Origin of the sequence: Marivirga atlantica (assembly GCF_016734805.1) — a bacterium.
Classification (GTDB): Bacteria; Bacteroidota; Bacteroidia; order Cytophagales; family Cyclobacteriaceae; genus Marivirga; species Marivirga atlantica.
Genome location: NZ_JAERQG010000001.1, coordinates 1,499,339 through 1,614,681, shown reverse-complemented (window position 1 = coordinate 1,614,681; position 115,343 = coordinate 1,499,339). Strand labels below are relative to the sequence as shown.

General features: G+C 36.6%; 110 protein-coding genes and 3 tRNA genes. 63 read left to right on the top strand and 50 right to left on the bottom strand.

What is annotated here, in order from left to right; translation table 11 throughout:
* Positions 1-44: 44 nt before the first annotated feature.
* The 12 genes from JKP34_RS07360 to JKP34_RS07305 all read right to left on the bottom strand — a co-directional run bounded on the left by JKP34_RS07360 (position 45) and on the right by JKP34_RS07305 (position 12,944).
* Entirely contained in the window at positions 45-638 is a 594-nt protein-coding gene (locus JKP34_RS07360) for a hypothetical protein (protein WP_201919213.1), read from the bottom strand.
* Positions 639-909: 271 nt separating this feature from the next.
* Positions 910-2,952, bottom strand: a complete 2,043-nt coding sequence (locus tag JKP34_RS07355; RefSeq protein ID WP_201919211.1) for an ATP-binding protein — start codon at positions 2,950-2,952, stop codon at positions 910-912.
* Positions 2,945-4,279 (bottom strand): SIR2 family protein, encoded by a 1,335-nt coding sequence (locus JKP34_RS07350; protein WP_236664913.1) that lies wholly within the window; start codon positions 4,277-4,279, stop codon positions 2,945-2,947. The genes JKP34_RS07355 and JKP34_RS07350 overlap by 8 nt, the downstream gene beginning before the upstream one ends.
* 508 nt (positions 4,280-4,787) lie before the next feature.
* Complete coding sequence (gene aroF / locus JKP34_RS07345) at positions 4,788-5,801, bottom strand: 3-deoxy-7-phosphoheptulonate synthase (RefSeq protein WP_201919207.1); 1,014 nt, start codon at positions 5,799-5,801, stop codon at positions 4,788-4,790.
* A gap of 57 nt (positions 5,802-5,858) precedes the next feature.
* A complete protein-coding gene (gene trpA, locus JKP34_RS07340) occupies positions 5,859-6,638 on the bottom strand; it encodes a tryptophan synthase subunit alpha (RefSeq protein WP_201919205.1) in 780 nt (259 codons plus the stop codon).
* 75 nt (positions 6,639-6,713) lie between these two features.
* Positions 6,714-7,901 carry a tryptophan synthase subunit beta gene (trpB, locus tag JKP34_RS07335; protein ID WP_201919203.1) on the bottom strand — a complete coding sequence of 396 codons (1,188 nt, stop codon included), beginning with the start codon at positions 7,899-7,901 and terminating at the stop codon, positions 6,714-6,716.
* A 5-nt stretch (positions 7,902-7,906) separates the two neighbouring features.
* Positions 7,907-8,572 (bottom strand): phosphoribosylanthranilate isomerase, encoded by a 666-nt coding sequence (locus JKP34_RS07330; protein WP_201919201.1) that lies wholly within the window; start codon positions 8,570-8,572, stop codon positions 7,907-7,909.
* Positions 8,573-8,578: 6 nt separating this feature from the next.
* Positions 8,579-9,376: an indole-3-glycerol phosphate synthase TrpC gene (gene trpC / locus JKP34_RS07325; protein WP_201919199.1), complete on the bottom strand. Its 798-nt coding sequence runs from the start codon at positions 9,374-9,376 to the stop codon at positions 8,579-8,581.
* A gap of 43 nt (positions 9,377-9,419) precedes the next feature.
* Positions 9,420-10,409 carry an anthranilate phosphoribosyltransferase gene (trpD, locus tag JKP34_RS07320; RefSeq protein ID WP_201919198.1) on the bottom strand — a complete coding sequence of 330 codons (990 nt, stop codon included), beginning with the start codon at positions 10,407-10,409 and terminating at the stop codon, positions 9,420-9,422.
* 3 nt (positions 10,410-10,412) lie between these two features.
* Positions 10,413-10,988: an anthranilate synthase component II gene (locus JKP34_RS07315; protein WP_201919196.1), complete on the bottom strand. Its 576-nt coding sequence runs from the start codon at positions 10,986-10,988 to the stop codon at positions 10,413-10,415.
* Entirely contained in the window at positions 10,985-12,403 is a 1,419-nt protein-coding gene (locus tag JKP34_RS07310; protein WP_201919194.1) for an anthranilate synthase component I family protein, read from the bottom strand. Before JKP34_RS07310 ends, JKP34_RS07315 begins: the two co-directional genes overlap by 4 nt.
* Positions 12,404-12,743: 340 nt before the next feature.
* Entirely contained in the window at positions 12,744-12,944 is a 201-nt protein-coding gene (locus JKP34_RS07305; protein ID WP_201919192.1) for a 30S ribosomal protein THX, read from the bottom strand.
* Between the two features lie 243 nt (positions 12,945-13,187).
* Between JKP34_RS07305 and JKP34_RS07300 the strand changes: the two genes are divergently transcribed.
* From JKP34_RS07300 to JKP34_RS07280, 5 genes are read left to right on the top strand one after another with little or no spacing between them, the layout of a single operon-like run.
* Entirely contained in the window at positions 13,188-13,892 is a 705-nt protein-coding gene (locus tag JKP34_RS07300; protein WP_201919190.1) for a C39 family peptidase, read from the top strand.
* On the top strand, positions 13,893-15,356 hold the full coding sequence (locus JKP34_RS07295; RefSeq protein WP_201919187.1) for a RimK family protein: 1,464 nt from the start codon (positions 13,893-13,895) through the stop codon (positions 15,354-15,356).
* Between the two features lie 9 nt (positions 15,357-15,365).
* Positions 15,366-16,598: a carboxylate-amine ligase gene (locus JKP34_RS07290; RefSeq protein ID WP_201919185.1), complete on the top strand. Its 1,233-nt coding sequence runs from the start codon at positions 15,366-15,368 to the stop codon at positions 16,596-16,598.
* A complete protein-coding gene (locus JKP34_RS07285; protein ID WP_201919183.1) occupies positions 16,595-17,275 on the top strand; it encodes an N-formylglutamate amidohydrolase in 681 nt (226 codons plus the stop codon). The genes JKP34_RS07290 and JKP34_RS07285 overlap by 4 nt, the downstream gene beginning before the upstream one ends.
* 38 nt (positions 17,276-17,313) lie before the next feature.
* Positions 17,314-18,201: an alpha/beta fold hydrolase gene (locus JKP34_RS07280; RefSeq protein WP_201919180.1), complete on the top strand. Its 888-nt coding sequence runs from the start codon at positions 17,314-17,316 to the stop codon at positions 18,199-18,201.
* Positions 18,202-18,264: 63 nt separating this feature from the next.
* On the opposite strand, the gene JKP34_RS07275 is transcribed toward JKP34_RS07280, so the two are convergent.
* From JKP34_RS07275 to lipB, 3 genes are all read right to left on the bottom strand, one after another.
* Positions 18,265-19,104 (bottom strand): substrate-binding periplasmic protein, encoded by an 840-nt coding sequence (locus JKP34_RS07275; RefSeq protein WP_201919178.1) that lies wholly within the window; start codon positions 19,102-19,104, stop codon positions 18,265-18,267.
* Between the two features lie 127 nt (positions 19,105-19,231).
* Positions 19,232-19,633, bottom strand: a complete 402-nt coding sequence (locus tag JKP34_RS07270) for a hypothetical protein (protein ID WP_201919176.1) — start codon at positions 19,631-19,633, stop codon at positions 19,232-19,234.
* A gap of 7 nt (positions 19,634-19,640) precedes the next feature.
* Positions 19,641-20,360, bottom strand: a complete 720-nt coding sequence (gene lipB, locus JKP34_RS07265) for a lipoyl(octanoyl) transferase LipB (RefSeq protein ID WP_201919174.1) — start codon at positions 20,358-20,360, stop codon at positions 19,641-19,643.
* Between the two features lie 134 nt (positions 20,361-20,494).
* Between lipB and JKP34_RS07260 the strand changes: the two genes are divergently transcribed.
* On the top strand, positions 20,495-20,842 hold the full coding sequence (locus JKP34_RS07260; protein WP_201919172.1) for a YraN family protein: 348 nt from the start codon (positions 20,495-20,497) through the stop codon (positions 20,840-20,842).
* 98 nt (positions 20,843-20,940) lie between these two features.
* On the opposite strand, the gene JKP34_RS07255 is transcribed toward JKP34_RS07260, so the two are convergent.
* Entirely contained in the window at positions 20,941-21,960 is a 1,020-nt protein-coding gene (locus JKP34_RS07255; RefSeq protein WP_236664912.1) for a glycosyltransferase family 9 protein, read from the bottom strand.
* Between the two features lie 9 nt (positions 21,961-21,969).
* Complete coding sequence (polX, locus tag JKP34_RS07250; protein WP_201919170.1) at positions 21,970-23,688, bottom strand: DNA polymerase/3'-5' exonuclease PolX; 1,719 nt, start codon at positions 23,686-23,688, stop codon at positions 21,970-21,972.
* A 143-nt stretch (positions 23,689-23,831) separates the two neighbouring features.
* On the opposite strand from polX, the gene JKP34_RS07245 reads away from it, so the two are divergent.
* Genes JKP34_RS07245 through JKP34_RS07235 form a run of 3 tightly spaced genes read left to right on the top strand, consistent with a single transcriptional unit; the run spans position 23,832 to position 26,862 of the window.
* Complete coding sequence (locus tag JKP34_RS07245) at positions 23,832-25,346, top strand: hypothetical protein (protein WP_201919167.1); 1,515 nt, start codon at positions 23,832-23,834, stop codon at positions 25,344-25,346.
* Positions 25,347-25,378: 32 nt separating this feature from the next.
* Positions 25,379-25,921 carry a bifunctional pyr operon transcriptional regulator/uracil phosphoribosyltransferase PyrR gene (gene pyrR / locus JKP34_RS07240; RefSeq protein ID WP_201919165.1) on the top strand — a complete coding sequence of 181 codons (543 nt, stop codon included), beginning with the start codon at positions 25,379-25,381 and terminating at the stop codon, positions 25,919-25,921.
* A 2-nt stretch (positions 25,922-25,923) separates the two neighbouring features.
* Entirely contained in the window at positions 25,924-26,862 is a 939-nt protein-coding gene (locus JKP34_RS07235; protein WP_201919163.1) for an aspartate carbamoyltransferase catalytic subunit, read from the top strand.
* A gap of 11 nt (positions 26,863-26,873) precedes the next feature.
* Here the strand turns inward: JKP34_RS07235 and JKP34_RS07230 are convergent, their stop codons facing one another.
* Positions 26,874-27,164, bottom strand: coding sequence for a hypothetical protein (locus tag JKP34_RS07230; RefSeq protein ID WP_201919161.1), 291 nt, complete (start codon positions 27,162-27,164; stop codon positions 26,874-26,876).
* Positions 27,165-27,212: 48 nt separating this feature from the next.
* Complete coding sequence (locus JKP34_RS07225) at positions 27,213-27,518, bottom strand: hypothetical protein (protein WP_201919159.1); 306 nt, start codon at positions 27,516-27,518, stop codon at positions 27,213-27,215.
* A 146-nt stretch (positions 27,519-27,664) separates the two neighbouring features.
* Here JKP34_RS07225 and JKP34_RS07220 point away from each other — a divergent pair, with 146 nt between their 5' ends.
* Positions 27,665-29,038 carry a cystathionine beta-synthase gene (locus JKP34_RS07220; protein WP_201919157.1) on the top strand — a complete coding sequence of 458 codons (1,374 nt, stop codon included), beginning with the start codon at positions 27,665-27,667 and terminating at the stop codon, positions 29,036-29,038.
* A 64-nt stretch (positions 29,039-29,102) separates the two neighbouring features.
* Here the strand turns inward: JKP34_RS07220 and JKP34_RS07215 are convergent.
* From JKP34_RS07215 to JKP34_RS07205, 3 genes are all read right to left on the bottom strand, one after another.
* Positions 29,103-29,186: transfer RNA gene (locus tag JKP34_RS07215), tRNA-Leu, on the bottom strand.
* A gap of 184 nt (positions 29,187-29,370) precedes the next feature.
* Positions 29,371-29,443, bottom strand: a tRNA-Lys gene (locus JKP34_RS07210).
* Positions 29,444-29,546: 103 nt separating this feature from the next.
* Positions 29,547-29,619 (bottom strand) — tRNA-Lys (locus JKP34_RS07205).
* Between the two features lie 68 nt (positions 29,620-29,687).
* On the opposite strand from JKP34_RS07205, the gene JKP34_RS07200 reads away from it, so the two are divergent.
* The 4 genes from JKP34_RS07200 (at position 29,688) to JKP34_RS07185 (ending at position 34,682) form a co-directional block, all read left to right on the top strand.
* Positions 29,688-30,404, top strand: coding sequence for a hypothetical protein (locus tag JKP34_RS07200; protein WP_201919155.1), 717 nt, complete (start codon positions 29,688-29,690; stop codon positions 30,402-30,404).
* 33 nt (positions 30,405-30,437) lie between these two features.
* Complete coding sequence (gene rlmD, locus JKP34_RS07195; protein ID WP_201919153.1) at positions 30,438-31,838, top strand: 23S rRNA (uracil(1939)-C(5))-methyltransferase RlmD; 1,401 nt, start codon at positions 30,438-30,440, stop codon at positions 31,836-31,838.
* Positions 31,839-32,120: 282 nt separating this feature from the next.
* A complete protein-coding gene (locus tag JKP34_RS07190; protein ID WP_201919151.1) occupies positions 32,121-33,206 on the top strand; it encodes a PAS domain-containing sensor histidine kinase in 1,086 nt (361 codons plus the stop codon).
* Positions 33,207-33,284: 78 nt separating this feature from the next.
* Positions 33,285-34,682 (top strand): aminotransferase class V-fold PLP-dependent enzyme, encoded by a 1,398-nt coding sequence (locus JKP34_RS07185; protein ID WP_201919149.1) that lies wholly within the window; start codon positions 33,285-33,287, stop codon positions 34,680-34,682.
* Here the strand turns inward: JKP34_RS07185 and JKP34_RS07180 are convergent.
* Complete coding sequence (locus tag JKP34_RS07180; RefSeq protein WP_236664911.1) at positions 34,663-36,609, bottom strand: OmpA family protein; 1,947 nt, start codon at positions 36,607-36,609, stop codon at positions 34,663-34,665. The genes JKP34_RS07185 and JKP34_RS07180 overlap by 20 nt on opposite strands.
* Positions 36,610-36,808: 199 nt before the next feature.
* On the opposite strand from JKP34_RS07180, the gene lon reads away from it, so the two are divergent.
* From lon to JKP34_RS07155, 5 genes are all read left to right on the top strand, one after another.
* On the top strand, positions 36,809-39,292 hold the full coding sequence (gene lon, locus JKP34_RS07175) for an endopeptidase La (protein WP_201919146.1): 2,484 nt from the start codon (positions 36,809-36,811) through the stop codon (positions 39,290-39,292).
* A gap of 8 nt (positions 39,293-39,300) precedes the next feature.
* On the top strand, positions 39,301-40,338 hold the full coding sequence (porQ, locus tag JKP34_RS07170) for a type IX secretion system protein PorQ (RefSeq protein WP_201919145.1): 1,038 nt from the start codon (positions 39,301-39,303) through the stop codon (positions 40,336-40,338).
* Between the two features lie 33 nt (positions 40,339-40,371).
* Complete coding sequence (gene hslU / locus JKP34_RS07165) at positions 40,372-41,760, top strand: ATP-dependent protease ATPase subunit HslU (protein WP_201919142.1); 1,389 nt, start codon at positions 40,372-40,374, stop codon at positions 41,758-41,760.
* 56 nt (positions 41,761-41,816) lie between these two features.
* Entirely contained in the window at positions 41,817-42,545 is a 729-nt protein-coding gene (locus JKP34_RS07160) for an SDR family NAD(P)-dependent oxidoreductase (RefSeq protein WP_201919140.1), read from the top strand.
* A 107-nt stretch (positions 42,546-42,652) separates the two neighbouring features.
* The gene (locus JKP34_RS07155; RefSeq protein WP_201919138.1) at positions 42,653-43,537 is read left to right on the top strand and encodes a Cbp1 family collagen-binding glycoprotein adhesin; all 885 of its coding nucleotides are present in this window, start codon (positions 42,653-42,655) and stop codon (positions 43,535-43,537) included.
* Between the two features lie 66 nt (positions 43,538-43,603).
* Here JKP34_RS07155 and JKP34_RS18430 read toward each other — a convergent pair whose 3' ends face one another.
* The 10 genes from JKP34_RS18430 to lpxB all read right to left on the bottom strand — a co-directional run bounded on the left by JKP34_RS18430 (position 43,604) and on the right by lpxB (position 51,740).
* Positions 43,604-43,750 carry a type II toxin-antitoxin system RelE/ParE family toxin gene (locus JKP34_RS18430; protein WP_394368663.1) on the bottom strand — a complete coding sequence of 49 codons (147 nt, stop codon included), beginning with the start codon at positions 43,748-43,750 and terminating at the stop codon, positions 43,604-43,606.
* Positions 43,751-43,770: 20 nt separating this feature from the next.
* On the bottom strand, positions 43,771-43,902 hold the full coding sequence (locus tag JKP34_RS18425) for a type II toxin-antitoxin system RelE/ParE family toxin (protein ID WP_201919136.1): 132 nt from the start codon (positions 43,900-43,902) through the stop codon (positions 43,771-43,773).
* Entirely contained in the window at positions 43,890-44,078 is a 189-nt protein-coding gene (locus JKP34_RS07140; protein WP_201919134.1) for a hypothetical protein, read from the bottom strand. Before JKP34_RS07140 ends, JKP34_RS18425 begins: the two co-directional genes overlap by 13 nt.
* A 229-nt stretch (positions 44,079-44,307) precedes the next feature.
* Positions 44,308-45,903, bottom strand: a complete 1,596-nt coding sequence (locus JKP34_RS07135; protein ID WP_201919132.1) for an alpha/beta hydrolase — start codon at positions 45,901-45,903, stop codon at positions 44,308-44,310.
* 332 nt (positions 45,904-46,235) lie between these two features.
* Complete coding sequence (locus tag JKP34_RS07130) at positions 46,236-47,006, bottom strand: hypothetical protein (RefSeq protein ID WP_201919130.1); 771 nt, start codon at positions 47,004-47,006, stop codon at positions 46,236-46,238.
* A gap of 273 nt (positions 47,007-47,279) precedes the next feature.
* Positions 47,280-47,900, bottom strand: coding sequence for a hypothetical protein (locus JKP34_RS07125; protein ID WP_201919129.1), 621 nt, complete (start codon positions 47,898-47,900; stop codon positions 47,280-47,282).
* 66 nt (positions 47,901-47,966) lie between these two features.
* A complete protein-coding gene (locus tag JKP34_RS07120; protein WP_201919127.1) occupies positions 47,967-48,566 on the bottom strand; it encodes a Crp/Fnr family transcriptional regulator in 600 nt (199 codons plus the stop codon).
* A gap of 131 nt (positions 48,567-48,697) precedes the next feature.
* Positions 48,698-49,612, bottom strand: a complete 915-nt coding sequence (locus JKP34_RS07115) for a helix-turn-helix domain-containing protein (protein WP_201919124.1) — start codon at positions 49,610-49,612, stop codon at positions 48,698-48,700.
* A gap of 6 nt (positions 49,613-49,618) precedes the next feature.
* Positions 49,619-50,485 carry an oxidoreductase gene (locus tag JKP34_RS07110; protein ID WP_236664910.1) on the bottom strand — a complete coding sequence of 289 codons (867 nt, stop codon included), beginning with the start codon at positions 50,483-50,485 and terminating at the stop codon, positions 49,619-49,621.
* Positions 50,486-50,633: 148 nt separating this feature from the next.
* On the bottom strand, positions 50,634-51,740 hold the full coding sequence (lpxB, locus tag JKP34_RS07105) for a lipid-A-disaccharide synthase (protein WP_201919122.1): 1,107 nt from the start codon (positions 51,738-51,740) through the stop codon (positions 50,634-50,636).
* Between the two features lie 343 nt (positions 51,741-52,083).
* Here lpxB and JKP34_RS07100 point away from each other — a divergent pair, with 343 nt between their 5' ends.
* The 6 genes from JKP34_RS07100 to JKP34_RS07075 all read left to right on the top strand — a co-directional run bounded on the left by JKP34_RS07100 (position 52,084) and on the right by JKP34_RS07075 (position 57,173).
* Positions 52,084-52,680 carry a sterol desaturase family protein gene (locus tag JKP34_RS07100; protein ID WP_236664909.1) on the top strand — a complete coding sequence of 199 codons (597 nt, stop codon included), beginning with the start codon at positions 52,084-52,086 and terminating at the stop codon, positions 52,678-52,680.
* Entirely contained in the window at positions 52,677-54,527 is a 1,851-nt protein-coding gene (locus JKP34_RS07095; RefSeq protein ID WP_201919120.1) for a 3-oxoacyl-[acyl-carrier-protein] synthase III C-terminal domain-containing protein, read from the top strand. The genes JKP34_RS07100 and JKP34_RS07095 overlap by 4 nt, the downstream gene beginning before the upstream one ends.
* A 12-nt stretch (positions 54,528-54,539) precedes the next feature.
* Positions 54,540-55,436, top strand: a complete 897-nt coding sequence (locus JKP34_RS07090) for a DUF6999 family protein (RefSeq protein ID WP_201919118.1) — start codon at positions 54,540-54,542, stop codon at positions 55,434-55,436.
* Between the two features lie 141 nt (positions 55,437-55,577).
* Positions 55,578-56,015, top strand: a complete 438-nt coding sequence (locus JKP34_RS07085; RefSeq protein ID WP_201919115.1) for a DoxX family protein — start codon at positions 55,578-55,580, stop codon at positions 56,013-56,015.
* Positions 56,008-56,457 (top strand): MarR family winged helix-turn-helix transcriptional regulator, encoded by a 450-nt coding sequence (locus tag JKP34_RS07080; protein WP_201919113.1) that lies wholly within the window; start codon positions 56,008-56,010, stop codon positions 56,455-56,457. Before JKP34_RS07085 ends, JKP34_RS07080 begins: the two co-directional genes overlap by 8 nt.
* A gap of 83 nt (positions 56,458-56,540) precedes the next feature.
* Positions 56,541-57,173, top strand: a complete 633-nt coding sequence (locus tag JKP34_RS07075) for an NAD(P)H-dependent oxidoreductase (RefSeq protein ID WP_201919111.1) — start codon at positions 56,541-56,543, stop codon at positions 57,171-57,173.
* A 42-nt stretch (positions 57,174-57,215) separates the two neighbouring features.
* Here the strand turns inward: JKP34_RS07075 and JKP34_RS07070 are convergent, their stop codons facing one another.
* On the bottom strand, positions 57,216-58,022 hold the full coding sequence (locus JKP34_RS07070; protein WP_201919109.1) for a sulfite exporter TauE/SafE family protein: 807 nt from the start codon (positions 58,020-58,022) through the stop codon (positions 57,216-57,218).
* A 68-nt stretch (positions 58,023-58,090) separates the two neighbouring features.
* Complete coding sequence (locus JKP34_RS07065) at positions 58,091-59,617, bottom strand: helix-turn-helix domain-containing protein (RefSeq protein WP_236664908.1); 1,527 nt, start codon at positions 59,615-59,617, stop codon at positions 58,091-58,093.
* A gap of 162 nt (positions 59,618-59,779) precedes the next feature.
* Between JKP34_RS07065 and aceB the strand changes: the two genes are divergently transcribed.
* The 4 genes from aceB to JKP34_RS07045 all read left to right on the top strand — a co-directional run bounded on the left by aceB (position 59,780) and on the right by JKP34_RS07045 (position 63,409).
* Positions 59,780-61,375, top strand: coding sequence for a malate synthase A (gene aceB / locus JKP34_RS07060; RefSeq protein ID WP_201919106.1), 1,596 nt, complete (start codon positions 59,780-59,782; stop codon positions 61,373-61,375).
* 48 nt (positions 61,376-61,423) lie between these two features.
* Positions 61,424-62,701, top strand: a complete 1,278-nt coding sequence (gene aceA, locus JKP34_RS07055; RefSeq protein ID WP_201919104.1) for an isocitrate lyase — start codon at positions 61,424-61,426, stop codon at positions 62,699-62,701.
* Positions 62,702-62,814: 113 nt separating this feature from the next.
* Positions 62,815-63,066, top strand: a complete 252-nt coding sequence (locus JKP34_RS07050; protein ID WP_201919102.1) for a hypothetical protein — start codon at positions 62,815-62,817, stop codon at positions 63,064-63,066.
* 202 nt (positions 63,067-63,268) lie between these two features.
* Positions 63,269-63,409 (top strand): hypothetical protein, encoded by a 141-nt coding sequence (locus JKP34_RS07045; RefSeq protein ID WP_201919099.1) that lies wholly within the window; start codon positions 63,269-63,271, stop codon positions 63,407-63,409.
* A gap of 134 nt (positions 63,410-63,543) precedes the next feature.
* On the opposite strand, the gene JKP34_RS07040 is transcribed toward JKP34_RS07045, so the two are convergent.
* The gene (locus JKP34_RS07040) at positions 63,544-63,942 is read right to left on the bottom strand and encodes a hypothetical protein (RefSeq protein WP_201919097.1); all 399 of its coding nucleotides are present in this window, start codon (positions 63,940-63,942) and stop codon (positions 63,544-63,546) included.
* A gap of 180 nt (positions 63,943-64,122) precedes the next feature.
* Between JKP34_RS07040 and JKP34_RS07035 the strand changes: the two genes are divergently transcribed.
* Positions 64,123-64,905, top strand: a complete 783-nt coding sequence (locus JKP34_RS07035) for a class I SAM-dependent methyltransferase (protein ID WP_201919095.1) — start codon at positions 64,123-64,125, stop codon at positions 64,903-64,905.
* Here the strand turns inward: JKP34_RS07035 and JKP34_RS07030 are convergent.
* From JKP34_RS07030 to JKP34_RS07010, 5 genes are read right to left on the bottom strand one after another with little or no spacing between them, the layout of a single operon-like run.
* Positions 64,868-65,854 (bottom strand): glycosyltransferase, encoded by a 987-nt coding sequence (locus JKP34_RS07030; protein WP_201919093.1) that lies wholly within the window; start codon positions 65,852-65,854, stop codon positions 64,868-64,870. The genes JKP34_RS07035 and JKP34_RS07030 overlap by 38 nt on opposite strands.
* A 3-nt stretch (positions 65,855-65,857) precedes the next feature.
* Positions 65,858-66,814 carry a glycosyltransferase family 2 protein gene (locus JKP34_RS07025; protein ID WP_201919091.1) on the bottom strand — a complete coding sequence of 319 codons (957 nt, stop codon included), beginning with the start codon at positions 66,812-66,814 and terminating at the stop codon, positions 65,858-65,860.
* A 3-nt stretch (positions 66,815-66,817) separates the two neighbouring features.
* Entirely contained in the window at positions 66,818-67,339 is a 522-nt protein-coding gene (locus JKP34_RS07020) for a DUF4199 domain-containing protein (RefSeq protein ID WP_201919089.1), read from the bottom strand.
* Between the two features lie 8 nt (positions 67,340-67,347).
* Positions 67,348-68,625 (bottom strand): dihydroorotase, encoded by a 1,278-nt coding sequence (locus JKP34_RS07015; protein ID WP_201919087.1) that lies wholly within the window; start codon positions 68,623-68,625, stop codon positions 67,348-67,350.
* A gap of 1 nt (position 68,626) precedes the next feature.
* Positions 68,627-70,570: a BatA domain-containing protein gene (locus tag JKP34_RS07010; protein ID WP_201919086.1), complete on the bottom strand. Its 1,944-nt coding sequence runs from the start codon at positions 70,568-70,570 to the stop codon at positions 68,627-68,629.
* Positions 70,571-70,836: 266 nt separating this feature from the next.
* Here JKP34_RS07010 and JKP34_RS07005 point away from each other — a divergent pair, with 266 nt between their 5' ends.
* Positions 70,837-73,761 carry a TonB-dependent receptor gene (locus JKP34_RS07005; protein ID WP_201919084.1) on the top strand — a complete coding sequence of 975 codons (2,925 nt, stop codon included), beginning with the start codon at positions 70,837-70,839 and terminating at the stop codon, positions 73,759-73,761.
* Positions 73,762-73,958: 197 nt separating this feature from the next.
* Positions 73,959-74,147 (top strand): hypothetical protein, encoded by a 189-nt coding sequence (locus JKP34_RS07000; protein WP_201919082.1) that lies wholly within the window; start codon positions 73,959-73,961, stop codon positions 74,145-74,147.
* A gap of 242 nt (positions 74,148-74,389) precedes the next feature.
* On the opposite strand, the gene JKP34_RS06995 is transcribed toward JKP34_RS07000, so the two are convergent.
* From JKP34_RS06995 to JKP34_RS06970, 6 genes are all read right to left on the bottom strand, one after another.
* A complete protein-coding gene (locus JKP34_RS06995) occupies positions 74,390-75,490 on the bottom strand; it encodes a fasciclin domain-containing protein (RefSeq protein WP_201919080.1) in 1,101 nt (366 codons plus the stop codon).
* Between the two features lie 184 nt (positions 75,491-75,674).
* Positions 75,675-80,930, bottom strand: coding sequence for a PKD domain-containing protein (locus JKP34_RS06990; protein WP_201919078.1), 5,256 nt, complete (start codon positions 80,928-80,930; stop codon positions 75,675-75,677).
* A 4-nt stretch (positions 80,931-80,934) separates the two neighbouring features.
* Positions 80,935-81,375 carry a T9SS type B sorting domain-containing protein gene (locus JKP34_RS06985; RefSeq protein ID WP_201919076.1) on the bottom strand — a complete coding sequence of 147 codons (441 nt, stop codon included), beginning with the start codon at positions 81,373-81,375 and terminating at the stop codon, positions 80,935-80,937.
* A 135-nt stretch (positions 81,376-81,510) separates the two neighbouring features.
* On the bottom strand, positions 81,511-82,791 hold the full coding sequence (gene bioA, locus JKP34_RS06980; protein ID WP_201919075.1) for an adenosylmethionine--8-amino-7-oxononanoate transaminase: 1,281 nt from the start codon (positions 82,789-82,791) through the stop codon (positions 81,511-81,513).
* Positions 82,788-83,396: a dethiobiotin synthase gene (gene bioD / locus JKP34_RS06975; protein ID WP_201919074.1), complete on the bottom strand. Its 609-nt coding sequence runs from the start codon at positions 83,394-83,396 to the stop codon at positions 82,788-82,790. Before bioD ends, bioA begins: the two co-directional genes overlap by 4 nt.
* Before the next feature lie 9 nt (positions 83,397-83,405).
* Complete coding sequence (locus JKP34_RS06970) at positions 83,406-84,518, bottom strand: aminotransferase class I/II-fold pyridoxal phosphate-dependent enzyme (protein WP_236664907.1); 1,113 nt, start codon at positions 84,516-84,518, stop codon at positions 83,406-83,408.
* 83 nt (positions 84,519-84,601) lie between these two features.
* Here JKP34_RS06970 and JKP34_RS06965 point away from each other — a divergent pair, with 83 nt between their 5' ends.
* The 4 genes from JKP34_RS06965 (at position 84,602) to JKP34_RS06950 (ending at position 89,250) form a co-directional block, all read left to right on the top strand.
* Positions 84,602-85,177, top strand: coding sequence for a porin family protein (locus JKP34_RS06965; protein WP_201919072.1), 576 nt, complete (start codon positions 84,602-84,604; stop codon positions 85,175-85,177).
* A gap of 170 nt (positions 85,178-85,347) precedes the next feature.
* Complete coding sequence (locus JKP34_RS06960; protein WP_201919070.1) at positions 85,348-86,988, top strand: M1 family metallopeptidase; 1,641 nt, start codon at positions 85,348-85,350, stop codon at positions 86,986-86,988.
* A 15-nt stretch (positions 86,989-87,003) separates the two neighbouring features.
* Entirely contained in the window at positions 87,004-88,236 is a 1,233-nt protein-coding gene (locus JKP34_RS06955) for an alpha/beta hydrolase (protein WP_201919068.1), read from the top strand.
* 63 nt (positions 88,237-88,299) lie between these two features.
* Positions 88,300-89,250, top strand: a complete 951-nt coding sequence (locus JKP34_RS06950; protein WP_201919066.1) for an aldo/keto reductase — start codon at positions 88,300-88,302, stop codon at positions 89,248-89,250.
* Positions 89,251-89,373: 123 nt separating this feature from the next.
* Here JKP34_RS06950 and JKP34_RS06945 read toward each other — a convergent pair whose 3' ends face one another.
* Positions 89,374-90,741 carry an N-acetylmuramoyl-L-alanine amidase gene (locus tag JKP34_RS06945; protein ID WP_201919063.1) on the bottom strand — a complete coding sequence of 456 codons (1,368 nt, stop codon included), beginning with the start codon at positions 90,739-90,741 and terminating at the stop codon, positions 89,374-89,376.
* Positions 90,742-90,836: 95 nt separating this feature from the next.
* On the opposite strand from JKP34_RS06945, the gene JKP34_RS06940 reads away from it, so the two are divergent.
* Together JKP34_RS06940 and JKP34_RS06935 are read left to right on the top strand one after the other, a co-directional pair.
* Complete coding sequence (locus tag JKP34_RS06940; RefSeq protein ID WP_201919061.1) at positions 90,837-91,208, top strand: carboxypeptidase regulatory-like domain-containing protein; 372 nt, start codon at positions 90,837-90,839, stop codon at positions 91,206-91,208.
* 168 nt (positions 91,209-91,376) lie between these two features.
* Positions 91,377-92,552, top strand: a complete 1,176-nt coding sequence (locus JKP34_RS06935; RefSeq protein WP_201919059.1) for a DUF1624 domain-containing protein — start codon at positions 91,377-91,379, stop codon at positions 92,550-92,552.
* Between the two features lie 107 nt (positions 92,553-92,659).
* Here the strand turns inward: JKP34_RS06935 and JKP34_RS06930 are convergent, their stop codons facing one another.
* Together JKP34_RS06930 and JKP34_RS06925 are read right to left on the bottom strand one after the other, a co-directional pair.
* Positions 92,660-93,001, bottom strand: coding sequence for a single-stranded DNA-binding protein (locus JKP34_RS06930; protein WP_201919057.1), 342 nt, complete (start codon positions 92,999-93,001; stop codon positions 92,660-92,662).
* Between the two features lie 192 nt (positions 93,002-93,193).
* Positions 93,194-93,544, bottom strand: a complete 351-nt coding sequence (locus tag JKP34_RS06925; protein ID WP_201919055.1) for a hypothetical protein — start codon at positions 93,542-93,544, stop codon at positions 93,194-93,196.
* Positions 93,545-93,715: 171 nt separating this feature from the next.
* Here JKP34_RS06925 and JKP34_RS06920 point away from each other — a divergent pair, with 171 nt between their 5' ends.
* The 25 genes from JKP34_RS06920 to JKP34_RS06800 all read left to right on the top strand — a co-directional run bounded on the left by JKP34_RS06920 (position 93,716) and on the right by JKP34_RS06800 (position 115,163).
* Positions 93,716-94,864, top strand: a complete 1,149-nt coding sequence (locus tag JKP34_RS06920) for a tyrosine-type recombinase/integrase (protein ID WP_201919053.1) — start codon at positions 93,716-93,718, stop codon at positions 94,862-94,864.
* A gap of 111 nt (positions 94,865-94,975) precedes the next feature.
* Positions 94,976-95,116 (top strand): hypothetical protein, encoded by a 141-nt coding sequence (locus JKP34_RS06915; protein ID WP_201919051.1) that lies wholly within the window; start codon positions 94,976-94,978, stop codon positions 95,114-95,116.
* Between the two features lie 49 nt (positions 95,117-95,165).
* Positions 95,166-95,759 carry a hypothetical protein gene (locus JKP34_RS06910; RefSeq protein WP_201919049.1) on the top strand — a complete coding sequence of 198 codons (594 nt, stop codon included), beginning with the start codon at positions 95,166-95,168 and terminating at the stop codon, positions 95,757-95,759.
* Between the two features lie 1,346 nt (positions 95,760-97,105).
* Positions 97,106-98,026, top strand: coding sequence for a hypothetical protein (locus tag JKP34_RS06905; RefSeq protein WP_201919047.1), 921 nt, complete (start codon positions 97,106-97,108; stop codon positions 98,024-98,026).
* The gene (locus JKP34_RS06900) at positions 98,027-98,557 is read left to right on the top strand and encodes an SLATT domain-containing protein (protein WP_201919045.1); all 531 of its coding nucleotides are present in this window, start codon (positions 98,027-98,029) and stop codon (positions 98,555-98,557) included.
* 157 nt (positions 98,558-98,714) lie between these two features.
* A complete protein-coding gene (locus JKP34_RS06895; protein WP_201919043.1) occupies positions 98,715-99,239 on the top strand; it encodes a hypothetical protein in 525 nt (174 codons plus the stop codon).
* Positions 99,226-100,089, top strand: a complete 864-nt coding sequence (locus JKP34_RS06890) for an agmatine deiminase family protein (RefSeq protein WP_201919041.1) — start codon at positions 99,226-99,228, stop codon at positions 100,087-100,089. The genes JKP34_RS06895 and JKP34_RS06890 overlap by 14 nt, the downstream gene beginning before the upstream one ends.
* 379 nt (positions 100,090-100,468) lie before the next feature.
* Complete coding sequence (locus JKP34_RS06885) at positions 100,469-101,872, top strand: serine hydrolase domain-containing protein (protein WP_201919040.1); 1,404 nt, start codon at positions 100,469-100,471, stop codon at positions 101,870-101,872.
* Between the two features lie 147 nt (positions 101,873-102,019).
* Complete coding sequence (locus JKP34_RS06880; RefSeq protein ID WP_201919038.1) at positions 102,020-102,592, top strand: hypothetical protein; 573 nt, start codon at positions 102,020-102,022, stop codon at positions 102,590-102,592.
* A gap of 404 nt (positions 102,593-102,996) precedes the next feature.
* Complete coding sequence (locus JKP34_RS06875; protein ID WP_201919037.1) at positions 102,997-103,485, top strand: hypothetical protein; 489 nt, start codon at positions 102,997-102,999, stop codon at positions 103,483-103,485.
* 331 nt (positions 103,486-103,816) lie between these two features.
* Positions 103,817-105,019, top strand: a complete 1,203-nt coding sequence (locus JKP34_RS06870; RefSeq protein ID WP_201919035.1) for a hypothetical protein — start codon at positions 103,817-103,819, stop codon at positions 105,017-105,019.
* A 131-nt stretch (positions 105,020-105,150) separates the two neighbouring features.
* Positions 105,151-105,726: a hypothetical protein gene (locus JKP34_RS06865; protein ID WP_201919033.1), complete on the top strand. Its 576-nt coding sequence runs from the start codon at positions 105,151-105,153 to the stop codon at positions 105,724-105,726.
* 466 nt (positions 105,727-106,192) lie between these two features.
* Positions 106,193-106,582 (top strand): contact-dependent growth inhibition system immunity protein, encoded by a 390-nt coding sequence (locus JKP34_RS06860; protein ID WP_201919031.1) that lies wholly within the window; start codon positions 106,193-106,195, stop codon positions 106,580-106,582.
* 184 nt (positions 106,583-106,766) lie between these two features.
* The gene (locus JKP34_RS06855) at positions 106,767-107,156 is read left to right on the top strand and encodes a hypothetical protein (protein ID WP_201919029.1); all 390 of its coding nucleotides are present in this window, start codon (positions 106,767-106,769) and stop codon (positions 107,154-107,156) included.
* A 159-nt stretch (positions 107,157-107,315) separates the two neighbouring features.
* A complete protein-coding gene (locus JKP34_RS06850; RefSeq protein WP_201919026.1) occupies positions 107,316-107,810 on the top strand; it encodes a hypothetical protein in 495 nt (164 codons plus the stop codon).
* Between the two features lie 166 nt (positions 107,811-107,976).
* On the top strand, positions 107,977-108,546 hold the full coding sequence (locus JKP34_RS06845; RefSeq protein ID WP_201919024.1) for a hypothetical protein: 570 nt from the start codon (positions 107,977-107,979) through the stop codon (positions 108,544-108,546).
* A gap of 157 nt (positions 108,547-108,703) precedes the next feature.
* Positions 108,704-108,949, top strand: a complete 246-nt coding sequence (locus JKP34_RS06840) for an AbrB/MazE/SpoVT family DNA-binding domain-containing protein (RefSeq protein ID WP_201919022.1) — start codon at positions 108,704-108,706, stop codon at positions 108,947-108,949.
* Positions 108,940-109,263, top strand: a complete 324-nt coding sequence (locus JKP34_RS06835; RefSeq protein ID WP_201919020.1) for a type II toxin-antitoxin system PemK/MazF family toxin — start codon at positions 108,940-108,942, stop codon at positions 109,261-109,263. Before JKP34_RS06840 ends, JKP34_RS06835 begins: the two co-directional genes overlap by 10 nt.
* A 231-nt stretch (positions 109,264-109,494) precedes the next feature.
* Positions 109,495-110,106 carry a hypothetical protein gene (locus tag JKP34_RS06830; protein ID WP_201919018.1) on the top strand — a complete coding sequence of 204 codons (612 nt, stop codon included), beginning with the start codon at positions 109,495-109,497 and terminating at the stop codon, positions 110,104-110,106.
* Between the two features lie 395 nt (positions 110,107-110,501).
* On the top strand, positions 110,502-111,026 hold the full coding sequence (locus JKP34_RS06825) for a hypothetical protein (protein WP_201919016.1): 525 nt from the start codon (positions 110,502-110,504) through the stop codon (positions 111,024-111,026).
* Positions 111,027-112,036: 1,010 nt separating this feature from the next.
* Entirely contained in the window at positions 112,037-112,699 is a 663-nt protein-coding gene (locus tag JKP34_RS06820) for a hypothetical protein (RefSeq protein WP_201919014.1), read from the top strand.
* A gap of 143 nt (positions 112,700-112,842) precedes the next feature.
* On the top strand, positions 112,843-113,670 hold the full coding sequence (locus tag JKP34_RS06815; protein ID WP_201919013.1) for an AraC family transcriptional regulator: 828 nt from the start codon (positions 112,843-112,845) through the stop codon (positions 113,668-113,670).
* A 67-nt stretch (positions 113,671-113,737) separates the two neighbouring features.
* Positions 113,738-114,187, top strand: a complete 450-nt coding sequence (locus JKP34_RS06810) for a VOC family protein (protein WP_201919011.1) — start codon at positions 113,738-113,740, stop codon at positions 114,185-114,187.
* The gene (locus tag JKP34_RS06805) at positions 114,184-114,552 is read left to right on the top strand and encodes a VOC family protein (RefSeq protein ID WP_201919009.1); all 369 of its coding nucleotides are present in this window, start codon (positions 114,184-114,186) and stop codon (positions 114,550-114,552) included. Before JKP34_RS06810 ends, JKP34_RS06805 begins: the two co-directional genes overlap by 4 nt.
* Positions 114,553-114,881: 329 nt before the next feature.
* On the top strand, positions 114,882-115,163 hold the full coding sequence (locus JKP34_RS06800) for a hypothetical protein (RefSeq protein ID WP_236664906.1): 282 nt from the start codon (positions 114,882-114,884) through the stop codon (positions 115,161-115,163).
* Positions 115,164-115,343: the final 180 nt, after the last annotated feature.

The following is a 115,343-nucleotide window of genomic DNA, read 5'->3' as shown; positions in this document are numbered from 1 at the left end:
AGGGTAGGCTTAATGTCTGTTATTTTACAGTGTTTTTTATTTCTTTAATAGTCTAATTCTCTTTCCCACTTTCCCCGGTATTCCATTTCAAAGTGTTCGTAGGTTCTTTGTTTGTCCTTCAATGTTTCTTTAATAAATTCTTTGTCAATTCCTTTTTCTCTTTGATCAAAATAAGTGACTGTATCAGTCTTTGTCATTAAGATTGCTGGTTCTAAATTAAAATCTGTTACCTGTTCTGTTTGAACATAGTAGTAGGAGTTTGATTCTGGGTCAAGAATAGACTCTGACTTTTTCGTATAAACTATTTGAATAAAGTCTTTATCACTTAGATGATAATAAGTGTAAGTGAATCCATATTCTCCACATGTCATGGAGTCAATTGCCAGCCCGGCATTTGGTAATGAATACCTTCTAATTGTTCCCCAACAATCACCTGCTCCATACTCATTTAAACTATCCATTTTCATTTTAGATAATTCAAATGATCCAAATATTGGTATATCAAGGTTATCTGTTTTGTAAATTGTCTGTGTCGGCTTTTCAATCGGTTTTGTAGTGGAATCAACTTTTTGTATCTGTGTCGTACTTTCGCTATTCTCTGTCTTTGTATTTGGTTGTGAATTACAAGACCAGAGCAAAAAAACTATGATTATTAAATAAATACTTTTCATTTAGTTTCTTAAAATGAACAATAACGTCCCCGCTATGAAACGTGTCCCGAAAGGCATGTTTTATAGCGATTGTTGTGCTTTCTTGCTTTTTTCTTTTTCGTCCTTGCGTTGGCTGAGACATACTCTTTGTCAAGCTTTGATTTGTGCCGCGTCTTTGCGCAGCTTGGCAATGTGTGTGCCTCTTGAGATATGGCATTAAAAGTCATTTCATCAATTCTTTCGACTAATGATTTAAGCTCTACTCTTCATCATCATTTTCCTGCCAATCATCTGAGACTTTCTTCCAATCAACGTCTCTTTTAACATCTCTACCTTTTGAGTCCTTTCGAGTCCAAACATCCCAAAAATCAGGATCATCAGATTGAGGTTGATTATTAAAGGGCAGATCTCTAACCTTCATTAAGATTGGCAATTCAGAGGCCCATCCCAAGAGAATAGCCTTTTGGGAAGGCAAAGAAGGTAATTCACGTAAAAGCCCTCTGAAATTGTCAGGTAATAATCTTCCGACTAATTCTTGATCTCGATCATTGCTTATCCGATGAAGAATAAAACTATTGCATTGAGAAAGTACAGTTGGCGATAACTCTGATGGACGTTGAGAGGATAAAACTAAACCCAATCCGAACTTTCTACCTTCGCGTGCAATTTTCTCAAATACTTTGGTGCATGTTGATGAGGAATTACCGTCAGAGCTATCATTATATCTTGTAATAAATGAATGTGCTTCTTCCATGACCAGCACTGAAGGAAGAGTTTTTTTGTTTATTTTTCTATATCGTTGCAATGCTTCAAACACAATTCTTGCTATGACTGAAGTTGTAACATGTGTTATCTCAGCAGGAACCAGAGATAGATCAATAATTACTATAGACTTTTTATCACTTTCTCCGATATAATTTTCCAGCCATTTATCCAATTCAATTTCAATTTCATCGCCAATAACAGCGTCCATCCTTGAATCAGCCAGCATTGTTCTAATTCTGGCAATCAAAAATTCCAAATACTGCTCGTTACCTGTTTCTTGTGCTAAAGCTTCTAAATAGTTTAGAAAATCACCTCCATTAAAAGGAATGGGAACATCTTCATTTTTTGGAAATATTTCTTTCTCATCACCTCCTAGAGAGATGAATGTATCTCGTGTTAGATTTATTAATTCTTCAATCTCTTGATTAGTAAATACTGGATAATTAAAGCCTCTTCCATTTTCCCAAGGTATTTTATGACTTCCAATAGATTCACCTATTGATTCATTAAGATCATTAAGATTTTGATCATCTAGGTCAAATGCACTCAATGACAGATTCCATCGTTCAAGTTTTTCAATGAAGTTTTTATTTGCTGGAAATTGTCCGCTGTAGGGTTCACCTCTGTTTTCAGATGAGATTAAAGATTGAAGTAAAATCCCCGTGAACTTTTTAGCTCGAAGGTTTGGGTTATCTTCAAATTCCATCTCCTCATTTCGCATTGCTCTTAATGCCCTTTTAAGGATAGGCAGTTGAGCTCTTGTACTTGCTTGAGTGAATGAGCTCCATTCCGCACTATTCCACATCCATAAAGGCACTTCCAATTTGTTCTTTTCATCTCCTACCCTGTAAACTTTTGCATCTTCTCCAAAAGCTTTAGAATATTCTCCGTTGGGATCAAGTATAATAAACCTCGCATTTGGGTTGTCAGCAGAGTCAGTTGCCTCCAATGACCATTGTATAAGTCCAGCAACGGTACAAGATTTTCCACTACCAGTATTTCCAAGAATAGCAAGATGTCTCCCAAATAGTCGATCAGGGTCTATTTTAACTTCAGCGTTTGCAGTAAGAGGGCTATTCCCAATGTAAACACGTCTGTTTGAACCCGATTCAACAATAGACTTGAGCTGTAAGTCTGTTGGAATTAAGACTGGAGACCCTATACTGGGAAATGAATGAACGCCTCTTTGAAATTTAAACTTCTCCTCTGCATCCATTTTGAGAATTCCCAATGGCGCAACTTTCATCTTCCGTATTGGAAAAGGTAAATCTATTAAACCATAATCTTGATAGCCCTTGCGTTTGGGGAAAGGAGATCGCTCAATATTAATCCATTCAACTTGGCAAACTATATGACCACCTTCATTTGGAATAAGAACGTAGCTGTTGATCCGTGGAAATTCCCGAGGTACACCAGCATTAGCAGCAATCCCATCGGGGGCTTCTAAATCAAGTTGAACTTTGATATCGTCCGGTGCTATATATTCTACAACCCCAATACGTAGGTCTGCATGATTTTCAACCGGTGACCTACTCATGACCTTCTGGTTTTTCTTGTTCGGGACTTTTCTCCTCAATGGATTTAACTGTAGCTCCTCTGGCCTTAAGAAGGTCGGCCATTTTATATGTTGTACGATCTATAGCTGGTTTAGGGAGATAGTTGTCAACTAATGTCTTAAGGTCGCCAAAATGACTTCCTATTAATAATGAAATCTGTACAGGTCGTTTGACTTTTGTGTAGAAGCGTTTTATTCGATCACCTACGTCATCAAAAGCAATTATCACTAAATGTGTTGACGGTATAGTGAGCATATCGTTCAAAACACGGTTTATATGATCATCTCCAAAGCTATATCCATATGTCACGACTGTTGAATTGGGTCTTATAACGGCACTAGCAAAATCTCTAAATAATTCAACGTACGGATATTCAGCTGTTTCTCTATCCTTGGAAGAGTTTGGGTAAATCATTAAGCTACCTTCTTTGATATTGTAGGTGCTAATTTCTTTTGCACCATATGGCAATGCGAATCTTTGTACGATTCCATCATTTTCTGTCCAATCCAAAGAACCGTGAAGCTTTGTAAAATTTACTACTCCTTCTAAATATCTTGGTTCACCACGTATTCCGGGTGGATTATAATGTATGTCAATATTAAGGCGAGATGACCTAAAAATGGGAGATACACTTCCAACAAACCGATCAATTAAATGTAAACCAGCTAATTCTGCTCCAAACTCTAGAATCCGGTCGTAGTTGATAGTAAATAAGTTCAGCCTCTCTCTTGTAGCAATTCTACTAGCAAAGCTCAGCATGAAATTCATTAAATACTCCGCTGCTTCTTCACTGGTTGAGTTTACAATATTTTTCTCAGCTTCTAAGACATTATTAGCAAAATCAATAATGCCATCGTTCAGTTCTTTTTTTAAAGTCTCAAGTTCCTCAATTAAATCTTCAAGTTCATCTTCCTCGCTTACATCACACAAATAGATTTCAAGCCCTCTTACCAGATCATTAATAGTTCGTATTTGGTCTTCTATGTTAGGTTGGTCACCTCTTCCTGCTTTTTCGGCTGCTTCTTTGGATTTGACATTGATTTCATTCTCAAATACAGATAATTCAATATTTCCCATTCCCGCTCCAGCTGATCCATTCGATAAATAATGTACTGCTGAAGAAATCCCAGCTCCGGTTAGTAATGATAGGTGTTCACTTTGGCATAATGCTGTAAGCCAAGGTTCAACTTCTTCTCTTAGTTTTAGTGCGTCTGGTTCATCTAAAGACGTGGGGATTTTGTAGTCTCTGAGCTTTATGATATGTTTTCCTTGCCAATTTTCAGCTGTTTCGGCCATAGTCTTGTTCAATTATATTTAGGCTTTATCAGCCTTTTTTGATTCTAAAATATCAACATTCTTGTCGAGCGTTTGCAAAAAAAAACAGGATCTTTTGGTTTTACAGTATTGACTTTGCGCTTCGGCAAAACCAAATGTGCCTGTTTGTGTGTTGGCCTTTTCCGCATGAAGCACAACACCCAAATATAGCAACCAAGTTACTTTATCCAGCTTATATATTTTCTTAACCGATTGAAAGCGTTTGTAAACGAATGTTGTCGTTTAGCAGAGGGGCTTTGTATCGGTTTTGGTTAAACATGCAATGAAACTACACATTTTGGCTATATGAAGCAAGTATGAATGTAATGGTTATTGCGAGCCTGTCTGTCACCGACAGAGAATGAAGCAATTTTCTGATAAAAGAGTAAGATTGCTTCTCATGGCGCTCTCGACTGAAGTCGAGATACGACATGATCGCAATGACGAGAGCTCAAAAAAGATTGTCCCAATCTCTATCGGGACAATAACTGATAACCAATAACTAATTGAGCTCGCCTCTTAGTGCATAGGCCTTGCGCATTTTGTTGATCATAGCAGCTGACTCTTCAAAATACAAAGATTGCTGTCCGTCACTCATGGCTTTTTCAGGGTCCGGGTGTAGCTCATAAATTACGCCATCGGCTCCGGCCATAATGCCTGCCAACGCTACCGGCTCCACATGTTTTCTGATCCCTATACCATGTGATGGGTCAATCACCACAGGCAAGTGTGATTTGTCTTTCAGTACAGGAATCGCGTTGATATCCAATGTGTTGCGGGTCATGTTTTCAAAAGTTCTGATGCCGCGTTCACATAAAATCAAGTCTTCATTGCCTCCACTGAAAACATATTCAGCAGAATATAAAAGCTCTTCTATAGTGCCGCTCACCCCTCTTTTGATCATCACAGGTTTATCAACCTTGCCCAATTCATCCAGCAGGTTGAAGTTCTGGGTATTCCTGGCGCCTACCTGGTAGATATCAATATAATCGTACATCTCCTCCACCTGCGATACCTGCATTACTTCGGTGATAATTTTGATGCCTGCTGCTTTGGCTTTTTCGTACCACATTTTTAAGCCGTCCATGCCTAAACCACGGAATGAGTAAGGCGAGCTTCTTGGCTTATAAACACCTCCACGCATAATTTTCACATTGTTCTCCACCAGATGTTTGATCACCGCATCTACCTGTTCTTCACTTTCAATGCTGCATGGACCTGCCATCAGTGCAAAATCATTTTGGGAGATTACATCGCCATCGCGTAAGCTAATTTCTGAAGGACTCACCTTCCATTTCTTTGACACCAGCTGGTAATTGTCGGACACTACATGAACATCCTTCACGCCCTTGAGCTGTCCGATATTCCTGATGTCTACATCCTTATTTTCAAGTGCCACCAGGTAAAAGCCTTTCTGGGTTTGCACCTCACTCACCGATTTGGTGTACTGCCCGAGGCTGCTGATCAGTTGATCTTTTTCGCCTGCTGCTATATTTTTTTCTAATTGTAAAATCATTTTTTAAGTATTTAGTAGCTAGTATCAAGTAGCTAGATTGTTTCACTCCTATTAAGGTTATTTATTGCTGCGCATCAAGGATATGAAGTCTTTTACGCTTTGCTCCAACTTATCAGGATCGAGTGCGCGTAGAAAGGCACTGCCTACGATGGCGCCATCAGTAAACTGATTTACCAGCCTTAGAGCCGGATAATCCGAAATGCCAAAACCTACCATTTGCGGTGTTTTCAGCTTCATGTTTTTTATGCGTTGCAGATAAGCAGTCTTTTCAGGACTTTCCTGCCAGCTGCCCCCGGTAGTGGCTGCGCTGCTCACCATATAGATAAAGCCTCCGTTGAGTTCATCAATGGCTCTGATGCGCTCTTCTGAAGTTTTTGGCGTAATCAGAAATACGTTTTTCAAGCCGTACTTATCAAAATAAGGAGCAAACTGCTTCTGGTATTCCAAAATAGGCATATCAGGAAGAATGAGGCCATCTACTCCTACTTCAGCACATTGCTTGCAGAATTTCTCTGTTCCGTATTTGAGCACATTGTTACAGTATCCCATCAGGAAAACGGGCTTATCAGTAATTTGCCTTAAGTCCTTCAGCTGCTCAAAAAGCAGGTTCAGGTTCATACCATTTTCCAATGCCTGGTGACTGGTTTGCTGTATGGTTTCTCCATCAGCCAAAGGATCAGAATAAGGGATACCAATTTCAATGATATCGGTATCAGTTTCATTCAGCGCCTTTATGATGGTTTGGGTATCATCCAACTTCGGGTAGCCTGCCGTAAAGTAAATCGTCAGCTTATCTTTTTCCTGCTGCCGGAATATATTTTCTATTCTATGTAACATGATTTTTTAGAGTCTAGAGTTAAGATTCAAGAACCAAGAATTCTTAAATCGTAAATCTCAATTCGTAATTCGTAATTAATAGCTTCCGTGGTTGATATAAGTCTGCAAGTCTTTGTCTCCCCTACCAGACAGGTTGAGCACCACCACATCGGATGCTTTGAAATCAATTTGACTTAAAGCGGCTAGCGCATGAGCCGATTCCACCGCAGGAATAATACCTTCCAGTTTGCTCAGTTCTACGCCTGCCTGCATGGCTTGCTCATCGGTTACATATTTAAAGATGCCTCGTTTACTTTTAAACAAATGTGCGTGTAAAGGCCCAATACCAGGATAATCAAGTCCTGCCGAGATGGAATAAGGTTCAGTCACCTGCCCATCTTCCGACTGCATCAAAAGCGTTTTCGATCCATGCAAAACGCCATCACTTCCTTTAGCGGTGGTAGCAGCAGTTTCTCCACTATCCACTCCATGGCCGGCAGCTTCCACACAGATCAGCTTAACATCTTCCTCATTCAGGTAATGATAGAAAGCACCAGCGGCATTGCTGCCACCACCCACACAAGCAATCACATAATCAGGATTATTCTTGCCTTCATGCTCCTGCAGCTGATTCATCATCTCCTCACTAATCACTGACTGAAAACGCGTTACCATATCCGGATAAGGATGTGGCCCCACCACAGAACCAATAATGTAATGTGTATCTTCTGGATTGTTGATCCAGTAACGCATGGCCTCATTGGTGGCATCTTTCAAAGTCTTGCTACCTGAACGTGCAGGTTCCACTTTAGCGCCTAAAATCTTCATGCGCTCTACATTGGGCTTCTGGCGCTCCATGTCTTTTTCGCCCATGAAAACAGTACATTCCATTCCTAAAAGTGCACAGGCCGTTGCGGTGGCTACCCCATGCTGACCTGCTCCTGTTTCAGCTATAATTTTCTTCTTGCCCAGCTCTTTTGCCACTAAGGCCTGCCCTATGGCATTATTGATTTTATGCGCTCCGGTATGGTTCAAATCTTCCCTTTTCAGATAGATTTTCGCGCCATACTTTTCACTAAGCTTCTTAGCCAGATATAGCGGTGTAGGTCTGCCTACATAATCTTTAAGCAGCAGTTTGAATTTTTCCTGAAAATCAGGTTTAGTCATGATGTCCAGATAAGAATTTCTGAGTTCTTCTATATTTGGATGCAGGAGTTCAGGGATGTATGCTCCCCCGAAATCACCATAATATCCATTTTCGTCTATTGCTATTTTTTGAGCCATTTCAATTAGTTTAATGTTGTCTGTTTTATCTCTTTTAAAGATTTGACTAATTCCTCTACACGGTTAATATTTTTAATACCAGGCTTGGTTTCAAGCTGACTGTTAAAATCCAGGGCTTCCAATTCTGGGATATCAAGGGAAACCGCCTTTTCAACATCATCGGGTGTTAAGCCTCCACTTAGAAAGAAGGGGGTTTGATGGTCTATGTCCTTTAGTACATTCCAGTTGAACTTCCAGCCATTGCCTCCACGGTATTTTCCTTTGGTATCGAATAAGAAATAGTCAACCTTCCCTTCAAAAGGTTTCAGTTGCGCTTTGTTAAAGTCATCTCCCACACTAATGGCTTTAATGACTTCAAGCCCTGATGCGCTTAATTTTTCAACATATTCCGGACTTTCATCTCCGTGCAACTGAACGATGGAAAAGTAACCTCTCTCCTTAAAATCGAGGATGATGTCAATTTCTTCATTCACAAATACACCAATGCGCTTCGTTTTTCCGAAATCGAGCTTAATGATGCGATCCATTTCATGAGCTGCTGTAAATCTTTTGGAGCCTACAAAAAAGATAAACCCCAAATAATCAGGCTGGTATTCAAGTATCTCCTTCACATTAGGCAGGTACCGCATTCCGCAAATTTTTACTTTCGGTGTTTTAACTTTAGTCTCCATTATATATTAGTTTTTGGTTATTCTTATTTGTTGCGAAAACTTCTGGCAAGCTTTAGCAGGATTGGTGTTCTTCATAAAAGTAGTACCAATCAGGAAGCCTTTAAAGCCAAGCGTTTTTAGCTTTAGGTAATCCTCTGAAGTTTTAATTCCGCTCTCTGCTATCTTCACATATTCATCTGGGATTTTACTATATAAAGCTTTCAGTCCTTCCAGATCAGTTTTAAAAGATTTCAGATCACGGCTGTTTACTCCCACTAAATCCACATAGTCGCCCAGATGTGAATTGATCTCCTCTTCATTATGTACTTCCAGCAGTACTTCCATTTTCAATTCATGGGCCAGTGCCGCTAATTCTTCCGCTTTAGCCCTGTCGATAGCTGCTGCTATTAACAAAATGGCATCTGCTCCATTGGCTTTAGCTTCATATACCTGATAAGAATCAATCATGAAATCCTTCCTGAGAATCGGGCAGAAGTTGAATTTTCTGGCTGTCTTTAAATCTTCTAAATCACCTCCGAAGGATGGTTTATCAGTCAAAATAGAAAGTGCACTGGAGCCAGCCTGCATATAGCCGATGGATGTTTCTTCTACCTTTGCATGTTGGTTGATGATTCCCTCAGAAGGCGACTGTCTTTTAAACTCAGCAATAATCCCGGTTTTATTGGGGTCTAGCAGGTATTTCTTTAAGGAAACAGGAGTGGCTTCGAAATAAGTTTGTTGCTTTAGCAGTTCAACCGGATAAAGCTTCTTTCGCTTTTCAACCTCTTCCTTTTTATAATTGATGATCTTTTCTAGTGTATTCATTAGTTGCTATACTTCATTAAGTAATAAGTTGATAATAAGTTATTTAGGCAGCCATTAATTTCTTAAATATTGACAGTGCCTTTCCTGATAAGATAGCCTCTTCCGCCATTGACTTACCTTCTTCCAGAGTTTCGCATTTACCGGCAGTTTGTAATGCCAATGCTGAATTAGCATAAACAACTGATTGCTGCTCTGAATTTCCTTTGCCCTCAAGTATCGTGGTAAATATTTTGGCAGCTTCTTCAATGGAATCGCCCCCTGCTATTTTTTCAGCATTTACTTTATTCAGCTGGAAATCACTAGGCTTTACAATCTGTTCGCCCTTGTTGGTAAATACTTTAGTTGAGCCGGTTAGTGAACACTCATCATAACCATTAAGGTCATAAACGATACTAAAGTTGGCATCAGTTTCCTGAAATAGGTAATTGTAGATTCTGGCCAACTCATGATCGAAAACGCCCGCAAGTTGCTTCTTCGGTTTGGCAGGATTTACCAAAGGACCGAGCATGTTAAAGAAAGTTTTGATGCCTAATTCTTTTCTGATGGGTGCCACGAATCGCATAGCCGGATGAAACTTTGGGGCATGTAGAAAGCAAATTCCAGAAGTTTCTAATTGCCTTTCCAGCTCGCCTTGTTCATTGGTGAATTCATAACCAAAGTGCTCCAATAAGTTTGAGCTTCCGCATTTTGATGAAACGCCATAGTTACCATGCTTTACCACATGCTGACCGCAGGCCGCCACCACAAAAGCTGAAAGCGTAGATATGTTAAAAGTGTTTTTACCATCTCCTCCGGTTCCGCACAAATCCATACCATCATAAGCACTTAAATCAATAGGCATGCAAAGCTCCATCAAAGCGGCTCTAAAGCCAGATAATTCATCAACAGTAATAGGACGCATCATGTACATCGCCATGAAAGCTGCCAGGTGGGAATTATTGAATTCACCCTGCCCAATTCTGGTAAGGATATCCTGAGCCTCTTCTTTACTCAGCGTATTAAATCGTGATAATCTGTTAAGTATTTCCTTCATTTTTTAGTGCTTAATCCAGTTTTCAATCATTTTAGGTCCTGCAGGTGTCATCACCGATTCAGGGTGAAATTGTATGCCACATACATCATATTGCCTATGACTCACCGCCATTACCTGTCCGTTTATATCTTCAGCTATTACTTCAAGTGAGTCAGGAACAAAGTCCGGGTCAATTACCCACGAATGATACCTGCCTACTTCAGGTTTTTCAGCTACACCTTCAAATAAATAATGTTGTTTAATAGCTATGTTGGTTTGAATACCATGCAGCACTGTATCAAGATTTTGAAGTTTGCCACAGAAAACCTCCCCTATCGCCTGATGTCCCAGGCAAACACCTAAAATAGGTTTTGTTGGTGCATAATCTTTGATCACTTCTTCCAGCAAACCAGCCTCTGACGGCACACCCGGCCCTGGGGAAAGCAGTATTTTGTCATAATCAGCTACATCTGCTAATTGAAATTTATCATTCCGAACCACTGTAATATCTACATCAAGCTTTAACTGACGAACAGTTTCGACCAGGTTGTAAGTGAAGGAATCGTAGTTGTCTATCAATAATAGTTTGAGTCTACTCATTTTGCCTTTCCATTTTGGGTGTCAAACATATGCTCAGCTTTTTCCATGGCTTTTCGCAGGGCAAAAAGTTTGTTATGAACCTCTTCAAGCTCACTTTGAGGATTTGATAAAGCTACTACTCCCGCTCCAGCCTGATAAGAAAGTGTATTGTTTCTGCTCACAAAAGACCTGATCACAATAGCATGATTGAGGTTTCCTGATAAGCCTATAAGGCCTACTGCACCTCCATAAAGTCCGCGTGAAGTTGGTTCGTATTCATCTATAAGTTTTAGCGCCATGTATTTTGGTGCACCACTCAAAGTACCTGCCGGGAAGGTATCTCCTAATAATTTAATGGAAGACCTTTCAGGCACTGTTGCACTTACCTTACTCACCAGGTGAATAACATGTGAATAGAACTGTACTTCCTTGTAAACATCTACTTTAACATCTGATCCATTTTTAGAAAGATCATTTCTACCCAGGTCAACCAGCATGGTATGCTCAGCATTTTCCTTTTCATCATTTAACAGCTTTTCAGCAAGTGCTGCATCGGCCTTATCATCTCCTGTCCTTTTATAGGTTCCGGCAATAGGATTCACATAAGCTTTATCTCCTTTGATACTTACTTGTGCTTCCGGTGAGCTGCCGAATAATTTGTAATCACCATAATCGAAATAGAACAAATAAGGCGATGGATTTAGCGAGCGAAGTGCTCTGTACACGGTAAATTCATCACCTTTGAACTTTTGCTGGAACCTGCGGGAAAGTACAATCTGAAAAACATCCCCTCTTTTGCAATGGTCTATTCCTTTGTTGATGATCTTCAAAAATTCTTCATCGGTTTGGTTAGAGGTTTCCTCTCCTTCTTTAGCAAACTTAAACTGCGGTAAAGACCTATTCAGAATCAGTTGGATCAAATCATCCAAAGTATAGTCATATGACTTATCGATTGTGTGTTCAAAAATATGCAGCTCATCTTTAAAATGATCGAACACAATCACAAAGCGATAAAAATGATAGCGTAAGAAAGGAATATTGGATGCCTCATTTTTAAAGGTGATATCTTCAAAAAACTGCACCCCATCAAAAGCTGTTGCACCAAAGAAACCACTTTCTTCAAATTCATCCTGCGGTAAAATCTTGTTACATTTGAACTGGAAAATAAAATCATTGAGCTTCTCTGCCACTTTCAATTGATCATCAACTTCAATGGCGTTTTCTTCACCCTCAATATTTGTGAGAAGCTTTTTACCATCACTTTGGATATCAACTAAAGATTGTACCGCTATATAGCTAAAGCTATTTCTTCTGGTATGGTAGTCACTACTTTCCAATAGAATGGTATTTGAAAATTGATCTCTTAGCCTTAGGTAAAGACCAACCGGTGTAAAAGAATCAGCTGGTAAACTTATGTGTCGTTTTTTTACTTGCATGTTGGAATATTGTGTGCTTTGTTAAAGTTTAAGTCAAAAAAAAAGAGCCTGCCGGATGTCCGACAAGCTCTTCTAAAATTACGCATAGTGGCTCGGTTCATCCTGTTTGGGAAGAATTGTAAAGCCACCACCATATGTTTTTGTTTTGTATTATCATTTTAAAAAAGTCATAAAAAAACCCCGCTTGTAGGCGGGGTTTAAATTTTAAATATACCGATACCGCCTTCTAAAATTTAGAAGCCCACCACCAGTTATTATTTGTGTTAGTCAAAGTCATTTTTACAAATGTAGACCTGATTTAGAATTTTGCAAAGTTTCGGAAAAGAATTTTGCATTTATTTTATGCTTCTTCCTTCTCCTTCTTTTTAGTAGCTTTTTTAGTTGTTGACTTCTTGGCAGTAGTCTTCGTCTTTTTAGCAGGCTTCTTTTCTTCTGCAGGAGGATTTAATGCTACATCGTGCTTAGGTTTTTTAGGTCTTCTTACCCCGAATGAACCTTTTGCAATTTTTCCTTTTTTTGATTTTCTATCTCCTTTACCCATAGTTGAAAATTTTATAGTTAATATATTATTAAGCGTATTTTAATTAAAAGTGTTCTGAATAAATAATCAAATTTTTCCTCATAAAATTAAATATTCAGCACCCCTTAGAATAAATAGATAAAATACTGATATACATTTACTTACAAAAAGCGAATAAAGCTTTATTAGCCAGTAAAATATTTTATTGAAAAAGAGCAACTATTACATTTTAAAAAGCGTTATTCGCAGCATTAATACTATCCCTTGAAAGAGAAAATTTTATCTCTGGATATTTCCAGACAGCCCGATGACAGTACCTGTGGCCCCACTTGCTTACATGCCGTTTATAATTACTTTGATTACGAAATAACACTTAACGAAGTAATCAATAATGTAGAATACCTGAAAGATGGTGGAACCTTAGGTGCTCTTCTAGGAATTGACGCCCTGAAAAGAGGTTTCGAAGCAGAGATCATTACTTACAACTTAAAAGTATTTGACCCCAGTTGGTTTGAATCAACAGATATAGATTTGGTGGCGAAGCTCAATGAACAGCTTAATTATAAAACGGATCCCAAATTCAGACAGGCATCAAAAGCTTATATCTCCTTTTTAGAAATGGGCGGAAAAATAAGCTATAAAACACTTAATGAAGCTTTGATATTCAATTATCTATCAAAAGAAATCCCTGTTTTAACCGGCTTAAGTGCCACCTATTTATATAATGAGAAAAGAGAAATTGGTAGTGACCCTGTCCGTTTTGATGATGTAGCGGGCAATCCTTCAGGACATTTTGTGGTACTTAATGGCATGGATCCTGTTGAAAAAACAGTTAAAATATCAGATCCGTTACAGGCAAACGCCTATAATAAACAACATTATACTGTAGCAACAGATCATCTAATCTGTTCTATTTTATTGGGCATCTTAACTTACGATGCCAACTTACTAATCATTCAGAATAAATAAATGCAAATAATAATAGTAGTATCCAATCTTAAAGATTGGGATTTTAACATTGAGGGAGTTGAGGTGATAACAGCTAAACAGTACCTTACCAACCCTAAATATCCGGCATTAAAGAATGCTAAAATTTTTAACCTGAGCAGAAACTTTAAATATCAAAGTTCAGGCTATTATGTATCCTTATTGGCTGCCGCAAGGAAGCATAAAGCTATTCCAAGTATTGCTACCATCCAGGACATGAAGTCAAGCTCAGTTATTAAAATCTTAACAGCTGAGTTAGAAGCGAATATTCAAAAATCGTTAAAAGACATTAAGTCTGATAAGTTCACCTTATCTATCTATTTCGGTAAAAACCTATCGAAGAAATATGACAGCATAAGCTTACAACTTTTTAACCTTTTTCAATCGCCCTTTATAAGAGCGCATTTTACAAATAGTAATCAGAAATGGGTTATATCTAATATCTCGGCAATCACAACAAGTGAAATCCCAGATGACCATAAGGACTTTGTTCAGGCTGCTGCTAAAAAGTATTTTGAGTCTAAGAAATTTAATGTACCTGAGCGCAATACCAAAGGTTATGACATGGCCATTTTATGGGATCCTGAGGAAACTACAGCCCCTAGCTCCGAGAAGACCCTTCAGAAGTTTATCAAAGCTGCTGATGCCTTGGGTATTCATGCCGAACTCATCACCAAAGATGATTATAACGAATTATCATCTTATGATGCGCTGTTTATAAGAGAAACTACTGCGGTAAATCACCATACTTTTCGTTTTGCTCAGCGTGGGCAGGCTGATGGTCTGGTGGTAATAGATGACCCTGAAAGCATTATTAAATGCAGTAATAAAGTTTATCTGGCTGAGCTCTTAAAGATGCATAAAATTAGTGCGCCTGAAACTGTCATTATCCATAAAGATAATATGATGCTGGCACCAGATATTTTAGGGTATCCTATTATCCTTAAACAACCTGATAGCGCTTTTAGCCAAGGTGTTACCAAAGCAGTTGATGAGGCTGAATATGTGGCCAAAGTGAATGCTTTGCTGGAAAAATCAGACCTTATTGTTGGGCAGCAGTTCCTTCAAACTGATTTTGACTGGCGCATAGGCGTAATTGATGGAAAGGCTATTTATGCTTGCAAATATTTCATGAGTGGCAAGCACTGGCAAATTGTAACCTGGGACAAAAATAAAACAGCCGGCAGGTACGGGAAGGTGGAAACCATGGCAGTAGAACAAGCACCAAAGGGTGCTATAAAAATAGCTGAGAAGCTCGCAAAACTGATTGGACCAAGCTTGTATGGCGTTGATATTAAGCAGAAAGGTGATCAGTTTTTTATTATTGAAATAAATGATAACCCTAATATTGATACGGGCGTTGAAGATGCATTTCTAAAAGACAAACTATACACAGAAATTATGCAGGTCTTCTTAAAAGGAATACAAAAATCTAAAATGGCTTAAGCCTATTATATGATCTTACACAAGTCTCCCTATAAATTATTTGAATGTGTGGGTATTGAGCTCGAGTATATGCTCGTAAATCAAAAGACACTTCAACCTGAAGCTTCAACTGATAAACTTATCATTAAAAAGCATGGAGCTATTACTGATGAGTTAGAAAACGGGCTGATCAGCTGGTCAAATGAATTGGTTTTACATGTGGTAGAATTAAAAACTACACATCCTGTAAAATCGCTTGATGGTATTTCAGGTGCTTTTCATGCAAATGTTGAAGAAATAAATAAATTATTAGCTGAGGATGGTGTCATGCTGATGCCAACGGCTATGCATCCTTTTTTGAATCCACTAAAGGATCTTAAGCTATGGCCACATCACAGAAATGAGATTTATGAGCAGTATGATAAAATCTTTAATTGTAAAGGTCATGGTTGGGGTAACCTGCAAAGCATGCATATCAACTTGCCGTTTGCCAATGATGACGAATTTTTCAAGCTGCATGAAGCTATTAGAATATTAATGCCACTAATCCCTGCATTGAGTGCTTCAAGTCCTATTTATGAAGGTAACATCGGTCCTTTTAAAGACAACCGTTTAAACTTCTATGAACTGAACCAGCAGAAAATACCTGCTATCACAGGCAAGGTTATTCCGGAATCAGTGAAGAATAAAAAAGAGTATGAAGAAAAAATTCTTGAGCAAACTTATAAAGCAATAGCCCCTTTTGATACTGACAATATCCTTCAGGAAGAATGGCTAAATTCCAGAGGTGCTATTACCAGATTCGACAGAAATGCCATTGAAATTAGAATTATTGATTTGCAGGAATGTCCTGTGGCTGATATCGCAATCGCTGAGCTCATCATTGAAAGTTTAAAGTGGCTGATTAAGCGCTTTGATATCATTCCATACTTTTCTGAAACTGAATTATACCCTATTTATAGAACAGCATTGGAAGAAGGTTCAAACGGTTCAATTGAGAATACTTCGTATTTAAAGCTTTTTGGTTTTGTTCCGGATCAGGAAATTAGCATTCGAAATGTATGGAAAAGTATTTTAGCAGAAGTACGACTATCACCGGAAAGTGAAGCCGCTATTCTTAATATTTTAACAAACGGAAACCTTTCTGAGAGAATTGTCACAAATCTAAATTCAGAAAAACCTTCTATAGAGAATATTATAAAAGAATATAAGATATTGGCAGACTGCCTCAAAAATAACAGGCTCTATACGCCTCGTCAATGAAATACATAATAAGTTGTGAGCATGGAGGTAATAAAATCCCTCCTGCTTACCTCAATTATTTTACTGCGCACAAAGACCTGCTCAACTCTCATAAAGGCTGGGACAAAGGAGCTTTAGCAGTAGCTAAATATTTTGCCTCACTCCTAAAAGCTGACTTTATTTACAGCACTACCAGTAGGTTATTAATAGAGCAAAATCGGACATTGAAACATCCTGATCTTTTCTCTGAAATAAGTAAGCAATTCAATATCGAGCAGAAAGAAAGCTTGATAAACGAGCTATATATACCTTATATAGATAAATTGAGTCAATACATTGAAAATGCAATTATTGAAAAAGAACCTTTCATTCATATTTCGGTCCACAGCTTTACTCCAGTGCTAAATGGTGATATTCGAAGTGCGGAGATTGGTCTTTTGTTTGATCCTGATAATGCTGAGGAATTAAAATTTGCAGAACTATGGCTCAAAAAGATAAGTAAAAATGAGCCAGATTGGAGAGTGAAAATGAACTACCCATATCTTGGTACGGATGATGGCTTGGTAAGCCTTTTCAGAGAAAAATATTCCAAACAGTATACTGGAATTGAGTTAGAAATTAACAATAAGCTTTTCGACAACTACTCAGTTTCTCAAATAGCCGAAAGACTAAAGCCCACCATGCAATTAGTTCAATAATTTATTATGCATGCCGAATGCTTTTCTTAAATTGAATTATGATTCAATCAGAAAGCCATTTCATCAAACAAAAGGATTTTAGCCTACACTTCAAAAGGTTTTTTACGGATGATAAAGCACCTTCAGTTATGCTGGTGCATGGCAGCATAGAAGATGGAAGAATCTTCTACTCCAAATCAGGAAAAGGCCTTGCTCCTTTTTTGGCAGAGAATGGCTATGATGTTTTCGTTCCTGATATGCGAGGAAAGGGGAAAAGCACTCCAGCTATAGATAAAAATGCGTCATTTGGTCAATATGAAGGTATTACTGAAGATATGTCCTTGTTCTTGGAAGCTGTTGAGAAGATAAAAGGAAAAAAACCTGAATATTTAATGGCTCATAGTTGGGGTGGTGTTATTTCATTATCTTATCTGGCCAGAAACGAATATGAAAGTCTTAAAGGCCTTGTCTTTTTTGGTTCCAAGAGAGATGTGCGTGTTCAAAACTTTAACCGATGGCTCAATATTGATTTACTATGGAATACCCTTGGCAACATTCTGGTAAAAAGATATGGTTATTTCCCGGCTAAGAAGTTTAAAGCAGGTAGTGCTGATGAAAGTAAGAATTTCTTTCTACAGGTAAATAATTGGGTATATGCTAAAAACTGGATTGATGAAATAGATGGCTTTAACTATGCCGAAAAATTAAAAGAAAAGAAACTCCCTCCTATCTTGTCCATAACTGGAGCTAAAGATACACATGCTGGTCATCCTAAAGATGTAAAGCGTTTATTAGCTGAAATAGGGAACCAAGCTAATCATGAATTTAAAGTGATAGGAAAAAGGCAAGGATATGCGCATGATTATGATCACATCAATTTATTAACTCACCCAGAAGCAAAAAAAGATCATTTCAAAGAAGTGCTTGAGTGGTTAAGAAGACATTAAATTTAAAGCACAAAAAAGGCTCTTTTGTAAAAAGAGCCTTAATAATTTATAAAATCAATCTTTTTATTTGATCAAGTTTACGAAGGATGTCCCTAAGTTATCAGCAATGATCCTCTTATAGGCTACACTATTTTTATATTCAGGTGTAAGAAACTCTGCCCAAACAGAAGCCCAGTCGGAACTTTTAGGAAAAATAAAACCTAGTTGATCTTCTAACTCATTTAAATTTACCAAATGCCTTGTGATAGGTAGTCTCTTTTTTACTGAGTCATAATACTCGGTAAAATCTATAAGCGTAAAATAATTCTGACCACTTTTTAACTTGGCAATTACTTCCGGTCCAGAATTCACCATTTCAATCTGAAGGTTGCTGAAATATTTTCCTTTAATGTCATTCAAGTATTTTTCATGCGTAGAACCCTTAATAACAACAGCTTTGTAATCTTTAAAAGCAGTGCTCATTTCATCTAAGCTGGAAATTTTTTCAGCATCATTATTAGAAAGTAATACGGAAGGATTGTTCATATAAGGAGGCGTGAAGCTCAGAAAGGTTTTTCTTTCATTGGTAATACTGGTATTACACACTCCCATTATGTTGTCAGATACTTTTACAGTATTGATGAAATTTGAGAAGTTATCAATTTTCTTAGTGAAGGAAAAACTTAGTTCTACTGCATATTTATCTTTCACAAACCCTTTAAACTCCTCCATTAAGTCAACACAAACACCCTGCATTTTACCGCCTTGTTCAAATACCAATCCTGGAGTTTTGTAATACACACAAGTTAAGTTACCTGTTTTATTAGCTTTTACTTGAGCCCAACTCTGGCCATTTATTGGGCTCTGCGCCAAAACATTTCCAACTGTAATTAAGAGGAACAAGAAAGTAGATAATATCTTCATAGCTGATTGAATTTAAAAGTTAACCAATACATGTGTATTTAAAACCAATCAGGAAAATAGCATGATAAGCTAAATTCTCAAAACAAAACCTTCATTTTTAGATAGAGTGAGGGTTTAAGAATACCAATCAGGCATGTCTAACGCCCATCATATCTAATTCAGGGATATACTGAAGGTTTTCTTTGGTGATAGAATCCGGGACAAAAATGAATTTCTTATCGAATACCTGATCAACAATAAAGTAGCTCACCCAATATTCATTATTCAACTTAAACACTGATTCATCTATTGGCTCTACACGCTGAAAGCTTTGTTCATCCAGCTTTTCAATGCGGTGCCGAAGTACAGCAGTCTTCTTTTCTTCACCATTAATCTCTCCATAACCTTTTGAGGTGATCATCACATTGGTGAGTTCAATGAGGTTACGGTTGATAATGTATACATCCCAACCTGTGCTATTCTCCAATTTAGATTGGGCAATAACCAAATCTACACCCGTAACAGGTGAAAAATCTATATCTTTCTTCATCTGATGGTTAAATCAATTCCATTTCAAATAAGTCAGCTATATGTTGCTTAAGCTTCTCTTCCACTTCCTGCATGTTTTGCTTTTTTCCTAATTCAGCTTCCATAGAGGTTACTGCTTTATCATCAATACCACAAGGGATGATGTTTTTGAAATAGTCTAAATTTGTATTTACATTAAAGGCAAAACCGTGCATAGTAACCCATCTGCTACTCTTAACGCCTAGTGCACATATTTTTCTTGGATTCTTAGCGCCTTCTTCATAATCCAACCAAACACCTGTTAAACCCTTTATTCTTCCCGACTCTATTCCATAGTCCTTAAGGGTAAGGATTACCGCCTCCTCTAATAAGCGTAAATATTTATGGATATCTGTAAAGAAATTATCTAAATCAAGAATAGGATAACCCACAATTTGACCTGGTCCATGATAGGTAATATCTCCTCCTCTATTGATTTTGTAATAGGTTGCTTCCTTCTCTTTCAAACCATCTTCATCAAGTAACAGATTATCTTCAGAACCACTTTTCCCTAAAGTATACACATGCGGATGCTCCAGAAATATTAAGTAATTTTCTGTTATTTGTTGCTGTTCCTCTTCAAGCTTTCTATTGCTTGTTTTGATGGCGATGGTTTTCTCAAAAAGCTCACCTTGGTAATCCCAGGCCTCCTGGTAGTCCATCAGACCTAAATCGAGAAACTTTGTTTTTTTATTAATGTGATGATTCAAAAATGAAAATCCTTTTGGTTTTGAGTTATAGCCACTATTCTCTGCTATAGCTGTTGCAAATATAATTGAAGCTTAATGAAAAGCCTTACTATATACTGATTTCAAAATCAAATGTTACTATCTTCATTGGTTACATGAGCACTAAAAGCACCGGAGACAAAGGAGAGCAACTTGCTAAAGAGTTTCTATTAGACAAAGGATATGAAATTCTGGAAGAAAATTACAGATACAAAAGAGCTGAGATCGATTTAATCTGCCTGAAAGATAGCTTGCTTGTTTTTGTAGAAGTTAAAACACTAAGCTCCTCAAAGTTTAATATGCCCGAAGCACGGGTAAATACCCACAAAGAAAGAATGATAATTCAGGCTGCTGAAAATTACATTTACAGCATCAATTGGCAGAAAGATATCAGGTTCGATATTTTAAGTATTGTACTGAATCAACCTCCTGAATTCTATCATATTGAGGATGCTTTTTATTGATAATGAGATTCCCTATCCTGTCTGCCGACAGGCAGGTGCTCGGGAATGACGCTAACTACAATCACTATTTAGTCTAAAGAAAGACAGTAGTAGAACATTCAAGGTAAGTAGAAATCAAAAACGATATCTTTCATGCACTTGAAATGACCTTTAGGGCATTTCTGATAGCCAATCTTTGAGCAAGGTCTGCAATTGACTTTGTTATTCTCTAAAACCGTAAACTTGGTTTTATAGGGATACATGCCAAAGCTGGGAATGGTATTACCCCATATACAAAAGATGTTCTTTTTAAAAGCAGCGGCAATGTGCATCAAACCCGTATCATGGCTAAAAACATATTTCGCCTGTTTTACAATAGAGGCCGACTGATTAAGGTTAAACTTACCACAAGCATTGAATATTACTGTTTTCTTACCCAGCTCAGTAAGTTTCTCTTCATAAGGCGCTGATCCCTCATTTCGCTCGAAGAAAGTTTCTATTTTATCCGCATCTTCTACATCATCAGGCCCACCAACAATAACTACAGGTTTGTTGATTTTATCACACAGCTCAATCATCCTTTCAACCGGAAGTTTCTTGGTTTGATGCTGTGCACCAATTACATAGGCTACATATTCTTTCTGGAAACCTTCGGGCAACCAACTTAATTCTACCTCATCTTTTTCAGGAATAAAGTAATCTAAACCGGAACCATCAGTTTTAACGCCTAATTCGGAGGCTGCTTCCATATATCTGTCTACAATATGAATATTGGGCAGTTTATTCACCTTCATATTGACTATTAGCCACTTTTCCAGATTAAGCTTATTGAAAGCTTTAGAAGGCACCTTTAATTTTTGTTTGATTAATCTGGTTCTGATATTATGATGCAAATCAACCACATAGTCAAAGTTCTCGTCCTTAAGTGAATCCGTTAAATCACTAAGTTTCTCAGGTAACACATGTACCTTATCTACAAATGGGTTATTCTCTAAAATATGAGCAAATGATTTTTTAGTACAATAGTGTACTTCCACATCATCGAGTTGCATCTTAATGGCTCTAATAACAGGTGTGGTCAAAACTATATCACCTATAGAGGAGAACCTTAAAATGAGAACTTTCTTAATTGATTTCAAACTATGTATTTATGATTTAATAAGTTGAAGAGCTGCCTCTTTCTTTTTGTTAAAGTGTGCCTCTACTTCTTTTTGTGATAGTGCGTTAAAAGTTTCTTTGGCTGTTAATCCGGCCTTTCTTCCCACGCATACACCGTAATACATATCGTGATAGCCTTTTGTTTCGTGTGCATCAGGATTTATAGAAATCATTACGCCTTTATCAATAGCATATTTAACATAGCGCCAATCTAAATCCAATCGCCATGGATGCGCATTAATTTCGATAATTACATTGTACTCTGCACAGGCATCAATTACCGCATAATGATTAATCGGATAAGCTTCACGCTGTAAAAGTAGACGTCCGGTCGGATGCCCCAGCATGGTTGTGAAAGGATTTGAAATAGCCTTGATCAATCTTTCAGTTGCTGTTTTCTCATCCATATTAAGCTGAGCGTGTATTGAGGCTACCACAAAATCAAAACTGGCCAATACATCATCAGCGTAATCCAATGAGCCATCATTTAATATATCGGATTCTATGCCTTTGAATATTTTGAATGGAGCCAGCTTTTTATTGAGCTCATCAATCTCCTCATGTTGTTGTTTTACACGAAATTCCTGTAAGCCATTGGCATAAGCGGCAGTTTTGCTATGGTCGCTTATGCCTAAATACTCATAACCTAGTTCTTTGCAGTAGGTAGCCATTCGCTCAAGGGTATTGGCTCCATCACTGTAAGTGCTGTGGTTATGAAGAATACCTTTTAAATCATCGGTTTCAATGAGTTTTGGCATATTACCCTCTTTAGCCATCTCAAACTCCCATAAACCTTCTCTCAATTCAGGAGCTATAAATGGCAAATCAGCTGCTTTGAAAATGGCTTCCTCACTTTTGAAATTTTCTTGCTTTAACAATTTATAGAGCGATTCTCCTTTGTCAGTTTGATGAACCAAATGCTGTGGATTTGCCGTGGTGCGGTAAAGCTCATTGGCAAAATTTTCTTCTGGTGTGAAATAAATGTCGATTTCAGCTTTTGTTTCCTTCTCTCTAAGTTTCAGTTTGTAAGGTCCCGAAAGCTTTTCATTCACTTCGTAATTAGCTGACTTTTCTAAAGATGATTTGATTTTGGACTTCTCTTTGGCCCCAACCAATAATTCTATTGGCTTAATCACTTCCATCTTTCGCCTTACAGCTCCTGTGGTACTAACAAAGTTTTTATCTGTAAGCTCCTGAAGATGTTCAATCAATGCTTCTGCAATCTTTTCTGCCTCTCTGTAATGCACAAAACCTCTCCTGCTTATCAGAAATTTTGCCGATTCCAGCATTTTATCTTGGCTCTTAGCACCAAAACCTTTTAACGCGGCTATTTTATCCTGCTTACAGGCCTCAATTAGGTCTGTTAAATTATCAATCCCTAAATCTTCCCAAATCAGTTTAATCTTTTTTGGACCAAAACCGCTCAACTTCATCATTTCCATCACACCTTCAGGTGTTTTATTCTGATAATCAGTAAGTTGTTTTAGTGAACCTGTTTCAATAATTTCAGCTATAGAGGCCGCAATGCTCTTACCAACTCCATCAAGCTTTTCTAATGCCGATTGGTCTAAATCAGCCAATCGAACATCAGCTTTTTCCAAATTGTAAATAGCTGAATTGTAACTTTTTATTTTAAAATCATTCTCACCAAACAATTCCATCAGTTTGGCAGTCTGCTTAAGTAATTTCAGGATATGTTTATTTTCCACGGTTTTGAGCTTTTTGTAAAATTAACAGTATAATCCGATCTGATTAAATAATTTTTCAATACTTCTACGCAACTATTGAAGAATGATGATTTTTCTGATTAATTTGATTTGATAACTGCTATTACGTTAAATAGATTATGTGTATGCGTTGTTTCTCCTTATTTCTTATTGCAATACTCTTTTCATCGGTAGTGTTTGGTCAAATTTCACAACCAACCAGATATGAAATAGAAATTGATGAGCTAGATGAACCTTATAATATCGTTTCTGCTGAAGAAAATGGAATATACATTTTCAAAGAGCGGGAAGATAAGAAAACTAAAAAAGAGAACAGCTGGGAAATCATTAGAATAGACACTTCATTACAGGAAGTTAGCCGTCATGAGGTATTAATTGACGATAAATTTACTTTTCGAGGATACAGCTACCAAAACGGTCAGTTTGTGATGCTTTTTCAGGAAGGCATTGAGTATGCTGAAGACTTGCTATTTGTAACTTTTAAAGTTGGTGAAGCAGGCTTCCAATCTTATGTCTACAAAAATGTTGTTCCCATTAAACTTACAGAATTTGAGCTAAAAGATGATGCCGTGATTTTTGGTGGTGATGTAAACATGAGGGCTGTGCTCATGGTATATAATTTCACACAAGAAAAAGGTTTTGTACTTCCCGGCTTTTATACTGATAGGAGCAGTCTACTTCAAATTGTTCGGAATACCAATGATGAATGGTTTAGAGTGGTAACTTCAGAAAGAAGATTAGATAAGACTTATGGCATAACCGTAAGAGCCTACTCCACTAGGGGTGAATTGATTTATTCGCGAGAAATAGATGCAGGGGAAGATAGGAGTTTAACAAACGGTAGAATTGTTAACGGAGAAATTGGTGCCAATCTTTTAGCAGGCACCTATTCCAAAAAACGTAGAACAGAAACTTCTCGCGGTCTTTTCATTGCTGATCTTGCCATTGATGGTACTTATGACATCCAATATTACAACTACGCCAACCTGGAGAACTTCTTCAATTATATGCGAGAAAAGAGAAAAGCTCGCATTAAAAGAAGAATTCAGCGCAAGAAAATAAAAGGTAAGAAATTGAAATTCAGCTATCGCCTCTACGTGCAAGATATTATTCAGCAAAATGATCAAAACATACTAATTGGTGAAGCATATTATCCAACCTATACTACATCTGCTTATGGTATGGGTGGATTCTATGACCCTTTTACATCAAGAAGATCTACTCAGGTTTTTGATGGTTATAAGTATACCCATGCCATCATCATTGGCTTTGATAATGAAGGTAACTTACTGTGGGACAACAGCTTTGAGATAAATGACTTAAAAAGCTTCTTTCTAGAGGAGCATGTACAGGTAGTTTTTACAGATAATAAAATTGTAATGCTCTATTTGTATGATCAACAATTGAAGGTTAAAGTTATCCGAGAGCAAGATATTATTGAGGGAAAATCCACAGAAGACCTTCGTCTTAAATATGATAGTGATGAAATAAAAGGCAACGATGAAGAATTAGAAGGGCTTGAAAAATGGTACAGCAAAACATTTTATGCCTATGGCGTCAATAGAGTAAAAAACTTAAAGGATAGCGATATTGAGCTTAACAGAAAAGTCTTTTTTATCAATAAAATCGTTGTAGATTAAACTAGTTGTTTTACTATCTTTGCCGCAATCCCATGGATAAAAGACTGATTTTAGATAGCGAACTACTCAGAATAACCATCTTCCGACTGGTGGAAGAGCTTATTGAAAACCATGGTGACTTTACCGATACTGTTCTTATTGGCATGCAGCCAAGAGGTATTTATTTAGCCGATAGGCTTCATAAAAGATTGGAAGAGCGGCTTGAGAGCTCGATACCCTTAGGCTACTTAGATGTAACCTTTTATAGAGATGATTTCCGCAGAAGAGACTCGCCAATTGAGGCCAATGCAACAGATATTCCCTTTTTAATTGAAGACAAAAAGGTAATACTTATAGATGACGTGCTTTTTACAGGTCGTACAACACGTGCAGCACTAGATGCTATGATTGCCTTTGGCCGTCCTCGGTTAGTTGAATTACTTACATTTATTGATAGAAAATATACCAGAGACCTTCCTATACAGCCTGATTATGTTGGTAAAAGAGTGAATACACTCAAAACTCAGCGTGTATTGGTTGAATGGACAGATCAGGGAGCTGAAAATGATCAAATCTGGTTAGTGACAAACGATTAAACATGGCAAAACTAAGTGTTAAACATTTATTGGGTATCAAAGAATTAACTCCAGAAGATATTCAATTGATTTTTAAAACTGCTGAACAATTCAAAGAAGTCATTAACCGACCCATCAAGAAAGTACCTTCTCTTCGAGATATTACAATAGCTAACATTTTCTTTGAAAATTCGACCAGAACACGTTTGTCATTTGAACTAGCCGAGAAAAGGCTTTCTGCTGATGTTGTTAACTTTTCAAGCTCAAACAGCTCAGTAAAGAAAGGCGAAACACTACTTGATACTGTAAATAACATACTTTCTATGAAGGTGGACATGGTGGTTATGCGACATAGTAGTCCTGGAGCTCCTCACTTCCTTTCAAGGCATATAGATGCTAATATTGTAAATGCCGGTGATGGCACACATGAGCATCCCACTCAAGCCTTACTCGATACTTTCTCAATGAGAGAAAAAGTAGGGGAACTGAAAGGAAAGAAAATAGCCATCATAGGTGACATATTACATTCCCGCGTAGCCTTATCTAACATTTATGCACTTCAAAAGCTTGGTGCCGAAGTGATGGTTTGTGGCCCAAAAACGCTATTACCTAAGCACATTCATGAATTAGGCGTACATGTTTCACTTGATGTAAAAGAAGCTTTAGCTTGGTGTGATGTAGCCAACATCCTCCGAATTCAGTTGGAAAGACAGCAACTAAAGTATTTCCCATCTCTGCGCGAATATTCCTTGTACTACGGCATCGATAAAAAAATGCTAGATAGTTTAAACAAAGAAATAGTTGTGATGCACCCTGGCCCAATCAACAGAGGCGTAGAGATATCAAGTGATGCAGCTGACTCTAAACAGTCTATTATTTTAAATCAGGTAGAAAATGGAGTAGCAGTCAGAATGGCGGTTCTTTACCTGCTTGCTCAATCTAAACCTTCTCAAAAAGCATAAAAAAAGCTGATTTAAGAATCAGCTTTCAATAGAAATTGTGCAAGTTCTTGATTGGCAGTTGGACCAAAGCCGTCTACAATAGTTCCCTTAGTCCCATCTTTGGCAGCAATCTGGTATACAATTGATAAATCGTCTGGATTGGATTTACCTTCAAATCTAAATTCCTTTTCTATTTCTACTTCTGAGGCACCGTAGGCACTACCTCCAGCCTTCAATTTGCCATCTTCAAAATAGAAATCTTCTTTATACCCAGTATTTTTAAGTTCCTCAATTTTTTGAGAAACGGTTTTCATAGCTTCCATAATTCTTAGTTTAATTACAGAAACCTAACCAATAAAAAGTATCAATGTTTAGTCTTCTAAAGACTCAAAGTATCTAATTGCCGGAAATTCTCCATTAGCATCACTATGATCAATCACATAACCTAACTCACCATCATTAGTCATTAATGTTACTACTGCCGTTCCTTTTTCTTCATAAACATATTCCGCCTCCACGGAAACCTGCTCAGCAACATAATTTTTTACTTCTACGGACTCGTCTTCCTTCACTCTTTTTAGTTCCAGATGATCTTGGCTAAAATCAAAATGGTTGATATAGCCATAATTTGATAACTCATTAATCTTAGAGGCAATTTCTTGTTGATATCTTTCCATAACATTTTGATTTGAAGTACTATACAAAGAACGCCATCCTTAACAACACTGTTCTTCAGAAAAGGGTATCAATATTACATGCGTCACATTTCAGCAATGATTTTAAATAATTAACTTTGCCTCATCAACAAGACAAATAAAATCTCATGTATTATAACTCTATAATAGAGACTATTGGTAACACACCATTAGTAAAATTAAATAAGGTTAATAAAGGTGTGCCAGGCACAATTCTAGTTAAAGTTGAATATTTCAATCCTGGTAATTCCATGAAAGATAGAATGGCCTTAAAAATGATCGAAGATGCTGAAAAGGCAGGTCTTCTGAAACCAGGAGGAACTATTATAGAAGGTACCTCCGGTAATACCGGCATGGGGTTAGCCTTAGGTGCCATCTCAAAAGGATATAAATGCATTTTTACTTTAGCTGATAAGCAGTCAAAAGAAAAAATGGATATCCTAAGAGCTGTAGGTGCTGAAGTAATTGTATGCCCTACTAATGTATCGCCTGACGATCCTCGCTCCTACTATTCAGTTGCTAAGAAATTAAATGAGGATATACCTAATTCGTTCTACCCTAACCAATATGACAATACATCTAATTCGGTAGCTCATTATGAAACTACAGGGCCTGAAATTTGGGAACAAACAGAAGGTAAAATAACACACTGGGCAGCAGGTGTTGGAACTGGTGGATCAATGTGCGGAACTAGTAAATACTTAAAAGAGCAGAATGCTGATATCATTAGCGTTGGCATCGATTCTTATGGTTCTGTTTTCAAGAAATATAAAGAAACAGGCGAGTTTGATGAGAAGGAAATTTACCCATACTTAACAGAAGGTATTGGTGAAGATATCCTGCCAAAAAATGTTGACTTCTCAGTTATTGATCATTTTGTTAAAGTAACTGATAAGGATGGTGCTATCATGACGAGAAGATTAGCAAGAGAAGAAGGTCTTTTCTGTGGATGGTCTTGTGGTTCTGCCGTACATGGTGCTTTAGAATATGCCAAAGAAAACCTTAAGGAAGATGATATTATGGTGATTATACTACCAGATCATGGCACCAGATACTTGGGTAAAATTTACAATGACGACTGGATGAGAGATCATGGATTTTTAGAAAACAATGATTATGCAACAGCTGCTGATATTGTTAGCAAAAGAAATGGCTCTTTCGACTTAAAATCAGTAGAAGCAAACACTAAGGTTTCTGAAGTGGTAAAAATGCTCGATAAACTTTCCGTATCGCAGTTACCTGTAACAAATGGTAAAGGTGAATTTGTTGGAAGCGTTACTGATGCCAAAATATTAAATAAGTTGGTTGAAAACCCGGAACTTAAAGGAAAGCCAATTGAAGAAATAATGGATAGCCCATTTAAATTTATTGCTGCCAACACTACAGTTGATACTATTTCATCAATGATGAATCATGGAGAGAAAGCTTTAATGGTTTTAGATGAAAACCAAAAAGCACACATTATTACTAAACAAGATTTGTTGATGGCTTTTTCTGATTAAGGCTTTACTGAACCAAAAAATAAAAGCCCTGACTGTTAAACAGTCAGGGCTTTTTTGTTGCTTGTGCGCGCGAGAAGATTCGAACTTCCACGGGCTTGCGCCCACCACCCCCTCAAGATGGCGTGTCTACCAATTCCACCACGTGCGCTAATGGGATCAAATATAAATAATTCACCCGCATACGCAAAAAAACCTACCTGCCAAAGGCAGATAGGTCTCTTGCAATTTGTTGTACCGAAAAATAAACCTAAACCAATATTCGATACTTAGTGCCTCACTCGGATATTAAAACATTAACCATCACTAAACTACTTCACCGAGTTTACACCTTGTGACTCGCTTGGGGTTCGAACCCAAGACCCTATCCTTAAAAGGGATATGCTCTACCAGCTGAGCTAGCGAGTCAGCAGCGCTAGGCGCAAAATTTTTGAGAAAAAAAAGGCCCCACTTCATTCAAGTGGAGCTTTCTTAACATCATTTAAAGTTTAATGTTTCCATTAAACTTAAGTGACTCGCTTGGGGTTCGAACCCAAGACCCTATCCTTAAAAGGGATATGCTCTACCAGCTGAGCTAGCGAGTCAACTTTTTGTTGCAATTCAGGAGTCGTTTTCCTTAATTGCGTTGCAAAGGTAAGCAGTAATCAATAAAATGCAAAAGGTAACATTTAATTTTCTTATTTTAGTTTTTGGAACTCTACTTTTCGCCCCAAAAAACATCTTTGGTAACCCCTCTGAAAGTGAATTAATTAAGGCAGATTCTCTATATGAAAACAAGCAATATACAGAGGCTATAAAAATTTATGAAGAGTTGTTTTCTGATGGTTATGCCTCACCAAATATGCTACTTAAGCTTGCAAGAGTTAATGAGGGCAGTACCAATTTTGGAGCTACCATATTTTATTTAGAAAAATATTATCAACTGACAGGTGATAAAAGGATTTTAGAACACATTGAAAAAATCACTTCTGATAATAAGATTGAAGGCTTTAGTTACGAATTACCTTTCTACGCCAACTATTATTATAAAAGCTACAGTAAGTTTATACTTCTAACTCTAATTTTAATTACCGTAGTATTTCTGGCCTTTTGGTTACAAAATAAAAAAGAGCGCAAAGGCTTTGCTACAGCAGCTATCTTCACTTTAGTGCTCATTGCAGTTGTTAATAACTACCATGGGCAGGACTATGGAATTATTACAGATACACCCGGCTTTCTAATGGAAGGTCCATCAGCTGGTGCTGACGTAATTACCAAACTAGATCAACCCACCAAACTACCATTAAAAGGACAGGTTGATATTTGGACAAAAACTAAAGTTGACGACAAAGAAGCCTACATCAAATCAGAACATCTTAAAAAGCTTTAGTAAATCGTAAAATATGCCTTAATTTTGCCAGCTATGGCAAGAAAAAGACATCCGAATATCGAGAGCCTGTCAATAGAGAAAATTGCAGCAGAAGGTAAAGCATTAGGTTATTATGATGATAAGGTAGTGTTTGTAGAAGGCACAGCTCCAGGCGATGTGGTAGATGTACAAGTATACCGCAAGAAAAAGAACTTTCTGGAAGGTCGTCCAATTAAATTTCATAAAAAATCTGACATCAGGGTTGAACCATTTTGCGAACATTATGGCGTTTGCGGAGGATGCAAATGGCAACATTTGAGTTATCAAGATCAATTGGGTTTTAAACAGCAACAGGTCGTTGATGCATTAGAAAGAATTGCAAAGGTAGATTTACCTGAAATTAAACCTATTCTTGGCTCAAAGGAAACTACTTTCTATAGAAATAAATTAGAGTTCACCTTCTCTAACAACAGATGGTTAACAAGAGAACAAATTGATTCGGGTAAAGCCTTTGATAATAATGCTCTTGGATTTCATGTTCCCAAGCGCTTTGACAAAATCGTACAAATTGACAAATGCTTTTTGCAAACCGACTCATCTAATGCCATAAGAAATAGCGTTTATGAATTTGCCCAAAAGCACGAAATCACTCATTTCGATTTAGTTAAGCAAACAGGCTTCTTAAGAAACCTCATCATAAGGACCAGCTCAATTGGTGAACTAATGGTTATTCTTCAGGTAGCTGAACCTAATGAGGACTGGTTAAACCTAATGATGGATCATTTAAAAACGAGCTTCCCGGGAATAACCTCTTTGCTTTACATCATCAATCAGAAAGGAAATGAAACCTTCCATGATCAAGAAGTTATTACCTATCACGGAAGAGATTATATTTTGGAACAGATGGAAGGATTACAATTCAAAATTGGTCCTAAATCATTTTATCAAACTAACTCATTACAAGCGTACGAGCTTTATAAAGTAACACGTGATTTTGCTAATCTTTCAGGAAACGAGCTAGTTTACGATTTATACACAGGTACGGGAACAATTGCCAACTTTGTAGCCAAAACTGCCAGTAAAGTAATTGGGGTTGAATATGTACCCGAGGCAATTGAAGATGCCAAAGTGAATTCATCAATTAATAACATCGATAATACGGAATTCTTTGCTGGAGACATGAAAGACATGCTCACTCAAGATTTCCTGAACAAGCATGGTAAGCCTGATGTGATTATTACTGATCCACCAAGAGCGGGTATGCACCCTGATGTAGTCAATATGTTATTGAGTATTTCAGCTAAGAAAATAGTTTATGTAAGCTGTAACCCTGCTACTCAAGCCCGTGACTTAGCACTTTTAGATGTAAAGTATAGGGTAGCTAAAGTACAGCCTGTAGATATGTTTCCACAAACGCATCATGTAGAAAATGTAGTGTTATTAGAATTGAAATAATACAATATTTCTGATTAGAAACAGAACAACATTATTGCTTTAATAATTACTACAAACGTACATTTGTTTGTTTATAAGTAACTATAAATCATTAAACAAAGTCATGTTGTAAAAATCTAACAGTTTATTCATTTTTATGACTTCAAAAGCCCATCATTATTAAAATATTCATATCTGATAGTAAATAACATAGAATATTACAACATTCTAACTGCTACACTACAACATTTCAATAAACTTCTGTAAGTTTCTGAAAACTATCACCTTAAAATTCAAATTCTTATGGGGGACAAGAATTATAATTATGAGGACCTGTTTGAGCTTTCACCTGACTTATTCTGTATAGTCAGTTTCGATGGATTTTTCAAAAAGGTCAATAGCTCAGTCGTTAATCTACTTGGTTACGACACAGCCGAGCTCTATGCCCGACCTGTTAACAGCTTTGTGCATCCGGATGACGTGAAGCAAACAACTGAAGCGCGCGCGTCACTTACTAAAGGAAAATTCATCAAAAATTTTGAAAACAAGTATTTAACAAAAAATGGCGATACTGTTTGGTTATCATGGACTGCCAAAGCTTGCCCAGAAAACAAAATTATTTTTGCCGTAGCTAAGGACATTACAGAAAAGAAAAGAATAGACCTTCAGGTAAATGATCATATAACCGAACTGACCACAGCAAACGAGAAATACAAAAACTTATCATACACTACCGCACATGATTTAAGACCTCCTATTGATAATCTCATTTCTATCATTAACCTTATTCAAACTGATATTGAGGCAAATACAAAAGTTAACAAGCTATTCAAGTTATTAGAACAGGCTGTATTAAAATTAAAAAGCAGTATAAACAGCTATATTGAAGATTTAAAGCATACTAATCTTACTCAGGTTGAAATAGAAAGTATTGACTTCAAAGACTGCTGGACTGAAACTTTATTTTCGATTAGAAATATGATTGAATCTTCAAAGGCGGTGGTTAAAACCAATTTTGAAAAGGCACCTTCAGTCAACTTCAATACTGACTATCTTCAGAGTATTTTCCTAAATATGGTTTCAAACGCTGTAAAATATGCTCAACCGAATACCAAGCCTGAAATATTCATATACAGTTTTAAGGAAGGAGAAACAACTAAGCTAGTATTTGAAGATAAAGGACTAGGAATGGATATGAAAAGTGTAAAAGACAAACTCTTTGGCCTGCATCAAACTTTTCACAAAAACAACGACAGTAAAGGCATAGGACTTTATTTAGTACATACACATGTTACCAGTTTGGGTGGTTCTATTAATGTTGAAAGCAAACCTAATAAAGGCTCAAAATTCACCATCAGTTTTAGCAACAAACTGGAAGTATCAGCTTAATGTAAAATAGGATTTTGCTGTTTATTTATTTAATATTTATCATAAATAGTATCTTTATGATCATAAGATAAATAAACTATGCTAGCAATAAATCCAGACTTACAACATGAAGCATTTTTTGAGAATCTTGCCAAAAATGAATTCAGCAGATTAGCAGATAAGAAACATGTTTACCTGGATTATACGGGTGGTAATTTATATGCACAAAGTTTATTAGATAAGCACTTCAATTTGCTTTCAAAAAACGTATTAGGCAATCCTCATTCGAGTAATCCCAGTTCTCAGAAAGCAACTCAACTAGTAAATGAGGCCCGTGAAAAGGTTATTTCATTTTTCAACGCTTCCGATTACCATTGTATATTTACTCAAAATGCTTCAGGCGCATTGAAAATTATTGGGGAATGTTATCCCTTCGAGCAAGATGGATCTTTCCTTTTGTTAGCTGACAATCATAATTCTGTTAATGGTATAAGAGAATACTGTCAAAGAAAGGACGGAAAATTCCAGTATGCTAAAATACAGTATGAAGATTTACAAATAAATAAAGAGCTTCTTTCAGACTTATTAACGAGTAGCTCTCCTGCCAGGAACAAGTTATTCGCTTTTCCTGCTCAATCGAACGTTTCAGGTGTAAAGCATGACTTAAGCTGGATAAAAAGTGCACAAGAAAATGGTTGGGATGTACTGTTAGATGCGGCTGCTTATGTACCAACAAATAAATTAGATTTAAAGGAAATTCAACCTGATTATGTATCTATTTCCTTTTATAAGATATTCGGCTACCCAACCGGCTTAGGCTGTTTATTTGTAAAGAAATCTAAATTCAACAAGCTAATTAAGCCTTGGTTTGCAGGTGGTACCGTTACTCTGGTTGGTGTTGGTGCACCCTATCATTATTTAGCCGAAAACCATGAACGATTTGAGAATGGCACTATTAATTATCTGGATATTCCGGCCATTAAAACAGGATTAGAATTTATGGAAGAGGTAGGAATGGAAAGGTTAAATGAGCGAACCAGCAGTTTGATGCATTACCTATTTACTGGTCTAACTAAATTGAGGCACGATAACGGCAAAGAAATAGTAAAGATTTTCGGACCTAAGGACAGAAACAAAAGTGGCTCTAACCTTATCTTAAATATTTTTGATGAAGAAGGTCATCTCATCCCTTTTGAATTTTTCGAGGAAATGGCCAATGAGCAGAATATATCTATTCGTTCAGGTTGTTTTTGCAATCCAGGTATTGATGAAATAAACAATTGCCTCACCAATGATGAGCTCTCAAATTATTTCTTATCAAGAGACAAAGGCAATTATGAGGATATGATAGCCTTTCTTAAAAAAATGCGTGGAGCCACAAGGGTTTCTGTTGGAATGGCTACCACAAAAAATGACCTTGACGTATTTCTGGACTTTGTAAAATCGTTTAGTAACAAGCAGCTCAGTGATTTGAAGGTTAGTCAGACTTTGGTCTAAAGATTTCGAACTCCACTCTCCTATTGAGTCGCCTGTCGTCATCAGTTTGCTCATCTTTCACAATAGGCATTGTATTGCCGTAACCAATAGCATTTACTCGTTCAGGCTCTATCGGGTGTAGCATGATGATATAATCCCTAATGGCATCAGCCCTTTCTTGTGATAAAGATTTGTTTCTTCTTTCATCTCCAGATGAATCTGTATGCCCTGTAATCTTAAGCTTGAACTCAGGATAATCCAGAAGAAAATCCACTACTTTATCCAAATCGGCATACATATCAGGCCTCAGTTTAGCTGAGTTTTCTTCAAACTCTATCGATTTAAACCTAATTTTACTAGCCAGTGGATCCACATTTTTATTGATTACAGTATCTCCATCCAGAAAGAACATTTCTTCAATTTTAAACAGCTTGTCAGCCTGCACTACCATGATGTAGTTGGTGTTATTTATCAAATCGAATTCGTAGCTACCATCTTCTCTGGTGAATTTTGGTGCTATCTCTATACCATTCTCTACATCAATTATTGAGACTATACCTCTAAAGGGAACTCCTGAAACTGTATCTGTTACAGTTCCGCTTACCCTTGTAGTAGCCTCCGGTTGTGCTTCCATTGGTAGCGGAAAAGAGAAAAGGTCAAGATTATTATTTCTTAACGAAGCAGAACCTGCATAAAACAGATCCTTCGATTGTGAATCAATGGTAAAGTAATATTCATTCCCTTCATTATTGATAAGCGGCCCTATGTTTTTAGGTTCCTCCCACAAAAAGCTTTTAGCAGGTGCCTTGTAAATATCAAAACCTCCAAAGTTGAGCAGGTGCCCATTAGAACTAAAATATAAAATAGGATAGCGAGGATGCTTGAATGGGCTCACCTCATTAGCCCTGGTATTGATTATTGGTCCTAAATTTCTTGCTCTGGCCCAGCTACCATCTTCATCTTTAACGGAAAGGTAAATGTCAGACAGGCCAAACCCTCCTATCCTATCGGATGCGAAAAACAAGCTATCGCCATTTATTGATAAACTTGGATGAGAATCCCATGCACGTGAATTAATATTAGGACCCAGATTAGCTGCCTTGGACCAAGTGCTATCTTCTTGCAAATAGCTCATGTATAAATCACAATTGCCGAAACCATCCGGGCTTTCACAGCGAGCAAAATAAATGGTGTCGCCTGTTGAATTCAAAGTAGCTGAGCCTTCATTGTAAGGTGTGTTAATTCCTTTGATAGGTTTGGCCTGCTCCCATTGTCCGTACCTTCTATGCGTCAGGTATAGATCTTCATTTCTGTCAGAGCTAAAAAAATTACCAGTTATATCCCTCTGCGAGGTAAATATAAGGGTGTTGTTATCAAGTGTTAGCGCTGGGCCGTAATCCGCTAGATTAGAATTAATAGCTTTCCCCATACTTAATAAAACACCTCGGGGAGGCACGAGCGTATCAATAGCCTTTCTAAAATCCACTAATTCGTAATAATAATCAATGGGTACATAATCCTTGGTTTGCTCCATTTTTACCGAATCAAGGAATATCTCTATTTGCTTTAAGTCAATATTAGACTGATGGTGTTTCAGTGCTATTCGATACAGTGTTTTAGCAGATTCCAAATCGCCATATAATTCCTCAAGCTTTGCTAACTGCCAAATCAGCTGTGTATCTTTATAAAAATTCTCTACGCCAAACTGCTGTACATAATCAGTTAGTAATTCCTTGAGCTTCTCCCATTTTTGGTTGGCCCTCGCTTTGTTTATTTTTTCCAGCGTTGCATCATCCTTATAGTAATTTACTTCGTTGATATTGGGAAAGTAAAAAGGAAAAAGTGCGTGAGCCTCCTTTTTAGATAAACCGGCCGCATCATTGTACTGCGCGTTTATTGAATGTATAGTTATCAGTGAAAGGCTAAAAACGAGTAAAATGTACTTCAAGACAAATTGATAGTTTTACGGTAATAATGTCAGTATATTATTACCATGTTCGTTAAATAATGCATAAAATACGCAAAAAGCTTCACAATAGTATGTAATATTTTTTTGGCATAACTATTGAAAATTGCACAAGTCGAAATTTACAAAGCTCAATTAAGATATTATATGCCATTTTGGCTAATAGCGATAAAAATACTTTATGGATTCTATATTTAAAAATGCAAGCTTTTTCTCAGAGGTGAATGATGATGAGACAGGTGAGTTAATACAGCTTATTTCTACAGATGAAGAAAATAGCATGCGTGAGGATGAGCTTCCTGACAAGCTCCCTATTCTTCCTATCAGAAATACAGTTTTATTTCCCGGAGTAGTAATTCCAATTACAGTAGGAAGGCAAAAATCTATTAAACTGGTTAAAAAAGCCTATAAAGGCGATCGTATCATAGGTGTAGTGGCTCAGTCAAACAATAAAGTAGAAGATCCTGGAAAGGATGACATCTACAAAATTGGTACTGTTGCCAGAATTTTAAAGATGATTGTACTGCCGGACGGTAACACGACCATTATTATTCAAGGAAAGCAGAAATTTGGTTTAGGTGATATTTTACAGGAAGATCCTTATTTAGAGGCTACTTACAAAGAGCTTGATGATGAAGAGCTTAATGCCAATCACAAGGCAAGCAAAGCGGTAATTCAATCATTGAAGGAAGCCGCCAGCAAAATTATGAAGCTGAATCCTGAAATACCTCAGGAAGCTCAGGTGGCGCTTGACAATATAGAGAATCCTAATTTCTTAACACACTTTCTGTCCTCTAACATCAATGCTGAAGTAGCTAAGAAGCAGAAATTATTAGAGAAAACGGATGCCAAGGAGCGCGCTACTCTTTTGTTAGAGTATATGCTTAAGGACATCCAGATGCTGGAGCTAAAGAATGAAATTCATAAAAAGGTGCATACTGATATTGATCAGCAGCAGCGCGACTACTTCCTAAGACAGCAAATTAAAATTTTGCAGGATGAGTTAGGTCAGGATTCTCCCGATCAGGAAATTGAGAACTTAAGAGCCAAAGGTGAGAAGAAAAAATGGCCTGAAGCGGTAAAAAAACATTTTGAAAAAGAGCTTGATAAATTATCTCGTATAAATCCACAGGCGGCTGAATACCCTGTAGCAATGAATTATGCTGAGTTCCTGGTTGATTTACCATGGAATGAATTCACTGAAGATAACTTCGATTTAAAGCACGCCAAGAAGATTTTGGACAAAGACCACTTTGGTCTTGACAAGGTAAAAGAGCGTATTATCGAATATCTCGCAGTGTTAAAGCTTAAGAATGACATGAAGGCACCTATACTTTGCCTTTATGGACCTCCGGGAGTTGGTAAAACTTCTTTAGGAAAATCCATAGCTGAGTCTTTGGGTAGAAAATACGTCCGCATGTCATTAGGTGGTGTGCACGATGAAGCAGAGATCAGAGGTCATAGAAAAACTTATGTAGGAGCAATGCCTGGTAAAGTGATTCAGAATATGAAGAAAGGCCAAAGCAGTAATCCTGTTTATATTTTAGATGAAATAGACAAGGTTAACTCAGACTTCAGAGGTGATCCTTCTTCAGCTCTCTTAGAAGTTTTAGACCCTGAGCAAAATGATAGTTTCCAAGACAATTACCTGGAAGTTGACTATGATTTATCAAAAGTTTTATTCGTAGCTACTGCTAACTCATTAGACACTATCCATCCTGCTTTAAGGGATAGAATGGAAGTGATTGAAGTATCAGGTTATACGCTTGAAGAAAAAATTCAGATTGCCAAGAAACACCTAATACCAAAGCAAAGAAAAGATCACGGACTTAAAACCAAAGACATAAGCTTCAGTAAAGCAGCCATCTCCAAAATAATAGAAGATTATACCAGAGAATCAGGCGTTAGAAACCTGGAGAGAAGGATAGGTAAGGTAATCCGATTTGTGGCCAAATCTATTGCCATGGAAGAGGATTACAACAAAAAAATTGAGGTAGAGGATGTAGTGAAAATCCTGGGTGCTGAGGTTTTTGTAAAAGAAATATATCAGGACAACAAGACCGCAGGCGTGGTAACAGGTTTAGCCTGGACGCAGGTAGGCGGAGAAATTCTTTTTATTGAATCTAGCTTAAGCCGCGGAAAAGGTAAACTTACATTATCTGGTCAATTGGGCGATGTGATGAAGGAGTCAGCCGTAACAGCTCTTTCCTACTTAAAGTCTCATGCAGATCAATTAGGCATCCATTACAAAACTTTTGATCACTACGATTTACATATCCACGTGCCGGCAGGAGCAGTTCCTAAAGATGGGCCATCAGCGGGTATTGCCATGATTACCTCTTTGGCTTCTATCTATACACAACGTAAAGTGAAAGATAAACTGGCCATGACGGGTGAGATAACCTTGCGTGGTAAAGTGCTGCCAATTGGCGGTTTAAAAGAAAAAATACTTGCCGCCAAAAGAGCCGGCATTAAAGATGTAATTCTTTGCGAGCGGAATAAAAAGGATATTGACGAAATTGATGAACAGTACATAAAAGGTTTAAACATTCATTACGTTGATACAGTGAGCGAAGTGCTGGATATTGCATTACTCAAGGAGAAAATCAAAAATCCTATTAAGTTTGCTTTCGACTCTGAGGAGAAGAAAGAAGCCACTGTTTAAGCTATCGAATGACGAAGAAAGTACTTGTACTTATTATACTAAGTTTCACCACCGGTTTGGTCTATGGTCAAATTGGTGGTAAACGTACTTTTGAATTTCTGGAAACCCCCAATCATGCTAAAGTAGGCGGCTTGGGTACTGTTAATGTGAGTGCCGGTGAGGATTTGAACATGGTCAATCAGAACCCTGCCTTATTACTTCCTGAAATGGATGGAGATATTTCGTTAACAATCTCTCCTTATTTGGCAGGGATTTTTAATACACAATTAAATTATGCCAGAAACTTTGAAGAAGCGGGGATTTTTAACTTAGGAGTTTATTTCCAGAGCTTTGGTCAATTTGATGGATATGACAACACTGGCAATGCAGAAGGTAGCTTTTCAGCCAGCAATTACAACATCAGCCTTAGTCATAGCAAAAAGCAAGGGATATTTAACTATGGAGCGACCCTTAAATTGGCAGGCTCACAGCTACCAGGGAATCAACAATCGGCTTTGTTATTAGATTTAGGAGGTGTTTATAGCCACCCCGAGCAGGACTTAAACATTGGGCTTGTTATAAAAAATGCAGGCTTTTATTTAAAAAAGAATCCTGATGAAGACAGACCTCTCCCATTCGATATACAATTAGGTGGAACATTTAAACCGGAGTTCATGCCTTTTCGCTTTAGTTTAACTGCTAACAGACTTTACCAATATGACTTAAGCTATTTCGAACCTATAGATGAAGCAACCACCAATAATGCCTTTATTGAAGTTACTGAAAATGCTCCATCAACTTTTGATAAAATATTTCAACACATAACAGTAGGTACGGAGATCTTACTTGGCAAAAGCATCAATATTAGAGCCGGATATAATCATTTGTTGAGACAATCACTTCGTGGTGAACAAGTTGCCGGGGCAGGTGGTTTTACCTTTGGTTTGTTAATTAACACGAAGAAGCTAAACCTTGCATACTCTAATGCGATATACCAAGTAGGTGGTTCCGCCCACTTCATAACTTTGGGCACTAACTTTAATCATTTTATTAAGAAGAAATCATAATCCTCTTTTGAGGATAAACAAAGAATAATGAGTATGAATAAAAATAACTTCCTTACTCCTAAAGAAATAGTTCAGGAATTAGACAAATACATTATCGGCCAGGGCGATGCAAAAAGAAATGTAGCCATTGCGCTGAGAAACCGTTGGAGAAGAATGAATACACCTGAAGACATTCAGGGTGAAATCGTTCCTAACAACATCCTAATGATTGGGGCTACAGGTGTCGGTAAAACTGAAATTGCCAGAAGACTAGCCAGAATTGCCGATGCGCCATTTACTAAGGTAGAAGCTTCCAAATTTACGGAAGTGGGTTATGTAGGCCGTGATGTTGAAAGCATGGTGCGTGACCTTGTAGAACAGTCCGTAAATTTGGTGAAGGCAGCCAAAAAGGAAGAGGTGAAAGAAAAAGCTGCAGCAGTTGTTGAAGACATCATTCTTGATGCGCTTATTCCTCCAATGAAAAGCACAAACAACAAGCCTGTGAGCACCACGGCTGACGATGGCGTTCCACAAAATGACTATGAGCTTAATCAGAAAACCAGAGAACGCTTCAGAGAAAAACTGCAGAATGGGGAGCTGGAAGATAGAAAAATTGACATTAATGTAAAGGCTCCTTCGGGTAATGGAATGGGCGTAGTTGGTGGTGGCATGATGGATGAAAGTTCTATGATTAATATCCAGGACATGCTGAATAACATGATGCCTAAGAAGAATAAGCGCAGAAAGGTGACTATAGCCGAGGCAAGAAAGCTTTTATTGGAAGAAGAATCTTCAAAACTCATCGATATGGATGAGGTGAAAGATGAAGCCATCAGAAAGGCAGAAAACACCGGTATGATCTTTATTGATGAGATTGATAAAATTGCTAAAAGTGGAAGTAACAGCTCTGGTGGTGATGTTAGCCGTGAAGGTGTTCAGCGTGATTTACTACCAATAGTAGAAGGTAGCGCAGTAAATACTAAATATGGCATCATCCATACAGATCATATACTTTTCTTAGCTGCAGGTGCATTTCATGTAAGTAAGCCATCAGATTTAATTCCTGAACTTCAAGGCAGATTCCCGATCAGAGTTGAATTAAACAGCCTCACAAAAGAAGATTTCCTACTTATCCTTCAGGAACCAAAAAATGCTTTAACAAAGCAGTATACAGCCTTATTAAAATCTGAGGAAGTGGATTTGGTTTTCAACGATGATGCGCTTGAAGAAATAGCTTCAATGGCGTTTACCATTAATGAAGAGGTAGAAAACATAGGTGCCAGAAGGCTACATACTGTAATGAGTAAATTATTGAATGACTTATTATTTGATGTTCCTGACAAAATTGGTGCTAATGCTAAAATCGTAGTCACCAAAGAAATGGTGCAGGAACGATTAGCTGGGCTCATCAAGAATAAAGACTTAAGTCACTACATTTTATAAATTTCAAATCCCACATAAGTGGGATTTTTTGTTTGAATAAATAAAAGCTAATTAAGATGAAATCACTTTTTATAATCACCGGAGCCAGCAAAGGAATTGGTCGTGGTTTAGCCGAGAAAGCTCTTGAAGATAAAGACCACAACGTAATTGGTATAAGCAGAACACATAGTATACAAAATGATCAATATACTGCTTTAACAGCTGATTTAAGCAATCCATCTGAGGCCGCAAGCCTAAGTGAAAAGCTTTATTCCAATAAGTCAAATTATGACAGAATAGTGCTAATCAATAATGCTGGAACACTTGGTGATGTCAACCATATGGGAAATATCGATAACTCATCTATTAGTCAATTGATGGATTTGAACGTTTCCAGCCCTATGATTTTGATGAATGAGTTTATGAAAACCTTAAGAGACTTTTCAGGTGAAAAAATTATCATTAACATCAGCTCTGGAGCCGGTAAAAAAGCTGTAGATGGTTGGTCTGGCTATTGCGCTTCCAAGGCCGCTTTAGATATGGCTACAAGAGTAGCATTTGATGAGAATAAAATTGAAGAAAATCACTTTAAAATATTTGCAGTAGCCCCAGGAGTGGTAGATACACAAATGCAAACACAAATTAGGAATACAACTAAAGATTCATTCAGCAGTGTCGATCGGTTTATCAGCCTAAAAGAGGATGAACAATTAAGTAATGAGCATGAAGTTGCAGAAAAATATTTCTACATACTATCACATATTGATGATTTTGACGAACCTTTGCTTGATGTAAGGAATCTGTAATAAATATTTAACAGCTTCTATTTTATTTAATTTGATTGTTTAGCACCTGAAAATCAACTATTTTCATCAATAAGCGTAATCCTAAACCAAACACAAAAACCAATACTATGAAATCTAGAATCCTAAAATCTTTTTCAATTGCATTAGCCAGTTTCTTAGTAGCCACTGGTTGTACGCAAAAACTAAAAGAGGAAAATGCACAACTGAAAGCTAAAGTTGACTCACTGGAAGCTGTAACCCAAAAGCTGCAAAGCGGCTCTGAGCAGCTAAGCACAAGCGTAACTTCTTATGAAGCAACTTTGGACGAGATTGACGAAACCCTTGCAGAAATTGCCAGTAACCAAAGGGAGGTTAACGAATTAAAAGCCGAGCTGAAGGACGATGAGACAACTGCTAAAAGCATTAAAGCACGCATTAGCAATATTCAGGATATGATGCAGGCTTCTCGTCAAAAAATTCTGATGCTCGATAAAAACCTTAATCAGCTGAGAAAACAATCAGGTGCACAAAGTGAGGAAATATTAGAGCTTGATAGAAAGCTAAAAGAAGCCAGCCAAAAACTGGTACAAAAAGAAGAGGAATTGATGGAAATCCGTACTTCTTTAGAAAGACAGTTGTCAGATATGGGGCAAGCATTAGATGAACAGATTTCCGTAGCGGCAGATTTGAGAAGCACACTTAACAGAGTGTATTATTATGTAGGTGAATCTAAGGATTTACAAGAAAAAGAAATCATTAACAAAGAAGGTGGTTTTATAGGTTTAGGCAAGGTGAAAATTGTGAATGCCAATGCACCTACTCAGCTGTTCAACAAGGCTAATAAAGAGAATCTTGATGCTATTGAATTGAATAACAGAGAAGCTAAGCTTATAAGTAATCACCCGAAAGATAGCTATGAGTTTGTTGGAGGAGATAAAGCTGAGCGCCTGAAAATTCTTGATAAAGATGCTTTCTGGAAAGACTCTAACTACTTAGTAATAGAAGTTAAATAGAAAACCTTATTTATTCATCCTATGACTTCAAGTCATGGGATGAATTTTTATGTGCTTATATATTTATTAACTTTCTAATCTCTTGGTTAAATCTCTCGCTCCATGGTGTACAAGAAGAATATGAACTTTTTCTTTATCTATAATTCGGTAAACTATTCTATAATTGCCTTCTATTAGTTCACGGATTTCTAACTGGCCAATTCCCTCAACAATTTTTCCTGAATTGATATGTGTTAATATAGCTGAGCGCGTTCAAAAATTTTATCAACCTGACGTTGGGCATACCTCTTAGATTCACGAGAGATATAATCAAAAATATCTTTTAAATCCAACCTGGCTTCCTCAAGCCATATTATTTCGACCACTTAGAGATTTCTTCTTTTAGAACATCATTAGAAATCACGTTTTTACCTTCCTCAGATAATTTTATCCTCCCTTCTAATTTTTCAATAAAAATCAAATGATCTATTAATTCATCAACAGAAATTTCTTCATTAGGAAACTTATCAATTTCTTCTTTAAGCTTTTCTTTTGTTATCATGACATTCAGTTTTTACCAATATAAACAATTAGAATAAAGTTAGCTTTAAAATAGTTTCAGAAATTATATGGCTAAACTATTCATCCTATGACTTTCAGTCATGGGATGAATTTCTAGATTGGCTATAAGTTTCTGGTTTTTAGCATATTTCACTGTTAAAAGTTTTCTTTCCATGAATATCCATCATATGTGATGAGATAGTGAAACAATAATTATAAAACTTCAGATTTTACTTTTCACCAATTAAGGATATTAATCCATCTGAAAGTGTGCCTCGCCAATTTACATAATTGTGTCCTCCTTTAAATTCACGATAATCTACTTCATAGCCTTTTACTTCGAGTATATCCCGAAACTGCCTATTCATTCCGAGCATGGATGCACCAGCATCATACAGCCCGATATCCATATAGAATTTGATAGGCAATCGTTCACTCTGTTTATATAAGTCAATGAGTTTCCCGTTATCTTCCGGATAGATCCAATGATTTTCATCCTCAGTTCCTTTTATCCAATAGGAGCCTGATTGTGAAAGTACATTTCCGATTACATCTGAATGCCTAAATGCAATAAAACTTGCAGCAAAACCTCCCCGACTGGAGCCCGCAAGAATAACTTTATCGGCATCAGTATCAATATTATATGCTGAGCGCGCCCAGGGAATAAGTTCTTTTGCTATAAAATCGCCAAAAGCTTCACTTATCAAATCACTACTTCTTTTACCCATTGACCAAAGCAGAACAGTAACAGTTGGAGTAATTTTGTCTTCGTCCAAAAGGTTATCCATGATAGTAGGTGTTGGTATTCTTGACCAACGATTTGGTCTTGCTCCATAGGATTCTCCATCAAAAATGATTAGAAGATTATGCGGCTTGGAAGCATTATAATTTGCAGGTGCATGTACTGTGATTTTTCTTTCTTCGCTAAGGATTTCACTCTCAATAGATGTAACGAGCAATGTCCCATTCTCTACATTTTCTCTGTCGGTGATATATGGCTGCTTAGGTGCATTTGGCATTTCTAATGTGCCATCATAGGCATGCTGCATACTCCGAGACTCAATCTCGCCATTTGGCCCGGCTTTATCCAGATTAAAATAATTGAACCCATAATTGAACCGAGCATCTTTAGGTACTCTTTGTGTGACAAAATGAAGCTTAGTATTTGGCAACCGCTGAAAACGCAATCCCAAGAAATCAGGACCACCACTTAACATGACATAATCTGTATTATCATTTGGTATACAAAAATAGGTGACTAGCATATCGGTATTATTTTCATCAATTGACTCAATAATATGCTGCTCGGGTTGATTATCAATGAATTTGTCAATGACAGTACTATCGGTTAATGAGGCTTCCCATAAATTGTATAAGGTTTCTGTTGGAAGCTCCTTTTTGGTAATACGTTTAGTGTTTTCAGACAAACTTAATATCCGATTTACTTTCAGCGTATAATTTCCTTTATTAGCTTCCGGATCTAGAGAATGAATAGCAAATTTGTACAGGCCTGATTGATTGGCTGTAATATCAAACGGTTCATCTCCACCTATTCCATTTGGGCTATCAATTTGTTGTAATAACTGGCCATTAGGCTTATATACATCTATCACTAGGTCTATTCCTTTCTGAGTGACTTTCCCAATGATGGCCATACCATTTTCTAATTCGGCAGTATAGGTATGGCTTTCTTCAGCAGAGATGGTTTTCTCTATTGTTTCATTAGTAACTAATTGTATGCTCTTGTCAACTTGTGCTGAAATGGTGTTTGTTAAACTGCTTATAAGTAAGAGTATTGGTATTGCGAATCTAAGAAGCTTGTTCATTCAGTATTATTTCTCTTGTTGGTTAATTTGGATGGTCATAAAACCACTTAAAAAATTTTGCTGATGTCAGCGATGAAAAGCTAAACTAAACAATTTATGCATTCTACAACAAGGTAGGCTGAGAGAAAGAGATGAAATGGTCATACTACAATAAGTCCGGTGGATTAGTAAAAATTAGCCTATCTGCAAGCATATCCGCCCGCTAATGCCATATACTTGATTTGATTGGATGGTGTGAAAAGCTTTTGAGTACTAAAATACTAGGTCAGTCCGTTGATGATGCCGCCATTAAGGAGAAAGCAAATAGGGTAAAAGAATTTTAGAGTAAGTTTCTATTTCCACCATTCAAGATTTTCTGTTTTTCTAGCACCTTCAATATTCATTTTATCAGGACTTGCACCGTTCGCAATCAGAAATATTAACCAACCATTAGATGAATACTTATCAGCCGGTCGGAATTCACTAGACCCTACATCTAAGTCACCTGATAAAGGTATTCTACTATCACCCCAGTTTGCAGTAAGTTTATTGCTGCTACCATATTTTGTCCAATCGCCTGCAAATTGATTGTTATTATACATCGCTGATACACTCCATCGATCGTTATAGGTTAAACTACCTTCTTCGTTTTTGTACCAATTAGTTGTAAAGCGGCCCCTAAATATTCCTGCACTTGAAGAACCACTGTTTTCATAGAATTCATATTGCCCTGCAAGAATTCCGTATCTGTTATATGGGAAGTCTTCTGAAATAAAATAATACGACTCCATCACTTTTATCACACCCTGAAAATCACAAATATTTTCATTCACCATGCTCTTACCGTATACGAGATATTCAAGAGAATCTTTAGGGTTTTTAATTATTGACAAAAATTTTATATGTAGTCGTAGATAATTTTTACCTATAAAGCCAAGCCGTCTTTCAGATGGATTATTAATCCAAAATTTACTCAAATTTTCACCTTTTAGCTCATCTAGATTTGACTTTGTCACCTCATAGTCACTATCTAGATTGATGATATCTTTGTATTTTGACAATTGTTGACAAAGACAAGAAAAGGCCAATGTCAATTGTAAGAATATGGTTAAAGTTAATTTCATATAAGTATTTTCTATAGTAGTCTAATTCACTCTAAAACCCGAATATAAAAACCTTAAGTATATATCCAACCAGATATTAAGATATAGTCATCAGGTATATCTACCATATATTTTAAGTAGCTGGAGGTCAGTCCTTACTTACTCTTTCCGTAATCAACTGAGCTGTTTTATGAGAAGTATTATCATTATTTTCAAAGCTTTATAGTCGGCCACAATAGCACGGATTTAAACCTTAAAAGAAAGAACAGAGGTAATGGCTATAGAAATTTAGCTTTAGAATTTATATCCAAAATGTAGCCCTGGCTCTCCAATGAAAATTTTCGGCCACTTATCATCTATTTGTTTAAACCCATCAGGCATTTCTGTATGAAACGGACGGTGTGTAATAGCCATAGACGGCTCAATAAAGAATCTATCTTTAAATAGCTTAAAATGATACCCCAGCCTATAGGTGTTGAAAATCTGAAATCCATTATCAATATTCTGTCCATCTTCATTCACAAATTTCTGCCAGGCATTCATAACATGAATGCCTGCATATAGTCCCTTCCACATAAATCTCTGATAAGTCAAAGCGAAGCCATATTCTCGAATATATCCGGGAAATTTCTCTTCCGGTGCCTGAAATGATTCTCCGTAAGGTATTCCAAGAGACCAGGCATATTTCCAGGTTTTTAACTCTATAGAAATGGCATCTTTGCCCGTAAGACGGTAACCATAGTTTAACTGCACAAAATCAGGCCTGTTGACGGTGGAAAAATTTCCTAACATAAACAGGGTGCTGCCAATAAAATGTTTTCTGAAAGAACTATCATTCTTGGAATACTGGGCACTCACTTGTAAACTAGTTGTCAAAATAAGGATAAGGCTAATCCTTAGAATTCTCTTTTGCATATCTCTCTCATTGATGTTAGTTGATATAGCAAAAGTAAATTGTCGTATTAGCTGAATTCATTCACTTTAGTTAAGAAATGAATCTGAATATCGATTTTTTTCAACTATCCTGGCTCTTATTCTACTTAATGATTGAGGCTTAATACCCAAATAACTAGCCAACTGATGTTGTGGAACACGTTGCACTAAATCCGGTCTTTTTTCTAACAAATTTAGGTACCGCTTTTCTGGAGACGAAGTTTTAAACGTGTTAAAACTGAGTTGTTCCTTAGCCAAGAGTTCTTCTGAAAGTACTCTGCAAAGTGATTCAAACTTAGGGAACTTACTAAACATTTCAGCGTCCATATCAGGATTAGCCACGGTCAGTATTGTATCTTCTACACAGCTTATATAATATTCTGAATAGTCTTTATTTATTACGCATTGAGGAGTTAAACCCTCCATTTCTGTATAGAAAGCAGTTGTTTTTTCTTCCCCCTCCATCATATAATATACTCGTATACAACCTTTTAGAACAAAATACCCCTGATCTGATTTTTGTCCTGCTTCTAATAAAATTGTTCCTTTCTTAAATGACCGGAATACATCTAAAGAAGTCATGGCATTCTTTTCTTCTTCAGTTAAATCAACATATTTTGATATAAAGTTAAAAAGTAGTTCTTGCATTATATTTTAAGTTTTCACTATACTGTTAGTGCGCTTGCTCACTTCCAATAGTAAGATAATACATTAAAACAAAAGAGCGGTTCAGGTGTAAACTTGAACCGCTCTTGCTTTCTACCTTTTGAGGTATTTTTTTAATTCAAATTCCTATATTCTTTCGGGCTAAACCCTGTCTTTGCTTTAAACAGGTTGCTGAAATGTTGTGGATATTCGAATCCGAGCGCATAACCGATTTCACTAATTGAGCTTTTAGAGTTTAAAAGTTTATTTTTAGCCTTTTCGATTACAAATAAGTGAATATGCTCCTGAGCTGTCTTTCCAGTTTCCTTTTTGAGCAAATCACTCAGGTAGTTTGAAGAGAAATTCAATTCTTTTGCTAAGTATTGAACACTAGGCAAACCTTTTTCATCAATCTCTTCTGTCTCGTAATATCTTTTTAACAGCTTCTCAAATTTCGAAACATAATCAAGGTTCAGGTTAGATCGGGTATAAAACTGTCGATCGTAGAATCTGGTGCAATAGTCTAATAGTAATTCAATATTTGAAATAATTAAATTCTGACTATGTTTATCTATGTTCTGGCTGTACTCTTTCTCTATTTTATCCAGTAGTTCTTCAATAGTTTTTAACTCTTCCTCTGAAAGGTGAAGCGCCTCATTTACTTCATAGCTGAAAAATGAATAGTGGCTAATTTTATCAGCCAGGCCTGATTTTCGAATCAAATCAGGATGAAAGGCCAAAGTCCACCCCTTAGTATTATCGCTATCAGATGGCAGCTCACCTTCAAAAGCGGTTACCTGCCCGGGAGAAGTAAACACTAAAGTGCCTTCCTCATAATCGTAAGAGTTTTTACCGTACATTAAATTTCCACATCCTAACTCTTTAAGTGTAATCTGATATAGGTTATTGATTACCCGAACTCCTTTAAAATCCATTGCCGACTTAAAATCTGCAATTTTTACTACTGAAACTAATGGATGCTTAGGAGCAGCCAGCCCCATAAGTTGATGAGCCTGACTGATTGAGTCTATTATCAATTCTTTTACCATGCTTATTTATTTCATTTGGCTCATGAGAATCTTGTCAAAAGTACTATCACCCAACCATTTTCTCATCGTTACTAATGGCTTCGCTAAAAATCCTTTCAGGTACCTCGTTTTAGGTTTTTTAGTGCTGGCTGCTTTTGCAATCTCTTCGCCTAATACACTCACTTCGGTTAATTTGTCTTTATTCTTGCCTGAAGCCGAAATTACCTTATTAACTAGAGGAGCATAAGGTCCGTTACCTGATACTTTGTTCAGATTTTCCATTGCAATATCACCCCATTCAGTTTGTATACCTCCCGGTTCAACAATTACGACATCAATTCCAAAAGGCTTCAATTCAATTCGTAAACAATCACTCCACCCTTCAAGTGCAAACTTTGTTGCATGATACCAGGCGCCAAAAGGCGTATAAATTTTACCACCCATAGAAGAAATATTCACAATTCTTCCAGACTTTTGTTCTCTCATTTTTGGTATCACCAATTGCGTTATTCGTGCTAAACCAAATATGTTAACTTCAAATTGTCTTTTTGCTTCTTCAATGGGTACTTCTTCTACTGCTCCATAAGAGCCATAACCTGCATTATTAATCAATACATCTATTCGCCCTTCTTTTTCGATAACGGTATTCACTGCCTCTACAATGGTATCATCTTTGGTGAGATCAAGCGAAACCACTTCCATGCCTTTTGCTTTAAGATCATCCATTTTATCGGTACGTCTTGCCATACCATAAACTTTATATCCCTTTGCGTTCAATTTAAAGGCAGTGGACTTACCCATACCTGAACTTGCTCCTGTAATAATAGCTACTTTTTTCATGTTGTCCTTCTCGTTTTTTACTGTTTCATTAATTGTTGATACAAAGGTCAGCATCTTTATTATCAGGGATTTAATGATTTCTCGGAAAGACTAAACGAAATTACAGAAGTTGATTTGAGAGATCAATTGTTTACTTTATCCAGAGCACTGAATAAAGACTTCTTATGTGTAGATATCCTACAATATTTTAAGTAGTTAATAGCTAGTCTTCTCTCACCCTTTCTACTATCAACTGAGCTGTTTTATCGGAGGTGTTATCGTCACCCATTAGAACTTTCAAGGCTTTATAGTCGGCCTCAATAGTTGATCTTTTAGTACCAGAAGGAAGTATAAGGTCTAACTCCCTTTTGAGCGTTTCAGTATTAAAATCAGTCTGGATAAGCTCTTTCACCACTTCCTTACCCATGATCAGGTTCACCAATGAGATGTAATCAACCTTAATAACGCGCTTCCCTATTTGGTAGGATATATTGCTGGTTTCATAACAAACTACCTGTGGTACTTCAAATAGTGCCGTCTCCAATGTGGCCGTCCCAGAAGTAACCAATGCAGCAGTGGCTATATGGAGCACATCATATGCTTTGTCAAAAACCAAGGAGCAAGCTGACTTTTGTGCTACTTCTTTGTACAATGTCTGATCTAAATTGCTCACGCCAGCCACCACAAAATGATAATCAGGATAATCATTAATCAGGCTACTTAACTTGCTGAGCATGGTTTGAACTTCCTGCTTTCTGCTGCCCGGTAATATGGCTATAATGGGTTTACCCGGAAACTGGCTTTTAAAATCAGGCTCAGGTTTGAATTGCCTGATGGCATCTAATAAGGGATTACCTACATAGTCTACTTGGTAATCAAACTTCTTATAAAACTCCTTCTCAAAAGGCAGTATTACATACATATGATCTACAAAGCGTTTGATTTTATAAGCACGCTTCTGATTCCAAGCCCATATTTTAGGAGAAATATAATAATGGACAGGTATGCCGATGCTGTTAGCAAACTTAGCCATTCGCATATTGAAACCTGCATAATCAATCAATATGAGTGCATCAGGAGCAAAAGCCTTGATATCTTTCTTACAGAATTTAATGCGTTTCCTGATAGTCCCCAAATTGGTAACCACTTCAAGAAACCCCATAAAAGCCATCTCTTTATAATGTACTACTAAATCACCTCCGGCTGCCTGCATTTCATCGCCTCCCCAGCATCGTATTTCTGCGGAATCATCCTGCTGCTTTAATGACTTTATTAAATTGCCACCATGTAAATCGCCAGAGCGCTCGCCTGCTATGATGTAGTACTTCATAAATAGAATAATTATCTGATCGCTAATTTAAAGCTTAATTCTCATCTTTAAGCCGTAATTGAGATGTCTTTAATTTCCGTTAACTGAAAGAAAACAATGCAAGTACAACTAATGGCGTTAATCAAGTGTCTTAACAACCTTATTTATATAGGAAATAAAAACCTAAAACCCTTTTATCCATAAATGAGTGCTAAGTATGTTTAATCAGCATATCACAAATATTATATACAATTACTCATACCTACAAATATACTTGGTGGTTATCGCCTATTTCTATTTTTTGTATTTCGGTTTAGCTCCTGTATTTTTATATGTCTGCAAACAACTTGAGAAGCAGGACTTATTGCAGAAAATAATAAAACAGTCTATTCCAAAAACACAGCTGCTTTTTGAGATTAAACACTCTATTCAATCCATCTTTATTTTTGGCTTATCCGCTTTACTTCTAATATATCTTAAAAGACAAGGTGCCATACTGCTTTTGCCTAATAGTTTTATTAACATCATGGTAGGCATTATTATATTAACCATCTGGAATGAAATTCATTTCTTTATAGTACACAGAGTTATGCATCTGCCATTCTTCATGAAGCGTGTGCATAAAATTCATCATCATTCTAAAGTACCTACAGTATTTGCTGTTTATAGTTTTCATTGGTTCGAGGCTTTATTATTGAGCACAGTACCATTAACTATAGCTGTTTTTATTCCGCTGTCGGCTGTGGCTATCTTTTTATATCCTCTGGTAAGCATTCTTTTAAATTTTGCAGGACATTGTAATTATAGGTTTGGCAATGGAAAAGGACCAAGCTGGCGCCTGTTTGGATCAAAGCATAATGCACATCATTTTAAATTTGCAAATCATTATGGCTTTGCATCAGGCATTATGGATAAACTACATAAGCTAATAATCCCAAAAATAAATCAACGTAAAAAATGAATGAGGTTTTTATAACAAGTGCCGGTAGTTTTTTGCCAAACGAAAAGATAGACAATAGTCAAATTGAAGAATATTTGGGGCTAATTAATGGTAAAAAAAGCAGTGTGAAAGAACGAATCTTAAAACAGAATGGAATTGAAACACGCTATTTTGCCATTGACAAAAAACAAAAAACTACACATTTAAATACCGAACTAGCTGCTGAAGCTATAAAAGCGGCTCTGAGTAAAAGTAAACTAAGTGATAAAGACATTGAGTTATTAGCCACAGGTACCACTCAGGGTGATTTACCAATCCCCGGATTTGCAAGCATGGTACATGCCCAACTGGATTTCAACGCCTGTGAATTAGCCAGTTTTCAGAGTGTTTGCGCCAGTGGTATAATGGCATTAAAAGATGTATTCGTCCAGCTCAAAAGCGGAGAAAAGGAAAATGCTGTCTGCGTAGGTAGTGATTTAGCCAGTCGTTTGTTTAAAGCCAGTAGGTTTGAAGCACAGAAGCTCAGCTCCATACCATTCGATACAGAGTTTTTGCGTTGGATGTTATCAGATGGTGCCGGAGCATTTGTGATTGAGAATAAAGCCAACACAACCGGAGTTTCCTTAAAAATAGACTGGATTGAAATAAAATCTTATGCTCATAAATTCCCTTTGTGTATGTACACAGGAAAAAACAGCAACAAAGATGAGCATGAAATCACCTGGCTCGACTATCCTGATTACAGCTCTGCATCAGAAAAAGGCACTATCAACTTAAAACAGGATATTCGATTACTCAATGATGTAGTAAAAACAGGGGTAGCACACTATTTTGAATTAATTGATAAAGGCCTAATCAAAGTGGCTGACATAGATTGGCTCTGCTGTCATTACTCATCAGAATATTTTAAAGCACCTATTAAAGAATTAATGATAAAAGGTGGTGGCGCCATTGCTGACGAAAAATGGTTTAGCAACCTCACCACTAAAGGGAATACCGGAGCAGCTTCTATATTTATTATGCTGGAAGAATTAATGTACTCCAACAAACTTAAAAATGGTGATACCATTTTGTGCATGGTTCCTGAAAGCGGAAGGTTTATCACTTCATTTATGCAACTAAAAGTGATTATTGATGATAAAAAAGAGCAAAAGTCTTTCCCCTTTAGAGAGATAAAAGCACCAAGGCTGAATATCAAAACAAATGAATTATCAGAGTGGCTTGTAAGACAATTATCTCAAATCTGGATAGAATTCGAAAGAGACCTCTTGAAGGTGCCTATCATAAAAAGAATTCATGCAGGCACTTTAACCAAAGAAGAATATAAATTACTTCTTCATGATTTAAGACAGCAGGTAATAGATGGCTCTCAATGGATTTCCAGGGCAGCATCCAACATTGATATTGAAATATTTGAGTTACGCTCAGCCTTTATCAAACACACTGCTGCTGAGCATAAGGATTATCAAATGCTGGAAAAAAATTACCAGAACCTGGGCGAGCCACTATCAGCTATCCAGACTGGTGAAAAAAATATTGGCAGCGCAGCGCTCAGTGCTTTTATGTTTCAGCAGGCAAGCAAACCTAATCCTGTTGATCTTTTAGGTGCTATGTTCATTATTGAGGGCATAGGCAAACGTCTTGCTGCTTATTGGGGTGAAATGATCCAAAGCCAGCTGGGCTTAACTGACGATCAAGTGTCATTTTTCACCTACCATGGTGTGGCTGATGAAAAACATTTTGAAAATCTGGAACGAGCACTAGAGCATCCCTATATGAATGAGCACTTGGCAAAAAAGATAGTTAAAACAGCAAAAATAACTGCCCATTTGTATAAAATGCAGCTTGAAGAACTAGGTAATTATTAAACGATTAAAAAGATGAGCTCAAAATCCTTTGAAGAGTTTACGCATGATACCAGAGACCCTAATCCCTGGTTAGCTTTGTACCTTGATAATAGTGTACCTATAAATAAAACAACAAAACAGGCCCTATTAGCAGATAATAACTCTCGCTCAGTAAGGTATCTGCTGCCCTTGATCACCTTCTGGTCGAAGATTACTATGTTTTTTATACACATCTTTAAATTCTTCTTTCCGAAGTTATTTAATTCATCAAGACTATTACACAGAATACTTGCCTGGGGATTGAAAAATTTTGTTAGCCCTAATGCCAACCTGTTAATTTTTAGACATTTTCATGTTGGAAGTGAGATTCTGCAGTTTATAGCAGGAAATATTGAAGGCGTTGAATTGACTACTAGTCCTTTAAAGCCACGTGACTTTAATGATGTTAAGGAAGATCTTTTTCTCAACCACGACCTCAACCTTTACAACTTTGTTATCAAGCTTAATAAACAGCTTAAAGAAAAGGATGTGATCATAAAAAAGGTAGAGAAGCTCAATACTCAAATGATTAGTGAAGATCAATTTGATCATATTGAATTCCCTAACAGATGGAGCAATATATTGGATCTAAGATCTTCAATAGAGTTATTCACTCCTTTTTATCAATTATTCCTTACAGCAAACGATTTTGTTAGAGCCACAAACTCTCTACAGTTAGATGAGACCATTGCCATTTATACAGCTCAGATTCTAGGAACACCCTCTCACTTAGGCTTAGTGAACAACAAACACCCAATGGTGCCAACAACCTCTTACAGAGCAGCATATAATTTAGTGCTTCACGGCCTTGCAGCTGAAACGCTTCATGAAATACTTGTAAACCTTAAAAAAGAACAATACAGGGATGGTATAGTAACTCCTACCGAATGATTAAACATCACTTGAAAGCACATAGATTACCATTTAGATATAAAAAGTTTGTTGCTAAAGCTAAGCTTTAGATAAAATTAGGTAAAACGCAAAACCATTTTTACATTTGTATCGTACACGATATAATTGTAAACGATATTTATGCAACACTATATTAAAACAAGCACAGCACAGAACATTTTTAGAATCTTACTAGCGCTATTTATGATTTACGCAGGTGTGAGTCATTTGTCCTTCAATCGGGTAGATTTTCAGGCGCAGGTGCCCGACTGGGTTCCTTTGGAAAAAGACCTGGTGGTTATCCTATCAGGAATTGTGGAAATCATTTTAGGAAGTGCCTTATTATTATGGAAGCAGCAGCGGGTCTATGCTGGTTGGGCATTAGCGATATTTTTCATATTAATCTTCCCTGGAAACATATCTCAATACCTAGATGGCGAAGATGCTTTTGGCGCACTCAACTCTGACAGTGCTAGATTAATCAGGTTATTCTTTCAGCCAGTATTAGTAGTTTGGGCCTTGTGGTCCTCAGGCGCATGGAAGGCATGGAGAAACAGAAAACTTAATAGTAATGGATAAACCAGAGTTATTACTGGAAAATCAGTTATGCTTCCCGATTTATTCAGTCTCACGGCTAATAACACAGGCCTACCAGCCATACCTTGAGCCACTGGGATTAACCTATCCTCAGTATTTGGTGATGCTTGTTTTGTGGGAAAATGATGGGGTATCCATCAATCATATTACGAGGAAATTATTGCTCAACACCAATACAGTTTCACCTTTACTGAAGCGTATGGAAAGCCAATCACTATTGCAAAGGAAAAGATCTGAGCAAGATGAAAGGACTGTCATTATTGAATTGACCAAGAAAGGCAGTGCTTTGAAAAATGAAGCTGCAGAAATACCGCACAATTTATTAGCTGCCGTGTCATCTGAAAACATGTCAGCAGAAGAAGTGAATCAGCTTAAAAATACACTCTGTAAATGGATGGATGCACTGAGCAAACCAAAACAATAGTCTATTTATAAATCATATTTCAAATTTATTGACATCAGAAATTCTCTGGTGTTCGATGTTCAATTTTCAACATAAAATTCTATATGGAATTATTAGATAAGTTAAACTGGCGTTATGCCACAAAAGCCATGAATGGCGAAAAAGTATCACAGGAGAAACTAGATAATATCATTGAGGCTGCTTCTCTGGCCCCAACATCAAGCGGTTTACAGCCTTTTGAAATTATCGTTGTTACCAATCAAGAGGTAAAAGACGAAATCAGGAAGATTGCCTGGAACCAGTCTGTCGTTTCTGATTGCTCACACCTATTGGTTTTTGCAGCTTGGGATAATTACACAGAAGATCGCATCAACTATATGTTTGATTTGGTAAATGAAGTGAGAGGTTTCAAAAATGAAGGTTGGGAGAATTACCGCCAGCAATTACTCGGTCATTATCCGAAAAGGTCATCAGAAGAGAATTTCAATCATGCTGCAAGGCAAGCTTATATCGCATTTTCTCAAGCACTTTCCGCAGCTGCATTTGAAGGTGTTGATAGTACGCCTATGGAAGGCTTCGATACTGACGCTCTGGATAAAATCCTAAAATTAGAAGACAAAGGATTAAAGAGTTGTGTGATGTTACCTATAGGCTACAGAGATGCTGACAACGATTGGTTAGTAAACTTAAAGAAAGTACGTAAGCCAAAAGAAGATTTGGTAAGTGTAGTAGATTAAGTCAAGTGAAAGAGGTTTGGCAAATGCCAGACCTTTTTATTTTTACAAAAGCAACTCTTTAACAAGTATTAAGCAGCCCATTGCTAACACAAACCATCCAAAGCCCTTCTTTAATTGCTGACCATTTACCTTTTCTGAGAAAAATGTTCCAATGAAAATACCTGCTCCAGCAATACCCGCAAATTTTAAAAGAAAAATCCAGTCTATCGGAAGCCCCACTTGTAAATCTCCCGTAAAGCCAATTAAGGAATTGACAGCAATAATAAGTAAAGAGGTACCAATTGCCTTTTTCATTGGTAGTCTGCCAAAAATCACAAGAGCAGGAATAATTAGAAATCCACCACCTGCTCCCACCATGCCTGCCAGTAAACCTACTATTATACCTGCAAAAACCATCAGTAAATAGTTAGACTTTCCTGAAGTATGATCAGGGTTTACAACTTGTTCACCACTGCCTCTTCGGATCATAGAAATAGCCGCTATAACCATTAGAATCGCGAAAAGTAATAAAATACCTAAATGTTTATGCACATCAAATGCGCCTACTGTAAATAATACTTCAGGTAGATTTGGCACCAGATAAAGACGTGTTAAATACACAGTGGATAAAGCGGGAATGGTAAAAACCGCTCCTGTTTTATAGGCAACCAGTCCTTTTCTTGCATAGCTAATACCACCAATTAAAGCAGAAAGGCCTACAATAAAAAGAGAATAGGCAGTAGCCAAAATAGGATCAACACCAAGCAGATAAACTAAAACCGGAACGGTCAATATTGAACCGCCTCCTCCAATTAGCCCGAGCGAGATACCTATAATAGCTGCACATATAAATCCTATAATTTCTATCATTCCCTTTTTTGTTTGTCACAAAAGTAGCTTGATCGCCTACCAACTTTAGTAACAATTGTTACGCACATTTAGCTCTCAGTGAGTGCCTTCAAAGCAGCCTTCATGGCAATATTTTTCTGCTTGGTTTCATAGCGCTCAGGTGGCGCAGCGCGCTCCTCGCAATTTCTTAGAGAGCAGGTCTCACAGGTTTCATTTACCACACGGATAGGAATATTCGGATCGTTCCAAAACTTCAGTTTCTGCTTCAAATTTTTATTGATCAGCATGCCAATTGATACACTACTATTAGGCACTGAAGGATTCTCCGATACTTTCGCCAGCGTAATAATCAGATACTCATTGTCAGAATCAGCATATTTACTCCTTTGACTTTTGCAGATCACTTTTTTATCACCAACCACATTCATCTTTTGTAATAACTCAATGGATATCCACCTGCGGCAATAATGCTCGTCTAAAGCCGTACCATGTGGATTATGCAAACCTGAAAGATGCATTTCTTTAGTGAGTTTGAATTTATCCTCATTCTTGGTAAACCTTAAAAAGAATAGCTCTCTTATTCCGAAATGGCGAGGCAATAGATTAGTCATTCGGTGAAGCAATACTTCCGGGGAACACTGGTATTTATCCAAATAACTCATCAATAAATCTGCATCAAGAGCATCTTGCTTGAGCCATTTTTCAAGATCTTGCTTCACCAAATCTTCATCCAGCAAAAGTGCACATGAGAAGTACGAAGCTTTAAAATTATTTAACAATTCCTCGAAAGAGCTTACCTCAATCCAGGTAGTAGTTTTTGGTCTGGGCTTAAGTTTAAGATAGGCATAAGCCAGCTCCTGCCCTACTGCAAAGCGCTGTTGTGCTTCATTTAAAAGAGGATTTAAGAGCAGTCGCTTTTTATCTCCTTCCATGAAAATCGTTCTCAGTTTGGCAAGCTCTACCTGACTGCCCAAACTTTCTTTATCAATGGAATAATTAAAATCATTTATTAAAATGGAAGCCAGCGTCTCATAAGAAAGCCCTTCCTCATCCGGCTGTACATACTTCTTTTTAAAGGCTTTAACAGATTGCTCCAATTCCTCAAAGTAATTATCATACATCTCCTGGTAAGAGCGCAGCATATTATAATAGAGGTTTTCCACCTGCATACCATAGTTCCTGCTTATTTCAATAATGGTACTTAAGAAAGCACCTAATTTGGCTGGAGCATTACTAAGCATTTCCAATAATACAGCAGGCTCCAGCCCAAACATTTCTAAGGGTAAATCAGAAAGTAGATTCGATTTCAAAAGTTGGCTTACAGGTGCCAGGTTCTTACTGAGCTGAAGGGAAATCAGCCAATCATAACTTACGCCTAAAGATTCAGCAAGCTTCGCTATTTTCTCCGTTTTAGGATATTTCTTGCCTTTCTCTATTTCATTAAGGTATGAGGCACTTAAGCCTGTATCCTTACTAAGTGCAGCAAAGGAAAGACCTTTTTCCTGCCTGAGCTGCCTAACCTTAAGCCCAAAAATGAGCCTTATATTTTCTTCTGTAACTTCCATGTTGTTAACATTTTCTGGCGAATCATCATCAAAAGGCTCTACACTAAGCAAGCGAATAAAAAAACTTTATTTTTTTTTATCTCCGCTTTTCATGCCCTGCTTACCGAGAAGCCATTCGCTAATATAGCGAATAATTTTCATTAGCGAATATTCGCTTGTTTAATAATTTTCGCTTCCCTAAGTTTGATTCATCATCAGCAAAAAATTAAGACAATGGAAACACTATCAGCAATAAAGCCCAAAGCAAGAAACACTCAAGAATTAAAGCATGCCTTATTAACTGATGAGGCCAAAAACTTTTTGCTTGAATTACACGAGCGCTTTGATGAAAGAAGAAGAGCGCTTTTGGAAGCCAGAAAATCACAACAACGCGCTTTCTCTGCAGGTGAGCAACCTGATTTCTTAAGAGAAACCGCACATATCCGTTCTGATAAAAACTGGCAGGTAGCGGAATTACCCGAAATACTGTTAGATAGAAGAGTGGAGATTACAGGCCCCGTTGATCGTAAAATGATCATTAACGCGCTAAACAGTAAAGCTAAAGTTTTCATGGCTGATTTTGAAGATGCCTCTTCACCAACTATCGAAAATATGTTGGATGGTCAGCAAAACTTATTTGATGCCATTAGACACCAGGTTGATTTCACCAACGAGCAAGGCAAAAGCTATACTTTAAATGAGCAAACAGCTACGCTTAAAGTAAGACCAAGAGGTTTGCATCTGGTAGAAAAGCATTTCGAAATTAATGAAAGACCTATAGCTGCTTCATTATTCGATTTCGGTCTTTACTTTTTCCATAATGCACATGAGTTGCTAAGAAGAGGTGCAGGCCCGTACTTCTACCTACCAAAACTAGAGCATTACAAAGAAGCTGAATGGTGGAATGATGTTTTTGAATACGCTCAGGAAGCTTTAGGCCTTCAGTCTGGAACAATCAAAGCTACAGTTTTAGTAGAAACAATTACTGCTGCTTACCAAATGGAAGAAATAGTTTATTCTTTGCGTAAGCACATGGCCGGCTTAAATGCCGGTAGATGGGATTACTTATTCAGTGTAATCAAGCAGTTCAGAGACAGACCAGAATATATTTTACCTGATAGGGTAAACCTGACGATGACCGTTCCATTTATGAAAGCTTATGCCAATTTATTGGTACAGGTTTGCCACAAAAGAGGTGCGATGGCTATCGGTGGAATGTCCGCTTTCATTCCTTCAAAAGATGAGGAAACCAATAAAGATGCTTTACAAAAAGTAAGAAAAGATAAAACCATTGAAGCAACAGCAGGCTATGATGGCAGCTGGGTAGCTCACCCAGGTTTAATCGACACCGTATATGAAGTATTTGATGACGTGCTTCAAGGCCGCAAAAACCAAAGAGAAGAGAAGCGTGAAACATTATGCGTTGAGGCCAAAGACCTTTGCTCTTTCGATGACACTTTCGGTGTAATCACCGAAAAAGGGGTGCGCATGAACATCAACGTAAGCTTACTATACATTGAAGCCTGGTTGCAGGGACAAGGAGCTGTAGCGCTTTACAACTTAATGGAAGATGCCGCTACCGCAGAAATCAGCAGAGCCCAATTATGGCAATGGTACCATAACCACATCAGCTTCAAAAATGGAAAGATTTTCAACAGAGCACTTTTCAAAAGATTGGTAGCCGAAGAATTAGAAAAAGTGAAAGCCATGTTACCTCAGGAAAGACTGGATACTGCCAAGATTGATTTAGCGGTTATCCTCTTAGAAGAACTGGTAATGGATTCTGACTTTGAGGAATTCTTAACGCTAAAGGCATATCCATTTTTATAAGCCTCTTAATTAATAGAATTAATCATTAAACCTTAAATAATAACAAAGATGACTACGCAAGAAAAGATAAATGAATTAGTACAAGAATGGTCTACCAACCCAAGGTGGAAAGGTGTTGAAAGACCTTATACAGCAGAAGAAGTAGTGAAACTACGTGGTTCTGTGAAAATCGAGCACAGTTTAGCTAAGCACGGTGCTGAAAGACTTTGGAACCTATTAAAGTCTGAAGAATATGTAGCTGGCTTAGGAGCTCTTACAGGAAACCAGGCCATTCAGGAGGTTCAGGCCGGATTAAAAGCAATCTATTTAAGCGGATGGCAAGTAGCTGCAGATGCGAACCTAGGTGGCCAAATGTACCCAGACCAAAGCCTTTACCCTGCCGATAGTGTACCGAGTGTTGTAAAGCGTATTAACAATGCCCTATTAAGAGCAGACCAAATCCAGTCGGTAACTGGTGAAGGTGATGTACATTGGTTAGCGCCAATTGTTGCAGATGCAGAAGCAGGCTTCGGTGGCAACTTAAATGCCTTCGAATTAATGAAAGGCATGATTGAAGCCGGAGCAGCTGGTGTTCACTTTGAAGACCAATTGTCGTCTGCTAAAAAATGTGGTCACCTGGGCGGAAAAGTATTAGTACCTACTCAGGAAGCTATCAACAAATTGGTTGCCGCTCGTTTAGCAACCGATGTAATGGGTACGCCCACTATAATCATAGCCAGAACTGATGCAGACGCTGCTAACCTATTAACAAGCGACATCGATCCAAGAGATCACGAGTTTATTGAAAGTGGTGAAAGAACTGATGAAGGTTTCTTCAAAGTAAAAAATGGTTTACAGCAAGCTATCAGTAGAGGTTTGAGCTATGCCCCTTATGCCGACCTTATCTGGTGTGAAACTTCACATCCTGACTTAGGAGAAGCAAGAGAATTTGCTCAGGCTATTAAAGAAAAGTATCCTGATAAGATGTTGGCTTACAACTGCTCCCCTTCATTCAACTGGGCTTCTAAACTGACACAAAATGAGATGTTAGAGTTCAGAGAAAAATTAGCTGAGATGGGTTATAAGTTCCAGTTCATCACATTGGCAGGTTTCCATGCCTTAAATACGGCTATGTTCGAAATCAGTAAGGCCTACAAAGAAGAAGGCATGGCTGGTTACTCTAAACTGCAACAAAAAGAGTTTGCGCTTCAGGCAGATGGCTTCAAAGCTGTGAAGCACCAGGCATTTGTGGGTACCGCTTACTTTGATATGGTTCAAAATACAGTAACACAAGGAAAAGCTTCTACTACCGCCTTGAAAGGTTCTACTGAAGAAGCTCAGTTTTAGCAATTAGAAGACAATATGTTTTGTTTTGATGGTTAGAGTGCTCGCAAGGGCACTCTTTTTTTTGTTTGCATGTGGAAAATAGCTAACTTATAATTAACCTAAAAGAGATGGATATGGATTCAGAATTCTATGGAAAAAATGTTAAAGAGGCAGTCGATTGCTTTACCAATAACATGGAACAATTAGCCAAGAAAAAAGAAAAGTTCTTACTTGAAAATGAAATTGTATTCAATAAGTCATATATCTTGAATTACAATAGCAAGAGAGCGTCTTATCGCATATTGAATGACTTGGTTTTGGAAGAAATGGGTTCAAATATAGATGAGATATTCAGGGAATGTTTTAAAAGTTTAAATAATGGTTAATTTGAAGATTCCTTGAAAAAGGGAATCTTTAAGTAGAAAACTAGTTTTCTAGTGTAATTCATTTTAACCACCCGTTAAAATAGAACAGATCCCCGATAAATTACTTCGTTACACTTCTTAATTTTCGGGAATGACGATATAATCAAAACTTATTCTTTTAAGCTAAATTCTATTATCTTGAATTGAATTAACAAACAAAATTATGGGAGGTGGAATAGGATTTACTAGAGCAGGAATGGATGGCATGAAGAGTAATAGAGCTCTATTAAAAGATTCGCTTAATAGAAACTTAACTCAAAAAGGAGGCAAGAAAGGACCAAAAAATCAAAATATAAAAAGCTGATCCTGAGGTGTTAAAAGTTATAAAAGCTAAAGCGCAAGCCAATAGAAAACGAAATACTGTTATTCTTTTGATAGGTGTTGTGCTGATTATTGTTTGTCTTGTATTGCTTTTTGGGAGCTTGTTCTAAAAAAAAGCTACCCCATATAATCACCGGTTTTCTGACGACACTCTTTGGCTTTTTTGTTGACAATTACTTTCCAGAAAGGATTACGAAAGAAGAGTATAAATTTAACGCCAAAATTATGTAAGGCTTTATTAATACCACTTGAAAAGCCATGGGCATTTTTAGGCATTACTACATATTCATAACCGAAACGAGCCGTAACCTCATCCATACAAGGGTTACCATACAAAATGCTTTTGGTATCATTTGTATAGATACTCAACAAACGCCTGGGCTGCTTTTCATTCTTAGGAATTAAATCAGGTTCACGCTCAATTTTCTCAGTAGAGTTTTTCTTATAGTCTATTTGGGCTGCTCCACTCAGACTATATAAAACACATATGACTACTAAAAAACACCTTACACACATGCTACAATAATGGTGATTTTCCGTAAATGAAACCTAATAAAACTGCTTTTATTTGATTAAACACACATTATCTTTGCTTAGATCTACTCAACAAAAGATTAACTTCAAACAATAACTTATTTGGTAAAGCATCACAAATTCTAGAAAGACCATTAACTTTGCGCACATTATAAATGATGTATGAAGTACCTAATTAGTTTTATTCTTCGGAATATTCCTCGAAAATATATTCAGTTAGTAAGTGGGGTTGCCCTAAAAGTAATTGGTCTGTTCTATAGAGGAAGCAACGTTTATTGCCCCATCAATAAGAAAGGATATCGTAAGTTTTTACCTTATGGCAGAGTAAATCCTCGTCCTAATGCTTTATGCCCCGATACACTTTCATTAGAAAGACATCGTCTCATCTGGCTATATCTGGAAAATAAAACTGATTTCTTTAAAAGTAAACTGAAGATGCTTCATGTGGCACCTGAGCAGTGCTTTATGGATAGATTTGAGGAAATTCATGGTGAAAATTACATCACAGCTGACATTGAATCACCGCTTGCCAAAGTGAAAATGGACATACATGACATTCCATTTTCTGAAAACACTTTTGATGTCACCTTTTGTAATCATGTAATGGAACATGTTGACGATGACCTTAAAGCTATGGGTGAGTTACATCGGGTGCTAAAACCTAATGGGTGGGGAATTATACAAGTACCTTTCTTTCCTCCTATTCCCGATGAAACTTTTGAAGATGCCTCAATTACTGACCCGAAAGAGAGAGAAAGAATTTTTGGACAGGATGATCATGTCAGGCTTTACGGAAAAGATTATCCTGACCGATTGAGAAAGGCCGGATTTACAGTTGATGAAGTAGATTACATTAATGAAATTCCGAAGGAATGGATAGAGAAATATGCTTTACCAAAAGATGAAATTATCTATTTAGTCCGGAAGGCTTCGGTTGTACAATAAATGTGAATAACTCTTTCAAGAAACCTAAGCCGTATGCGATTAGTTGGGTGAAAGCAGCAGCAATACTTAGAAAGGCTACTTTAAAGCTATTGCTTCTAAAGAGAGCATCAGCAAAAATCATTACACTATAAAAGAGAAACAGCCCAAGTGCTACATTACCAATAGCATTATTGTAAGATTTGATGAAAGGAACAGCAATAAGGCCTAAAGTGAATGCCAAAGGAAAAAAATGCATAAGCTTCAATTCTGACTTATAGAAACGGAAAATATTAATCCTTCCCCTCCCAAAAAAGAATAGCTGCTTGTAAAATTGAGCTAAACTGGTTCTGCGCTTATGATATACTTTGGCATCAGGAATTAAACCCATTTTAAAGCCAGCCTTTTCAATTCTGATACTGAATTCCAGGTCCTCTGCCATTCGGGTTATGAGATAGCCTCCTGTTTTATCAAATACTTCTTTTGAAATCCCCATATTAAAGCTCCTTGGCCTAAAAGTACCAACCTGAACTTTACCTCCACGAATTCCTCCTGTAGTAAAGAAGGAAGTCATTGAATAACTGATAGCCTTTTGCGTAGTAGTAAAAGTATCTAGCGCGGCATCCGGGCCTCCAAAGGCATCCCAGCTATGTTCATCAAGGGCTTTTTCAACCACTTCGAAATAATCTTCAGGTATTATGCAGTCTGAATCAAAAACAATGAAATAATCACCCTTGGCTTTTTCAAAACCAAAGTTGCGGCTAAAACCTTGGCCAGAGTTCTCTTTAAAATAATATTGCAGATTTAGCTGATCTGTAAATTTTTCGCAGACCTTTTCACATTTCTCTGTAGAACCATCCTCTACAATTAACACCTCAAAATTTGTAAATTGTTGCTTAGTAAGGCTCTCCAAAAGCTCATCAACCTCGTTCGGTCTATTATAAACAGGGATTATTACAGAGTAAAAGCGCATAGATCAAACTTCCTCTTCTACTATATAATCTAATTTTTTAGGTGAGTTCATGGTGATCATCTCCCCAATAAAGCCCGCCAAAAATAATTGAACTCCTATGATCAAAGCCACCAGTGCCAAAAAGAAAAGTGGTTGATCTACAATTTCCCTCACCGGCATATTGTTATGAATTTCGTAAAACTTCTTGCCAACCACATAGCCCGTTACTAAGGAGCCAAAAATAAATGAAAGGGTACCCAAGGCACCAAAAAAGTGCATCGGGCTTTTCTTAAACTTAGAAACAAAAGTGATGGAAAGTAAATCCAAAAAACCAAATAAGAAGCGCTCAAGCCCATATTTAGTCTCACCATATTTTCTAGCTTTATGCTGAACCACCTTTTCACCGATATTGGTAAAACCACTCCACTTGGCTATAACAGGTATATATCTATGCATTTCGCCATACACTTCAATATTCTTTACTACCTTCCTTTTATATGCCTTAAGTCCACAATTGAAGTCGTGCAGTTTAATTCCTGAAATCTTTCGAGTTACGTAGTTGAAGAATTTAGAAGGAATAGTCTTGCCAATGGGGTCATGTCTTTTCTTTTTCCAACCCGATACTATGTCATAACCTTCTTCTGTAATCATTTTATACAGTGCAGGAATTTCATCAGGACTGTCCTGCATATCGGCATCCATTGTGATCACTACATCGCCTTTTGCTGCATTGAAGCCTGTATGAAGAGCAGCCGATTTACCATAATTTCTGGCAAACTTAATACCTCTTACTGATACATAATCTTTTGATAGCTTATTGATGATGTCCCAGGAATCATCTCTGCTGCCATCATCAACCATAATTATTTCAAACGCCCACATCGGATGTTGAAGCATTACATCATGAATCCATTTGGTTAATTCAGGAAGCGATTCCTCTTCATTAAAAACCGGTATAACTAAACTTATCGCGTAACTCATATATTAGGCTTTAGGCTCGTTGGTACGCATGAATAATGAAACCAACGGTGTTACTAACATCCCTATGATGATGTTATTTGTACTTAGACTCCCTATAATCCTTGTGTTAGACGATTCACTAGACTTTAGATACTCCTTATAACCATCTTCCCCAAGGTTTTCAACCAGCATATCCTTACCTGCCATTAGTTTCTCCATTATCATCTGACGGTATTCATCAAAATAAACTTCATCAAAAAAGTTAGCATATATTACGAGGAACGAAGCAAATAAGATGGTGAAGAAAATGGTATATAACATACCAACACTAAAGCCCTGCCAGAAGCGCAGACCAAACTGATTCAACTGCTTAAAAGCCTTAATGGCCAAAAACAAGAAAATAGCAATTAGTGGCCCTATAAAAACAATATTACTTGTATATACCACAGGGTTTTTATCAATGAGAATTGAGATAAAAAACATGAGGAAGATGAAGAAAAAAGCAATAATGCTATACCTAAGGCTTACTTTTAGTATTAAATTCATATAAGATATTAGTTGAATAAATCAGATAAAAATGTTTGTCCGTTGGCAATAAGTGCAACAGGCAAAGCATCAAACTGTTCTCCAATAAAAGGGCTATTATTACTTTTTGATTTATTTGTTGATTGATCAAAAGTCCAGCTTGAATCCGTGAAAAAGGTTAAGTCAGCTATTCGCCCTTTCTCGATGGCAGACTGCTTAACGCCTAGTATTGCTTTCGGATTCTCGTTGATACACTTTAAAAAGATATTTAACGGAATCTCATCCTTTAAATATTTATGATAAAGCGGATAGAGAATTTGTGTTCCCATAATTCCAAAAGCGGCTAAATCGAACTCCATTTTCTTGTGGTCCTCATCATAGGGCTGATGGCCTGAAACAATAACGTCAATCACTCCATCCTTCACGCCATTAACTAAAGCTTGCTGATCAGCTTTGCCTCTTAAAGGTGGCAACAATTTGTAATTTGTATTAAAACTTTCGAGCAAACTATCATCTAATATTAAATGATGAATGTTTACATCGCATGTTACTTTTAAGCCCCCCTCTTTGGCTGACTTAATAAGATTAAGACTCTTAGCTGTGCTGATGCAACTGAAATGAATTTTACCTCCTGCATACCGCAAAAGCTCCAAATCACGCTGTATCATGATTTCTTCAGCCACATTAGGAATTCCTTTTAAGCCCATTCCGGTGCTGGTAATACCTTCATTCATTTGGCCGAACATTGCCAGTTTTCTGTCCTGCGGAAAATTGATCAACAGGCCATCAAACTTTTGCAGGTATTGTAAAGTCTTTACCAGTAGGTCACTGTTCCACATAGGATTAGCACCATCAGTAAATGCTCGGGCTCCGGCAGTATGCAGATCGAGCATCTCATTCATCTCCTCACCTTCACAATCTTTTGAGATAGCCGTTGCGGGCAATATTTGCGTTAGCTGTCCTATATTCTTGGCTAAAATTGATTTAATATCTGCTTTTTGCTGAATTACAGGATTAGTATTAGGCATTAATAGCGCATAACCAAAACCTCCATATTTTAAAGCTTCAGAAAGGCTCTCTATATCTTCCCTATACTCTTCGCCTGGCTCACCACTAAATACTTTCATATCAAGCCAGGAAGTTGAAGCTTTCAGATTAGGAACATTAATTATTCTATCAACTTTAGGAGTTTCTTCGGTAGAATGAATATCTTTTATCTTTCCGTCTTCAATTAAGATATTCACCTTTTGCTCATGGAAGGAGCTATTAGAATCTATTATTTCAACTTCTTTAAAGTATAAGCGCATCTTACTTATAAAAACGGATAATTAAAACCTCTGCTAACAAACTCAACAAAGCTAATATTAAGAAGTATTTCCACAAAGGAAAACCTTCTTTGCTTTCAGTAATGTACTCATTTAGTTTATCAAAGCCCGGTTCATTAATAACCTTAACATTTGGTTGATCACTAAATAGTGTATTAAGCTCTGCAATAGTGTAGAAACCTTCTTTACTCTCCTCCTTCGGATAATTAAGTGCCAAGTGACCATATATGGAGTCTGTCTTAGCATTTAACACATTATAAAAACCAGGTTCTAATTCACCTTTTGGAATAATGATCTCTTTGCCAGAACCCTTCTCACGCTGATCAGGTATTAACGCTTTACCATTATTGGCTAATTTAATAATTACGCCATTTGATATACGCATATAGCTTAAATCTACTAGCTCCTCATCTAAATAATGATAATGGACACTACTTTCACCTTGATTGGAAAAAGCCATTTTATAAAAAACTGGTAGGAAAATAGCTGTTTTTGGAAAGTCGGTATATGCCTCGGTAAGTTCGGTACTGAATAAATAAATGTTACTTTCTACAACTGATAAAAAAGGGCTACCATCCTTAAAACTTAGTAAATTATTACCCTGTCTCCAGTTAATCAAGGGCTTTGCGACAGGCATATCAATAAGCTCTTCCTTATTTTTAAATACATTATTAAAAAATGGATTGTTAAAATCAGGATTAGAAAGCTCTACCTTTTCATCAATATTTCTCCTCTTGGCATCAATGACACCAAACTTTTCCAGTTCGTTTAAGTCAACAAAATCTTCAGAAGGGATTAGCACCAATGTTCCTCCCTGCTGCGCAAACTGGCGAAGCAACATTAAAGACTGACTGGAAAGCGTTCCACCCAATTCAGCCACTAAAAAATCATATTGCTCCAAGGCCTGGAATGAATAATTAGCGATATTGGATTGCTGATAATCAAACAACTCATTACCACTAAAGAGAGACTTTATATAGTCATTGGGATTTTTATTAAACAGGTAAAGAGTTTTGAGGGCTTTTTGCTGGCTCAAGCTAATAAAGAACTCATTATCGTAAATGCTGGACTGTTCATCAGTTTTTAATACTAGCGACCTATCTAAATCAGTGCTTTGTATGGGTAAACTAAAATTCAAGCTGTTTATTGATTCATTTAACTCTACAGCACTGTTACCTACATATTGGTCATTTTCTATAATTGAAATGTCTGTTCCTAACTTACCCGACCTGCTATAAACGTTTATCATCAACTTATCGTTTGTAGCCAACCCAGACTGATTCTTAATCCAAATTGAATCCCACACAACTGTTTTAGGCACTTCTTTGTGGACAGGTACCAAAACTATATCAACAGTTGTATCCCTCAATAAGTCCATATTATCGTCTATTACATTCTTCTGAAAATCACTGAACAATATAAGTTGCTTTGATATTTTCTGAGTTGACATCAGTTCCTTCAGGTTAAAGCTGGTTAATGAACTATTTACCTCAGGTATTTCGAAAGCCTGCACATCATTTCCAGTCGCATCAATAACTTTAATCTGCAGGTCACTATATCGTTCACTCAGTTTGTTAACAATATCCATGTGATCTTCCAACACTGTATTTGAATTACCTTCAGGAATAGTCAAATTTGAGGCGCTGTTGTCAATAATACCAAGGGATACATCAGCAAATTTTTCTTCCCTATCAAGAAATGGCTGCGCTAAACAGATGATAAAAAATGTTAAGAATAAGAGTCTACTCAATAAAATAAGGAGGTGTTTCAGCTTTCGATTTTGTTTCTTTTCCTCATCAACCTTTTTTAAGAAAGCTACATTACTAAATAATAGCTTCTTATATCTCCTAAATTGAAATAAATGGATAATGATAGGAACAATAAGTAAGGATAAAAGCCAAAATGCCTGGGGCTGATAGAAATTCATGAATTACAAATTAAATCAATCTGTAGTAACTATTCAATAGTGTTGAGCAAAAGGAGTAGAAAGTTCAACGATTGCATTTATCTATTCCTATTTTAAGACGACTTATAACGCAATTAATGGCATTCACCTTAAAAATTTACAATTACAAAAGATAATTCTTTTTGATTAAGGATTAATGGTTTAAATTATTTAAAATTGTTGATTGATGTGTTAAATATCCTTTAAAGTGCGACATTAAGTTGCATAAAATTCTAAAAACAAACTATATGAAATTAAATGTACTAAAGAGACTAGGTTTGGTATTTTGCCTATTCATTAGTAGCGCTTTTGTTGCAAATGCACAAACGCAATTAAGCGGAACTGTAGTAGATGAAGACAGCGGAATACCACTAATAGGGGTAAACGTAGTAGTCAAAGGGAAGGTATTAGGAACCACTACTGACTTTGACGGTAATTTTAATTTGAAGCTTGATTTACCAGCACCTATAACCTTACAGTTTAGCATGGTAGGTTACAAAACAACTGAATATGTTGCTGAAAGTAGTCAGTCAGATATCAAGGTTAAACTGGGTGAAGAGATTCTGTTAGGCCAGGAAGTTGTAGTTTCGGCTTCAAGAGTGGAAGAAAACATTCTACAATCGCCAGTTTCTATTGAGAAAATGGATGTATTGGCGATTCAGCAAACTCCTGCCGACAACTACTATAAAGGTATCTCATACCTTAAAGGGGTTGATGTTACACAAAGTAGTATCAATTTCCAGATTGTTAATGCCAGAGGTTTCAACAGTACCGGAAATACCAGATTCGTTCAACTAACAGATGGAATGGATACCCAAGCACCAGCCTTGAACTTTCCTATCGGAAACCTGAATGGGCCATCGGAGCTAGACGTTGAAAGCGTTGAATTTATCCCCGGAGCCCAGTCTGCACTTTATGGACCTAATGCATTCAATGGTATAATGAGGGTTACAAGTAAATCTGCTTTTGAGTACCAAGGATTAAGTGCTTTTGCAAAAGTAGGCGTTAACCATATAGGGGCTGATACTGAAGCTGGAGCACCTAGTACTCCACAACCTATGTATGAGGCTTCTCTAAGATATGCAAAGTCTTTGTTCAATGATCGTTTTGCATTTAAAGTAAACGGTAGTTATATGAGAGCAGAAGACTGGTATGCTACTGATTATTCAAGTGATAGAAATGGCGAAGTAGATCCTAGGTTTGGCAATTACAGAAACCCAGGTAGTGATTTTCCTAATACTATGGGTGATGAGGCTGCTATCAATTTATCGATTCTTCAGCTTTCATCAAATTGGAGTACACTAGCAGGTCAACTTAGCGGTAATAGTCAGATTCAGGGCGTTGAGAAAGGTGTTCCTGTGAACGACTTCGTAAACAATGGATTCCTACCAAATCAGGTAGTTTCTGCTTCAGCCTTCAGAGAACATGAAGTGATTGATTATGGTGCTGAGAATTATAAAGCTAACGTAGGTCTTTATTTTAGACCAACTGACGATATAGAATTGAGTTACTTATATAATGGTGGCTGGGGTACCAGTATTTATACTGGTGCTCAAAGATACTCTTTAAAGGATTTCGGCATTCAGCAGCATAGATTACAAGCTGAAGGTAATAATTGGTTTGTTAGAGGATATACTACTTTAGAGAATTCTGGAAACTCTTATATCACTGAATTTTATGCTAAAAGAATTCTAGATCTACAAGTGGCTAATAGCCCAGTTGGAGTTTTTTCTAGTGACGTTTCTGGATGGTTAGGAACTTACGCCTATAATTATTTAGCATCACTACACCTACAGGGAATTGACCCACAAAACTCTTCACCTGAAAATTTAACAGAAGCACAAAGACAACAAGCATTTGAATATGCCAGAACAAGTACTGAAGCTTTTTTTGGTGTTGATTTAAATTCGGAACAAGGACAGAATATTTTGAATGAGGCAGAAAATGGAACCGTGCCTATTGGTCCAAAATTCAATGACCAGTCTAGGCTTTACCATGCTGAAGGCCAATATGATTTAAGTGAGCAATTAGGCTTTATGGATCTTTTAGTAGGTGCAAGCTTTAGGCAATACGACCTAAGATCCAATGGAACAATCTTCCCAGATAGTGAAGATAATCCTATTACAATTAATGAATATGGAGCATTTGCCCAAGGTTCAAAAAAAGTAATAGACGATAAATTAAATCTAGTAGGTTCAGTAAGGATTGATAAAAATGAGAATTTTAACGCAGTTTTCAGTCCAAGACTAGCAGCAGTATTAACTGTTGCTGATGATCACAACTTTAGAGTTTCAGCTCAAACTGGTTTTAGAAACCCAACAACTCAAGGTCAATACATAAATCTCGACATTATCTCAAGCAGACTTTTAGGAGGTTTACCTGGTAACATAGAGCAGTATGAAATTGGTACCAACCCTAACATTTATACTATTGAGTCAATAGAAGAAATGACCAATACTTTTTATGCAACTGGTAATTTGGTTACAGAAAACTTGGAGGTTGTAGATGATTTTAAATCGGTAGCACCTGAACAGGTTCAATCATTGGAAATAGGTTACAAAAGTGTAGTTAACAATAAACTATTGGTTGACTTTGTGGGATACTTTAATAGCTACAACAACTTTATCGTTCAGCAAAGAATGAGAAGAGCCAGTTTAAACAATGATGGTACTCCTAACTATTTCACCCTTTTTAATGGAACTGCTGACAATACATTTCAGGTTTATACAAACGCTAATGAACAAATTAGTGCTTACGGTTTTGCTGGTGAGTTAAGCTATACACTACCAAAAAGATATAGTATAGGATTTAACTATAACTATAATAAGCTTAATACTCAGAATGCAAGTGATGACTTTGTATTTGGCTTTAACACTCCTGAGCACAAATTTAATGTCAAATTTGGTAACAGAAAGCTTACAGATAAGCTAGGCTTTAACTTTGTTTATAGATGGCAGTCAGAGTTCTTCTGGGAGTCTTCGTTTGGAGACGGAACCATTCCAGCATATGGAACTGCTGATGTACAATTCACCTATAAAGTACCTTCAATCAGATCAATGATTAAAGTAGGTGGTTCAAACATCTTTAATGATTACTACTATCAATCATTTGGTGCACCACGAATTGGTGCCATCTATTATGTTTCGATTACATTCGATCAGCTAATGAATTAGAAATAATAATCAACAACATGGATAAAGCTCCTAATTAAAATTAGGAGCTTTTTTTTATGAGTTTTGTAAAACGAAATTTATAAAACTGATCAGTAATACACTTATAAAGTATTAATATAGATTTGCTAAGTAATAATAAATTATTACCAGTCACAGAAAAGAATAAACTATACTGGTACTTATACTTATCCTACCAAGTGGCATACTCCGTGGTAGCAAATGTAGGATTTGCTAGAAAATGTATTGATGCGGGAAATGGAAATGCTGTAATGAGAATTAAGACAGACCCATCACTTCCTTACGGCTTTCATGAATCCATTGGTCCAACTAACCCGGAAGGTAATTCGGCTTCAAGTTGTTTCAGTACATGGAATCCAATTGAATAATGCACACAATTTATAAGCTAACAAGGCCTCAGTAATTTATTCTGAGGCTCTTTTATGATATATACTTTTCTCAGTTTAAGCATTTACACTTTTGACAACTACAGTTGATATATAACACTTATCTAAACATGCATTAATAATGTACACACCTTAGGTAAGCAATATATAAATGACACCATTTTAGTAGGCATAAAAAAACCCTGACAATCGCCAGGGTTTTAATTTATTGATTTTACAATCTCTTAGTTCATGAAACTTTTTAATAAAGTAAAGTTCTCATCAATTGCGTATCTACCAGCTGAAGCTGGAACTAATACACCTGCAATAGCATGAACAACACCATTTTCTGATTCAATATCAACAACTGCCTGACCATCAACTTCAACGAAAGTAGCTTCGGCACCAGCAACTCCATTTGAATCTAAACCACCTGAAGGTAATAACGTAATGGCACCACCAGCTAATGTTACATTACCAGTTCCTTCCACTAATTGACTGCTAAGTAATTTCTGTCCTAGCACATGGTTAGCAATTAAACCATACCACTCTTCTCCAGTACGTGAATCAAGTGTAATGTTTAGTTGAGTGAATACATCATTTACCGGAGCAAACACTGTGATTTGATCAGGACCAGCAGTTCCAGCTAAAATAGCTGATAATGGCGTTACACTATTAGGGCCAGCGTACTCAGTATCAGCCTTAGTAATAGCAGCCGCTAAAGTACTGAAATCAGCTCCTAAAAGGATAGTTTGAGATACTTTACCTAAGTTAGCACCAATGGTAGCAAATATGGTTGGTGGAATAAGGATAGTTTCAACAACATGTACAACACCGTTTGTTGCTAAGATTTCCTCTCCTACAAAGGCAACATCAGTATCAGAACCACCAGTTGCAATGTTTCCTTGTGCATTGTAAGTAATGCTTTCTCCTTGAACAGTTGAAAGAGAAGTTTCAGCGTCCATTTCTGCTCTTCTAACTACTCCTGCTGTATGCACGTGATAAGCTAATACAGAAGCGATAACACTTGGATTTACTTGAGTTAAGCTTTCTACATCAAGAGTAACTCTTAATTTTTCGAAAGCTGCATCGTTAGGAGCAAATAAAGTTAGATCGTTTCCTTCAAGAGTAGAAACTAAATCACTGTTAGCAGTAACAAAAGCCTCCAATTGAGTGTGACTTTCACTTGCTGTAACAATCTCTAAGATTGATTCAGTTGGATCTGGATCTGTATCTTCATCCTCCTCAGTATCATCACAAGCTGTGAAAGTGAAAGAAACGGCTGTTAAGATTAACAAGGTATAAAACACCTTATTAAACTTGTCGAATAGATTTGTTTTCTTCATAATAGTTTAATTTGTTTAAGATTTGTGAAAATAACGAAATATCATAATCAGATAAAAGTTATACATGCTAATTTATTATGCATAACTACTATTTTTCAGACATTTCGCATGCAACTAACTCCATTGACACAATAATGTTGCATAAGGTTGGAAAAAATTCGCAAACGTTTGCGAATTATTTAAGCTATTCTCTATTGATGATGACATCGGTTTGATCTGCCGGAATTTCACGTATGGTCTCCCATTCGCCTAACGCATTCTCCTTTTGAAGTAGGTACTTTAATACGCCTTCTTCCCAGCCAGTGTATTGATTCCATTGTAATTTATATTTACTTAGATAGTCCTCTTTGGTAAGTAATATGGTTTCTACAGCTTCACTAGACTCAGTATCAATCTCACAAATATTTTTTACTTCAATTTTATATGCATAATTGTGCCTGCTGGCTTCAACCTCTTCATCAATAAAAATCTGCTCTTGAGCACTTACATTAGCATGATAAACAAACTCATCTCCATCTACACTTCTATAAACTTCATAGCCGGCTACAAAATTCTTTAATGAGGGAGGAACTGTCCATTCTACTAAATTACTGTTATTAGAAATTACATTAGTATTTTTTATGGTAGCTTTTAATGCTTGTATGTCACTGTTTTGAACTGATACTTCAATAATGTTGCTGATTGAAAGTGGCTCATTCTCATAGAAAGCAGCTACTTTGTAATAATAAGTACCTGGACAAATTGCCTCATTATCTGAGAAGCTATTACTGCTTATATCTAGTAAGGCAAGTTCTTTCCAATCATCGCCTTGGGCATTAGCTCTGAAAACACGATAATTATTAGCTTGATAGCCGATATGCTCATTCCAATTGAAGTAACGAGCTGTTCCCTCGCTGGCTCTATTTAATCTGAGGTTATTGAATTGATTAAGTTGATCGAGTGCTACTGTATCCTTACAATAATCTACTGCCTGGAAAATGTATTTATAGACATTCTCAGCTGGCCGTACGCTCTCATCTACAAATGAATCAGCTTCATCAGCACTTAATTGCCTTATTAACTTAAATCCACTTCCTGAATTTCGATAGACTCTGTAATGTTTTAAATTATTAAACTCATATGGCTGAAAATTGATAGTAAGTGAATAGTCAGCTGCTTCAATTAAATCAACTGTAGCTTCTTCATGTACTGTGGTGTCTCTCACTAAAATCTTCTCAGGATAAACATAAGTTACCGGACATAAACCGTCATTCATAATCGTTAAACTAATCTCATGTAGCCCTGGTGAGGTTAGGGTAAAAACGGGCGACTCCAAATTACTGCTTTGACCTGCAATTGACCATTGATATTGAGGGTTCTGAAGATTTGATGATAAATTTTCTGTTGTTATGGTTACAGGCGCACATTCACCATCAACACTCAAATTAAAATTCACTTGAGGTGTTTTTACTGCTCTTATAGAGTCCATTGAGAAAGTTTGCTCGCACCCATTAGCATTAGTTGCAAGTAAAGTGACTTTATAATATCCCTCCTGTTGGTATTGATGCGATGGGTTTTGTTCTGAGGAAGTACTACCATCACCAAAAAACCATTGCCAAGCCACTGCATTATTAGACTCATCCGTAAAGCTAATTTCATTAGGCAGGCAAACAACTTTATTTTCAACAGAGAAAGAAGTTTCAGGTCCACTTGTTTGAACCAGGTTTTCTATCTCTAAGGTATCTGTACAGCCTATAGAGTTTTTAGTAATCAGCTTCACCGTATAATTTCCTTCTTTGGTATAAATATGAACTGGGTTGGCAACTCTTGCTGTTTCACCATCACCAAAATCCCATATAAACTCAGAGGCTCCAATTGACTCGTTGATGAATGATACCTCTGCCGGTAGGCATCTTATCTCCTTTTCTTCTGCCAGACGAAAATTAGATTGTAATTCCTGAACATTTATGAAATCTACTTTTGATAAAGTATCCGAGCAGCCTTCAGCATTGGTTACAATTAGACTTACATCGAAACTACCCGCCTGCTGATAAATGTGTGAAGGATTCTCATCTGATGACGAATTTCCATCTCCGAAATTCCATAACCACTCTACGGCATCTTCGCTTTCTGAAGTAAAACTAATCTTGGCTGGGGAACATAATAATGTTTCGTCTGCTGTAAACTGCGCCCCAAATACACCCTCTATTTCTTTTTCAGTAGATGTTTTACATCCGTTGGCATTTGTAGTAATCAGTTTCACTGGTTTTTGCGGAAAATCGGTAAAAGTGTAAAGCGGATTCTCTTCTGTAGATGTATCTCCATTACCAAAATCCCAGAAAAAACTTTCTCCATTTACACTTTTATTCTCAAACTGAACTGTAACTGGTAAACAATTTTGATTTACAGAATAGTTGAAGTCACTAATTAATTCATCAACCACAATATAATTCTCCATCACAAGTGTATCACTACAAGCCGCTGATTGTACTATCAAAGTAATGTCATAAGAGCCTGCTTCAAATGTAAAAGTAGGATTCAGTTCTTCAGATGTTTCACCATTACCAAAATCCCATAAAACAGATTCAGCACTGGTTGATTCATTTTGAAACTTCACCTCTAGTGCTCCACAGCCTATTCGCGCACCTTTAGTGCTAAAAAGGGCTTTTGTGTCAAAGACCTTAATTTCATTATTCACTAAGAAGTTATAGTCACATCCATCAGCGGTAGTAGCCATAAGCTCCACTTTATAACTGCCTGCTTCATTAAATTCAACTTCTAACTGATCTGTATTGATGCTGTCTTCTTCATTGATAATCCATGTAAATGAGCGGAAACCCTGCAATGATTGATTAACAGTGAAAACTTCTCCTAAACACAAATTAGGATCATATTCAAAGATATGCTCCTCATTACCCACAAAGATATTTTTCACCTGATTCGCCTCACAGATATTCTCTCCTCCTGCTAAAAGGCTTACCTGGTACAATCCTGGATTTTCAATAAATATTGTATTATCATCTGAAAGTTGGATTTCCTGATTATTTAATTCCCACAGGAAGAAATCCATCTCCGTATCTGTAGGTGTTAAGGTCATGGAGTAGCCATCACAAGTAGCGTAAACTTCATAATTGAAATCAACACCTGATTTATTCACCGTAACTTCTACATAATCTTCAATAAGCACCGTGCTGTCCTTATTAATTTCAGCGTAGAAGTCAATTGTATAATGTCCTGTTTCTTCAAAAACATGTGTAAATTCTTCTTCGGTAATAATTGATCCATCGTTAAACCTCCACTCAACAGCTGAGGCATCATTTGATGGACTCACAAAATCTACCGAAAACGGCACATTGCAGCCTTCTATATTAAGTTTGGCAATACCCGTATTCTCGTCAATTTCATCACTTCCAGGTTGGATGTCATCATTGGTACAATCTTCCCACGGATTCTTAACAGTAACTGATTTAGACCTGCTACAACCACTAGGATCCGTCACACGCACCACAATAGACACATTAGAATTACTTAAAAAGCTCAATTCAGCACTTTCACCCATGGCCAACGTAGCACCATCGAACTGCCAAGATACTTGCTGCCCCTCTCCTACTGTAGCATCGAGCGTGGCAGAAAAATATCCACAGGCCTCACCTTCCGAAACTTCAATATTGGTTTCTATAGGAATTTCAGGAAGTTCGATGATGTTATAGTTTTCGATAGTCGTCTTGCAACCATATCTGTTATTGGTGCTTAAACTCACATGGTATACACCTGCCTCAGCATATTCATGAACAGGGTTTTTCTCCGTTGATGTATTGCCATCACCAAAATCCCATTCCCAGAAATCGTAACCCATATCACCAGAAAAGTATACTTCCGTGAAGGTACATGACTGGATAGTGTCTACATCGCCTAAGTTGATACCAATAGGCAAAGCATTTATTTGATCTGCTAATTCATAATTTACTTCGCACCCGAACCTATTCATATAACTTACGGAAGCTTGATAAGCACCTGAATTTTCATAAGTAATATTAGCGTTTTGACCTTCAGCGGTAGTGCCATTCCCAAAATCCCAAAGTACTGAAGTGGCTTCTTCGTTTAACAACGAAAATTCAACTTCTAAAGGAACACAGCCAGTGTACTTACTTACATTAATTTCAGTAGCTTCACCCAAAACGCTAATTTGGTCAGGTAATTCAGTTTCTATAGTACAGCTGTTTTCAAAATAGCTGCGCATACTTATTGAGTATTCGCCAGCTTCCTGAAACTCATAATTTAAGGTATTTGAAGTAATGACTTCATCGTTTATCAACCACTCGGTTTTAATCACGTCCTGAGTTTGATTAATGGCTTCAAATGTGAAAGGAAGACAACCTTCAGTTTCGTTATAGTTTACTGTAATTTCATTAGCAGGCTTAACCTCAATAGGTTCTGAACGGTTTGCACTAAATGTACAGCCTTTAGAGTTAGTAACTTTTAAAGAAACAAAATATTGGCCTGCTTCATTAAAGGGAACATCTACCGATTTACCTTGAAAGAACCTTCCATCGCTGATTTCCCATTCGTAGGTTTGACCATCTGACATATCAGTTTTCAATATAACTGACTGATATTCGCATATCTCTTTATCAGAAACACTAAAACCTGGCATACTAGACTCTTCAACAACTATGGAATGATTTAAAGCAACTGACTGCGTGCAGCCATTATTATTTGTGAATTGAAGCGAAATATCATATTCTCCTGCCTTGGTAAATTGATGTGAAGCATTAAGCTCACTGCTAGTTGTGCCATCTCCAAAATTCCATAGAGGCTCATTTACATTTTCAGATACCACGAACTGAATAGGTTCTGCATTTAGACAATAAAAATCTGATGAAGCACTAATTTCAACCTGATCAGCATCTTTCACTTCTATGAAGCCCTCTTTTACAAGTTGTGATTCACAGCCATTAGCCGTTGCTACTCTTAAACTTACATTGTAGTTACCTGCAGTATTATATATGTATGTTGGGTTTTCATCGTTTGATTGGTTGCCATCACCAAAATTCCATGTAAAGTGAGTTCCTGTACTGCTCTCATTACTAAAATTGATCGCTTCACCTAAACAAACAATTTGCTTGTTTACGGTAAAATCTATTTCAGGGGCTGCTTCAACGTTTATAAAATCCTCTTCCGTAAAAGTTGCAGTTGAATTATCGTTATAAGTTATTTCAACACTTACATCAAATGTTCCTGATTGCTCGAATAGTACTGATGGCTCAGCTACAGCTGCCGTTTGACCATTGCTAAACGACCAGGCATATCGCTGTACATTTCGCTCATCGATAGAAAACTGTACAGATAGAGGAACGCAACCTTCTGAAGCTGATGATTGAATTTGCGCAGATGCACCAAAAGCACTCATAAAAAAGAGTGCTAAAATACTTGAGATTTTTATGTAGACAGCTTTATTCATGGGCTTATATAATGACTAAGACTTTACCGGTTTTGTTGATAGAACTATTTTCAGGACCTGTGGCACTCACGCTGTATATGTAGCTTCCTTGCTGAACTTTCGTCCCATTAAAAGTTCCATCCCATTTCTCTTCAACCGAATTAGTTTCAAAGATTACTTCTCCGTGCCTGTTATATATTACTAATTTATAATTATTTACGCTAGAAGCAACTCCACCAAAGGTATCGTTAAGCCCGTCACCATTAGGTGTAAAAGCTGTAGGAAGATCAATTTTAAATTGTTTAAAAAGGGAAACATAATTAGAAGCACTAATAAGACTATCAGCACCATTTTTAACAGCTACTATTCTATACTGCTCACCTGATTCACCACCAAATTGCGCTTTAACCTGGAAGGGTAAAACGGTTAGTAAAAAAACTGAAATGCTTAAAATTATATTTTTCATGGCTCTTTGTAACTTTAACTATTACAAAATTGGCCATAATAGTAGCGCTGTAAATCAGCTTAATTCTTATTTCAAAAAATAGGTAAAAACCTGAAAAGAATAAGGGTTTTGCTTAAGCTTTAATGCGGAATTCACTTATTGAAAGCTATCCAACAAGCCTAAAACCTCTTTATAAACACGCTTTAGCTCCTTTTCTGTGATGATGTAGGGCGGCAAAATATAGATCACATTACCCAGCGGTCTCAATAAAATGTTTCTTTCCAGGAAATATGGGTAAAGTTTATGCCTTACCTCATTTACATAACTTGTCACTTCTTTGGTTTTAATATCAAGTGCCAAGATTGTTCCTAACACTCTACAATTTTCTACAGCTTTGTGCAATTTTAGCAACTCATAAAACTCCAGGTGCAGTTGATTGATCTTACTTATTTTTTCTTGGGTATCGGATGATTTTAAAAGATGAAAACTAGCATTGGCCGCGGCACATGCTATTGGGTTTGCTGTAAAGCTATGGCCATGAAAAAAAGTTTTCATGATGTCAGCGCTTTTGTATGCATCCATAATTTTTTCGGTGCATGAGGTAACACCTAAAGCCATGGCTCCACCGGTCAATCCTTTCGAGAGACAGAATATATCCGGTTTGTGAGCTAAATAATCTGAGGCAAAGTACTTGCCTGTTCTGCCAAAACCAGTAAAAACCTCATCAGCTATACAAATGGTTTCATGAGCTTGAGCAAACTGTATGAGCTCATCCAGGATTTCAGCAGTATACATTTTCATACCTGCCGAGCCTAAAATCAGAGGTTCAAATATAAAGGCGGCCACTTCATTAGCTGCTACCAAATGCTGGAATTGATCTACTACTTCTTGCTTATTTTCTTCCGTTGGCATAGGAAGAAATTCAACATCAAATAAAAATGGTGAGAAAGGAGCTGAAAAGGGACCTCTATCTCCTACTGACATGGCTCCAAAAGTATCGCCATGATAGGCTCCTTCAAATGCAATGACTTTTGTGCGCTTTTGCTGACCTTTATTGTACCAATATTGAAATGCCATTTTTAAGGCCACCTCATTGGCTGTACTCCCATTATCAGAATAGAATATCTTGGACTGGTTTGGTGGTAGTATGCTCAACAAATTCTCGGCAAGCGTAATAGCAGGCTCATGAGTAAAGCCTGCAAAGATAACGTGCTCTAAGTTAAGTGCTTGTTCAGCTACCGCTTTAGCTATAGCAGGATGACTATGGCCGTGAAGATTTACCCACCAACTGGAAATAGCATCTAGAATTTTGCGCCCATCGGAAGTATATAAATAGGCCCCTTCTGCTTTTTCCACCATAATATGTTCAAAACCATTTACCAATTGCGTAAATGGATGCCATATTGATTGCTCGTCTCTTTTAATCCAATCACTCATAATTGCTCTCTTACAATGGAAGCATATTTTCTGACTACTTCTTTGTTGATTTTTTCCTCTTGCTTAATGTTAAGTAAAACAGGTAATTGTGCATGTTTTACAATAATCGATTCACTGGAAGGATTTGAAGGACCATTAAAGATGATCCCTTTTACTTTAACATTTCTGTGCTTTAACTCATTCAGCGTTAATAAAGAATGATTGATACTTCCCAGATAAAGATTACAAACCAAAATTACCTCACAAGGAAAATTATTGGTGATATCAATAACAAACTCCTTATCATTCAAAGGTACTAAAGCTCCTCCGGCACCTTCAATAATCAAATGTCGATTTTTAGTGAAAGGCAAGGTCATTTCTTTTGCATGAATACTCACCCTATCTACTTCCGCTGCATAATGAGGTGATGCTGGAGTATTTAATACATATTGTTCAGGTAAAATCTTCGAAGTAGTATTGGAGAGCAATGCCTCAACAGCTTCGCTATCTTTGGGAAAACCGGCTTGTACTGGTTTCCAATAATCAGCATGGAGCGCTTCAGTTAAAATAGCACTTACCAGTGTTTTGCCGCTATCCGTACCTATAGCTGTTACAAAATAGTTCATAAAATTTCTTCAGGAATAATACTGATTCAGCTGCCTACAAAGTTCATCTATACTTTCGTCAGTATTGAATGCATGCAGGCAAATTCTCACTCTTTCTTGGTGTAAAGGTACTGTGGGAGAAACAATAGGACGAATATCAAAACCTTTTTCTTGTAAAAAATTAGCCAGCCGAATCGCATTCTCACTACTTCCCGTAATAACACCTTGTATGGGATGATTACTTTCTAACAAATTAATTTCTTCATTGAGCTGATTTCTAAATTTTTCAATTTTATCCTGCAAGCTCTTCCACAATTCACTATTCAACTTTCTGTAGTTAATGGCCTTTATGATTATTTGAATACTATGATAAGGTAAAGATGTAGTATAAATAAACTGCCTGCTGTAATTAATAAGGTAGGACTTCAAAATCTCACTCCCCGCCACAACCGCGCCATGTGCCCCCATGGCTTTCCCAAATGTATAGACTCTGGCAAATACTTCCTTTTCTATTCCTAACTGACAGCATAAGCCACTTCCATCATTACTAAGTAATCCAGTTGAGTGAGCTTCATCAACAATAACATTAGCATTGTATTTTTTAGCAAGCTCTACAATGTTGGCTAAGAGAGCTTCATCGCCATCCATAGAATAGATGGATTCAACTACTATGAAGATATTATTGGCATTAACTGTATTCAGCTTTTTCTCAAGATCTGACACGTCATTATGGCGGAAATTGAAATGACTGGCCCTGCTTAATCGCGCTCCTTCCTTGATGCAAATATGTGAAAGCTCATCCATCAAAATGGCATCTCCCTTTTGCGGAACAGAAGACAACAAGCCCAAATTAGCCACATAGCCCGAATTGAAAAGCAAGCAGCTTTTAGCATTAAAATAATCAGCCATAAAAGCTTCTGCTTCCACATGGTAGGCTTTATTTCCTGAAAGCAGCCTAGAACCACCTGCTCCATTATCAATAAATGAATGATCTTCTCCGGAAAGGAAATCTATTTTAGCCAAACCTAAATAATCATTGCTTGTAAAATCATGCGCTTTACTGTCCAATATTTTTAAGGAACGGTATGTCCCTGACTGCTTGCGCTTTTCAAGCAAATCTTGCATGATGGATTCAATGTTCATCAGTAAAATTTAATTATTCGTCCTCAATTTTATAACAATTATCTTATTTAACGTTTATATCGATACATCAAACTTTTTTAAACATGTTAAAAAGAATTCTATTTATTTGTTCAGCCTTTATGTTTTTTGCTGTAACCTCTAATGCCCAAATTTTTACGATTGGGCCGAAAGTTGGTGTAAGCAATACATCAATGAAATTAAGTGATGCCGTTAATGAATATGAATCAGGTGATGCGAAATACAGTTACCATGCAGGTGCCTTCGCCAGAATTACTATAGCAAGTTTTTACGTTCAACCTGAGCTTTATTTTAATTCCGTTAAAGGAGAATATGTAAGCACTGATGGCACTGGACAGACTTATGAGTTTAATAAAAATAAGGTTGACTTACCTGTGCTATTTGGTTGGAAACTGGGTCCATTAAGGTTAAATGCAGGTCCAGTAGCTAGTTTTAATACTAACACAGATATTGATTCCAATCAGCCAGTAGAACAATATAAGAGTGCTATTTTCGCTTATCAGGCTGGCGTAGGTTTAGATATTAGTAAAATTACGTTAGACCTTAGATATGAAGGTAACTTTAGCGATCAGGGCTCTGTGGGCAATGGTGAATTTAAAGTTAACCAGTTATTATTTAGTCTGGGATTCAAATTGTTATAAGCATTATAAACAATTTAGAGAAAGCCCGATGCTTAAAAACCATCGGGCTTTTTTTATTGTCCTTTAATTAAATAATAAGCGTGCTTTCCCGCTCATATAAGAAGGCAACAAAAAACTCAATAATATCTATTAAATTAGATTTTGAGCTTCCATCAAAATGAAAAAAAATTATGAAAAGACTTTTTAACGTTTTCACACTTCTCTTCGCTTTGCTCATCTTTCTTCATGACAGTAGAGCACAAACTTTCACCAGGCAAGACAGCCTAAAAGGAGGATTAACTGAAGAAAGAATTTGGTGGGATTTAACATTTTATGATCTGAGCGTAGATGTCGATATTGATAATGAATTCATTAGTGGTAGCAATGTAGTGCATTACAAAGTGCTTGAGGAAAATCAGGTAATGCAAATTGATTTGCAGGCGCCAATGGAGATCAATAAAATCATCCAAAACGGAAAGGAGCTTCAGTATACTTCTGAAGGTGCTGCTCATTTCATTCAATTGAATGATAAACAAAAGGTAGGGAGTACAGGTCAATTAGAAATATTTTTTAGCGGCAATCCTGTAGTGGCTAAAAATCCGCCATGGGATGGCGGGTTCACCTGGAGCCGAGATAAAAATGGAAATCCTTTTGTAGCTACCTCTAATCAGGGAATTGGCGCCAGTGTTTGGTGGCCCTGCAAAGAACATCCGTATGATGAAGTGGATAGCATGCTTATTAGTGTGGAAGTGCCTAATCCATGGATTGACGTATCGAACGGTAGGTTAAGAAACACCATTAAAAAAGAAAACACCACGATTTACCAATGGTTCGTAAACAACCCGATCAATAACTATGGTGTCAACATCAATATTGGTGACTATGTGAATTTTAAAGAAACTTATGATGGCGAAAAGGGGAAGCTTGATTGTTCATATTGGGTGCTAAGTTATAATAAAACCTTAGCTAAAAAGCAGTTTGAAGATGTACCCCGCATGCTAGAGGCTTTTGAACATTGGTTTGGTCCCTACCCTTTCTATGAAGACAGTTATAAGTTGGTAGAAGCTCCTTATTTAGGAATGGAACATCAAAGTTCCGTCACTTACGGCAATGGCTACAAAAACGGTTATAGAGGTACTGACCTTAGTCAGTCTGGTTGGGGAATGAAATTCGATTTCATCATCATTCATGAATCTGGCCATGAATGGTTTGCTAACAATATCACTAATTCAGATGTTGCGGACATGTGGATCCATGAATCTTTTACGCATTATTCAGAAAACCTTTTCCTTGATTACCATTATAGCACTGAGGCGGCAAATGCCTACATCCAGGGTGTGCGTTCATCCATCCAAAATGACAGACCTATTATTGGAGAATACGGAGTGGCTTATGAAGGCTCGGGCGATATGTATTATAAGGGCGGTAACATGCTTCATACCTTAAGGCAGTTATTTGATGATGATGAAAAATGGCGAATGACCTTGAGAGATATGAATAAAGAATTTTACCACCAAACGGTGTCTTCAGCTGAAATTGAAGCTTATTTAAGCAAGGCTTATGGTAATGATTTAGAAGGTTTTTTTGATCAATATTTAAGAGATACCCGTATACCAACACTTGCTTACAGACACTTAGGAAATAACTTGCTTTTCAAGTGGGAAAACACAAATGATCAATTTAACATGCCGGTAAAAATCTACATTAATGGAGAACCACAGTGGATTGAACCAACTGCAAGACAATACAACATATTGAAAGAACTACCGGAAAATGTTGAAATAACTATCGACCCCAATTTTTACATAGCAACATTTAATCTAACCGAATAAAAAAACATGCGTAAAATGAAGTCGAGTTTACAATCAACAGCTTTTATATTAATGGCCGCATTATTTATTTCTGGCTGTAACAATGATCAATCTGGTTCAGAAAAAATATCAAACAAAACTTATCCTTCCGTTGCGGCAGCGCTTAAAGCAGTAGAAGCAATTGAGGACACAGACAATAGAAAAACAACCACAGAACAACTATGGGAAGCCATAAAGGATACTGCTGTTATTCCTTATACAACAGCAGACACTGCTATATTTTTATATAAAGGATCGGCAACTTCAGTAAGCTGGAATGGTGATTTTAACTCATGGGGAAATGATAAAAGCTTTAGTAATACCGGAAAAAATATTGATAGCACGGATTTGTGGTACTTGATTAAAACCTTCCCCGAAGATGCACGCTTAGATTACAAAGTCACTATAAATAATTCACAATGGATTTTGGATCCTAACAATCCGCATCAGCAATGGAGTGGATTTGGGCCTAATTCAGAATTAAGAATGCCTGCCTGGAATGAAGAGTCTGTAGGTTACCATAATGAAAACGTAGCTGAGGGAGTAGTAGATAGTTTCACTATTGAAAGCTCAATCCTTAATTATAAAGTAGCCTATAAAGTATATAAACCTGCCGGCTATGAAAATTTCAACGATCTGCCTGTATTATATGTTACTGATGGGCAAGAATATGGCGATGAGAAGCTTGGCAACATTTTCACCATTACCAACAACCTTATTGCAGAGAACAAGATTGATCCTATTATCATGGTGTTGATTGACCCAAGAAACCCTGATAATATTGGCCAAAACAGGAGAATGGAGGAATATACACTAAATGCATCTTTCCTGAATTTCGTAGCCGAAGAATTAATCACTGAAATTGATGCCAGCTATAAGAGTAATACAGAACAGCGTGCCATACTAGGTACATCTTTAGGAGGATTAAATGCCAGTTATTTCGGTGCTGAAAGACCAGATTTATTCCCAATTGTGGCCGCTCAGTCTCCAGCCTATTGGTATAAAACTGAAATCTATAACAAAGTGGAGAATGCTGATTTAGGAAACCAAAGAATATTCATTTCAGCAGGTACTTTTAATGACGGACTCGACAATGCCAGGAAAATGAGGCAGACTTATGAAAATAAACAACTGGCTCCCAATTTCTTGATCGTAAATGAAGGTCATTCATGGGGAGCATGGACGCAACAGCTCGACAATATTCTCATTCAATTTTTCGGAAAAAGCTGAAATTTTCACCAAACAAATGATGGGGTGAATTCCTTTAATAGGTAAACTAAAACTTATACATCAATGGAATTCACTTTTAAAAATAATGATACAATACCGGCATTAGGTTTAGGTACCTGGAAATCTGAAGAAGGTAAAGTTTATGAAGCTGTACTAAGTGCTTTAAAGGCTGGTTACAAACATATTGATTGTGCACTTATCTATGGAAATGAAAAGGAAATAGGTAATGCATTCGCTAAAGCTTTTGAGGATGGAATAGTTAAAAGAGAGGAGCTCTTTGTAACATCCAAACTTTGGAATAATGCGCACAAAAAAGCGGATGTAAGACCTGCTCTTCAGCAAACGCTAAATGATTTGCAGTTAGACTATTTAGACCTTTATCTCATGCATTGGCCCGTTGCGCTAAAGCCTGATGTGATGTTCCCTAAATCACCTGATGACTTTCTTAGTTTAGAAGAAGCACCATTAGAAGAAACCTGGGCTGCGATGGAAGAAGTTCAGTCGGATGGTTTAGCTAAACATATTGGGGTAGCAAATTTCAACGAAAGCAATCTTAAAACATTAATGAATAAGGGAAAAGTAGTTCCTGAAATGAATCAAATTGAGCTGCACCCATGTTTGGCGCAGGAAGAACTTGTAGCGTTTTGCAAGAAAAATGATATTCTTGTTACTGCTTACTCACCGCTCGGATCTAAAGACAGAGCTGATCAGATGAAGAAAGATGATGAGCCAAATCTTTTTGAATTAGATGCTGTAAAAGAGATTGCAAATAAACATGACAAGCATCCTGTTGAGATTTTACTAGCCTGGGCAATTAATAGAGGTACCATAACAATCCCTAAATCAACTGATGAAGCTCATATTAAATCAAATTTAGCTGCCGCTGACATCAAGTTAAGTGATGAGGAAGTAAAAGCTATTGCTCAAGCCAATAAAGATTATAGGTTTGTTGACGGAAGCTTTTGGGCAATGGACGGCTCACCTTACAGCATGGAATTTATGTGGGGTAAATAATTACTTCTGGTCATCGCGAGCTAACGAAGCGATCTTATTTTAATACGAGATTGCTTCGCTATCGCTCGCAATAACTAATTAGATTAATTATTAGGTACGCAAGAATTGCTGAAATATTATTGATCAAAAGCCAATTACAAACTTTTTCGTCACCTTTTCATCCCCTTTAATAAAGGTAATAAAGTAAATACCTGCTTCCAGCGTAGTTGGTAAATAGATTTTCCAGTAAGTTTTGTACTGCGTGATACTAACAAAACCTACCCTATTTCCACTATTGCTTAACACCAACACCTCATCAATTGCTGTTTGCTCCTCCTCATCTAAAGCAACATTCAGACTATAGGATTTTCCTAAAGGATTAGGGTACAAAGTATAATTCGGCTGTGGCTCTTTTTCATCTAAGTCTATGTCAATTACTATAGGGTCAGTATCTGTTGAGTCATTATCATCAGGATTGTCTGGATCGTCTGGTTCATCAGGATTATCTGAACTATCGGTATTGCCGCAACTCATCACTATAGCCTCCACTTGTTCTCTAATAGTTGGTAGTTGATCATAAACAAACTGCCCTGGACACAGCGTACTGCAGCCATCTCTATGACCAGCAATTTGCGGCAAATTATTATTTAAAGGATGTGGATGAATACCTGTGGCAGAGAGTTGATCTTCTTTAGAGATTTTCCAGCTCAACAAATTCTTTAAGGCGCCATAAGTGGTGTCGGTCGGCTGAATTTCCTGATAATTTCCCATCAGACATATTCCCATTGTGCCTGAATTAGAAGCACAAAAGTGAGCACCTCTCACTTTATCCTGCTCACCATCTGCGGGGTCTCTTCCAGCATAAATACTTCCTTCAGGATCAATTAAATAATTATACCCGATATCAGACCAACCATTACTTTCAGTATGATAAATATAAATATCACGAACAACCTGTACAAAATCAGTGGCATTATTTGAACCAGCAGAATGATGTACAATAATATTTTCAACCTCTGTAAATGACCTATTATAATTGGGAGCGGCCAGTCCGGCACGCCATTCACTCTGCGGGATCACATCAGCCAATTCACAAATGGAATCACGCTTTGATGGTTTAGCTTTATGTTGTACTCCTCCTGCCCCATTGATTAAAATTATATTGGCAGTTTCATTACCAACATCTATAAATCTCAGATTTGATTGTAAACCATTAAAATGAACAAGGTTTGATTGAAATACATCATCAGGAGCATGGCCATTTTCAGATAAGCGGATAGTATCATCGCCTGCTAAAATACTAAACTCTTTAAAATTAATGGGATGCTCACTTTCAAGTAAAAAAGCTGTAAACTGAAAATCAGGCTCATAAGATTTGGCTTGAGCACTAAATGTTAAAGTACTAATTCTATCTTGATTGCCTGATTGCGCCCTTGCAGTGAAGCTTAAAGTAAGAAAGCTCACTAACAATAAATTGAGAACTCCGATTATATAATTTAACTGTTGTTTCATTAATTGTAAAGTTAACGTACGTAAATCAAAATATTTTAGAAAGAAGGCAACAAAAAGTACTCACTTTCATTTAATAGTATCAAAACACTATAACTATGAAGAACAAGAAATTAGTTTATACAGCAGCATTCATCATGGCAGCTGTAGCATTTTTTGAATTTACCCCGAAGAAGACCCAATTGTTTGATACTAATCTGAGAATTACCATTCAAGATGATTTGGGTAATACTGAAGAAGGAGCTTTGGTTACGCTATTTGCCAATAATGATGATTACAGAAGTAGCAGCAATCCAGTGGCAGGTCCACTTAAAACTGATAAAAAAGGTCGGGTAACTTTTAAAGATTTAGAGGCTAAAGCCTATTACGTTTACGCTGAGAAAGGAGATATGAACAATAACATGCTGGGCGTAAAAACTGACACCCTTGAGGGTGGTAAGCTTAATAAAATTGCCATAGTGATTCAATAATCACTAGTATTAATTACTGACATGAAGGCTGAATCCGGTGGATTCAGCCTTTTTTATTTTAAAGCATACTAGCATGTAAAACTAATTTAATTCTTTAAATTGAATACAGCCAATCAGTTATGGCAGATGATATATAATTATAAGTAGGGAGCACTTTATAAAAGCAGCATGACTATTACTTCGAATACGCGCATTCAATCTATCGATTTATTAAGAGGTGTAGTGATGGTGATTATGGCCCTCGATCACGTTAGGGATTACTTCCATGCCGATGCATTTCTTTTTGAACCAACTGATCTGGAAGAAAGTAATACAGCTTTATTCTTCACTCGTTTTATCACGCACTTCTGCGCCCCGGTTTTTGTATTCCTGGCAGGCACATCTGCTCGTTTTGTTGGTCAGAGAAGGAGCAAAAAAGGATTGAGTATTTGGCTGGTAAAAAGAGGGCTATGGCTGGTTTTCCTGGAATTAACCATAATTAAATTTGGCTGGCTGTTTCAATTAACACCTTACAGCTATTTGCTTCAAGTGATATGGGTGTTAGGTGTAGGGATGATCTTTCTTGCCGCATTCGTACACATTCCTCGGAATTTGATGCTTATTATTTCGCTGGCCTTTATTTTTGGTCATAATGCATTTGACTACCTGAATGCGCTCTATCCGGAAAGTACGCTACTAAAACTTCTGCATATGCAGGGACCCATATTTTTAGGTGATTTTGTCTTCTTTGCTGCCTACCCGCTTATACCATGGATTTTTGTGATGCCTTTAGGTTATCACCTTGGTGGATTGTACGTGAAGGACTATACAGCAGCGGAACGCATTAAAATTTTAAGGAGTGTAGGTGTTTTATTGATTATACTCTTTGTGGTATTGCGCGGCTTTAATATTTATGGTGACGCCAACTTATGGAGCATGCAACGAAGCATAGGCTTAACTATTTCTTCCTTCTTTAACGTTACTAAATATCCACCTTCATTACTTTTTATACTCATCACCTTAGGGCCGGCATTGGTTTTCTTAAGTTATGCTGAAAAATGGCAGGGAAAATTTCAGCAAGCTTTGGTGACTATAGGCAGAGTACCACTCTTTTTTTATGTGGTGCACATTTACCTGATTCACGTATTAGCCCTAATAGCCGCTGAGCTTACGGGAGTTGGAGCAGAAAATATGCTGATAGATTTATGGGTAACCATGCAGCCTGAGCTTCAAGGTTATGGTTTCTCTTTGTGGGTGGTTTACGTTATTTGGATTATCATTAGTTTAGGATTGTATCCTGTTTGCAAGGCCTATTGGAACTACAAAGCCAACAATAAAGATAAATGGTGGCTTAGTTACTTATAAGAACACATCTTTTATAAAAGTAAAAAAGTTGTGATCAGCTGACCACAACTTTTAATTCAAATAAGCCGAAACTACCGCTCAGAGAATGAATCTCTTACCAGCAGCTTTTAGCTGGATGCTTTGTCCAGTAGCAATAACTCATTCACTTGAATTTCAGCAGAAGTTCTCTTCACGCCCTGCTTGTCTTCGTATGATTTATAGATCAGTTTCCCACTTATCGCAATTTCACTTCCCTTTTTCACATACTTCTCTGCTATCTCAGCAATTTTACCCCAGGCATTTAATCGGTGCCATTGGGTATCTTCTACTTTCTCACCTTTTGCATTTTTATAATGCTCATTAGTTGCCAGGCTGATGTTCGCCAGCATTTTACCACTTTCAAAAGTTTTAACTTCAGGATTGGCTCCTACTCTACCGATTAATTGCACGTTGTTTTTTAATGTGTACATGGCTTTAAAATTTAAATAGTTAAAGAATTTATTATTTCAGTCGGCCTTAGTGGCAGCGACAACACAAAGGTGCAGGATGGAGCAAAATTTAGTCGGGTATTAAGTGTTTACAGTCGGATGTAAGCGTTTGTAAACGTTTGTTGTCGGCTATATGTCCTTGAATAGCACGAGAGAAGGTTTTTTGTTCACTAATTATTTTCTTCTGATAATTAATATTTCATCATCGGAAAACTCCATCCAGGCAATATCATACAGAAAATGATACATTTTACCTTTGCTATTGATATTAAAATGAGTCAGGTGTTTAAAGCTAAACTTCTTTTTAGAGAGGGTTAATCTACTAACCTTTTTCTGAGTACTGTTTTTGCCTAATATTTCCAGAAGTATTGAACGATTTCTATGCAAGATGCGATCTATTTCGATGGCTACCTTATTAGTTACCCGCCTTAAATTGACATGGTAATAGTTTTTACAGGCCGGTGAGCAGAAGATTTTATCTGCCCTACCTTTTAGTTCCTTTTTACATATTTTGCATTTATTCATTTAGATAACTACTTAATTATCAATGGGTATATCACTATCAGTTATTAACGGTTAATAATCTTTTAATCAACTCAAGCTACTAAAATCTTGCCAGAAAATCTTTAGGTTTAATCAAGAATTACCGGCAAATGCAGCACCAGGCACGAGCATGGTTATTAGTTTTTATAAAGGATGAATACCTCAACACCTAATAAACTCGATAAAATGATCAGCATGCGTCATCTGCAAATAGAAGGGCAAAGGATGATCGGTTTAAAATTTTACCCAGACAAAGTATTGCAGGCTTTAGTGAAAAGCCTGCCTGAGGTAAAATGGCATAAAAAAAGCCAGATGGCATGTATACCCAACAATAGTACTAACTATAAGCTCATACTAAACACTTTTAAAGGAGTAGCCTGGCTGGACATGCGCTATTTCAGTAAAAAAGGCTGGCTGGGGAGTGATGACCCCTCCTTAGTAATAGAAGGCTATAGAAAACGACTGCCCCCTGCAAACCACAAACGTTGCCCAGATAATTTTCTGGATGAATTATTACAGAGAAAGTATGCTGTAAGTACTGTAAGAGCTTATGTTAACTGCTTCGAACGATTTATTAACTATCATCAGAAAAGCGCCATTGACCGACTTGGAGATGAAGAAATAAAAGTATTTATTCAATATTTGATTAGCACACACGCAAGTGAATCAAGCATTAATCAACATATCAATGCAATAAAATTTTACTTCGAAATTGTGAATAGAATGCCTAATAGGTTTTATGATTTCCCCAGACCACCGAAAGCCGAAAAGCTACCCGAGGTATTGAGTAAACAGAGCATTCTGAATATGATTAACGGCACTACAAACATCAAGCATAAGTGTATTTTAAGCCTTCTTTATTCGGCCGGACTAAGAAGAAGTGAGTTGTTGGCATTAAAAATTACAGATATTAATAGTGACAGAATGAGCGTAACCGTAAAAGGAGCTAAAGGAAATAAGGACAGGATTACTATTTTAAGTCACACGGTTTTAAACGATTTGAGAGTCTATTACAAAATCTATCGACCAAAAAATTACCTTTTTGAAGGATATAAAGGAACACCTTACAGTGGAACGAGCATTGGCAAAATTGTAAGAAAGGCGGCCAGAAGGGCTAATATTAAGCAACATGTAACACCCCATATGTTAAGACATAGTTTTGCAACTCACTTATTAGAAAACGGAACTGACTTACGCTACATACAGAGTTTGTTAGGGCACAATAGCAGCAAGACAACTGAAATTTATACACATGTAGCTGTAAATACTTTCAAAAACATTGTGAATCCGTTAGATTGCTAAAAATATAAGCTGGATATAACAACTTTGGTTACTATATTCGGATGTTCTACGCAATTTAAAACGAACATTGCACGTAACAAAAAACATTAATTAATTTAAAAATAGAGAATTATGGCAAAATCAAGTGGAATGAAAAACGCACCAAGTACTACAGGAAATCCATCTGGAAAAGGAAGAAGTAATGCACCAAGCAAATCTGGAGGAAGTTCTAAAGGTTCTTCAAATTCAAAAGGTGGTTCTAAAGGAAAGTAATTTAATAAAAAAGCACGATTGGTTTTCATTAATCGTGCTTTTAAATTTTATGCGAGAAAATTTTGACATAACAGGTTACTTCTACCAAATTGGCAATTTGAAGTGTAGAAAATATTTGAATATCAAAAAAAAGAACACTAAAATCCGAAAACCAGATTTAATGGTCGTTATGATGAACCCTGGAGGATCAAAACCAATAGACGGAATTGATAATGGAAAAAATGAAGTGCCAACGATTCCCGACCAAACTCAAGATCAAATTATGCGGGTTATGGAAAATTGTGAATTCAACTACGCACGAATATTAAATCTTTCAGATGTACGAATTACGCCAAGTGAAGCATTTTACAATATATTGACAGATTTAAAAGAAAAACAAATTCCGCACTCAATTTTTGACAATAAACGAGAACAAGATTTTAAAGAATTATTTGTGAAAAATATTCCGACTATATTTGCTTGGGGAGTTGGAAAAGATTTGACAGAATTAGCAAAAATAGCTATAAAAAAAATTGGAATTAAAAATCCAATTGGAATAGAGCAAAATGACAGAGATTATGCTTATTATCATCCATTACCTCGTAACAATAACGACCAAATAAAATGGGTTGATGGAATAACAAAGCGAATAAAAACTGCGTAGAACAACGTATATCTTCAATTGCGGTTTTGTGTCCTGCGGACACGAACGCTTACGCATAAAAGTCATTTCTTTTTACTATCTTTATTTTCTAATTTCCACAACTGAAAGATATACAAGACCGTTACCAGCAACTAGACCTAATTCAGTGAAACTACCTTATCCAGTAAAACATTGGGCAGCAACTTTATTTATCAGCCCTTTGCTCCTATTAATTTATGATAAGTTAACAGATTCGCAATTTATTTTTAGCGATTCATCAATTTACCTACTGTTCCTGACGGTTGGATCAGTACTATCATTGCCAGCCTTACTTATCTATTATTTCACATTTGAAAAGCTAAAAACCAGCCGCCTTAAGGACATCCAAATAAGACTGATACTAATGGTCTTAGCAATCGCAATATCGACATTATCATTCCTTATGATAAAGGGAACGATGATGATTCCAATGATAGCTGGCTACAGTGTAGGAATAATCACCTCTAGTTGGTTCTTTCCAATAAAAAATAAAAAAGCTGGTAACAAAACATAAAACCAATTTGCTCACCACCCTGTAGCAAACTCAGCAGTAACTAGCCAGCAATTTATGCTTTCACTTTGTGACAGCTTCATCAACGGGCGGACCCTCCTTCGGTGGGCAGGCCTGCAATGGAACAATCAAATTCTATACTTGCCATCATCGGGCGGGCTAATTTTTACCGACCCACTGGACTGGCTGTATTGTGACATCACTATAATCAACATTCTGCCTTGGTGGAAACCGCATAAATTGCTTAGTTTAGCTTTTCATAGCCCGCATAGGCAAACAGGTTTTATGTAGGCGTTGTGTTTAATTCCTTTCCTAGCTTTTTCTCTGCGACTCAGTTGGCCGTAAGTATGGCAAAAAAATCAGATTGATTAGCCTTGAAAAGGCCTAAGTTTTTCGGGCGAGCCGTATAAGCAAGCTGCTTATAAACGGTAAAGACCGTTAAAAAACTTAGAATGAAGTTAGCCGATTTCAGCCATAAAGTCAAGAAAATCAGAGGCTAATGAAAAGCAATCATTTTTTTGATTCAGAAACCTTTGGACTTACGACCTTCATGACAACGGATAGATAGCCCCACCTATATACCATGGTCATGTCTCCAACTGAGCGGGCAGTATTTTTTAGGTGCTAAGAAAGAAACTCCGCATTTTTCAAATAGCATGGAATGCATTACTTTAGGACTAATTAAAAAACACTAAACACAACATCAGCTATCAATCATAAGGAAAGGTCATCAAATAACTAAGAATCCCAATCCTTACGAATTGATAGCCTGGTATTGGCTGTAATATAAACAACGAACTTAAAGAAAGAAACTTCTATGAATTCTGAAATCAACAATTTTAATTTAGATAAATATGATTTCGAAACTTTGTTAAACTCAATTAACAAATGTTACGCAGATGACATCAAAGATAATTTGCCAAAAGTATCTGATTTTCCAAAAAAGATTTTCAATTCAACTGATAGTATAAACTTAAAAAGCTTAATTGAATTTTCAGAAACCGAAGATAATATTTATACTAAATCGGTTGCAAAAAGAATTGCAGGAGTAAGACACATTCAATTCGCTAGAGATAATAATATTAAGCTAGACCTTTTGCCTACTTGGAATTTAATTGCAGCTTCAATTCTGGACTTACCAAGTGAGTGTACTGTTTCTTCCATTGGATCTCAAGGTTTTTTGTCAATTCCATTGTTTAAATATGATGAAAATATGGAGGATTTCGACTTTATAAGATTCCATATTTGGCATAATGATTTATTGGATTATATAAATCAAGAAATAAGTGAGAGATTTTCAATTCACTCACATTCATTTTTAGCACAAAGTTGGATTATAAATGGAATTATTATCAACGAAAGATATTCAGTTGAAAAAACTAATGACGATTCAGAAAGTTCATTATTCAAAATAGAGTACAATAAAACACTTAATAAAGTAAATCAACACACGTCAAGTGCAGTTAATACTGGACAAAATGTAAATGTCAATAAATTGGAAAAAGAAGCATATAAGACGAATGAAACATACAAAATAAATTCTGGCGATTACCACAAATCTTATTCGGAAGGAAAAAATGGACTTTCTTCTACATTCTTTTCATTTACAACTCAAAACAAAACAGTTGTTCAGTCTAATGTAACTGGTCCAAGTAAAATGCAAACCTCTGAAATCAACAGAAAAATGCATATTGACCCAAAACAACTGATTTTAGAAATCAACCAAAATTTTAATTAAATGACTGAAGAACAAAGAAAAATGCTTCTCGATTGGATGAGAAAAATTCATCAACTTGAATATGCTCATAGATTTGAGTCTCTAAAATGGGAAAAGAGAAGAAATTATACTGGTTTAGGAGCTTTTATATTGTCAACAATAATTGCATTTTCATTTAGATTTCCAAAATTAAGTCCAGAGACATATGAACTTTTACCAACATTTTTACACCATAATTATTTCATTGCGATTACTTCATTCATTGTCGCTATTTTGACTGGATACCAAACATTTACTAAACCAAACGAAAAAGCTTTGACTCATAAAAATACGGGAAGTAATTATGAAAAACTGCGACATAGAATAGAATTCATACTGACAACCGAATTTCTGGAATGGGAATTAAAAAAGAGAATTGAAATGATTAAAGAAGAATGGGAAGGATTAGATGCTATTAACGTTTCGAAAAAACACTTTGACGAAGGAAAACAAAAAGTAAAATCATTTAATAAATATCCGAAAGAATTAGATTTTCTTCCAGATATTGAATAATAAAATACTACAGCCAACAATGGCTATAAGTAATTGCTTGTTCTCGCCTACTTCTGAAAATCCTCGCGGATTTTCAGTCTGGTGTGTACTTGCAAAGTTAAGTACTAACCCACGCAACTACTCATAGCCGAGACCGTTGGGGTGCATAATCTGCCACATGGATAAGAAAGAATTTCTAATACAACATTTAACCGGGGGAAAGTCTTATCAAGAGATTTCTGATGAACACCAAATTGCCCGTGAACAACTTTCGAACTGGTGGAACGAAGGTGAGGAAATTCGTAACGAAATCAAGCGATCGAACCAGCTCTACAACAGCAGAGTTGGCAAACCAGAGTTTTCTAAATTTGAAGAACTTGGAAAGCGGGAATTTTATCAATGGTTTGCCGATCAGCCCAAAGTATGCGGATACTGTGGAATTGAAGAATTCAAACTTCAAAAACTGTTTGACAAAGAATCTGGGCCTTTGAAGACTAAAAGAGGAAGAGGGCGAACACTCGAACTTGAACGTAGAGATTCAGCCTCTAACGAGTACTCACCTGAAAACTGTCTTTTAGCCTGCTATGTCTGTAACAATCATAAAAGCGATTTGATATCAGAGGAAGAACATCTTAGATACTTCGCTCCTGCAATCAAGAAATATTTGGACGATAAATTCTTAAACTTGAATGATCTCGGATAAGGACAAAAACACAGTTTATTTCTCAGATATTCTGCGAACCTCTTCTGAATTTCGAGCAACCTTTGAACGAATTCAGTCACTGCTCGATAAGTACCAAGTCAGTTACAGATTTCTGTCTAACACGAAAGATATTTGGTGTCGGGATTATATGCCAATCCAAATCAGCGAAGACAAATTCATCCAATTCAGATATGAACCCTCCTATCTGGAGGATGATCTTGATCTACAATCAAATCCGCAAGACATACTCAAGAACAACGGACTGACTGCAGAAATCTCATCAATCAATCTGGATGGAGGAAATGTCGTAAACTGGACTGATAAAGCGATCTTAACGACCCGAATCTTCAAGGAAAATCCGAACTGGAATCAATCCGAGTTGATTAGTGAATTGGAAAGACTCCTGAACGTTCAAGTTCTATTAATTCCAGACATTACCAACGACATGACTGGACACTCTGACGGACATTTGAGATTCATCAACTCTAACACGGTTCTTGTCAATGAACTCCAAAACGAGTTTGACTACTGGAAGAAAGGATTTGATAAAATGATAAAGAACTCTGGCTTAACCTTCGTGGAAATGCCATGGTTCGAACACTTAGACAAAAAGCATAAACATACTGCCGTGGGCTGTTATGTGAACTACCTCGAAATTGGTGATCTGATTTTATTCCCAGTTTTTGAGGTTTCAGGAAACAAGGATGAACAAGCTTTAAATATCATTCATTCAGTTTTTCCCGAACGAATCATTGAACCAATCAACATCAACGAAATAGGGAAATACGGTGGTCTTCTGAACTGTACAACATGGACAATAAAACAATACGCACCCCAACATTCTGTATGAAATCATGGCTGGTTAGTGGTAAAACGTGGCTTTTGCTCTTCGTAGATAGCCCGTCAATCCGCAGGATTGACTTACTGTGTTGGAATAATTTAGCAAGCCAATCCTGCGGATTGACTCGGTGGTAAACCGAAACTTTAGTACATTTAAACCAGCCACGATTCATACAGTGGCGTTAGCTGTGATTCGCCACATAAGCACATCCGAAATAGATTTAAACGAAAATTATCTATTTCTCCAGAGCTTATTAAATCCTTTTGCTAACGTAAAATGGGTTGCGAAAATGAGTTGAAAAATGACTAAAATGACTAAATTGTAAACAACTGAAAATCAATGACTAATTTTTACGTTAGTCAGAATTTAAAATACCAACTACAACTGAATGAAGGAACATTTGAAATATATAGGGATACTGATAATAACCCTTTCAATATCCAATTTGAAAGCTCAGGAATCTATTGACTCACTGGTGGGCACTTATATGTCGACAAATAAAATACCAGGACTTTCTCTTGCCATTATTGAAAATGACAGTGTTAAAACAATAAAAGCTTACGGTCTATCAAGTATTCAAAATGATGTGAAAGTTGACGTCAACACTACTTTCGAACTTGCATCTTTAACGAAACAATTTACTGCGGCTGCCATTCTAAAACTTCAACAAGATGGCAAATTAAACGTAGATGATTATTTGCATCAGTATTTCCCTGAATGTCCAGAGCGTTGGAAAGCGATAACTATAAAACAATTGCTATGGCATACTTCAGGATTACCGGGCATGTTTCCACATGACAATTTCACACAAAAATCATTTACGGGCTATTCTAAAATGACAGCTGAGCAATTAGACATCATGATGCAAACAAATACTGTCAGTAAAAATTTAGCGATAAAGTCCATTATTACGGATTCACTCGATTTTAAACCAGGTTCTGCCTACAACTATAGTGATGTTGGATATTTATTGTTAGGGATTGTCATTGACAATATAACAGGTAGTTACAAAGACTATTTGATGGATATTTTTGACCAAAATGGTTTGCTGAATACTTATATCGTTAATCAGGAAAAAGTTGTTAGAAATCAAGCAAGGGGTTACTCGCTTAAAGATGGAGAATGGATAAATATAATGAGAACATGGGACTATGAAATACCTTCCCATTTTGGTGTCTTTTCGAATTTATCGGATTTAATGAAATGGTATAAAGTAATCTCGGGAACTGACTTTCTTAATGAGACTAACCAAAATTTTCTGTTCTCGAAAGGTACACTAAATGACAAATCAAAAATTGCTTATGGTGGTGGTTGGGAGATTAATGATATCAATGGATTAAAATTCATTAGTCACACAGGAGTAACAGGAACTATTTTGGTCAACATCCCGCAAAAAAGCACCACAGTTATCATACTTTCAAATTTAGGATATAATGGAAATGACATGGTAAATCCTTGGAATTTAGCTTATGAAATTATTAATAAGATAGGAATAGAAACCAGAATTAATCGCAGTCATGTTACCTCAAGTGGACTTAAACAAATAGAGACAGATAAAGCAGCTATTAAAAAGCTAACAGGTAAGTATTTGACAACGGACAACCTAGAAGCTAATATATACATAGAAAGTGGGAAGCCTTATTTTGAAAGTCAAGGAAGTAAGAATGAATTATCTCTATTAGAAAATGGGAGTTGGCTTGTGCTAGGGTTCGATTACGAATATATACTAACCCTAGATGAAAATGGACAAATATTGGAATCGAATTACGGAAGAATATTTAAGAAAGAATAAAAACCACAGCTAACAATGTATATAAAAAATAGGCGAAATAGCAGTAAAACAAAGGGTTTTGGCTCGTATCAAACTTTATGCTTAACCTAAAGTAAAGCGCTTCGAAATCGCCTACTTTTCATATGCTAACCGTTAGAGTTAATTATTTTGAAGAAAAAGATACCCATTTTATTTTTTGCTATCTTCTTTGGTTGCCAAGACAAACCACAGTTGAATAAAAATATTGACGCACAAATTCATACCATAGACAGAGTAGTTGATCATCTATTTGCGAAAAAGGACTCTCAACGTTTTTTAATAAAATATATCCCGCTATTGGAAAATGGCAAGTTCAGAAATTATATCCTCGAAGAACAAGGAGACAGTCTTCTCAATGAACTTGAAAATCATGATGATTTAAAAGAAATTATGATTTCAAATTTATTAGTAGCCAATAACCTAGAAAAAGAAGAATTGGCTTCTTCCCGCCACATAGTAATAAAGGAGAATCAAAGTATTGACTCAGCTATTCGCATAACAAACTTGAATTATATTGGAGAATTAGGTCTTTCAGAAGTTTCCAAAGGTAATTTTTCTTTATTGTACATTGAATTGGTCTCACCAAACCACTATAAAGGAGTAACAAGATTCCTATTGATGCAGAAAGTTGATAATGAATGGATTACTAAAGGTAATTTTGAGGGAATTCAAATCTCTACTGATACATCTGACTTTCAGTAAGCAACTAACTCTAACATGGCATAAAACCCATTTGCATAATCATTTCATAGCTAAGTTTTCTGCAGGTGTCCCGCAATTTATGCCTTCAATTTGTTCTAGCAGTGTAGCGGGACACGACATTGTAAGATTAAAAGGCAGTTAAGGTTAAGCCAACTGCAACAGCACCTGAAATTTCGCGGGACTTTGGGACATCAAATTCAACTAACATTTGCAAGACGACCAATCAGTTTCTCAACTTGCCTGCTTAAACGGTAGGACTTTCTGGTACCTACACGGGGGACGTCACCTCTTTCTGTCAGCCTGCCTTGTTGGATAACGCATAAATTGCTTAGTTTAGCTTTTCATAGCTTGCTCCGGCAAACGGGTTTTATGCAGGCGTTACAGCTAATACTTCCTAAACCAGAATGATTTTATTTGCAACTGGCATATTGAAATTTATTGTCGGCCTTATTGGTCTACTTTTTACCTTAGTCTTCCTAATTGTTTTATTATTTAAGAAAAATAAAAGACCGTTTTTAAGAAATGCAGGTATAACTTTTATATCAACAGTCATAATTATCTTAGCAATAACAATTGTAGAATTTTTTATCGCACCAGTAAATCCTAAAGAAGACCAATTAGTCCTAAATGCTTACAGATCTGCACAACTTGGAGGCTTCTGGTTGGGTGTCTATAAAGATTCAACATGGGAAATGGGGAATTCTTCCAGAGAAATAGGATTAAAAGGCACTTACAATATTAATGGTGATACTCTTATTTTAAAAGTATCAAATGGAGGAAAATTCAAGAATGGTAAATCAGAGAATTCCCTTATTATAACAGAGACAGCATTGATTGAAATTGAAAGTACAGGTATTAAAAGGTTGAATATAAACCTCAATAAAATAGACTAGCTGTAACATCACATAAAACCAATTTGCTCAGCACCTTGTAGCCAACTCAGTAGTAACTAGCCAGCAATTTATGCTTTCACTTCGTGGCAACTTCATCAACGGGGGACTGACCATTGTAGGACTCACTAGCTTTTATGGTAATTCAGTCAAGTCAAATATTGGCCATCATCGGGCGGACAAGTTTTTACCGACACACTGGACTGGCTGTATAAGGACATCACTTTAATCAACAGTGAGCCTTGGTGGAACCCGCATAAATTGCTTAGTTTAGCATTTCATAGCTTACATTGGCAAACAGGTTTTATGTAGGCGTTATCACCAATCTCTAAATATGGAAAGTAGTACAGTATCGATAATAACAAATGGGTTTAAAAATAATTTATTTGCCATTGATTTCTATTTTGAGAAGTTTGGTTCATTAGCCCAATCTGAAGACCAAAGTGCTGTTGAAGATAAAAATCAGTACTTCAAGCAATGTATGGATGAATTAGGCATTGACAAGACTAAACCAAAGGAAGAACAAAATTTCTCATCGGAAGATGTCCTAATTTTTGCTAAAAAAATATTGAAAGCTCCTAAATTATCTCATCAAAACTTTGAAATACTTTCACGTAGTTCATTTTTGATGCTTAACAATTATTTTGAGTACTTACTTGCTGATCTACTTACCTACTACTATCAAAAATTCAAAGAATCTCTAAATGAAAAAAACTTCAAAATTACACTAAAGGAACTTAATGAGTTTGAAAATATCCAAGAAGCTACTACATCTTTGATTTTAAAAGAAGTAGAGTCAATGATGATTGACTTTAGTTTTCATAAACTTCTTGAGCATTTTGAAAATGAACTAGGAATTGAACTAGAGAATCAAATCATTAATTGGGATAAAATCGAAGAATTTAGAGAAAGACGACATTTGATTGTCCATAACTCTTCAGTTGTAAACAAAAAATACATTGTACGTACTAATAATCCATATAATTTAAAACAAGGCGATAAAGTAAATATTTCAATAGAGTACTTTAATGAAGCCTTCAAAGAGTTTTATCTAGCAGGTCTTCTTTTATGTTATAACTGTTGGGGCAAATGGGATAAGGAAAATGCAGATCAAGCGTTAAAGGACATGTTAAATGAATCTTTTGATAATCTTAAACTCGAAAAATACGAGTTGGTAAAAAGAATAACTGATTACACCAATAAGATTGACGCAAGAAATGAAGAGCAAGAAAATGTTCTGTTAAGAGCGAAATTCAATAGGTGTATTGCTTTAAAAAAGTTAAACAATCAAACCGATTTAAAAAAAGACTTAAAAAAGATAAAAGTGGGCACTGCTCTTCCTCTATTTCAATTAGGACATGCTATTCTATCGGAAAAAGAAGATTCAATTCTCCCACTATTTAAGCAAACGAAAGCTTTAGAAGATGTTGATTTAGACAAATACAATGAGTGGCCTTTGTATTCATTTGTAAGAGAGAAGGAAGATCTAAATGAGCAAGTTTTAAACATTCTAAAAGAAGGTGATAACATCAACTAAACGCCATGGCTATGGGTTAGCCCCCTTTTGCTGCCTAAGCATAATAGCTTATATTTACAGCTGACGTTTTGGTCTGCACTCCGTTTGACCGCCACGTCTGTTTAGTAAGAGCGTTATGCACAATCCGTAAAATGAAGTACTTCATTACTATAACACTAGCCTTTTTAATAACAGCTTGTCAAACTACAGACGCATGGACAGGTCATTGGTACTCACCTAATGGTCTAGTTAAAGTGGACTTAAATAAAGATAATTCTTATAGTCTACACCATATCGAAGGCACTGAAAGAGGCACTTGGTTAAAACAATCAAATACAATCCTTCTTAGTGATTCATCAATACTTCAAATAGACTCAACAAACCTTCTCTTAGATGGGAATAAATTATCCAAAGAAAAACCTAAGACATCGGTGCCTCTGAATGCAAATTTAACAGGACTAAATTTCATTTGGACTTTCGAATCAGATGGTGTACAAATAGACACAGTCTCATTTAGCGATAATTCATATTATTCTTCATTTAACAAGAGAAGTCATCAGTACAAATTAATCCCCTTTAATGGCCTTCTTTATTTCACACACGACAATTTATCCAACATAGGTGACAGATACTTTTTATTACATACTCTGAATAAAAAAGAATTGATTTTTGACTTCTACGATTACGGTACTAAAAAGCATATTAAAACAGTATTAAGACAATTATAAAGTGCATAACATGGTATAAAACCCATTTGCTTACTCATTTCATAGCTAATTTTTCTGCATGTGTCCCGCAATTTATGCTTTCATTTTGTTCTGGCTGCAGTGTAGTGGGACGACAGATTGTAGGATTAAGTGACAGCTAAGGTTTAGCCAGCTTCAACAGCATCTGTTAATTTCGCGGGACTGGAGGACATCACATTTAACTCAAAACTGCAATACGACCAACCAGTTTCTTAACTTACCAGCAGCAACGGTTGGACTTGAGTTTGACCTACCCCAGATGGACATCACCTCTTTCTGTCAGCCTGCCTTGTTGGATAACGCATAAATTGCTTAGTTTAGCTTTTCATAGCTTACATTGGCAAACAGGTTTTATGTAGGCGTTGTGCAATGTTTAAAAACCGAACCGACATTGATTTCGACCAAAAGGAAATTTGAGATTAATTGGAAGTCCAAGAACTTGGAAAACTTGGAGAAGGACTTTTGGGGCGAACCGACCTACGACAGCCATTTAGTAAAGACATGTCACCGACTTCGCCAGAAGCCACTCCAAGACTTCGACAATGAAGACTTGAGAATAATGATTGGTCAAAACATCGGACTGAAATATTTGATCCCAATGGCTCTTGAGACTTTAAAGGAGAATGTTTTAGCCGAAGGTGACCTCTACGAAGGTGACCTATTGAAATCAGTCCTGACCAGCGACAAAGACTTTTGGAAAAATGAATCAGACTATTTCGAGGACCTTGAAAAGGTAATTCAAGAAAACGAACAAGCGTTGCAAGAAAGAGAACCTCGACTTTTGAAGGACTTCGTTGAAATGAAAAAAGAAATAAAAACATTGCACAACAAAAAATAAACTCAAGGCGGCTTTAATCTCGCTCCGGTAAGGCGTTTACGGCTGACAGAGAAACATTCCGTTTCTTTACAACACTACGAACTAAGCCGCCCTGCGTTTATTCAGGGCCGTTATCAGCAATATGCAAGAGATAAGAAAACTATTGATCCTTTCTATATTTACTCTAAGTGCAACTTTCAATGTTTTGGCTTGTAGTTGTGGTAAGCTAAACAAGTTATCAAAAGACATGCTGACCAATGGACAAATTGCTTTTGTTGGTCGCGTGATCAAAGTTACTTATCTCGATGACTATACTATGAAAACCACATTTAAGCTGGAAGAGAATTTAACGAACATAGAACTAAATGATACAATTACAATATGGTCTGGACGTGACTGTGAACCTCATTTCATATCCGGTGAACAATGGTACATCTTCCCTAACCAGCATGAGGACAAACACTGGTCAGGTCTATGCAGTCGCAGCGCACAACTAACCGATAGGACAATACCCGAAAATCCATATAAGGAAAATATTGGAGACAAGCCCAGCGAGATTTTAATAAGAATCAACGAAGGGCTAAACGAGAAATAAAATTTCTAAGAAAGTATAAAAGCTGAGAACAAATGCTTTACTCAATCATTCATGAAAACTATTCTACTTATAGCGACTCTTTCTACATTTGGACTAACTCTTAAAGCTCAGAGGGTTGATTTAGAATCAATCTATTCTTCTGTTGAGGTTAGATTTAACATGAATCTTGACACAGTAAATCTATGCGATTCATATATTCTGAACGGAATACCTGTTACAGAAGAAGATTTCAGGTATGAACTTCGAAAATATAAAAAATCCGAAATAAAATTCACAGCTATTGCTGACTTATCAAAAACTACATTTTTCCACCAGAACTGTGACTATATGATTTTGGTAGGTGCTGGAGAATATAATCAATCTAAAGAGTCAAAGCTTAAAGAACTTGACTCAATTCGTTCGAACCTGAACAAGAATTTACCCGAAATCGTAATTCGAGACTATATATGTGAAGGTTGTAAGCAGGTAGTTGTAGACGGTACACCTATAGGAATGTATGAAGCTCGAAATCTAGTGAATGAACTAAAACCAAAGAATATAGATTTTATTGTTTCCTATGAATCTGCTAACCCCAGAATATTTGGAAGGTACTCTATTAATGGACTAACTGAAATCTTCTTGAAAAAGAAAGCTGATAACAAAAGCTATGAATGAATGGGGTTTCATCGGTCAGGATATTTTGGTGGGGATTGGAAAGTCCGCCACAAGTTTTAAATTTAAATCAAGGTGTGGCTATGTGCGAGACGAGAGGTTAGTGCTTTCTAATCCCCACTCATCATAGCTTAGCGTTAGGGCGAATTGTGCCACGTAGAAATACAGAATGAAAAAATCAATATTTGTAATACTATTCAACTTGATGGCACTTGTTTCATTCGGACAAGAGAGTCAAACTATTGTCAAAATACGCAAGAACTTTCAAAGATGGCAGCCGATTATTGAAAACAAACTGGACAGCTCAAACCAACTTTTTCATTATGCTTGGGGAGAGAGCTATCAAGAAGATGAATGGTATTCGAACCAACAAACTGCAGAACACAAGTTTCTATTTCAAAAAGTGCGCTTACTTGAAGAACCGAACCTCGGAACCTTTGTCTATTATGACAGCTACTCAATGTCTGGAGACTGGTATATCGCTATTGACTACTATTTCGACACTGACAACAAACTTTACTTCATCTTTTGGCGGATGAATACCTTCCAAGCTGATGAACCTTTAACAATTGAAAAGAGGCTCTACTTCAACTCTGACGGTAAACTCATCCGAAATCTTGAATCAGTTTATAAGATGAACACCAAAGATGAATCTACAGCGGGATTCGCAGACCGAGATATTGAATACGAACTGCAACTGAGCAAAATGGACTTTTATGGCAAGTGTAACGAAGAATAACATCGCCCTAACATTCTGTATAAATCATGGCTGTTAGTAGGTTATTGTTACTTCAGCTCTTTGTTGAAAGCCCGGAAATCCTAAAAATAATTAATCTTTATCTTCTTGTTTTCTACACAAAGTAGTAACTTTGTAATTACAATAAATAAAAGAAATTATGGAAGTTTCAGTTGTACAGATAGGTAATTCTAAAGGCATTAGATTTAGTAAGACCATTTTAGAAAAATATAATATTAAGGATAAAGTGGATTTGATTCTAGAAAAAGGACAGATTATTATAAAACCACTTTCAAAACCTCGGAAAGGTTGGGAAAAAGCATTTAAGGAAATGTCTGAAAATAAGGACGACAATTTACTATTTAATGATGTGTTCGAGGATGAAAATCTAAACGAATGGAAATAAATCAATACGAAATCGTTTTAGTCAATTTGAATCCTACAATCGGCAGTGAAATCCAGAAAACCAGACCCTGCGTTGTAGTTTCTCCAAATGAGATGAACAAATATCTCCGGACTGTAGTGATTGCTCCCATGACTACCAGTTCAAAAAATTATCCTACACGAGTGGAAATAAAACATGACAACAAAATAGGCTGGATTGTGCTTGACCAAATTCGGACAATAGATAAACAAAGAATCATTAAACCTCTGGGCCGACTATCAAAACCCGAAATCAAAGAAGTTAAAAGTATCATAAAGGAAACTTTTGTAGATTGACAAATAAGCCTAACATCACCTAAAAATGCATTTGCTCACTGCTTCTAGCAAAGTAAGCGGTTAATTCTTCACAAGGCCAAACGTGCATTTTTATTAAAAGAGAATCATAGAAAGTGATCCTCTCATTTTACTGTTCTGCAATTGCAGTTATAGTTTGGCTTTGCTACTTTAGTTCTTCGTCAGCTAAGTGTGGCAAACGCATTTTAGCATGGCGTTAAGCACAATGAATTCATGAATCAAGCTTTTATAATATTCTTGTTTTTCATTTCTCTGGGATACTGCAATGCGCAATCAGAATTTCCAAAACTAGAATCTAGTGATGTTATTAGCAGACATTTTAGCATTCAAGAAATTAAAGAACTGCAAAAGATTCTTGATTTTTTTGATAATGAGCTTTGTGAGAAAACTTCTAAAGATTTAGCAGAATGTTATGAATCATTCTTTTCAAAAGTTCTTAAAGAAAGTGAAACCGGTGATGTTTATATAAAACACCCATATTCTGAACAGAATAGGCTATATACAGAGTTAGATACTGTTGTATTTAATGAAATCTGGGCATTTGGAAAAACCTGGACTCACGATGTAGGTGACACCCTAAAATACATTGATCTAAATACTCAAGGTTCATTTCAATTACTTCTTAAAGATATCGCTAAATATAATGAAGGAATAAAATACTATCATGAAGCATTACTAGCAGTACATGGAATATCGCCTTCAATGGTAGGAAATATAGCCTATAAAGCTTCAAGTTATGATATTAGTAAACCTGAAATCAGACTTATTATAGCGATCCACTATATTACTCTATACGATCAGTTTTTTCGAAAAGAACCATACTAAAAGTGCTTAACATGGCATAAACCCCATTTGCTTACTCATTTCATAGCTAAGTTTTCTGCAGGTGTCCCGCAATTTATGCTTTCAATTCGGGCAGGCTTCATCATAGCGGGACAAGACATTGTAGGATTTAAAAGCCGCTAAGGTTAAGCCTACTACAACTCAACCTGCAAGCTATGGAGGACTGGAGGACATCACATTCAAACAACTACTTCAAGACAAGCAGTCAACTGAGTTTTTCACAAATAACAGCGGGACGACTTGGACCTACCGTACGGGGACATCACCTCTTTCTGTCAGCCTGCTTTGGTTGACAACGCATAAATTGCTAGTTTTCCATTTCATAGCTTGCTCCGGCAAACGGGTTTTATGCAGGCGTTATGTAGAATTCCTCCAAAATGAAATCAATTCTTTTAATCACATTTATATTTATCAGTAACCTCAGCATTGGACAAACTATTGAGGCTGACTTTGAAGCAAGAGAGAAGCTACCTGACTGGATTGGAGCTGAGGTAGTTGATTCAGCAAAAGGACAATCATATAGAATCGATGAGAAAATAAATCCATTTTATCTCGAGGCTGACTTCAACAACGAAGGGATGATAGACATAGCAATCTTTGTTAGGAACAACCAGACTGGTAAAAGCGGAATAATCATAAAACATCGAGAGGACAAAAGCACTCATATCCTTGCTGCAGGCCAGACATTCAATAAAATGACAGATTTAGACTGGATGGACTTCTGGAAACTTTACCGAGAACCATATGCAGACAAGACAACTTTTACGGACGACCTCGACATAGAGGGCAGCGAAAGAATAGAGATAAATTATATCGCTATCCAAGTGGGACAATCAGAAGGCTCTAGCAATCTCATCATTTGGGATGGCAAGCAATATTCTTGGATACATACAGGAGAATAATAAGATCTACATAACATAACCTAAAATGCATTTGCTCAGTGCTTCTAGCAAATTCAGCAATAACATAAACGCTCGCCAAACCTTCAAAAGTCTTTAGCCCCTTAAGCTGGAAGTGTGCTTCTCTCCTTTTCCTTTACCGCGCCATTAGTTTATGGTCACAGTTGTAGGTGTGGTTTGGCTTCACTACTTTAGTACTCCGTCAGCTAATTGTGGCAAACGCATTTTAGCTTGGCGTTAGCATGAATCAGTAATTAATTTGAGCAAAGGTTTAAGAATAGAGTTGATATTGACAGGTATAGTTGCATACATTTTATTAATGTTGCTAATTTTTATGCCAATAGATATTTTAGACTTTTATGCTAACATAGACACGTATATTAAAGTACACAATCTAAATCCAAAAGAGGAAAATTGGGAATGGGAATATCTTGGTAAGAACGTTTATTCCATTATAATATCCCTTATAGGTCTAACTATTATTACATTACGTTTTATTAAGAAGAACAATCAGATTATTCAAAAGTTGAACTGGATATTTTTATTCATGTTTTATGGGATATTCCTTATTAGGGGGATAAACCTCTTAATCATTACAATCTTCAAGTAGCATTAAACTCATGCTAACATAACATAAATCCCATTTGCTTACTCATTTCATAGCACGCTCTGTGCCAGTTGTCCCGCAATTTATGCTATCGCTTTGTTCTGGCATCAGAGTAGCGGGACATGACATTGTAGGATTAAAAAGCATCTAAGGCCAGGCTTGCATTCAAGGTGTTTGCTAGCTGTATCGGGACAGGACATTAGCTGTACTTAAGAACAGACTCGAAGAAATTTAAATAGTAGCTACCTGCCAGCTCCATCGGGCGGACTGTTTGTTACCTACCCAAGGGGACATCACCTCTTTCTGTCAGCCTGCCTTGTTGGATACCGCATAAATTGCTAGTTTTCCATTTCATAGCTTGCTCCGGCAAACATGTTTTATGTAGGCGTTGTGGGTAATTAAAAAAATGACACTAACAGAAATAATACTTGGGGCGATTGGCTCCTTTATCTCAGGTTATCTAATTTCCTATTTTAAAGAAAAAGGGAAAAACAAGGCTTTATTGGGTGATATTAAGCGACTGACAGAAGAAAAAGAGCGTATCATTTCAGATTACAAACTTGACATTGAAAAAAGGAAGTATAAGTATGAATCAAAGAAAGAGCAATATTTCAAATACTTCAACTTAATTGACGAATTTGGAAAATCGGGAAACGACAGCTTCTACAGAGACTTCTTTCCAATTGTAGATACATTTAACAAGGACTTTTTATCTGCAAATGGCGACAAAGAAAGAGAACTTGAAGTATTAAACAATTTTACATCAAGTCTTAACCCAATGCTTTCTAAAAGCAATGAGAACTTAGTAAGACTCAGAGCTGAAACCAAGACCATAAGATTAATCGCCAATGATAAGGTTCAAGGCTATTTAGACAAACTTGACCAGTTGTATGACATCTCATTTGAGAGGAGTGCGGACATGTTAAGAAGCATGGGAAATAACATAATCTCTAACAATCAAGCTTTGATTGATAAACAGAATCAAGATTTACAATCATTGGGTTCAATGATCAATGAAGTACATGAACAACTTGTCATAGAAATTAAAAAAGAGCTTGACGAAATTTAAAAAAAACTACCCACAACAACGCATATAGCTTATGGCGGGTGAACGGCTGCCATCAAGGTTTTCGCTCCGTAGCCAACTTTGGTTTCGGTGGACAGGAAAGTGCTTCGAAACCGCCACAAGCCATATGCAAAACGTTGTGCATAATGCGAAAAAACGCAGTGAATGAACTAAAAACCATAAGAGAATACTACAAACCGATTCAACCAACAGTTTCGGCTAACAATAACGAAATAAGTTATCAGGAAAGAAAACCAAATAAAGAAATTGAAGATTTCATTTACTGCTTTTGGCAACTCAAAACACAAAAGCCTTTAAAAAGCGATTATAATTACCGAGTAGTTTCTGACGGGTGTATTGACATCTTTTTTGACCATAAAAAACCGACTGAAAACTTTGCGATGGGATTTTGCAGAAAGTTCGTTCAGTTCTCAATCGGGAAAGAATTTGACTATATCGGTATTCGATTTTTGCCTTCTGCTTTTACACATTTGTTTGGAGTCGATGCCAAGACTTTAAGCAATCAATCCCAAGAACTGAATAAAATTTTACCCAACTTTTCAGGATGGATTAATACCGAAATAAAGCCAACCGATTCATTTGAAAAAATTGGGGCAATATTAAATGATAAAATAATTGGATATTCAAAAAACCAAGATATTAGCTATGACCACCGTTTTTTGGATTCACTAAACTTGATTTTCAAGAGGAATGGATTTTTAGACACGGAAAAAGACCTAAATACAGGTTTAAGTCCAAGACAACTTCGCAGAATTTTCAACTTTTATATCGGCACAACTGCAAAATCATTTAGCAACGTTGTGCGTTTCCAGCATATTTTGAGTGCAAAACCATCAAAACAACGTTTAAAAGAAAACAAACTGTACTTTGACGTTGGTTTTTTTGACCAAGCCCATTTCATTAAAAACTTCAAAACATTTTATGGCGTGACACCTTCAGAAGCATTCAATTAAGTTTGTCCGATTTTTACAATTCCTCGGTAAGTTACCTCTTTACTTTTAGTGTGTTAAATCTTTAAAAATGAAAAAATTAGTATTAATTGCATTGACACTCACAATATGCTCTGTGAATGCACAAACACCAAAGAAAATGAAATTAAACGCAGGAATTGTCACTGAAAAAATCAAGGAAACCAAAGAGTTTTACACAACGGTTTTGGATTTTGGAGTAACCTTTGAGAATGACTTTTATCTTTTGTTGCATACACCAGATAAATCAGCACAATTGAGTTTTTTATTGCCAAATCATCCAAGTCAAAAGCCAATTTTCCAAAGTCCTTTCAACGGAAAAGGAGCTTACCTTACTATTGAAGTAGAAAACGTTGATGACATCTACGAAAAATTAAAAAGCAAAGGCGTGAAAATTGAAATTGAGCTGAGAGATGAGCCTTGGGGTGATAGGCATTTCGCAATTGTTGACCCTAATGGTATTGGTATTGATTTAGTGAAATACACCGAACCAACAGAATGAGATTAAGCACAGAAATATATACGAGTAAGGTAGATGAATGCAAGAGATTTTATCTAAAATATTTCGACTTTAACGTTAAATCGAGTGCTGAAGGATTTGTTGTTCTTCAAAATAGAACGAACCCAGAATATGAATTGATGTTTTGTGTTCCAAACTCACCATTTGTAAATGCTATTTTCCATCCAGAATACAACAATAAAGGAGTTATTTTACAATTTGAAGTCGATAACGTAATAAATGAATACCATCGGATTAAAAGCTTGGAAATTCCAATTCTGATAGAATTGGTTGAAGAACCTATCAATGGTAAACATTTTACCATTAGCGACCCAAGTGGATTATTAATCGACATTGTTTCATATTAGAAATTAAAGCACTATGCACAACAACGTGTATAAGCAATAGCGGTTTGAGTGTTAACTCGAACCGTTTTTGTATAAATTAAAGTATATTGTAAACTGAAAAGTAGTCGCGTAAAAATCCGCCACTGCTCATACACAAGACCGTTGGCAGTAATTAAATCATACTAATTAGATATTTTCAAATGAAAGAAAAACTTTTTGAGTTTCTTGCATATTCGTATGTTTTAATTCTTCTTTTTGGTGGCCCAGTATTGTGTCTACTATTATATTTATCCTATAAGAAACTCAGAATAAAACGAGTGTATTTTGCCTGCCTGTTAATTTCACTTCTTATGGCAGCTCTTCGCATAAACATAAGTGACAGTCTACATCTCAAAGAACAGAAATATGGTGTTATTAATTTTCTTTATTCTCCCCTAATTTTTATGCTAACATATTCTGTTTTAAGATATTTCTTTCTAAAAATCTTTGGAAATGAACCAATTCAAGCAGGATTCTACCAGACGAGTTGGGAACAAGGTGAATATAGAAAATTACATTGGGGAGATATTATATTTACTATTTTATTAATCCTTATTCCTTTAGGTTCAGTTGTTTTAGTAGGTAAACTATAAATACTACTGCCAACATAACATAAACCCCATTTGCGTACTCATTTCATAGTATAGTTTTCTGCTAGTGTCCCGCAATTTATGCTTTCACTTCGGGCAGGCTTCATCATAGCGGGCCCGCCTGCCGGACGGGCAGGACGAAACATTGTAGGATTTAAAAGCAGCTTAGGTCAAACTTGCATT

Coding starts and splice junctions, on each gene's coding strand:
- JKP34_RS07355 (WP_201919211.1), bottom strand. CDS start 2,952: ATGAGTAGGTCACCGGTTGAAAATCATGCAGACCTACGTATTGGGGTT.
- aroF (WP_201919207.1), bottom strand. CDS start 5,801: ATGATTTTACAATTAGAAAAAAATATAGCAGCAGGCGAAAAAGATCAA.
- trpA (WP_201919205.1), bottom strand. CDS start 6,638: ATGTTACATAGAATAGAAAATATATTCCGGCAGCAGGAAAAAGATAAG.
- trpB (WP_201919203.1), bottom strand. CDS start 7,901: ATGGCTCAAAAAATAGCAATAGACGAAAATGGATATTATGGTGATTTC.
- JKP34_RS07330 (WP_201919201.1), bottom strand. CDS start 8,572: ATGGAGACTAAAGTTAAAACACCGAAAGTAAAAATTTGCGGAATGCGG.
- trpC (WP_201919199.1), bottom strand. CDS start 9,376: ATGAATACACTAGAAAAGATCATCAATTATAAAAAGGAAGAGGTTGAA.
- trpD (WP_201919198.1), bottom strand. CDS start 10,409: ATGAAGGAAATACTTAACAGATTATCACGATTTAATACGCTGAGTAAA.
- JKP34_RS07315 (WP_201919196.1), bottom strand. CDS start 10,988: ATGAGTAGACTCAAACTATTATTGATAGACAACTACGATTCCTTCACT.
- JKP34_RS07310 (WP_201919194.1), bottom strand. CDS start 12,403: ATGCAAGTAAAAAAACGACACATAAGTTTACCAGCTGATTCTTTTACA.
- JKP34_RS07305 (WP_201919192.1), bottom strand. CDS start 12,944: ATGGGTAAAGGAGATAGAAAATCAAAAAAAGGAAAAATTGCAAAAGGT.
- JKP34_RS07295 (WP_201919187.1), top strand. CDS start 13,893: ATGCAAATAATAATAGTAGTATCCAATCTTAAAGATTGGGATTTTAAC.
- JKP34_RS07290 (WP_201919185.1), top strand. CDS start 15,366: ATGATCTTACACAAGTCTCCCTATAAATTATTTGAATGTGTGGGTATT.
- JKP34_RS07285 (WP_201919183.1), top strand. CDS start 16,595: ATGAAATACATAATAAGTTGTGAGCATGGAGGTAATAAAATCCCTCCT.
- JKP34_RS07280 (WP_201919180.1), top strand. CDS start 17,314: ATGATTCAATCAGAAAGCCATTTCATCAAACAAAAGGATTTTAGCCTA.
- JKP34_RS07275 (WP_201919178.1), bottom strand. CDS start 19,104: ATGAAGATATTATCTACTTTCTTGTTCCTCTTAATTACAGTTGGAAAT.
- JKP34_RS07270 (WP_201919176.1), bottom strand. CDS start 19,633: ATGAAGAAAGATATAGATTTTTCACCTGTTACGGGTGTAGATTTGGTT.
- JKP34_RS07260 (WP_201919172.1), top strand. CDS start 20,495: ATGAGCACTAAAAGCACCGGAGACAAAGGAGAGCAACTTGCTAAAGAG.
- JKP34_RS07245 (WP_201919167.1), top strand. CDS start 23,832: ATGCGTTGTTTCTCCTTATTTCTTATTGCAATACTCTTTTCATCGGTA.
- pyrR (WP_201919165.1), top strand. CDS start 25,379: ATGGATAAAAGACTGATTTTAGATAGCGAACTACTCAGAATAACCATC.
- JKP34_RS07235 (WP_201919163.1), top strand. CDS start 25,924: ATGGCAAAACTAAGTGTTAAACATTTATTGGGTATCAAAGAATTAACT.
- JKP34_RS07230 (WP_201919161.1), bottom strand. CDS start 27,164: ATGGAAGCTATGAAAACCGTTTCTCAAAAAATTGAGGAACTTAAAAAT.
- JKP34_RS07225 (WP_201919159.1), bottom strand. CDS start 27,518: ATGGAAAGATATCAACAAGAAATTGCCTCTAAGATTAATGAGTTATCA.
- JKP34_RS07220 (WP_201919157.1), top strand. CDS start 27,665: ATGTATTATAACTCTATAATAGAGACTATTGGTAACACACCATTAGTA.
- JKP34_RS07200 (WP_201919155.1), top strand. CDS start 29,688: ATGCAAAAGGTAACATTTAATTTTCTTATTTTAGTTTTTGGAACTCTA.
- rlmD (WP_201919153.1), top strand. CDS start 30,438: ATGGCAAGAAAAAGACATCCGAATATCGAGAGCCTGTCAATAGAGAAA.
- JKP34_RS07190 (WP_201919151.1), top strand. CDS start 32,121: ATGGGGGACAAGAATTATAATTATGAGGACCTGTTTGAGCTTTCACCT.
- JKP34_RS07185 (WP_201919149.1), top strand. CDS start 33,285: ATGCTAGCAATAAATCCAGACTTACAACATGAAGCATTTTTTGAGAAT.
- lon (WP_201919146.1), top strand. CDS start 36,809: ATGGATTCTATATTTAAAAATGCAAGCTTTTTCTCAGAGGTGAATGAT.
- porQ (WP_201919145.1), top strand. CDS start 39,301: ATGACGAAGAAAGTACTTGTACTTATTATACTAAGTTTCACCACCGGT.
- hslU (WP_201919142.1), top strand. CDS start 40,372: ATGAATAAAAATAACTTCCTTACTCCTAAAGAAATAGTTCAGGAATTA.
- JKP34_RS07160 (WP_201919140.1), top strand. CDS start 41,817: ATGAAATCACTTTTTATAATCACCGGAGCCAGCAAAGGAATTGGTCGT.
- JKP34_RS07155 (WP_201919138.1), top strand. CDS start 42,653: ATGAAATCTAGAATCCTAAAATCTTTTTCAATTGCATTAGCCAGTTTC.
- JKP34_RS07140 (WP_201919134.1), bottom strand. CDS start 44,078: ATGATAACAAAAGAAAAGCTTAAAGAAGAAATTGATAAGTTTCCTAAT.
- JKP34_RS07135 (WP_201919132.1), bottom strand. CDS start 45,903: ATGAACAAGCTTCTTAGATTCGCAATACCAATACTCTTACTTATAAGC.
- JKP34_RS07130 (WP_201919130.1), bottom strand. CDS start 47,006: ATGAAATTAACTTTAACCATATTCTTACAATTGACATTGGCCTTTTCT.
- JKP34_RS07125 (WP_201919129.1), bottom strand. CDS start 47,900: ATGCAAAAGAGAATTCTAAGGATTAGCCTTATCCTTATTTTGACAACT.
- JKP34_RS07120 (WP_201919127.1), bottom strand. CDS start 48,566: ATGCAAGAACTACTTTTTAACTTTATATCAAAATATGTTGATTTAACT.
- JKP34_RS07115 (WP_201919124.1), bottom strand. CDS start 49,612: ATGGTAAAAGAATTGATAATAGACTCAATCAGTCAGGCTCATCAACTT.
- JKP34_RS07110 (WP_236664910.1), bottom strand. CDS start 50,485: ATGCTGACCTTTGTATCAACAATTAATGAAACAGTAAAAAACGAGAAG.
- lpxB (WP_201919122.1), bottom strand. CDS start 51,740: ATGAAGTACTACATCATAGCAGGCGAGCGCTCTGGCGATTTACATGGT.
- JKP34_RS07095 (WP_201919120.1), top strand. CDS start 52,677: ATGAATGAGGTTTTTATAACAAGTGCCGGTAGTTTTTTGCCAAACGAA.
- JKP34_RS07090 (WP_201919118.1), top strand. CDS start 54,540: ATGAGCTCAAAATCCTTTGAAGAGTTTACGCATGATACCAGAGACCCT.
- JKP34_RS07085 (WP_201919115.1), top strand. CDS start 55,578: ATGCAACACTATATTAAAACAAGCACAGCACAGAACATTTTTAGAATC.
- JKP34_RS07080 (WP_201919113.1), top strand. CDS start 56,008: ATGGATAAACCAGAGTTATTACTGGAAAATCAGTTATGCTTCCCGATT.
- JKP34_RS07075 (WP_201919111.1), top strand. CDS start 56,541: ATGGAATTATTAGATAAGTTAAACTGGCGTTATGCCACAAAAGCCATG.
- JKP34_RS07070 (WP_201919109.1), bottom strand. CDS start 58,022: ATGATAGAAATTATAGGATTTATATGTGCAGCTATTATAGGTATCTCG.
- aceB (WP_201919106.1), top strand. CDS start 59,780: ATGGAAACACTATCAGCAATAAAGCCCAAAGCAAGAAACACTCAAGAA.
- aceA (WP_201919104.1), top strand. CDS start 61,424: ATGACTACGCAAGAAAAGATAAATGAATTAGTACAAGAATGGTCTACC.
- JKP34_RS07050 (WP_201919102.1), top strand. CDS start 62,815: ATGGATTCAGAATTCTATGGAAAAAATGTTAAAGAGGCAGTCGATTGC.
- JKP34_RS07045 (WP_201919099.1), top strand. CDS start 63,269: ATGGGAGGTGGAATAGGATTTACTAGAGCAGGAATGGATGGCATGAAG.
- JKP34_RS07040 (WP_201919097.1), bottom strand. CDS start 63,942: ATGTGTGTAAGGTGTTTTTTAGTAGTCATATGTGTTTTATATAGTCTG.
- JKP34_RS07035 (WP_201919095.1), top strand. CDS start 64,123: ATGAAGTACCTAATTAGTTTTATTCTTCGGAATATTCCTCGAAAATAT.
- JKP34_RS07030 (WP_201919093.1), bottom strand. CDS start 65,854: ATGCGCTTTTACTCTGTAATAATCCCTGTTTATAATAGACCGAACGAG.
- JKP34_RS07025 (WP_201919091.1), bottom strand. CDS start 66,814: ATGAGTTACGCGATAAGTTTAGTTATACCGGTTTTTAATGAAGAGGAA.
- JKP34_RS07020 (WP_201919089.1), bottom strand. CDS start 67,339: ATGAATTTAATACTAAAAGTAAGCCTTAGGTATAGCATTATTGCTTTT.
- JKP34_RS07015 (WP_201919087.1), bottom strand. CDS start 68,625: ATGCGCTTATACTTTAAAGAAGTTGAAATAATAGATTCTAATAGCTCC.
- JKP34_RS07010 (WP_201919086.1), bottom strand. CDS start 70,570: ATGAATTTCTATCAGCCCCAGGCATTTTGGCTTTTATCCTTACTTATT.
- JKP34_RS07005 (WP_201919084.1), top strand. CDS start 70,837: ATGAAATTAAATGTACTAAAGAGACTAGGTTTGGTATTTTGCCTATTC.
- JKP34_RS06995 (WP_201919080.1), bottom strand. CDS start 75,490: ATGAAGAAAACAAATCTATTCGACAAGTTTAATAAGGTGTTTTATACC.
- JKP34_RS06990 (WP_201919078.1), bottom strand. CDS start 80,930: ATGAATAAAGCTGTCTACATAAAAATCTCAAGTATTTTAGCACTCTTT.
- JKP34_RS06985 (WP_201919076.1), bottom strand. CDS start 81,375: ATGAAAAATATAATTTTAAGCATTTCAGTTTTTTTACTAACCGTTTTA.
- bioA (WP_201919075.1), bottom strand. CDS start 82,791: ATGAGTGATTGGATTAAAAGAGACGAGCAATCAATATGGCATCCATTT.
- bioD (WP_201919074.1), bottom strand. CDS start 83,396: ATGAACTATTTTGTAACAGCTATAGGTACGGATAGCGGCAAAACACTG.
- JKP34_RS06970 (WP_236664907.1), bottom strand. CDS start 84,518: ATGAACATTGAATCCATCATGCAAGATTTGCTTGAAAAGCGCAAGCAG.
- JKP34_RS06965 (WP_201919072.1), top strand. CDS start 84,602: ATGTTAAAAAGAATTCTATTTATTTGTTCAGCCTTTATGTTTTTTGCT.
- JKP34_RS06960 (WP_201919070.1), top strand. CDS start 85,348: ATGAAAAGACTTTTTAACGTTTTCACACTTCTCTTCGCTTTGCTCATC.
- JKP34_RS06955 (WP_201919068.1), top strand. CDS start 87,004: ATGAAGTCGAGTTTACAATCAACAGCTTTTATATTAATGGCCGCATTA.
- JKP34_RS06950 (WP_201919066.1), top strand. CDS start 88,300: ATGGAATTCACTTTTAAAAATAATGATACAATACCGGCATTAGGTTTA.
- JKP34_RS06945 (WP_201919063.1), bottom strand. CDS start 90,741: ATGAAACAACAGTTAAATTATATAATCGGAGTTCTCAATTTATTGTTA.
- JKP34_RS06940 (WP_201919061.1), top strand. CDS start 90,837: ATGAAGAACAAGAAATTAGTTTATACAGCAGCATTCATCATGGCAGCT.
- JKP34_RS06935 (WP_201919059.1), top strand. CDS start 91,377: ATGACTATTACTTCGAATACGCGCATTCAATCTATCGATTTATTAAGA.
- JKP34_RS06930 (WP_201919057.1), bottom strand. CDS start 93,001: ATGTACACATTAAAAAACAACGTGCAATTAATCGGTAGAGTAGGAGCC.
- JKP34_RS06925 (WP_201919055.1), bottom strand. CDS start 93,544: ATGAATAAATGCAAAATATGTAAAAAGGAACTAAAAGGTAGGGCAGAT.
- JKP34_RS06920 (WP_201919053.1), top strand. CDS start 93,716: ATGAATACCTCAACACCTAATAAACTCGATAAAATGATCAGCATGCGT.
- JKP34_RS06915 (WP_201919051.1), top strand. CDS start 94,976: ATGGCAAAATCAAGTGGAATGAAAAACGCACCAAGTACTACAGGAAAT.
- JKP34_RS06910 (WP_201919049.1), top strand. CDS start 95,166: ATGCGAGAAAATTTTGACATAACAGGTTACTTCTACCAAATTGGCAAT.
- JKP34_RS06905 (WP_201919047.1), top strand. CDS start 97,106: ATGAATTCTGAAATCAACAATTTTAATTTAGATAAATATGATTTCGAA.
- JKP34_RS06900 (WP_201919045.1), top strand. CDS start 98,027: ATGACTGAAGAACAAAGAAAAATGCTTCTCGATTGGATGAGAAAAATT.
- JKP34_RS06895 (WP_201919043.1), top strand. CDS start 98,715: ATGGATAAGAAAGAATTTCTAATACAACATTTAACCGGGGGAAAGTCT.
- JKP34_RS06890 (WP_201919041.1), top strand. CDS start 99,226: ATGATCTCGGATAAGGACAAAAACACAGTTTATTTCTCAGATATTCTG.
- JKP34_RS06885 (WP_201919040.1), top strand. CDS start 100,469: ATGAAGGAACATTTGAAATATATAGGGATACTGATAATAACCCTTTCA.
- JKP34_RS06875 (WP_201919037.1), top strand. CDS start 102,997: ATGATTTTATTTGCAACTGGCATATTGAAATTTATTGTCGGCCTTATT.
- JKP34_RS06870 (WP_201919035.1), top strand. CDS start 103,817: ATGGAAAGTAGTACAGTATCGATAATAACAAATGGGTTTAAAAATAAT.
- JKP34_RS06865 (WP_201919033.1), top strand. CDS start 105,151: ATGAAGTACTTCATTACTATAACACTAGCCTTTTTAATAACAGCTTGT.
- JKP34_RS06850 (WP_201919026.1), top strand. CDS start 107,316: ATGAATCTTGACACAGTAAATCTATGCGATTCATATATTCTGAACGGA.
- JKP34_RS06845 (WP_201919024.1), top strand. CDS start 107,977: ATGAAAAAATCAATATTTGTAATACTATTCAACTTGATGGCACTTGTT.
- JKP34_RS06840 (WP_201919022.1), top strand. CDS start 108,704: ATGGAAGTTTCAGTTGTACAGATAGGTAATTCTAAAGGCATTAGATTT.
- JKP34_RS06835 (WP_201919020.1), top strand. CDS start 108,940: ATGGAAATAAATCAATACGAAATCGTTTTAGTCAATTTGAATCCTACA.
- JKP34_RS06830 (WP_201919018.1), top strand. CDS start 109,495: ATGAATCAAGCTTTTATAATATTCTTGTTTTTCATTTCTCTGGGATAC.
- JKP34_RS06825 (WP_201919016.1), top strand. CDS start 110,502: ATGAAATCAATTCTTTTAATCACATTTATATTTATCAGTAACCTCAGC.
- JKP34_RS06820 (WP_201919014.1), top strand. CDS start 112,037: ATGACACTAACAGAAATAATACTTGGGGCGATTGGCTCCTTTATCTCA.
- JKP34_RS06815 (WP_201919013.1), top strand. CDS start 112,843: ATGCGAAAAAACGCAGTGAATGAACTAAAAACCATAAGAGAATACTAC.
- JKP34_RS06810 (WP_201919011.1), top strand. CDS start 113,738: ATGAAAAAATTAGTATTAATTGCATTGACACTCACAATATGCTCTGTG.
- JKP34_RS06805 (WP_201919009.1), top strand. CDS start 114,184: ATGAGATTAAGCACAGAAATATATACGAGTAAGGTAGATGAATGCAAG.
- JKP34_RS06800 (WP_236664906.1), top strand. CDS start 114,882: ATGGCAGCTCTTCGCATAAACATAAGTGACAGTCTACATCTCAAAGAA.